This window comes from Variovorax sp. YR634 (assembly GCF_900106655.1).
Taxonomy (GTDB): domain Bacteria; phylum Pseudomonadota; class Gammaproteobacteria; order Burkholderiales; family Burkholderiaceae_C; genus Variovorax.
In genome coordinates this window covers 110,045-222,165 of record NZ_FNOL01000007.1, presented here as the reverse complement: position 1 = coordinate 222,165, position 112,121 = coordinate 110,045, and the positions used below count along the sequence as shown (strand labels likewise).

Here is a 112,121-nt window from a genome sequence, read left to right as displayed (position 1 = left end):
TCGAACGCGCGGCCTGAGCGGCCTCGGCCCTTCCCGGGCCCTCTCATCAGGGAATTCCGCCCCGGCACCCGACTTCCCCCCTGGCCCCGTTATTGCTACACTTTTTTACTAATGTGAAAGAAGGTGTCCAATGAACCCATCTCGCAGGGAATGGTTGAGCAAGGCGGCGTGGGGCGCACTGGCGCTGGGAAGCGGCATCGCCCACCCCGTCATGGCCCAGTCCACGCGCGCGGCGGGCGGCACACCGCGTGTCGTGCTGCTCGGGCAATCGGTGCCTCTCACCGGCAGTGCCTACGAAATAGGCACCGCCTTCGCCGCCGGCAGCCGCCTCGCGGTGAGCGACTTCAACGACAAGAACGCCGCCACCGGCCTGCAGCTGAAGCTGCTTCAGCTCGACGACGGCTACGACGCGGCCCGCGCAGCCGCCAACGCGCGCACCCTGCTCACCACCAACAAGGCCGACATGCTCTTCGGCTTCGTCGGCACGGCCAGCAGCGAGGCCGGCGCGAACGTCGCCACGCAGCAGGGCAGCCTGCTGTTCGCGCCCTTCGCGGCCTCCGACACGCTGCGCGGCGCCGAACACCCCAACGTGTTCCATGTGCGGCCCGGCATGATCGACGAGGCCCTGAAGATCGTGAAGCAGTGCGCCACCGTGGGGCAGACCCGCATCGCGCTGGTGGGCGACGACGACGCCATGGGCCGCGCCGGCCTGGCGGCCGTCGAACAGGCCATCACCGAGCTCAGGCTCACACCGCTGGTCGCGAGCGCGCTGGTGCCGCCCACCGGCAACAAGCTCGATGCAGCACTGAAGACCGTGCAGCAGCAATCGCCCCAGGCCATCGTGCTGGTGTCGCTCTCGGGCACCACGGCCAACGCCATCCGCGCGCTGCGCAAGAGCGGTTATTCGGGCAGCTTCATGGCTTTTTCCATCGTCGGCATCGACCCGCTCTACGCCACGCTGGGCAAGGACATCGGCGGCATCGTGATCTCGCAGGTGGTGCCGTCGCCGCGGCCCTCGGCCATTCCCATCGTCAAGGAATACCTCGCGGCCGTGGACAACTCCGACCAGACCGCGTCGTACGAAGGCCTCGAAGGCTTCATCGCCGCCAAGGCAGCCGGCGAAGCAGTGCGCCGCGCCGGCCGCGGCTTCAACACCGCGAGCCTGCAGCGCGTGATGTCGGGCATGACCGACTACGACGTGGGCGGCTTCCGCATCAACCTGCGCCCGGGCCTGCGCGACAGCGTGCGCAACATCGACCTGATCAGCATCTCCGCTGACGGCCGGGTCTTGCGCTGACGGCAGCAGGCGGGCCTAGCCCGTGCTCACCAGCTTCTGCAGCGCATCGAGCGACAACAGCTCGATGCGCCCGTAGCCCAGCGAGACGACGCCCTCGCCCGCCAGCGCATTGAGTTCCTTCGACAGCGTCTGGCGCGTCACGCCCAGCATCATCGCCAGCGCTTCCTGCGGCAGTTGCAGCTCGTGCCGCAGGTGCACCGACTGCGTGGCGTCGCCGCGCGCCAGCACCAGCAGGCGGTGCGCCACGCGGGCGCGCAGGCTGCGCAGCGTGGCGTCTTCGGCCAGCCCGTAGAGCATGCGCACGCGCGCCGCCAGCATCGCGGCAATGGCGTTGGAAAAGACCACGTCGCGCATCAGCTGCACGAAGGCCTCGGGCGGCACCATCAGCAGGTCGAGCGCCTCCAGCGCGGTGGCGTCGTGCGTGCGCGGCGAGCCGTCGATCAGCGTGATCTCGCCGAACCAGTTGCCGGGCTCCAGCACCGCGAGGATGGCCTCGCGCCCGTCCTGGCGCAGCGATGAAATCTTGATGGTGCCCGCCACCAGCCCGTAGAAGCCGCCGCCCGCCGCGTGAATGGGATCGCCCTGGCGGAACACCATTGCGCCGCGCCGCACGTGGTGGAGTTCGGCCGCGCCCAGCAGCGCCTCGCGCTGGGCGCGCGGCATGCTCATGAACCACGGATTGCCCTCCAGCGCGGCACGGTGCGCAGCGGAAAGACGCGGTCTAGGGGAGGCAGCCATGGGCATGAACCGCTGCGAGGCGGGGTTTACCAGAACCCCACATTGTCAAATTCTTGACAGTTCAAGGTCAAGCGCAGGCATACAGTGGCCGGCACCCCACAAGAACGGAGACCCCAGCGATGAACGCACGCGCAAGTTTCAAGAGCATGCAGGAAAGCACGCGCGAAGACTGGCAATTGATCGGCGGCGAATTCATGCAGTTCACGACCGGCCTGCCGGCGCGCGTGATCAAGCACCTGCAGATTCTCGAAGGCGACTACGGCGGCTTTCCGGTCGACCGCTACACCCACTCGCTGCAGACCGCCACCCGCGCCCTGCGCGACGGCCGCGACGAGGAGTACGTCGTGTGCGCGCTGCTGCACGACATCGGCGACACGCTGGGCAGCTTCAACCACCCCGACATCGCCGCCGCCATCCTCAAGCCCTTCGTGAGCGAAGCCAACCACTGGATGGTGCAGAACCACGGCATCTTCCAGGGCCACTACTTCTTTCACCACATCGGCCTGGACCGCGACATGCGTGACAACTTCAAGGACCACCCGCACTACGAGCGCACGGCCGAGTTCTGCGCGCTCTACGACAACCCCGCCTTCGACTCCAAGGCCGAGACGCTGCCCATCAGCGAGTTCGAGCCCATGCTGCGCCGCGTGATGGCGCAGCCGAAGCAGAGCATCTACAAGGCCGCGCTGACCGAGCCCGCGGCCGCCTGACATCGACAAGAGGAAACCATGAACGCCTTCTCCCAACCCGAAATCCAGAAGCTCGTCTCCGCCGAGGAGTGGCAGCTTCGCGTCGACCTCGCCGCCTGCTACCGCCTGGTGGCGCTCTACGGCTGGAGCGACCTCGTGTTCACGCACATCAGCGCGCGCATTCCCGGCCCCGAGCACCACTTCCTGATCAACCCCTACGGCCTGATGTTCGACGAGATCACCGCGTCGAGCCTGGTCAAGGTCGACCAGCAGTGCAACAAGATCATCGACTCGCCCTACCCCGTTAACCCGGCGGGCTTCGTCATTCACAGCGCAGTGCACGCCGCGCGCGAAGACATCCAGTGCGTGCTGCACACCCACACCAAGGCCGGCATCGCCGTCAGCGCGCAGAAAAACGGCGTGCTGCCCATCAGCCAGCAATCGACCTTCGTGCTGGCCTCGCTGGCCTATCACGACTACGAAGGCGTAGCCTTCCGCGACGACGAAAAGCCGCGCCTGCAGGCCGACATGGGCAGCGCCAACTTCCTCATGCTGCGCAACCACGGCCTGCTGACCTGCGGCAAGACCATTGCCGACGCCTTTCTTTCGATGTACACCTTCGAGAACACCTGCCAGATCCAGATTGCGGCGCAATCGGGCGGCAGCGAACTCACGCAAGTCAACCCGAAGATCGTCGAGGGCGTAGGCCAGGCGATGAAGGTGCAGACAGGCGGACTGGGCGGCCAGTTCGTCTGGCCTTCGCTGATCCGCAAGCTCGACCGCATCGACGACAGCTACAAACAATAAGACAGCGTCGACCCCGGTTTCCACGGCTGCCAGCGCCTGCACGACAGGTGTTGGCAGCTATTTTTTTACGCATCAAAACTACAAGAACCACCGAGGAGACAAATCCATGGACGCCACCGTCATCGTCACCCGCTTCCTGTTCGGCGCGCTCGCGCTCGTGATGTTCGGGCTCGGGCTTTCGCTTTCGCTCGCCGACTTCAGGCGCCTCTTCAAGCACCCGAAGGCCGTGACCATCGCGCTCGTGCTGCAGGTCATCGGCCTGCCGTTGGCTTGCTACGCGATCATCGTGGGCTTCGGGCTGTCGCCCGTGTTCGCGGTCGGGCTGATGCTGCTCGCGGCCTCGCCCGGCGGCATCTCGGCCAACCTGTTCTCGCACCTGTTCGGCGGCAACGTGGCAATGAACATCTCGCTCACGGCCGTGAACACGCTGCTGTCCATCGTCACGCTGCCGCTCATCGCGAACTGGGCCATCGGCCATTTCGCGCAGGGCGGCCAGGTGGTGCCGCTGCAGACACGCAAGCTGGTGGAGGTGATCACCATCGTGCTGGTGCCGGTGGCCATCGGCATATTCGTGGCCTCGCGCAGCCCCGGCTTCGCGGCGCGCATGGAAAAGCCGACCAAGATCTTCAGCGGCGTGGTGCTCGCGGTGGTGACGGTGCTCGCCATCGCCAACGAGTGGAAGACCATGGCCGCCACCTTCGCCGAGATCGGCGTGCCGGTGCTGCTGTTCAACCTCGTGAGCCTGCTCGCGGGCTACTACCTGAGCCGCGCCGCGGGCCTCGACAAGCCGCTGGCCACCGCCATCAGCTACGAGATCGGCATCCACAACTCCACGCTCGCGATCTTCATCGCGGTGAGCGTGCTCGGCAGCTTCCAGCTCGCGCTGCCGGCGGCCATCTACTCGGTGGTGATGTACATCACCGCGCCGCTGTTCGGCTGGCTGCTGTTGCGCCGGCCCGCACCGGCCGCCGTGCCTGCGCGATGATCGGGCGATGGAACTCCGGCAACTGCGCTACTTCGTCAAGGTCTGCGAGCTTCGCAGCATGGGCCGCGCGGCGGTCGAGCTGGGCGTCGTTACCTCGGCGCTGAGCCAGCAGATCAGCCGGCTCGAAAGCGAGCTTTCCACCCGGCTGCTGCAGCGCAGCTCGACCGGCGTTGCGCCCACCGATGCGGGCGTGGCCTTTCTCCACCAGGCCCAGCTCACGCTGCGCCATGCCGACGACGCGGTGCGCGCCGCGCAACAGGCGCGGCTCTCGGGCCACGTGAGCGTGGGCCTGGCGCCCACCACCGCCACGGTGCTCGGCGTGCCGCTGATGCGCGCCATGCGCGAGCGCTACCCCGAAGTGCGGCTGCACATGGTCGAAGCGCTGTCCGGCCACCTCACGACCATGCTGCAGGCGCGGCAGCTCGACCTGGCCGTTCTGTTCCAGACCGACACGCCGCGCCGCTGGAGCGTGACCCCGCTGCTGGCCGAGAAGCTCTTCGTCATTGCATCCCCCACGCTGCCGCAGCGCCCCACCGGCGCCCGCGTGCGCCTGTCGCAGCTGGCCGAACTGCCGCTGATACTGCCCAGCGGCAGCCACGGCCTGCGCGCCACGCTGATGGCGGCCTTCGCCCGGGCACGCATTGCACCGCGCATCGTGGCCGAGGTCGACGGCCTCGCGCTGCTGATGGATGCGGTGCGCGCGGGACACGGCGCCACCATCCAGCCCGGCGCCGCCACTGCGCGGCACGACCGCGATGACCTGCAGCTCACGCAGATCGCCGACGCACACGTGGGCCGCCGCAACCTGCTCGTGAGCCTGTCGGACGACGAGCTCTCTCCCGCCGCGCTGGCCACCCGCGTGGTGATGGCCGACACGGCGCGCGCCCTGGTGCGCGATGGCAGTTGGACAGGAGCAAGTCTTCTCGAAAACTGAACACCCGTTGCCCGGATCGGCCTTTCGCCTGAAGGCCGGCGTGCCTAGAGTCTCCCGTATTCCAAGGAGACCCACGAGTGATAGATGTTCTGGTTGTCGGTGGCGGCAATGCCGCGCTGTGCGCCGCCCTGATGGCACGCGAGGCCGGCGCCTCGGTGCTGCTGCTCGAAGCCTCGCCCAAGGCATGGCGCGGCGGCAACTCGCAGCACACGCGCAACCTGCGCTGCATGCACGACGCCCCGCAGGACGTGCTGATCGAGGCCTACCCTGAAGAGGAATACTGGCAAGACCTGCTGAAGGTGACCGGCGGCCTCACCGACGAACACCTGGCGCGGCTGGTGATCCGTGCCTCGTCAAATTGCCGCGACTGGATGCGCAGCCACGGCGTGCACTTTCAGCCGCCGCTGTCAGGCGCACTGCATGTAGCGCGCACCAACGCCTTCTTCATGGGTGGCGGCAAGGCGCTGGTGAACGCCTATTTCCGCAGCGCCGAACGGCTGGGCGTGCAGATCCGCTACGACACGCCCGTGGCATCGGTCGAGCTCGACGGCGACCGCTTCGTGGCCGCGCGCACCGAGGCCGGCGAGCGCATCGAAGCGAAAAGCTGCGTGCTGGCCGCAGGCGGCTTCGAGTCGAACCGCGAATGGCTGCGCGAGGCCTGGGGCCAGAACGAGCGCGGCGAATGGCCGGCCGACAACTTCCTGATCCGCGGCACGCGCTTCAACCAGGGCGTGCTGCTGAAGCACATGATCGCGGCGGGCGCCGACAGCATCGGCGATCCGTCGCAGGGCCACATGGTGGCCATCGACGCACGCGCGCCGCTGTACGACGGCGGCATCTGCACACGCATCGACTGCGTGTCGCTCGGCGTGGTCGTCAACCGCGAGGCGAAGCGCTTCTACGACGAGGGCGAAGATTTCTGGCCCAAGCGATACGCGATCTGGGGCCGGCTCGTGGCGCAGCAGCCGGGGCAGATTGCCTGGTCGGTCATCGACCAGAAAGCGGTCGGGCGCTTCATGCCGCCGGTGTTCCCCGGCACGCAGGCGAACACGCTCGGCGAACTGGCACGCAAGATCGGCCTCGACGAAGCCACCTTCGTGCGCACGGTGGAGGACTACAACGCCGCCTGTCATGTGGGCCGCTTCGACCACACCGCGCTCGACGACTGCCACACCGAAGGCCTCGCGCCAGCCAAGACGCACTGGGCGCGCCCCATCGACACAGCGCCCTTCTACGCCTACCCCGTGCGCCCCGGCATCACCTTCACCTACCTCGGCCTGAAGGTGGACGAAACGGCAGCCGTGCGCTTCAGCGGCCGGGCCAGCCCCAACCTGTTCGTGGCCGGCGAAATGATGGCCGGCAACGTGCTCGGCAAAGGCTACACGGCGGGCGTCGGCATGAGCATCGGCACGGCCTTCGGGCGCATTGCCGGCACGCAGGCCGCGAACGCGGCAAAGAACCTTTCGAAGAAATCCCCGGAGACCGCCCTTGCAGCAGCTCACTGATCTCGTCGCACGCGCCCGTGCGGATGCCAACGGCATCGGTGGCGGTGCCACGTCGCGCGTGATCCCGATACAGCCCGCCCTTCCGTTGACAGCGAGCGAAGGCGAAGTCGCCCGCATCCTGCAGATCTGCAACGCCTGCCGCTACTGCGAAGGCTTCTGCGCCGTGTTCCCGGCCATGACGCGCCGGCTCGAATTCGGCAAGGCCGACACGCACTACCTCGCCAACCTGTGCCACAACTGCGGCGCCTGCCTGCACGCCTGCCAGTACGCGCCGCCGCACGAGTTCGCGGTGAACGTGCCGCAGGCGATGGCGCAGGTGCGCATGCAGACGTATCACGACTACGCCTGGCCGCCTGCAATGGGTGCGCTCTACCAGCGCGCGGGCCTCACGGTTGCGCTCGCTCTGGCCGGCGGGCTCGCGCTCTTCCTGGTGCTGGCAGTGGCGATGTCGGGCTCGCTGCTGCACGAGCCGCTCGCGGGCAATTTCTACGCGATCTTTCCGCACAACTTTCTCGCGCTGGTGTTCGGCGCGGTGTTTCTCTTCGTGATGTTCGCGCTGGCCATGGGCGTGCGGCGCTTCTGGCGCGAGGTATCGCCGTCGCGCGACAACGTGCCTGCCGAAGTGACCGGCGTACGCGGCGCGGCCAGCGCCGAGGCCGCGCAAGACGCACTGCGCCTGAAGTACCTGGGCGGCGGCCACGGCGAAGGCTGCAACAACGAAGACGACCGCTTCACCCTGTGGCGCCGGCGCTTCCACCACTTCACCTTCTACGGCTTCATGCTGTGCTTCGCGTCGACCTGCGTGGCCACGCTATACCACTACCTGTTCAGCCTGCATGCGCCCTATGCGCTCACCAGCCTGCCCGTGCTGCTGGGCACCGCGGGCGGCATCGGCCTGGTGGTGGGCCCGGTCGGCCTGCTGTGGCTGAACCTGCGGCGCGACCCGGCGCACGGCGACGCGGCGCAGCGCCCCATGGACCGCGGTTTCATCGCGCTGCTGCTGCTCACCAGCATCACCGGCCTTGCGCTGCTGGCGTGGCGCGACACGCCCTTCATGGCATTGCTGCTGGCGGTGCACCTGGGCGTGGTGATGGCGCTCTTTCTCACCCTGCCCTACGGCAAGTTCGCGCACGGCATCTTCCGCTCGGCCGCCTTGCTGAAGTTCGCCATCGAGAAGCGCCTGCCCAACCGCCTGCAGCTTGGCGCCGACTGAATGAACCCCATGCATCCGAAGGAAACCCCATGACCCAACCCGGCGTACTCCAGATTCCCTCCATGAAGGGCCGATGCTCCGATGCCGAATGGCAGGCCCGCATCGACCTCGCGGCCTGCTACCGGCTGGTGGACCTCTACGGCATGTCCGACATGATGGCCAACCACATCTCCTCGCACGTGCCGGGCGAGAAAGGCGCCTTCCTCATCAACCCCTACGGAATGATGTACGAGGAGATCACCGCCTCCAGCCTCATCAAGGTCGACCAGGACGGCAACATCCTCTCGAAGCCCGACTTCGGCGAGCTGGACTACGGCATCAACAAGGCCGGCTACGTGATCCACAGCGCCGTGCACGCGGCACGGCCCGACGTGGCCTGCGTGATCCACACGCACAGCTGGGCGTCGATGGCGGTGTCGTCGCTCGAATGCGGCCTGCTGCCGCTCACGCAAACCGCCATGCGATTCCTGAAGATCGGCTACCACGACTACCAGGGCGTGGTGCTGAACACCGAGGAGCAGGCCTCGCTGCTGGCCGACCTGGGCGACCGCGAGGCCGTGATCTTCCGCAACCACGGCGCACTCGTGGTGGGCCGCAGCGTGGGCGAAGCCTTCAACTGGATGCACCGGCTCGAGCTGGCCTGCCGCGCGCAGATCGGTGCGATGTCTTGCAACACGCTGCTGCGGGCCGTGCCGCAGCAGGTGCTGGAGGAAACCTGGAACAACTACCAGCCCGGCACGCGCCGGCCCTACGGCCTCATGGAATGGCCTGCGCTGCTGCGCAAGCTCGACCGGATGGACCCGGGCTTTCGCGACTGAACACCAGACCGACTACCCACGAGAACACAACAATGACACGAGACAAGCCTTCTTCCCGCTTCTTGCAAAAGCTCTTCTGCGCCACGGCACTGCTGGCCGCCGGCCTCAACGCCACTGCACAGACGGCCTACCCGAGCAAGCCCGTGCGCGTGGTCGTCGCCTTCACAGCCGGCGGCACCACCGACATCCTCGCGCGCGCCGTCACGCAGCACATGTCGGAAAAACTCAAGCAGTCCTTCATCATCGACAACAAGCCCGGTGGCGGCGGCAACATCGGCACCGAATTCGTGGTGCGTGCCCCGGCCGACGGCTACACGCTGATCGTCAATTCGGTCGGCCCGATGGCCGTCAATCAGACGCTCTACAAGAACCTGCCCTACGACCCGCTCACCGACCTTGTGCCGGTGGTGCAGATCGCCGACGTGCCCAACGTGCTGGTGGTCAATCCCGAAGTGCCCGCGAAGACGCTGGAGGAATTCATCGCCTATGCCAAGGCCAACCCCAACAAGCTGAACTACGGCTCCACCGGCGTCGGCACCTCGTCGCACCTGTCGAGCTACATGCTCAGCAAGCGCATCGGGGCCGAGACGCTGCACGTGCCCTACAAGGGCGCGAACGCGCTCAACGACCTGCTCGCGGGCCGCGTGCAATTCATGTTCGCGACCATTCCCTCGGTCATCGCGCACATCAAGGCGGGCAAGCTCAGGGCCATTGCGGTGAGCAGCCAGAAACGCTCGCGCTCGCTGCCCGACGTACCGACCGTGGCCGAGAAGGGCTTCCCCGATTTCTCCGCCGGCTCGTGGTTCGGCTTCTTCGCGCCCAAGGGCACGCCAGCCCCGGTGATCGCGCTGCTCAACAAGTCGGTGAACGAGGCGCTGCCCTCGCTCGAGGCGCAGATGATCCGCGAGGGCGCCGACCCGGTGGGCGGCACGCCCGAGCAGTTCGGCAAGTTCACGCGCCAGGAGTACGAGAAGTGGAAGGCGATCGTGCGCGAATCGGGTGCGACGGCCGAATGAGCTCGCCGCTGCGCATCCTGATGACGCCGCAAGCAGCGGCGCAGACGACGCTCGGCCTGCCCGCAGCGCTCGGCGAACGTACCCACGTGCTGGTGAACCCGGGCGACGACGCCGACGTGGCTTTTGTCTCGCGCGACGTCACCGGCCTGTCGACCAAGCACGAGGTGCTGCCGCACACGCAGGCCTTTCACGACGCAATGCGCCACGCGCCCTCGCTGCGCTGGGTGCACGCGCATTCCGCGGGCGCCGACCGGCCGGTGTACGGCGAGCTGCGGGCGCGCGGCGTGGAGGTCACGACCTCGTCGGGCGCCAACGCCGGCGTGGTCGTGCAGACCGCGCTGGCAGGCGTGCTGATGCTGGCACGGCAATTTCCACAGCTGCTGGCCGCGCAACGCGCACGCACTTGGTCGCCGCTCATGGGCAGTGGCCTGCCGCGTGATCTTGCGGGGCAGACGGCAGTGGTCGTCGGCTGGGGGCCGATCGGGCAAGGCCTCGGTGCGCTGCTCGCGGCACTCGGGCTTCGTGTCGTGTCCGTGCGCGGGAGCGAGGCCCCGGCCGCCGCGCCAGCCCACCAGAGTGTGAGCTACGAGCAGCTGTACACAGTGCTGCCGAAGGCGGACTGGCTGCTGCTGGCCTGCCCGCTGAGCGATCGCACGCGCGGCCTCATCGATTCGGCGGTGCTGGCGCGCATGCCCGCCGGTGCGCGGCTCGTGAACGTCTCTCGCGGCGAAGTGATCGACGAGCCGGCGCTCATCGATGCATTGCGCAGCGGCGCGCTGGCCGGTGCGTATCTCGACGTGTTCGCGCACGAGCCCCTGCCGGCCGACTCGCCGCTGTGGAGCCTGCCGAACGTGATCGTCACGCCCCACAGCGCCGGCCATTCGGACGGCAACGAAGCGCGCGTGGCCGCGATCTTTCTCGACAACCTGCGGCGCTGGGTAAGCAACCAGCCGCTGCTGAACCGCGTGGCGTGAATCGCGCGTCTTTTTCGATAACAACAACCCCACGGCATCCGAGACCATGAAGAAATCCTCCCTCCCACGCCCCTCGACTTTTCTGCGCACCTGCATGGCCGCCCTGCTGCTGGCCACCGCCGCGGCGTCTTCCAGCGCGGCCGATTGGCCCGCCAAGCCCATCACCCTCGTCGTGCCCTTCGTGGCGGGCGGCACCACCGACATCGTCGCGCGCACCGTGGGCCAGAAGCTGTCGGAAGCGCTCAAGCAGCCGGTCATCATCGACAACCGCGGTGGCGCGGGCGGCACCGTGGGCGCGGCCATCGCGTCGAAGGCGCCGGCCGATGGCTACACGCTGTTCATGGCCACCATCGCGCATTCGATCGCGCCGGGCCTCTACAAGCGCCTGCCCTACGACTTCCAGCGCGACTTCGATCCGGTGGCGCTGGTGGCGTCCACGCCCAACGTGCTGATCGTGAACGAGAAGGTGCCCGTGAAATCGGTGGCCGAACTCGTCGCCTACATCAAGGCCAACCCGGGCAAGGTCAACTACGGCTCGGCGGGCAACGGCAGCACGGAGCACATCTCGGGCGAGCTGTTTCGTTCGATGACGAAGACCGACATCGTGCACGTGCCCTACAAGGGCGGCGCGCCGATGATGGCCGACCTGATGGGCGGGCAGATCCAGATGGCCATCGAGACCAGCCCCTCGGCCGCACCGCACATCCGCGCCGGCAAGGTGCAGGCGCTGGCCGTGACCACGAAGACGCGCTCGCCCGCCTACCCCGGCGTACCCACGCTCGACGAGGCCGGCCTCAAGGGCTACGACATGACCACCTGGTTCGCGCTCATGGCGCCGCACGGCACGCCGCCCGAACTGGTGCAGCGCCTGAACGCCGAGGTGTCGCGCGTGCTGCAGCAGCCTGACGTGGTGAAACGCTTCGAGGAACAGGGCGTGACGGCCGGCAACATGAAGCCGGCCGAGCTCGCAACCTTCATCGGCAGCGAGACGACGAAATGGGTGAAGGTGGCGAAGGATTCGGGCGCCACCGCAGAGTAAGCACGGCCCTGGCTATCGGAGAAGGCCTACGGCCAGCGCGGAAACCCGCCGAGAGGGCATGGCGGCGTTATCTGGAGAATAGGAGGCCATGCGCATCAGAACCCCGGCTTCCTTTCTCGCTCCCGCCTCCGCCCTTCTCTCCCTCGCGCTCCTGCTTCCCCCTGCATCCGCTGCCCCTGCCGCGGCAGATGCAGCGCTGACGCCCGAAGCCCGCGTCGAGGCTCTCATCGCCCGCATGACGGTGCAGGAGAAGGCCGGCCAGCTCACCCTGTACGGCCCCGCCGACATCGACACCCCCAACAACCCCCAGGCCGGCTGGCGCAATGCACAGCAGGAGACTGCCGACGTGCGCGCCGGCCGGCTCACAGGCCTGTTCAACAACGCCGGCCTCGAAGGCAAGCGGCGGCTGCAGCAGATTGCGGTGAACGAGTCGCGCCTGGGCATTCCGCTGCTCTTCGGCGCGGACGTGATCCACGGCTTTCGTACCATGTTCCCGATGCCGCTGGCCGAGGCCTCCAGCTGGGAGCCGGACCTGGCCGAGCGCACCGCGCGCGCCGCGGCGGTCGAGGCCACGGCCGACGGCTTCCGCTGGACCTTCGCGCCCATGGTCGACATCGCGCGCGACGCACGCTGGGGCCGCGGCCTCGAAGGCGCGGGCGAAGACGTGTACCTCTCGCGGCAGTTCGCCGCCGCGCGCGTGCGCGGCTTCCAGGGGTCGGACCTTTCGCGGCCCGACGCGATGTTGGCCACGCCCAAGCACTTCGCGGCCTACGGCGCGGGCGAAGGCGGGCTCGACTACAACGTGAGCGACATCTCGCAGCAGACGCTGCGCGAGGTGTACCTGCCGCCGTTCCGCGCGGCGCTGGATGCCGGCGCGCTCTCGGTGATGAGCGCCTTCAACGAAATCGGCGGCGTGCCCTCCACCGCCAACCACTCGCTGCTCACAGGCGTGCTGCGCGACGAATGGAAGTTTCAGGGCTTCGTGGTCTCCGACTACACGGCCGACGAAGAACTGGTGGAGCACGGCTACGCCGCCAACCCACGCGAGGCCGCCAAGCAGGCCTTCATGGCCGGCACCGACGTGAGCATGCAGAGCGGCCTGTACATGCGCTACCTGCCCGACCTCGTGGCCTCGGGCGAGGTGCCCATGGAGCGGCTCGACGAGGCCGTGCGCCGCGTGCTGCGCGTCAAGCAGAAGCTGGGCCTGTTCGACGACCCGATGCACGGCCTCGACGGCCCACCCGCCTCGCAGCGCCCCGAGAACCCCGAATTCATCTCACTGGCCCGCGAGAGCGCGCGCCGCTCCATCGTGATGCTGAAGAACGAGCGCATGCTGCTGCCGCTGCCCAAGGCCGGCACGAAGATCGCGCTGATCGGGCCCTTCGCCGAGGGCACCGTCGACCTGATGGGCGCGTGGAGCCTGTTCCCCGGACAGTCGGCACCGGTGGGCATCGACCAGGGCCTGCGCGGGGCGCTGGGGCCCAACTCGTCGGTGAACGTGGTGCGCGGCTCGGGCATCGAGTCGACGCTGCCCGGCGGCATCGACGCCGCGGTGGCGGCCGCGCGCGATGCCGACGTGGTGGTGCTCGCCATCGGCGAGAGCGAGAAGATGTCGGGCGAGGCGCGCTCGCGCAGCGACATCGGGTTGCCGCAGGCGCAGCAAGACCTGGCCGAGGCCGTGGCCGCCACTGGCAAGCCCGTGATCGTGCTGTTGAGCAACGGCCGAGCGATGGCGCTCAAGGGCGCGGTGCGCAATGCGCGCGCCATCCTCGTCACGTGGTTCCTCGGCGTGCAGACCGGCAACGCGATCGCCGACGTCGTGTTCGGCGACTTCAACCCCTCGGGCCGCCTGCCCGTGAGCTTTCCGCAAACGGCCGGCCAGGTGCCCTACTACTACGCCCACAAGCGCACCGGCAGGCCGTCGCCCGAGAACGCGCCAGGCACGTCATTCAAGACGCGCTACCTGGACGCAACGAACGAAGCGCTCTACCCCTTCGGCTTCGGCATCGGCTATTCACCGGTGCGCTACGACAACGTCGAACTGAGTACAGAGCGGCTGCCAATGTCGGAAACGCTGCGCGTGCGCGCCACCGTTACCAACACCGGCCAGCGCGATGCAGAGGAAGTGGTGCAGCTCTACATCGGCCAGCGCGCGGCAAGCGTGACGCGACCGGTGCGCGAGCTGAAGAGCTTTCGCAAGATCAGCATCGCGCCGGGAGCTTCAGCGGTCGTCGAGTTCACGCTCACGGCCGACGACCTCGCCTTCATCGGCCGCGACATGAAGCCGACCGTCGAACCCGGCGAGTTCGACCTGTGGGTGGCGCCTTCGGCCGCGAGCGGCATCCGCAGGCGCTTCGTGCTCACGCGCGATTGACGCCGGGCGCGCGAGGCGCCGCTGCAGCTCAGTAGGTGGTCGCGCCAGTTGTGTTGGTGGCGTGTGTCATCGACGCATCCGGCTGGTTCGCAGAAGCCACCGGCGGCTGCACCTGCGATTCCAGAACTTCCGTCGGATGGATGCCGGTGTTCGCGCGAATCGCCTCGGCCTGCACCTGCGCACGGTCGGCTCCCGACACAGGCGCCTGCACCTGCGATTCCAGAACCTCTGTTGCGTGAATGCCGTTGTTGGCACGCATGGCGTCCTCGGCCACCGCATCGCGCGACTGTGTCGAATGCGAGATCTGCGGGTAGTCGGGATCGGCCAGCCCGCCTGCGTGCGCGAGCGATGTCAGCACCAGTGCCGGCACAGCGGCGATGCAGAGGGTTGCGATACGAAATCTCATGGTTGTCTCCTTGAGTGATGACGATGAATTCACTCTAGGACGCGGTACTTACCAGGCCATGAGAGGCCGCTTACGCAGCAGTGAGAGTTTGCTTAGATGAGCGTGAGAAGGCACGCAACCGGCAAGGGCGCATACTGGCCCACCTTTGCTGCACCGGGGCCTCGCACGCGAGACCCTGCTCCCTTCGATGCCGGGCTATCTACTCAAGCTGGAGCGCATCGCCATCGCGGGTGCCGACGACCTCGTCATTCAATCGTTGCTCGATCGGCAGCAGTTCTCAGACCCTTTGGGCACGGCTGCCGCGCAGGGAATCTCTTCCGCCTCGTGGCCAATGTTCGGGCTGCTGTGGCCCTCGGGCGCGCAACTGGCCGCGCGCATGGCATTGCACCCCGTGGTGCTGGGCGCGCGCGTGCTCGAAATTGGCTGCGGCCTCGCGCTAGCAAGCCTGGTCGGCCATCGGCGCGGCAACGACATGACAGCGAGCGACTGCCACCCGCTCGCTGGCGGCTTCCTGCTGGAGAACCTTCGGCTGAACGCCTTGCCGCCCATGAAATACAGGCGCGGCCACTGGGGCATGCAGGAGACCGGCGCCGACGGCGACGTGCACGGCCTGTTCGACCTCGTGATCGGCAGCGACCTGCTGTACGAACGCGATGCGGAAGGCCTGCTCGCCGCCTTCATCGCCCGCCACACCAGCCCCGCTGCCGAGGTGTGGATCGTCGACCCGGACAGGGGCAACCGGTCGGCATTCAACAGGCAGATGGCGGACGAAGGCTTCGGCATGTGCGAGGAGCGGCTGGACCAGATCGCAACCGTGAGCCGGGCGGCATACAGGGGGCGGTTGCTGACGTATCGGCGTGCGGCTGCTTGAGGCTCTATATTCGGCCGCTTCTGAATCGGAAGGCTGCCTTGTGGAAACAACGAACGCCAGAGCATGACGATCACGCCGAACCACGCCCTGCCCATCGACCACTTCCTCGACCTCGTGTCCGACACGCTGGTCAACAGCTACTGCTTTCGATCGACGGGCCGAGTGACCGCGACGATCGGCAAGAAGAACGGCCCTCTGGCCGGGCCGCTGTTCAACTACCGAGTGGTGTCCGACGACGGCATCGAGATCATCCATTCGGACGGGCGCATCGAACGCTGGACCGGCATCCGCATCGAAGGCGGCCTGCTGCACGTCGAGCGCGACGGCCAACTCCAAACCTTCACGATCAGAAAACCCGCACCATGAAAGTCAAACGACTGGTCGCCAACTTCGCAACGCCCGAGCCCGCGCGTGCGGCTGTCTTCTACAAGGACATCCTCGGCCTCGATCTGCTCATGGACCACGGCTGGATCCAGACCTACGGCTCGCAGGCCGGGATGGCGTTGCAGGTCAGCTTCGCGTCGGAAGGCGGCTCGGGTACGCCTGTGCCCGATCTGTCCATCGAGGTCGACGACGTCGACACGGCCTTCGAACGCATGAAGGCCGCGGGCTTCGCCATCGAATACGGCCCGACGGACGAACCCTGGGGCGTGCGCCGCTTCTACGTGCGCGATCCGTTCGGCAAGCTGGTCAACATCCTCGCGCACGCCTGACGGCCACGCGCTCGTGCTGAGCCTCAATCGAGCCCGTGAAACACGCTGTCGTCCGGCCCGATGTGCGAGGGCGGCGTCCAGGCAGCATCGCGCATCGATCGGCTGACGAGTTTTTCAACGCCCAGCAGCGTGGCGAAGATCGCCATGCGCACCGGGATGCCGTTGTCGGTCTGGCGGAAGATGGCCAGGCGCGGGTCGTTGTTCAGGTCGACGCTCAGGTCGTGCGAGCCGGGGCGGCCATCGCGCGGCAGCGGGTGCATCACCACCACCTCGGGCTTGCAGGCTGATTCGATGAGCGCGCGGTTGATCTCGAATGCGTTGTCGAAGCCTTCCAGCACTTCGTCGTTCGCGAAGCGCTCTTTCTGGATGCGCGTGGCGTAGATGATGTCCGCGCCGGCCAGCGCCTGCGCGGGCGTGGCGGCGGTCTCGACGACGTGGCCGTTGCGGCTGACGGCCTCCACGATTTCCGCGGGCATTGCGAGCGACGGCGGCGAGATCAGCGTGAACTTCAGGCCCCGGTACAACGCAAGCAGCTTGATGAGCGAATGCACGGTGCGCCCGTACTTCAGGTCGCCGACCATCGCGATGTGCGCGCCGTCTACCAGCTTGCCCAGGCGCGAGAACTCGCGCTGGATGGTGTACAGGTCGAGCAGCGCCTGGCTGGGGTGCTCGCCCGGGCCATCGCCGCCGTTGATGACCGGCACGTTGGTGGCGCGCGCGAATTCAGCGACCGAGCCCTGCTCCGGATGCCGCACCACGATCGCATCGGCATAGCCGCTGATGACGCGGCTGGTGTCGTAGATCGATTCGCCCTTGGCCATCGACGAGAAGGTGAAGCCCGTGGTGTCGCACACCGAGCCGCCGAGCCGGCAGAACGCCGCGCCGAAGCTCACGCGGGTGCGCGTGCTGGCCTCGAAGAACAGATTGGCCAGCACGGCCCCTTCGAGCACGCGGCTGACCTTGCGGCGACGCGCGATGGGCTGCATCACGTCAGCCAGCTGGAACAGTTCGTCGATGGCGTCGCGGTTGAACTGGCTGACCGACAGCAGGTGGTGCGAGCCTTCAGTGGCCAGCGCCTGTCGCAGAGCGCCTTCATGTGCGCTTTGCGTATATTCACTGCGCCGCCCGTCTGAAGCCAGGATTTCACTCACGAAGCGCCGCGCGACTTCGGGCATGGCCCTGAATTCATTGGATTCGTCGGGCAGGAGCCAGGCATCAAGCGCCCTTCTGCGGCTGCCGATGCGTTCTGCGAAAGCATCACGCGTCATGTTGAGTTGACGCATCGCGTCGCGAAGGAGCACCTGTTGCGGCATGTTCATGGGCCGCAAATATATACTCAATGCGTATATTTCGGCAACAACCACAAAGCGATCGGCCATGAAAAAACGGGCCCAAGGGCCCGTTCTTTCTTTTTTCGACACCCGGAGGTGTCGTGGTCGGTGCTTACAGGCCAGCTTGGCGCGTGAACGACACGCTGGGCTTCTTGTACGCAGCCGGCACTTCGTCGCGGTAGAACGCGCGGCGGTCGAGGCTGGCGAACGGGTCGTGTGCCTTGGCAACGGCTTCGGCTTGCACGGTCGCGCGGTTGGCGGTCGACGTGAAGGCTTGCGCGCCAGCGCCCGAGGCATCGCTGTATTCGTTGCCAGCACGAGCGGCGGCAACGGCTTGCGGTGCGACTTCAGCGCGGGTCACAGAAGAGTTCACGACGTGCACGCCGTCGTAGGTTTCTGCGTGGGCTCCGGCAGCAGCCAGGAGCGAGAGGGCAGCAGCGGCGAGGATCTTCGAGGCATTCATTTCAATCTCCTTCAGGTGATGGGTTGGTGAGGAGAAGTTTGATCCTGAAGAGCCCTGAAAAACGCCGTCGAAATGAACCACGGCGTTCACAGGATTGAAACAATCAGGGCCTTGAAAAGAAGCCGGTCAATAGGGGTTGCCCCATGAAACGGCAGCCTCAGTGGCTGATCATCCACGGCCGCCTCGAAGGCGCGGACTTGGCCCCGTTGGGCGCCGTCACCGTCGCACCCCGCTTGCCCGAACTGCAGCAGCCGCAGCCCGCCGGATGCTTGAAGCGCGCGTAGTCGCGCGAACTGCCGGGCTCGTGCCGTGCGCGCTCGTTGGTCTCCATGGCGCGGCGCGTACCCGAGGCCATCAGCGCGAGCCGCGGTGCGGCCGAAAGTACACGCGGCGAGGCGCATCCGCAATCGGGGCATGCGGCGGGCTCGTCGCGCAGGCCCGAAGGCCGCAGCGCCTCGAAGCCGCCACATTGCCCGCAGGCGTAGTCGTAAGTGGGCATGGCCAGGCTGTCTTTCAACGCAGGTCGTGCGACAGCGGCATGCTGATGCTGCCGTCGATCATCTTCACCGGGCCCGAGGCATTCGGGTTGATGTCGAAGTCGAAGATGCCCGTGGGCAGCCACAGCGTGGCGCACGAGTTGGGTACGTCGACCACGCCGCTGATGTGGCCCTGCACCGGCGCCGTGCCAAGAATCGAGTAGGCCTGCGCACCCGAGTAGCCGAACTTCTTCAGGTACTCGATGGCGTTCAGGCAGGCCTGGCGGTAGGCCACGTTCACGTCGAGGTAGTGCTGCTTGCCGCTCTCGTCGACGGAGATGCCTTCGAAGATCAGGTAGTCGTTGTACTGCGGCGTGATCGGGCTGGGCTTGAAGATCGGGTTCTTGATGCCGTACTTGGCCATGCCGCCCTTGATGAGCGTGACCTTCATGTGCACCCAGCCGGCCATTTCGATGGCGCCGCAGAAGGTGATTTCGCCGTCGCCCTGGCTGAAGTGCAGGTCGCCCACGCTGAGGCCTGCGCCGTCGACGTACACGGGGAAGAACACTTTGGAGCCGCGCGACAGATCCTTGATGTCGCAGTTGCCACCATGCTCGCGCGGCGGCACGGTGCGCGCACCCTCGGCGGCGGCCTTCGCCCTCGCCTCGCCGGTCATCTTGCCCATGTGGGCGGTGCCGGCGAAGGGTGGATTGGCAAGGCCGGGCACGCGATCGGGGTCGGTGGCAATGAGCGCCTTCTCGCGCTCGTTCCACATGTCGAGCATGGGCTTGTCGGGCAGGCAACCGATCAGGCCAGGGTGGATGAGGCCCGCGAAGTTCACGCCCGGAATGTGGCGCGAGCTGGTGAACATGCCCTTGAAGTCCCAGATCGATTTCTGCGCTTCGGGAAAGTGGTCGGTGAGAAAGCCGCCGCCGTTCTTCTTCGAGAAGAAGCCGTTGAAGCCCCAGAGGCTGTCCTGCTTGGCGCCGATGTCGAGCAGGTCGACCACCAGCAGGTCGCCAGGCTCGGCGCCCTTCACACCCACGGGGCCCGAGAGGTAGTGCACGGTGCTCAGGTCGATGTCGCGTACGTCGTCGGCGCTGTCGTTGTTCTTGATGAAGCCGCCGGTCCAGTCGAAGGTCTCGAGGATGAAGTCGTCGCCCGGGTTGACCCAGCAGGCCATCGGAATGTCCGGGTGCCAGCGGTTGTGAATCAACTCGTTCTCGGTGGGCGACTTGGTCAGATCGACCTTGATCAGCGTGTCCGTCATTTGCAGTGGCTCCTGGTTGGGTTGTGGTTGAACGGAAATCAAACGGAGAGGTAGGCCTTGATGTGGTCCACGTCGGTCTTGTCGCGCGCGGTCTCATGCACGAGGCGTCCGCCTTCGATGACGAAGAGCCGATCGGCCACGTCCATCGCAAAGCTGAGCACCTGCTCGGACACGACGATGGTGATGCCGCGCAGCTTGCGGATCTCGTTGAGCGCCTTGGCGATGTCCTTGATGATCGAAGGCTGGATACCTTCGGTGGGCTCGTCGAGCAGCAGCACCTTGGGGTCGGTGACGAGGGCACGTGCAATCGCAAGCTGCTGTTGTTGGCCGCCCGAGAGGTTGCCGCCCTTGCGGCTCTTCATGTCCCACAGCACGGGGAACAGCGCGTAGATTTCCTCGGGAATGCGGCGGGTCTTCGAGTTCTCGAGCCCGGTCTGGATGTTCTCTTCCACCGTCAGCGTCGGAAAGATCATCCGGCCCTGCGGCACGTAGGCAATGCCTTTTGCCACGCGGCGGAAGCTCTCGTCGCGCGACACGTCCTGGCCCGCCACTTCGATGCGCCCGCTCTTCAACGGCAGCACGCCCATGAGGCTCTTGAACAGCGTGGTCTTGCCCATGCCGTTGCGGCCCATGATGGCGATGGTTTCGTTGGCATGGCCCTTGAAGGAGATGCCGTGCAGGGCCTCGCTCTGGCCATAGGCTACGTGCAGGTCTTCTACCTTCAGCATGAGGTTGCTCATATCTTTGGACTCTCTCGGGTTGTGTTCGGGGTGCTTGCACAGGCCGTTGGTGCACGACTGATCAACGACTGCTCTGTCCAACGATCACGTCGATGGGGTGCCTTGCGCAGCGAAATAAAGGAGGAGCCCGAAGGGCGGGGGACATTCGCGGAGCAAGGTACCCCGTCGGCGTGAGCGAGCCCTGAACGACAGCCCTTCATCTAGTGCCCCAGATAGACATCGATGACCTTGGGATCCGCCTGCACCTTCTCCATGGGCCCCTCGGCAAGGATCCTCCCCTGGTGCATCACGGTGACCTTGTGCGCGATCTGCTTGACGAAGGCCATGTCGTGCTCGATGACGATCACCGCGCGGTTCTGGCAGATGCGCTTGAGCAGGTCAGCCGTGAGCTCTCGTTCGCGCGCGCTCATGCCGGCAATGGGTTCGTCGAGCATCAGCAACTCGGGTTCCTGCATCAGCAACATGCCAATCTCAAGCCACTGCTTCTGGCCGTGGCTCAGCAGGCCGGCCTCTGTGTCGAGACGGTCGGCCAGGCCGATCTCTTCCGCAATCGCCTGCACCTTGGCCTTGACCTCGTCGTCGCACTTGAAAGCCAGCGCGCCGAACACCGAGCGGCCCTTCGGGAACGACACCTCCAGGTTCTGGAACACGCTCAGGTTCTCGTAGATGGATGGTGTCTGGAACTTGCGGCCGATGCCCAGCCGCACGCGCTTGTGCTCGGCCATCTTCGTGAGTTCGGTGTTCTTGAACTTGATGCTGCCGGCGCTTGCGCGCGTCTTGCCGCAGATCAGGTCGAGCAGCGTGGTCTTGCCTGCCCCGTTGGGGCCGATGATCACGCGCAGCTCGTTGCGATCGATGTACAGCGTGAGGTCGTCGATGGCCTTGAAGCCGTCGAAGGAGACGGTGAGGTCTTCCACGGCGAGCGCGAAGTCGGTGTTGCTCATGAGGGTGTGGCTCCGGGTTCTGTCGTCAGGCGCGCTGGCTGCCGACGCCTTCGGGCAGCGTGGGTTCGGGTTGTGATGCTGTCGGCGGCGCCACTGGTGCGGCTGCAACCGGCGGCTTGACAGCTGCATCGCGCAGCGCCTGGCGACGCGACTTCCACCAAGGCCGGATCTTTTCTTCCCACACTCCGGCAAGCCCCATCGGGAAGGCCATGGTCACGCCGATGAAGAGACCAGCCATCAGGAACAGCCACAGGTCCGGAAAGCTCTCGGAGAACAGCGTCTTGCCCGCATTCACCAGCAGCGCGCCGTACACCGCGCCCACCAGGCTCATGCGCCCGCCTACCGCGCAGAAGATCACCATCTCGATCGAGGGCACGATGCCCACGAAGCTCGGCGACATGAAGCCCACCTGCAGCGCGAACATCGCACCACCGATGCCCGAGAGCCCGGCCGCCAGGCAGAAGATGAAGACCTTGAAGTTCGACACGTCGTAGCCCGAGAAGCGCACGCGGTCTTCCTTGTCCCGCATGGCAAGCAGCAGCGTGCCCAGCTTGCTGGTCTGCACCCAGCGGCACAGCAGGATGCTCGCTACCAGCAAGCCGACGCAGACGTAATACAGCACGTACTTGGCGCTGTCGGTGCGCGTGTCCCAGCCCAGCATCGTCTTCAGGTCGGTCATGCCGTTCACGCCGCCCGTGTAGCCCTGCTGGCCGATGATGAGCACGGTGCAGATCAGCGCCACCGCCTGCGTGATGATCGCGAAGTACACGCCGCCCACGCGCCGCTTGAACATCGCAAAGCTCACGAGCCAGGCCAGTGCCATCGGCGCCAGCACCACCAGCGCAAGGCTCAGCGGCAGGCTCTTGAAGGGCAGCCACAGCGTGGGCAATTCGGTGATCTGGTTCCAGTCCATGAAGTCCGGAATGCCGGGCGTCGACTGGATCTTGGTCGTGATGGGATCGGAGGCTTCGAGCTTGAGGAACATCGCCATCGCATACCCGCCGATGCCGAAGAACACGCCCTGCCCCAGGCTCAGCACGCCGCCGTAGCCCCACACCATGACGAGCCCCACGGCCACGAAGGCGTAGGTGAGGTACTTGCCCACGAGGTTGAGGCGGAAGATGTCGAGCGACAGCGGCAGCACCACCGCGAGCAGCAGCACCAGGAGCAGCAGGCTGCCGAGCTGGTAGCGCTGGATCGAGGCCTTGATGAAATTCATCGATGACTCCAAAGCAAAAAAGAGGAGTTGAATGCGCGCAGGAACCGTAGCGAGCGGCCCGAGGTCGCATTGAGGACCGGAGCCGCACTCTCGTGCGGCGAGGACCGCAGATGCGAGATCGGGTCGCGCAGTAGGTTCATGCGTGCCTTCAACGGCGGACCTTGACGGCGAACAGGCCTTGGGGGCGCATCATCAAGATCAGCACGATCAGCGACAGCGTCAGCACCTTGGCCATCGAGCCGGTCATGAAGAACTCGGAGATCGACTGCGTCTGTGCAATGCCGAAGGCCGAGACCACCGTGCCGAACAGGCTGGCCGCGCCGCCGAAGGTGACGACCAGGAAGGCGTCGACGATGTAGAGCGAACCCGAGGTCGGCCCGGTCGAACCGATGGTGGTGAAGGCCGCGCCCGCCATGCCGGCAATGCCGCAGCCGATGGCAAAGGTCAGGCGGTCGGTCTTCTTCGTGTCAATGCCGGTGGCGTTGGCCATCGTGCGGTTGGCCACTGTGGCGCGCACCCGCAGGCCCCAGCGGCTCTTGTGCAGAGCGATGAGCACGCCGCCCGTGACCAGCGCTGTGAGCGCCAGCACGAACAGGCCGTTGATCGGAATGTCGAGGCCTTCATGCGGCGTCCACGAGCCCATGAGCCACTCGGGCAGCGTGGGGCTCACTTCCTTCGGGCCGATGAAGGTGCGAAAGATCTGCTGCAGGCCCAGGCTCACGCCCCAGGTGGCGAGCAGCGTGTCGAGCGGGCGCTTGTACAGGTGGCGAATCAGCACCCACTCCACGATCCATCCGGTGATGAAGGCGAAGACGAAGGCCAGCCCGATAGCGATCGGGAAGTAGTACGGCATGAACGCCGGCGCCAGGCTTTCGGTGATGCGCGCGGCCAGGTAGATCGAATAGGCGCCGATGGTCATGAACTCGCCATGCGCCATGTTGATCACGCCCATCTGGCCGAAGATGATCGCCAGGCCCAGCCCCATCAGCAGCAGCACCGCGAAGAGGCTCAGCCCCGCGAAGCCCTGCATGAGGCCGATGTTCATCATGTCCGACAGAGTCATGGCGGGAAGTCCGGAATGTTGGAGTTGCCCCCTCTCCCGCCAGCGGGAGAGGGTTGGGGTGAGGGCCGACGGCCTGCTTGCTGGCTTACTGGTAGCCCTTCGGGAACGGATCCGGCTTGATCAGCTCAGCCGACTCCGCCACCACCTTGAACGTGCCATCGAGCTGCCCCTGCCCGATACGCGCCTTGCTCCACAGGTGGTGGTTCGCATCCAGCTTCACGTAGCCTTCTGGCGCCGTCTTCAGCTCGATGCCCGGCGAGCCCGCCACCACCTTGTCCACGTCGAAGCTGCCGGCCTTCTCCACCGCCGCCTTCCACAGCCACGGACCGAGGTAGCCCGCCTGCGTCACGTCGCCGATCACCGCGTCCTTGCCGTACTTCGCCTTGAAGGCCTCCACGAACTTCTTGTTGTTCGCGTTGTCCAGCGTCTGGAAGTACTTCATCGACGAGTAGAAGCCCGCGAAGTTCTCGCCGCCCACGCCGGTCATTTCGTCTTCCGTCACGGCCAGCGTCAGCAGGAATTGCTTGTCGCCCGTGATGCCCGCGGCCTTGAGCTGCTTGTAGAAGGCCACGTTCGAGCCGCCCACCACGGCCGCAAAGATGCAGTCGGGTTTGGCCACCTTGATCTTGTTGATCAGCGAGTTGAAGTTGGTGTGGCCCAGCGGGTAGTACTCCTCGCCCTTGACCGAACCCTTCTGGAAGTTCTCGATGTGCTTGCGCGCGATCTTCATCGAGGTGCGCGGCCAGATGTAGTCGGAGCCCACCAGGAAGAAGGTCTTGGCCTTTTTCTCCTTCGCGCCCCAGTCCAGGCCCCAGATGATCTGCTGCGTGGCTTCCTGGCCGGTGTAGATCACGTTCTTGCTCTGCTCCAGGCCTTCGTAGAAGGTCGGGTAGTACAGGAGGCCGTTCTCTTTCTCGAACACAGGCAGCACTGCCTTGCGCGAGGCGCTGGTCCAGCAGCCGAACACGGCCGCGCAGTGGTCGTTGACCAGCAGCTTCTTCGACTTCTCGGCAAAGGTCGGCCAGTCGGAGGCGCCGTCTTCCTTGATGACCTTGATCTTGCGGCCCAGCACGCCGCCCATGGCGTTGATCTGGTCGATGGCGAGCTGTTCGGCCTGGATGGAGCCGGTCTCCGAAATCGCCATGGTGCCGGTGGACGAATGCAGCTGGCCCACCGTCACCTCGGTGTCGGTCACGGCGAGCTTGGTGGTGTTGACCTTGGCCGTGGGGAACTGCCCCTGGCCGAAGCTCAGGCCGCTCAGGCCCATCACGGGCAGCGCGGCGGCGCCCTGCAGCAGACGGCGGCGGCGCAATGCCAGGGCATCGAGAGAAAGATCTGAATCACGCGACATCAGGAAACTCCAGGCAGGTTGTTGGAAAGTAGAGCCGCGCACCATCGCAGTGCATCGGACGGTGCCTCGAGCACCATGGCTGGTACTTTAGAAATCACCCGGGTTTGCGCGAATACGTCATTCAACGTAGCGGCAAGAACCCACCCCGCCCGCAGACTCGCGAGCCAGACATCGGTGGAAAACATCGAGGGGAAAGAAGCACAGGGAGCGCTTCTTGCTGTACCTGCCCCATGCCACCGCCGCCGCGAGAACCAGCCATGCAATCCGTCTCCGGACAGAAGATCTTTCGCATCCGCCGCGACTACAACGCCTGGGTCGCGAACGAAACGCTGGAGGACTACGCACTGCGCTATACGCCGCGCAGCTTTCGCAAGTGGTCGGAGTTCCGCGTGGCCAACGCGGCCTTCGGCGCCACCTCGTTCCTGGCACTGGAGGCCATCGGCGGCGCCATCGCGCTGAGCTACGGCTTCTCGAATGCGCTGTGGGCCATCCTGGTGGTGGGGCTCATCACCTTCCTAACGGGCCTGCCGATCTCGTACTACGCGGCACGGCACGGCGTGGACATGGACCTGCTCACGCGCGGCGCGGGCTTCGGCTACCTGGGTTCCACGCTCACCTCACTGATCTACGCAAGCTTCACCTTCATCTTCTTCGCACTGGAGGCGGCCATCCTCGCGTTGGCGCTGCAGATGTACCTCGACTGGCCGCTATGGTTGCTGTACATGGTGTCGTCGATCGTCATCATTCCGTTGGTGGCGCGGGGCATCACGCTCATATCGGGGCTGCAGCTGTGGACGCAGCCGATCTGGATCGTGCTGTTCGTCTGCCCCTTCATCGCGGTGCTGGTGAAAAAGCCCGAGCTGTACGCCGACTTCACCAGCCTGGTCGGCCGCACCTCGGACAGCAGCGGCTTCGATCCGCTGATGTTCGGCGCCGCCGCCACGGTGGCCTTCTCGCTGGTGGTGCAGATCGGCGAGCAGGTCGACTACCTGCGCTTCCTGCCCGAGAAGACCGCCGCCAACAGTGGCCGCTGGTGGACCGCGGTGCTCATCGCCGGGCCGGGCTGGATCGTGCCGGGCATGTTAAAGATGATGGGCGGCGCGTTCCTCGCCTTCCTGGCCCTGCAGCACGAGATACCGGCCAACCACGCGATCGAGCCCACGCAGATGTACCTCACGGGCTTCTCGTACGTGCTGCGCGACCCGGCCTGGGTGCTGGGCATCACGGTGCTGTTCGTGGTGATCTCGCAGATGAAGATCAACCTGACGAACGCCTATGCGGGTTCGCTCGCTTGGTCTAACTTCTTCGCGCGGCTCACGCACAGCCACCCGGGGCGCGTGGTGTGGCTGGTGTTCAACGTGGTCATCGCGATATTGCTGATGGCGCTGGGCGTGTTCGCGGCGCTGGAACACGTGCTGGGCTTCTACAGCAACATCGCCATCGCATGGGTCGGCGCGCTGGTGGCCGACCTGGTCATCAACAAGCCGCTGGGCTGGAGCCCGAAGACCATCGAGTTCAAGCGCGCGCACCTATACGACATCAACCCGGTGGGGCTGATGGCGATGCTGGTGGCGGCTGCGCTGGCCATGCTGGCCTACTCGGGCGTGCTGGGGCATTGGGCCCGCGCCTTCTCGCCCTTCATCGCGCTGGTGACGGCCATGGCCGTGTCTCCGCTGCTGGCCTGGCGCACGCGCGGGCGCTACTACCTCGCGCGCACAGACATCGACCGCTGGAAGCCGGGCCAGAGCGTGAAGTGCTCGGTGTGCGACAACAGCTTCGAGTCTGAAGACATGGCGCACTGCCCTGCCTACAGCGCGCCGATCTGCTCGCTGTGCTGCACGCTCGAATCGCGCTGCCACGACCGCTGCAAGACCAACTCGCGCGCGGCCGAGCAGATGAGCGGCTGGCTGCAGGCGCTGCTGCCGCCGGCGCTGTCGGCGCGGCTGAACTTCCGCGTGGCGCACTACCTGCTGATAGCCGCCTCGCTCATTGCGTTGCTCGCCACCGTGGTCGGCGTGGTCTATGCGCAGGAGGCGCTGGCGGGCACCAGCGACTCGGTCATGGCCACTGCCTTTCTCAAAGTGTTCGCATTGCTCTCGGTCGTGGCCGCTGTGGCCGCGTGGTGGGTGGTGCTGGGCAGCGAGAGCCGGCAGATGGCGCAGGAAGAATCGAACCGCCACAACAATCTGCTGGCCCTCGAAATCGAGGCGCACCGCCGCACCGATGCCGCGCTGCAGACCGCCAAGGAAGCCGCCGAGGCCGCGAACCAGGCCAAGACGCGCTATGTGGCCGGCATGACGCACGAGCTGCGCACGCCGCTCAACAGCATCCTGGGCTACTCGCAGATCCTGCTCAAGGGCGACGCCGTGACGCCGCCGCGCGAGGCGGTGCAGACCATCCACCGCAGCGGCGAGCACATGCTGGGCCTGATCGACGGCCTGCTCGACCTGGCGCGCATCGAGGCCGGCCGGCTGCAGCTGGAGCCCGCGCCGCTCGCGCTGCCGGCCTTTCTCGACCAGCTCGTGCACATGGTGCGGCCGCAGGCAGAGAACAAGGGCCTGGCCTTCGTCTTCACGCACGCCGGGCAGTTGCCGCCATGGGTGCATGCCGATGCGAAGTGGCTGCGGCAGATTCTCATCAACCTGCTGACGAATGCGGTGCGCTTCACCGACAGCGGCACCGTCACGCTGCATGTGGATGCGCGGCGCGAGGTGCTGCGCTTCGACGTGGTCGACACCGGCATCGGCGTGGCGGCGCAGGACCACCAGCGCATCTTCCTGCCCTTCGAGCGCGGTGCGGCGGGCCGCCGCCGCGGAGAGCCCGGCACGGGGCTGGGCCTCACGATCACCGGACTGCTCACTTCGCTGATGGGCGGCGAGCTCAAGCTGGCCTCGACCTCTTCGCAAGGCAGCACCTTCAGCGTACGCGTGTACCTGCGCGAAGTGGCCGACCCCGGCCCGCAGGCCAGCAAGGCCGGCGCGCTGCGGCAACCCGTGTCGGGCTATATCGGCGCGCGCCGCACGCTGCTGGTGGTCGACGACCAGCCCGTGCAGCGCCAGATGCTCGCCGGCATGCTCGCGCCGCTGGGCTTCGAGGTGCGCGAGGCCGCAAGCGGCACCGAATGCCTCGACAGCCTGCGCGAGGAGCTGCCCTCGGCCATCCTGCTCGACCTGACGATGGACGACATGGACGGCTGGCAGACCGCCGCGTCGGTGCGCGCCTCGGGCTTTCGCGACATTCCGATCATCATCGTCTCGGCCAACATGTTCGAGAACCAGAGCGAGCGGCTGCGCGCGGCGGACTGCCAGGCCTTTGTGGGCAAGCCGGTTATCGAGTCGGCGCTGATCGCCACGCTGGAGCGGCACCTCGGCCTTGAGTGGCTGTCGGGCAGCGATGCATTGCCTCCCGCCGCTGCAGAAGACGCGCCGCAGCGCCCGCGTCAGCTTGCCCTTTCGGAAGACGACCGCGCCGAGCTCATGCGCCTCGTGCAGATGGGCCACGTGCGCGGCCTGCACACGGCGCTCGACCGGCTGGCGGCCGCCTCGCCCGCAGCGGCATCGACCTGCACCTGGCTGCGCGGCATGGTCACGCGCTTCGAACTCGACAACCTCCGCAACGCACTGGCCGAAGATGCAGACACCCTCGCCCCCTGAATCGCCATCGTCATCCGAACGCCCCGTGGTGCTGGTGGTGGACGACGCACCCAGCAGCCTCGGCATGCTGTGCGACACGCTGGAGGCCAGCGGCTACACCGTGCTGGTGGCGGCCGACGGCGAGGCCGCGCTGCAGCGGCTCGAACTGGTGGTGCCCGACGCAATCTTGCTCGACGGCCTGATGCCCGGCCTCTCGGGCTTCGAGACCTGCAGGCGCATCAAGGCCAATCCGGCGTGGGCGCACATTCCGGTGCTGTTCATGACGGGTCTTTCGGAAACCTCGCACGTGGTCGAGGGCTTCGAATGCGGCGGCGTCGACTACGTGGTGAAGCCGATCCGCGCGCAGGAGGTGCTGGCGCGGCTGCACACGCACGCGCGCAACGCGCGCATCACGCGCATGGCGCGAGACGCGGTCGACGTGGCCGGCATGGGTGTGGTGTTCATCGACACGCGCGGGCGCATCGCGTGGCGCTCGCCGCAGGCCGCGCTGTGGCTGCATGCGCTGGAAGACCCGGTGGCGCCGGGCCTGCTGCCCGCTTCGCTGGAACCGGCTCTCGCGCCGGGCGCGGCCATTGCCATAGGCACCGCCACGGGCATGCGGCTGTCGGTGCGCAACCTCGGCGCGGCGGCACTCGGCGAGACGATGCTGCTCTTCGCCATCCAGCGCGAAGGGCCGGCGGCCCGCCTGGCCGACGCCGCCCTTACGCCGCGCGAGACAGAGGTGCTGTCATGGCTCGCCAAGGGCAAGACCAACCGCGACATCGGCGAGATCCTGGGCACCAGCCCACGCACGGTGAACAAGCACCTGGAGCACATCTTCGAGAAGCTGGGGGTGGAAACGCGGGCGGCTGCGGCGGCGCTGGCGAGCGGTATGTAACCCCCATGGGGTAACCGCCCCAACGGCACTGGGCTATAGCCCTCGAATGCTCCGGTTGCACCCAGAATGGGCACGCCACCGGAGAAATAGATGCTTTCAAGCCTTCTGCAGTTTCCTCCCCGCGAAAGTGCGTACAGGCGCAAGTTCCTGAGCAACACGGACGAGAACCTCTTCATGGGTTCGTTCGAGAGCTTCGCGGCGGCCGAGGCTGGCGCACCGCCCAGCAAGGCCGTTGGCTACGCCAATGCCGACGCGGGCGAGCTCTACAGCCCGCAGATCTATTTCTACGACTACCCCGGCCTCTTCTGGCTGGGCCGCTCCATCGATGCAGGCCTGACGCGCGTGTTCGACCTGGGCGGGCACGTCGGCATCAAGTACTACGCCTTCCGGCGCGTGCTGAGCTACCCCGACACCCTGCGCTGGACGGTGTGCGACGTGCCCGGCGTGGTCGAGAGCGGCCGCGCGATGGCCGTCAAGCGCGAAGCGACCGAGCAACTCGGCTTTACCACCGACTACCGCGATGCGAGCGGCTGCGACGTGCTGTATGTGTCGGGCAGCCTGCAGTACCTGCCGACCCGCATGGACGCGATTCTTTCCGCGCTGGCCGTGAAGCCCAGGCGCATCGTCATGAACACCACGGCCGTGCACCCCGAGCGCACGATCTACACGCTCAACAGCATCGGCGTGGCTGTGTGCCCTTATCGCATCCAGCACCACGACGAACTCCTGGCCGACCTCGCGCGCTCCGGCTACAGGAAGCGCGATGTGTGGCGCAACGAGGGCAAGCCTATCGAGGTGCCCTTCGTCGACGGCGGGGACAAGCCGTACTACGCAGGCTGCTGCTTCGACCTCATCACCTGATCGCCCGCTGACGCATCGGCCCGGTCAGGGAATGACGGCCGGCAGGTTCTGGTCCGCCGTGTGGCGCTGCTCGGGCGTCATTGCTTCGTAGAGCTTCGACAACGCATCGCTCACCGCCTGCGTGCGCCGGGCACGGTCTTGTGCCTGCATGGCGCGCTGCTGTGCGAACTGCACGGCGGTCAGGTCGTCTGGTGGTGCCGCAGCGGTCATGCCGGCGCGGCTGGCCATGTCCCACACCGCATCGGAGAAGCGGTCCCACAGCTGTGACTGCTCGGGCGTGATCATGAGTTGCACGCGCAAGTCGTAGAGCTTGTCGCGGATCTTGCCCGCAGCGGTTGCCGGCGTGGACAGGCCGTCGCCTGTGCGCGGGCTTGTCGTGCTGTCGGGCCGCGTACCGCGCCGGCCTCCGCCACCGCCGAATTGCGCAAAGCAATGGCCGCTCACGGCGACAAGGGCTGCGGCGAGCGCGAAGCGCTGCAGGGGTCGATTCATCATCATTGCGGGTTCCTTCGATGCCTGGCCCTCGAAGGACCACCGCGCATTTCAGGCGCGGCAGCTGTCCCGGGCGTTGCGAGCCCGTAAACCCGGGGTAAAGCAAGCCGCCTTTACTTTCGAACGGCGAAGCGGCCCTCGCATCGAAAACATCTTGACTGCCTTCAAAAAGATATTAAAGTGATATCACTTTTAACGGAGGCTACATGCAAGAGAAGACCCCCACAACACCGCGCAAGGTCCGCAAGGAGCGCCCCTACCGGTCGATCAACGGCTACGGCGTGTCGGCCGTGGTGCTGCTGCTGATCGCTGTCGGCATATGGGCGCTGGTGCAGCGCCTGATGCCGCTGCCCATGAGCATTCTGCTGATCGTGATCGGCCTCGTGCTGATCCCTGGCCTCTACATGCTGCAGCCCAACGAGGGCATCATCCTCACGCTGTTCGGCGAGTACCAGGGCACCGACCGCACCGAGGGCCTGCGCTGGACCAATCCTTTGCAAAGCGGCCAGAAGATCTCGCTGCGCGCACGCAACCTCAACACACCGCCGCTGAAAGTGAACGACAAGCGCGGCAACCCGGTGGAGATCGGCGCGGCAGTGGTGTGGAGGGTCTACGACACGGCGCAGGCCGTGTTCGAGATCGACGACTACAACAAGTTCGTCGCCATCCAGGCCGAAGCGGCCATCCGCCACCTTGCCACTCTCTATGCCTACGACAGCGGCGACGACCTGCAGAGCGAAGAAACCACGCTGCGCGCCGGGCTCGACACGGTGGCCGATGCACTCAAGGACGAGCTGAACCAGCGCTTTGCCAGCGCGGGCGTCGAAGTGCTCGACGCCAAGCTCACCCACCTCGCCTACGCCCCCGAGATCGCTCAGGTGATGCTGCGCCGCCAGCAGGCGGTGGCCATCGTCAGCGCGCGGCACCAGATCGTGGCTGGCGCGGTCGGCATGGTCGAGGCAGCGCTCAAGGGCCTGTCGGAGCGCAATCTCGTGGTGCTGGACGACGAGCGCAAGGCCTCGATGGTGTCGAACCTGCTGGTGGTGCTGTGCTCCGACCGAGAGACGCAGCCCGTGGTCAACACCGGTACGCTGTACACCTGAAGCCCGTCTCTCTACCCGCACCCGATGGCCAGTCCCGGAAAAAAATCCTACCCCCTGCGCATCGATCCGGCCCTGTGGGCCGAGATCGAACGCCTGGCGGCGCAGGAGCTGCGAAGCGCGAACGCGCAGGTCGAGTTCCTGCTGCGCGAAGGGCTGGTCAGGCGAGGAAGGCTGCCCGCCGCGGACGCGGGCAAGCCCGACGAGCCTGCGTCATCCCCTCAGTGATAACCCCAAATCCGCTGAAGGCCGAATGACAGCCCCGGCTTCTACGATGACGGCAGCAGGCGGCGCCACGCCGCCGCTTCCTTCCTTCTGGAGACATCGTGACGAAGCCCATTCTTTTTTCTTCCTTTCGCACCCTCACCCGCCGCGCAGCCCTCCCGCTGATTGCGGCCCTCGCGCTCGCCGGCTGCGGCAGCCTCGGCGGCAGCAAGCCCGCCGGTGGCGACATCCACGTCATGACCTCGGGCGGCTTCACCGCCGCCTACAACGACCTGCGCCCCGAGTTCGAGCGCAGCAGCGGCCGCACCGTGAAGACGGCATACGGCGCCTCGATGGGCAACGCCGACGATTCGGTCCCCAGCCGCCTCGCGCGCAACGAGCCGGCCGACGTGGTGATCCTCGCTCGCCCCGCGCTCGATGCGCTGGTCGCACAGGGCAAGGTCGTGCCCGGCAGCCAGGTCGACCTGGTGCGCTCGGCCATCGGCTTCGCGGTGCGCAAGGGTGCGCCCAGGCCCGACATCAGTTCCGTCGATGCGCTGAAGCGCACGCTGCTCGCGGCCCCGTCCATCGCCTACTCGGCCAGCGCGAGCGGCACCTACTACGAGACCGAGCTGCTCAAGAAGCTCGGCATCGAAGACCAGGTCAAGCCCAAGAGCAGGCGCATCCTGAGCGAGCGCGTCGGCACGGTGGTAGCGCGCGGCGACGCGGCGCTCGGCCTGCAGCAGGTGAGCGAGCTGTTGCCCATCGCCGGCATCGACTACATCGGCCCTCTGCCGGCAGAAGTGCAGCAGGTGACGGTGTTCTCTGCCGGCGTGGCCACCACATCGAAACAACCCGATGCGGCACGGCAACTGATCCGCTATCTCAACTCGCCCGCTGCCGCGCCCACCATCGCCAAGACGGGGCTGGAGCCGCTGACTGCGCCGTAAACTGACGCGCATCCCCCAGCTCTCATCGACGAACCACGCCATGACGATCTCCCCCGCCCTCGTTTCCGCTTTCGCGCCCAGCGGCACGCTGCGCGCCTCGATCAACCTCGGCAACCCCATCCTGGCCAACAAGGACGCGGCAAGCGGCGAGCCGGTAGGCGTCTCGATCGATCTGGCGCGAGAGTTCGCACGGCGGCTCGGCGTGGGCGTCGAGCTGGTGGTGTTCGAGAAGGCGGCGGCTTCGGTCGATGCGGTGAAGAACGAAAAGGCCGACATCGGCTTCTTCGCCATCGACCCGGCACGCAGCGAAGGGCTGCTGTTCACCGCGCCCTATGTGCTGATCGAGGGTAGCTACCTCGTGCCCGAAGCTTCGGCGCTCGCCGACAACGCGCAGGTCGATGCGAAGGGCCACCGCATCTCGGTCGGCTCAGGCAGCGCCTACGACCTGTTCCTCACACGCGAGATCAAGGCAGCCGAGATCGTGCGGCTGCAGGGCGCGGGCCCGGCGCTTGCAGCACTGCGTTCAGGCGAAGTCGAAGTGGCGGCAGGCATCCGCCAGATGCTCGAAGGCGAAGCGCAGCGCGCACCCGGCGTGCGCGTGCTCCCGGGCCGCTTCATGGTGATCCAGCAGGCCATGGGCACGCCGGCCAGCCGCGGCGCCGCGGCACAAGCGCTGCTCGCCGCCTTCGTCGAAGAGATGAAGGCCAGCGGCTTCGTGGCCGATGCGCTGAAGCGCCATCGCATCGAAGGCGCGAGCGTGGCGCCCGCAGCCTGACCTACCGGCGCTTCAGCCGTCAGAGCTTGTACGCCTCCACCGGCCCCCGCGAATAGAACAGGAAGTAGCCGGTCGAGGTCTGGAAGCCGTTCTTCTTCCAGCCCGCCGGCACTTTGAAGATGCCTAGCTGCTCGCTCGCCATGCCGACGAAGGCGGTGCTCTCCTTGTCGGTGGTGATGCGAGCCCATTGCTCGCGCGTGACCGGCTTCATCTGCATCTTCGGTTCGCTCCACTCGGGCGTACGCACCTTGTCGCGCATCACGTAGCGGTCGCCCTGCTTCTCTATCTTGATCAGTTCCTTGAGCGCGCCGTTCTGCTTGACGGCGTAGGTGCCGACCAGTTCGGCCTCGGGTCCGCTGCTGCTGCTTGCGCCGCATGCGGCAAGCAGCAACGCCGATGCCCCGGCCGCCAGCCATTTCAATGCTGTGTTCATGTTGATCCTCGTGCGATGAGGCGCGCACCGACCGATATGCCGGGCGGCGCGCGCCGGTTCAAACAATGCTCAGCGCTTGTCGTTCTCGCGCAGCTTCAGGCTGCCCTGGAAGCGCAGCGCATGCGGGTACTCTTCCTTCTCGACCCCGGCATCTACCGCCGCCATCTTCTGCTGGCTCACCTGCGTCTTGGCCAGCAAGGTCGCCGGCAGGTTGACCACACCCTTGATCTGGTCGTACTGCGCCTGCGTGATGCGCCCCACGCTCAGCAGCCGGAACGCATCGCGCTCGATATTCAGCAGCAGCGGCTTGTTGCTTGCAAAACTCTGCGCCTTGGCCAGCAGTGCGCTCCACGACTGCGCGCTGTAGTTGCTCACGTAGTAGTCCTGCCCGGTCGGCCCGGCCAGCACGGCCGTGCAGCCTGGTAGCTCGATCTGCGTGCTGTTGTTCGACATCACGAAGGTCTGGCGCTTTTCCATCGCGTCGCCGTATGCCAGCGTGACGGGAACGGTCCAGGTCGAGGCCGGGTACACGTTCTGGTTGGGGAACGACTCCTGCGTGATGTTCACGTAGGTGCTGTTGCCCGCGCACTGCGCGTCGACCGTGAGCAGCGGAATGCCGGTCTGGCGGATGAGGCTGTCGCCGATGTCGCTCACCTTCTTGTCGGTGGCCTTCTCCAGCGAACTCCACAGCCGCGAAGGCGTGACGTTGCCGTACGCGTAGTCCTTCAGGTAGATCTGCAGGCCCTTCTGCATCGCCTCTTCGCCGATGTAGTTCTGGATGGTCTCCAGCACGTGGCTGCCCTTGTTGTAGACGAAGATCGACGGGCTGATGAAGCCGAACGAACCTGCGTCGTTGAGGTTGCGCTGCACCGGCACCGCCGTGTTCTTCAGGTCGGCCACGATCACGTTGTGCTTGTCCAGCACGTAGTCGGAGAAGCTGTAGTACTCGGGGTGGAACTTGATCGTGGTGCGCCTTTCGAACCAGCGAGCGAACGACTCGTTGAGCCACACGTTGTCCCACCAGTCGAGCGTGACCAGGTCGCCGAACCACTGGTGCGCCACCTCGTGCGTGACCACCGTCACCGAGTACAGCGTGGGCGTGTCGCCCGGCTTGGTGAGCACCGAATCGGCAAACTCGAAGATCGAGCCCCAGTTCTCCATGCCGCCGAAGCCGGTGTTGGGCTTGTTGTTGTAGCTGTCGTTGGCCGCGACGGTGTCGAACTTCTTGAAGGGCAGCGGGATGCCGGTGTACTTGTAGTAATAGTCCATCGACACCTTGGTCCACTCCATCGCGAACTTGGCCCAGTCGGCGCGGCCCGGCGGCGTGAACCAGCGCAGCGGCATGTCGCTGCCGTCGAGCGGGTTCTTGAAGTTGTCGGCCAATATGTCGAACTTGCCGCCGCCGAAGAAGGTCAGGTACATCGGCATCGAAGGCGTCTTCTCGAAGGCCACGCGCTGGTAGCCGTCGGGCAGCTTCGTTGCCTCGGTCTGTGCGCCGTTCGACACCGTCTTCCAGTCGCCCGGCACCTCTGCCGAGATCTCGAAGGTGTGGCGGAAGGCCGGCTCGTCCCAGCCCGGGAACCATTGCCGCGCATAGTTGGTTTCGCCCTGCGTCACGATGGCATCGCTGCTCACGCCCTCGGGCGTGGAGAGGCCCACCTTGAAGATGCCTGTGGCGGCCGAACAGAACGGGTTGCGTGCCACCTCCGCGGGCGGGCAGTACTCGGCGTCGGAAAACTGGATCTTGCCGTCCCACTCCATGTGCAGCAGGTACTTGCCCTTTGCGATCTGGCCGTCGTTCAGGCGCAGCTGCACGAAGTCGCCCAGCGTCTGCGGCGTGGGAATCAGCGGAATCGCTTCACCAGGGCTCGACACCTTGCGCAGCGTGGTGCGGCCCTTTGCAAAGTTCAGGTTGTGCGCGGCAACGACGATGGCGTCGACCGGCTTGAGCACTTCGATCTCCACATCGCCGCGGCCTACGAAAGTCTTGAGCGCCGCATCGGGACGGAACCACAGCTTGTAGTTGCTGGGCCAGACGGTGTCGGGCAGCTCCATCGGCTTGGCCGAACGATCGACCGCTGCAACGGCGGCATTCGCCGCATTGGGCACGCCGTCGTCGGGCGTCTTCGAGGTGGGGTCGGACACGGGTGCCGAAACAACGGAGTCCGACGGTGCGCTGAGGCCGGTGCCGGCACCGCCGAGCGAAGCGCCGCCACTGTCTCCGCCGCCGCCGCATGCCGTCAGAACGGCAAGGGTCACTGCGGTGATGGCAAGATGATTGACCACCGGGGTACTGAATTTTTTCATGATCGCCTCTGAGTACTCTTGGTAAGAAGAAACATGCGCCGTCCCGCATGCGCCCGGCGGATAGCCGGCGATGCGCGTAACGCGCGCGGTGATGAGATGAACAACGGGGTTATCTGGGAAGAAAAACGGGCAACACACTGCCCTCCCGGCGAACGCTTTCGTTCGTCAGGACCGCACAGTCATGCAAGGTCACACCGCGTGCGAGGCGGTGGTCCCAGGATGCGAGGCGTAAGAGGTTCCATTCCCGTCAGACGCGGGGTGATGGGATGCAAGCGCGGGGCTGTAGTGCGAAGGCTCGCGCTCAGTGCCGGCGCGTCTGCGCGGTGCGTTTCCGCGAAGCGGAAGCGGCACGAACCATGTCGGTTATGGCAAGACTTTCTGCGGCTCTTGTCGTTGATTTCACGCGCATTCCCTCGTCCATTGATGTGCGCCAGTTTTAGCTGAACGAACAAGTCAGCTCAACGAATCGCGGAACTTTTCTCTCTCAAAATGTTCGCGCGCCATAGGCCGAATGGCGTCATGACATGCAGCGCACGCCGTGCGCTATGTAGATGGTTCTAGCGTCGAAACACCTGCTCACGCAGATGACAGAAATCGGCCCCATGCACTGTGACTGCGTGGCCACAGTACGAAGGTACAAGCCTTCGAAAAGCTCAGGAAAGCTGTGAACCTGAGACTGCTGCAGCGCCGTGCGCGCGGTCACGCAGCCACAGCAAGAGGCCGCATGCGAACACCACGACCTGCGTGCCGATCAGCAGCGCAAAGCCCGCGAAAAAACCGGAGGCCGATGCCGCCGATGCAGCGGCCGTGCTCGCGGTGCCCGAGACATGCGACACCGCGCCGATCACGCCGCCCATCAGCGCCGGCATGAAGCCCGCCACGAGGCTGCCCGCGCCATTGGTCACGCCGAACGCACTGGCCGTGTGCTCGGGCCGCGAGCAGTACTGCACCGTGCTCGGAATGGCCGGACTCTGGAGGCCCCAGAAGAAGTTGGCCGCCACCAGGCAGCTTGCCGCCGCGTATGGATCGCGTGCGTTGATGGCCATCAGCACCGACAGCGCCACACCCAAGCTCGCGCCCATGAAGATGAAGGGCACGCGCTCGCGCCCGACCTTGTCGATGAGCACACCGCCCACGAACACAGCAAGCACCGTGGCGTATTGCGGCAGCGAGGCCAGCCAGCCCATCTCGCGCATCGAAAAGCCTCGCGCTTCGCGCAGATACGTCGGCAGCCAGTTGCTGCTGCCCCAGAGATAAGCCAGCGCGGCCGAGGTCAGCAGCGTGATGAGGAACAGGTGCCGCGTGTGCAGCGCGCCCTTCACGATGCCGCCCACGCGCGCCATCGCCTCGCCGAACGACGAAGGCTTCACGCCATCGGCATGCACCGGCGGCATGCGCACGAAGGCCAGCACCAGCGGAATGCCGAGCACGATGTTCAACACGCCGAGCACATGGAAGGAGGTGTCCCACGCGAACTGCGTGAGCAGATAGCCAACCAGCGGATAGCCAATGGCCAGCCCCAGCCCCGTGCCCATGTTCACGAAGGCATTCGGCTTGCCGTTCTCGTCGCTGCGGAAATGTGCCTTGATGTACGCAGAGGCCAGCGAGAACAGCGGTCCCTCCGACACGCCCAGCAGGATGCGCGAGGCCAGCAACATGCCGTAGCTGTGGAACATCGGCGAGGCCCACGTCACCACGCCCCAGAGGATCAGGCCGTACACCAGGCTGCGCCGCACACCGAACAGCGCCGAGCAGAACGGCGTGAGCACGAAAGCCGACACGCCATAGCCCAGCATGAAGGCCGTCGCCAGGAAGCCCTGGCTCACGCGGTCGGTGGCCGCGATGCCCACATGGTTCAGGAACGCGGCATCGGTAATCAGCACCGCGATGTTGATGCGGTCCACGTAGGAGATCGCGACGATCACGAACAGCGTGATGACACCGTACCAACGAAAGTTCTTGCTACTGCGGATGCTGTTGCTCTGCATGACCTGTCCTGCCGATGTGGGAGTGGTGACGCGCCTGTGCGCCTAGAACATGTGGCGCATGCCGAACTCTGTGCCGCTGGAGGCGCGGTTCGGCGCGGTGATAGCGCCCGAAAGGGCTTGCGACGCACCATTGCTGTTGCTGATGCGCGCGATGGTGGCGTACAGCGCGGTGCGCTTCGACAGGTTATGCACGTAGCCTATCGCCAGCTTCGACGAGGTTGGCTTCAGCGCTGCACCGACAGGCTCCAGCCGGTAGCGCGCATACGAGGCCTTGATCTCGCCGGGCCCGATGGGCAGCTGCAAGCCAATGAGCGCGCCCTTGGCATCGGTCGTGCCCTTCGACTCCTTGTACAGCTCGCTCGTGAGCTTGAGGTTCATGAGCGACGCATCGAAGGTGTAGGACGCGCCGAGGTTCGTCACGCGCAGGTCGCCGCTCGCATAGCGCGTGCGGCCGGTGGCCAGCGCGATGTTGAGCCCGCCGCTCTGGTAGCCGAAGCGCGCGCCCGTGTGGTCGCCGTCGTGCTCGTTCGACACCCGTGTCCCAGGCAGCACCGAGTTGGAATCGTTCTCGCCCATCGCGTACATCACCTGCCCGTAGAAGCCGCCGAGGCTGGCCGGCAGCAGGTAACCGATGCTGTTCGAGGCACGCGTGCCCGTGGGCGCGACGAGGCCACCGAGGCCCGAGAAGTAGATCTGGTTCGCGCCGATGCCGCCGCCCGTGCCGAAGGGGTCGAAGATGGCGGTGTTCCAGAACGCCGGCACATAGTCGCGCCCCAGCCGCAGCTCGCCGAACGGCCCTGCAAGGCTCACGGTGGAGCGGCGGTTGAAGCTCAGCACGCCCGCGGTGCCGTTGCCGCTGGCCTGGTTGTTGGAGTTCGACGGAAAGCCCGTGCCGCTGTCGTTCTGCAGACCCATCTCCAGCCAGAAGTTGGCCGAGTAGCCACCGCCCAAGTCTTCGGTGCCTCGAAAACCGAGGCGGCTGAACATGTTGCCGCTGTTGGTCAGCTGCGTCTTGTGGGCCGAACCGTTGCCGCTGCCCTTGGTGTAGGTGACGGCTGCGTCGACCACGCCGAAGAGCGTGAGGGAAGATTGGGCCAGCGCTCCGCCAGCCGTGCTGGCCGCAGCCAGCGCGATCAAGTAGTTTTTCATTGGATTTTCGGGAGTGGTTTTTCTCTGGCCGCGGGCCTCAGATGTCGAGCACCAGCCTCTCGCCCTTGCAGCGGGAGACGCAGATCATCATGGTCTTGTTGGACGCACGTTCGATCTTGGTGAGGATGCCGTCGTGATGGTCGACCTCGCCTTCGAGCACAGCCGTTTCGCAGGCGCCGCAGACGCCTTCCTTGCAGCTGTGGTCGGGGTTGAGGCCGGCGTCGATCAGGCTGTCGAGAATCGACTTGCCCGCCGGCACCTCGACGCTCTTGCCGCTCTTCGCGCACTGCACCACGTAGCTCTGCGTGGCGCTGGGCGCCTCAACATGCACGGCGGCGAAGCGTTCGATGTGCGCGTTGGCGTAGCCCAGTTGCTCGCAGCTTTTCTCGAAGGCATCGAGCATCGGCGTGGGGCCGCAGCAGTAGTAGTGGCTGGCGCTTCCCTTACCCGACAGCAGCTCGACGAGGTTGGGCGGCGCGCCCTTCTCGTCGTCGAAGTGCCAGGTCAGCTGCACCGACTTTTCTTTCGCCAGCGCTTCGATGCCGTCGCAGAAGGCTGCCTCCTTGCGGGTGCGTGCGCAGTACAGGATCTCGACCGGTTTGCCGATGGCCACCAGCCGCTGCAACATGCACCAGATGGGCGTCACGCCGATGCCGCCGGCCACGAGCACCGAGCGTTCCGCGCCCTCCTCCAGCTTGAAGTTGTTGCGGGGCGCCGAGATGGGCAGCGTCATGCCCACGCGCAGCTGCTGGTGCACGTAGCGCGAGCCGCCGCGGCTCTTGCGGTCGTTGAGCACGCCCACCACGTAGCGCTGGCGGTCGCTCGATGGGTTGCACAGCGAGTAGCTGCGCACAAGCCCGTTGGGCAGGTGCAGGTCGATGTGGGAGCCGGCCTCGAAGGCAGGAAAGTCCACGGCAGGCGTGGCCGGCCGGAACTCGACGCTCACGATGCCGTCGGCCTCGTAGCGCATGGTGTGCACGAGGGCGTTGAGCGTGGGAGAAGACATGGCTTCGCTCGCTTCCCGCTCAGGCCGCTGCGGCTTCCGCCAGCTGGGCCTGCGCCAGGTTGCGCATGTGGCGGCGCAGGCGAACGATGCCCAGGTCGTGCTGGTACAGGTTCTCGTGCTGGTTGGCGTCGGGCTCCATCTCTTCGAGCATCACGCGGTCCTGCTCCAGCACGTGCCAGTGGCGCGCTTCGAGACGGTTCTTGTAGAGGAAGCGCCAGGTGTCGCGCTGCCAGCCCGGCTCCAGCTTGCGCACGCGCCAGAAGAAGGTGGCCGTCATGCCCTTCACGATCGGCGAGAACGCGCCAATGATGATGAAGTTGCCGCCAGGGCCGCCGGTCTTGGGGTACGGAATTTCCAGGCGCATCCAGTGGATGCCGGTGTCGGCCCACTCGGTCCAGTCGAAGTTGACGTTGCGCTGGCCTTCCTTCTCGAACACGAAGCCGATGTCGGTCGGGCGAATGCCGAACTTCGCGCTCGAGTCGCCCTCGGCCATCGAATGCGACTGCTTGTGCAGGTACGTGCCGTGCATCGGGTCCATCACGTTGTCGAGCACGTAGCGGTAGTCGCCCTTCCACTCGGTGTAGCAAAGGAAGCTCGAATACCCGGCGTCGTCGGTCAGTTGCTCGGGCAGCACCAGCGGCGGCGGAATGTCGACCGGCTCCTTCGAGTTGTAGAGAAACACGGCGCCCGCGCGCTCCTGCACGTGGAAGTGCCGAGTCGCCTTCGAGCCTTCGAGCTTGCAGCCGGGGCTGCCGGGCACGCGCGTGACGACACCGTCATGCCGCACCTCGACGCCGTGATACGGGCACGAGAGGCGGTCGCCCAGCACCACGCCCTGCGACAGCGGCGCACCGCGGTGCGGGCAGCGGTCTTCCAGCGCATGCAGCACGCCTTCGCCGTCGCGCCACAGCGCGATCTTGCGGCCGAGGCGGCGCAGGGAGATGGGGTTCTCCTTGATGAAGTGCGAGGGGCAGATCGGATACCAGAGGTCCTTCAGGCCGATCTCCAGAAGATGATCGACCGGATCGGCGGGAACGGGTTGGATGGCGATGGTCATGGTGGGTACTCCTCAGGCGGCCAGCGCGGCCATTTCCTTGCGGTACAGCGCCTCGGTCCAGGGCTGGCCGCCCGGCGTGGCGAGGCCGCTGTCGTTGAGCCGCTGCACGAGCCCTGGCAGGTCGTGGATGCCATCGCCGAAGGCGCGCTCGATCACGTCGCCCAGCAGGTCTTCGTAAGTGGTCGCGGGGCGCTGGCGCGCCTGGTGCGGTTGCAGGTAGCGGTCTTGGGGTTGCATCGTGAGCCTCCGTGGGGCGAGCGAGGTGAAGTGAATCAGGCGGCGGCCATGGCCGGGGTTGCGAGCGGCGCGGTCCAGGCGTCGTAGCCATAGACCCAGTCGGCATTGCCACCTTCGCGCAGCCAGTTGTTGCCGCGCGAGCCGAGCTGCACCTGGCTGGCGCGTTCGATGCGCGCCTTCTCGAAGCCTTGCAGTGCGGCCGGAACGTCGGCCATGGCCACGCCTTCGAGGTGGCGCGACAGCACCACCGCGTCTTCGATGGCCATGCCGGCGCCCTGCGCCATGAAGGGCAGCATCGGGTGCGCGGCGTCGCCCAGCAGCGCCATGCGGCCCCGCGCCCAGGCAGGCATCGGGTCGCGCTCGTACAGCGCGGTCTTCAGCACCGTGTCGCAGGCGTCGAGCAGGGCACGCGCCTCGGGGTGGTAGGCCACGTACTGCTCGCGCAGCTCGTCGACGCTGCCCGGCGCGGTCCACGACTCGAGATGCCAGGTGTCCTGCGGCGTGGTGGCAAAGATGAAGATGTCCTTGCCGCGGTTGAGCGGAAAAGTGACGATCTGGCTCTGCGGGTTGGGGCCCCACCACTTGGTGAAGGCGCCGAGGTTGGGCACGCCGGCCACGCGCTCTGCGGGCACCACGGCGCGGTACGCCACGATGCCGGTGAAGCGCGGGCTCTCCGCGCCGAACATCGCGGTGCGCACGCAGGAGTGGATGCCATCGGCACCGATCAGCGCGCCGACGCGGGCGCTGGTGCCGTCGGTGAAGGCGATGGTCACGCCGGCTTCATCGGCGGCGATGGTCTCGGCGCGCTTGCCGAGCGCGACCTGCTCCGCCGGGAACATGTCGGCCAGCGCGGCCAGCAGGTCGGCGCGGTGGATGGTGAGCTGCGGCGCGCCATAGCGCTGCTCCGCCGAATCGGCCATCTCCAGGCGCGAGGTTTCTTCGCCGGTGTCGTAGGTGCGGCTGATGCGGTGCGACGGGCGTGCTGCCGTCACGCGGGCCGCCTCGCCCACGCCGAGGCCGTCGAGCGCGCGCACGGCATTGGGCGTGAGGTTGATGTCCGCGCCGACGCGGGCGAACTGCTTGGCCTGCTCGAACACGATCACGTCGTGGCCCGCGCGCCGCAGCGCAATGGCAGCCACGAGGCCGCCGATGCCGGCGCCGACGATGCCGATGGTTGATTCGCTTGTCTTCATGAGAGCTTCTTTCGCGTGCGGCCGGCTTATTCGGCAACGATGTTGCGGGCCTTGATGATCCTGGCCCATGTGGCCGTCTCATCGCGGATGTAGGCGGCGAACTCGGCGGGCTTCATGGCCGCGTCGGTCATGCCCTGCAGCTTCAGGCGCTCGCGCACCTCGGGCTGCGACAGCATCTCGGCGGCGTCCTTCGCGAGCTGTTCGACCACGGCGGGCGGCGTGCCCTTGGGCGCCATCAGGCCGTACCACGAGGTCACGGTCACGCCCTGGATGCCCTGCTCCGCCAGCGTGGGAATGTCGGGTGCGGCGGGGCTGCGCCTGGCCTCCGTGATGCCGATGGCGACCAGCTTGCCCTGCTTCAGGAAAGGCAGCGTCGCGGGCAGGTTGCTGAACATCAGCGGCACCGAGCCGCCGAGCACGTCGTTGAGCGCGGGCGGCGTGCCCTTGTAGGGCACATGCAGCATGTCGATGCCGGCCTGCTGCTTGAACAGCTCGCCCGCCAGGTGCAGGCCACTGCCCACGCCGGGCGAGGCATACGACAGCGTGCCGGGCTTGGCCTTGGCCTGCGCCACCAGCTCCTTCGCATTCTTGATGCCCGATGCGGGCGACGCCACCAGCACATTGGGCGCCTTGGCCAGCATGGTGATCGGCACGAAGTCCTTCGCCATGTCGAACGGGAAATTGGGCATCAGCGTCGGGTTGATGGTGACGTTGCCCGCCGGAATCACCAGCAGCGTGTGGCCGTCGCCCTTGGCGCGCTTGACCTTTTCCATGCCGATGTTGCCGGCCGCGCCGACCTGGTTGTCGACCACGGCCGCCTGGCCATAGCGCTTGGCAAGGCCATCGGAAAGCACGCGGGCCAGCGTGTCGACCGGGCCGCCTGGCGGGAACGGCGAGATGATGGTGAAGCGCTCGCTGGCGAGCTGCTTCTGGGCCTCGCTCTGCTGCGCGTGCACGGGTGCGGCGAGCGTGAAGGCCGCCAGCGCGGCGAACAGAACGGAGAAGGAGAAACGTCGTTGCATGAGATTCGAGGGGTTCATTTCTTTTCGGTGAGGAAAGCGCCCTTCGGGCCTTCCGCGTTCTTCTGGCGGCGCGTGTTGCCGTCGAGGCCGCCGTCCACCGCCCATTCGGCGAACACCGTCGGGCCCGGCTCGAACTCGCGCGGCTGCCATTCGGCGGTGAGCTGGTCTTCGTCGGCGTAGTACTCGATGAGCCCGCCGGCCGGGTTCTTGAAGTACCAGAAGTACGCCGACGACACCGGGTGGCGGCCCGGGCCCAGTTGCGTCTCCCAGCCACGGCGCGAGAAGTGCAGGCCACCGCCGAACACTTCGTGGATGTCGCGCACGGTGAAGGCCACGTGGTTCAGCCCGCGCTTGCCCGAGGGAATCTGCAGCAGGAACAGGTCGTGGTGGCCGCCCTCTGCCGCGCAGCGCATGAAGGCGCCGCGGTTCGGATAGCTGTCTGACGCCACGAAGCCGAAGCGCTGCGCGTAGAACGCGCTGGTGGCCTTCACGTCGCTCACGAAGAACACGACATGGCCGACTTCGATGGGTGTCGCGCGTTCGTAGATCGGCGCGGCCTGGTTGATGCGCGGCTTGGCGTTCCAGGTGTTCATGGCGGCGCAATCGACTTCCACCGCGCGCTTGCGGCTGACCTGCAGGCGCACGGCCAGGCCGTTGGGATCGATGCAGCCGATACGGCGTGCGCCGTCGATCGTGCCGTCGAAGAAGGCCGGGTCTTGCGCGATGGCGGCGGCGTAGCGGTCGAGATCCGCATCGCTCTCGACGCCCCACACCACTTCGCGCAGCGTGGGGCCCTCTTCCATCGCGGGCGGCAGACCCGGCTTGTCCAACGCCGCGACGACTACCTTGCAACCGTTGAGGCATTCGAAGACGAGTTCGTCGGCGGCTTCCGACTTCAGCGTGAGGCCCCAGTCCTCGAAGAACTGGCGGCATGCGGGCAGGTCGTCCGCGCCGTAGGTGATCTGGTCGATGCCAAGTACGCTCATGGTGCGGTCCTCTTCAGTTCGCCCATGGGAGCGGTTGTTCGTTCGTGCCCCAGTACATGCTCTTCTGCTCCATGTACTGGAAGATGCCTTCGCGGCCCTTCTCGCGGCCCAGGCCGCTGTCGCGCCAGCCGCCGAACGGCGTGGACACGGAGAACTGCTTGTAGGTATTGACCCAGACCGTGCCGGCCTGCACTGCGCGGCCGAGCTTCCAGGCGCGCTTGAAGTCGCGGCTCCACACGCCGGCAGCCAGCGCGTAGACGCTGTCGTTGGCCTGCGCGATCAGTTCTTCCTCGTTGTCGAAAGGCATCGCGACGAGCACCGGGCCGAAGATTTCTTCCTGGCTGATGCGGGCGCTGTTGCCCAGGCCTTCGATGATGGTCGGCTTGTAGAAATAGCCCCGGTCGTAGCCATCGCCATGCGGGCGTACGCCGCCCGTGCGAATCCTGCCGCCTTCGGACACGCCGAGGTCCACATAGCGCTCGATGCCTTCGCGGTGCTTCGCCGTGATGAGCGGCCCCATCTGCGTGCGCTCCGAAGCCGGGTCGCCCACGCGCAGCGCATTGGCGCCTTCCGCAAGGCGCGTCAGGAACTCGTCGTAGATGCCGCGCGCCACGAAGAGGCGCGAGCCCGCGATGCACGACTCGCCCGACGAACTGAAGATGCCGTACAGCACACCGTTCACCGCGTGGCCGAGGTCCGCGTCGTCGAGCACCATGGTCGGCGACTTGCCGCCGAGCTCCAGCGACACCGGCATCATCTTGTCGGCCGCAATGTGCGCGATGTGCTTGCCCGTGGTGGTGCCGCCAGTGAACGACACGCGCTTGACCAGCGGATGCTTGGTGATCGCATCGCCAATCACCGAGCCCTTGCCCGGCAGCACGCTGACGATGCCCTTCGGCACGCCGGCCTGCTCGCAGATGCGGGCCAGTTCCAGAGCCATCAGCGGCGTCACCTCGGCGGGCTTCACGACCACCGCGTTGCCGGCAGCCAGCGCAGGCGCCAGCTTCTGCGCCTCGCTGGCAATGGGCGAGTTCCACGGCGTGATGGCCGCGACCACGCCCATGGGCTCGTGCACGCTCATCGTGACAAACGCGCCGCGCGACGGCGTGATGGTTTCTTCCAGCGTCTCCAGCGCAGCGGCGAAGAACTGGAAGGTGCCCGCAGCGCTGGCCACGAGGTTGCGTGTTTCGGTGATCGGCTTGCCGTTGTCCAGGCGCTGCTTCTGCGCGAGCGATTCGCTCTCCTCGCGGATCAGTTGCGCCACACGGTGCAGCACGGCGGCGCGCTCGTGCGGCAGGCGCTGGGCCCAGCCGCTGGTGCGGAAGGCGTGGTCGGCGCGGGTGATGGCCTCCTCGACATCGGCGAGGCTCGCGGCCTTCAGGCGCGCGATCGGCTCGCCGGTGGCGGGGTAGAGGCTTTCGTAGACGTCGCCGCCGCCCAGGCGCCATTCGCCGGCAATGCAGATCGGAAGGAGTTCGGAAGAAATCATGGAGTGACTCAGATGGCGAGCGCGGCAACGCGGTTGCGCAGCGCGCGCACGGCGCTGTACACGGTGAGCGCGGATGTCTTGGGGTTGGCCGCGAGCGGCCTGTTGCGCATGGTCAGCTCGAAGCTGCCGAAGGCGCCTTCGGCTTCGACGGTGTGCACGTTCTCGGTGGTGGCCGGGTCGGCAATCAGGCGCACCTGTGTCCTGTCGAGCCCGAGCCCCGCGAGCGAGACGGTGGCGGCGACGTTGGCGTTCTTCGGATAGAGCGAGGCCGCTTCGCGCGCGCTGCCTTCGAAGATCACGGTGGGCTGCGCCAGCGCATCGAGGTCGCGGCCCTGTTCGGCCGGCGTGCCCTTCCATGCCTGTGGCGGCTTGCGGCCGGTGTAGCGCACGCTGTCAAGGCCGCCGATGCGGGCTGCGGCGAGTGCATCGATTGCACCGATGGCGCCGGGAATCAGCTGTACCTGCGTCTTGCCTGCGATGGCGGCGGCTTCGAGCTTTTCGGCGAAGCCGGCGACCGACAGCGCGCCAACCGAAGCGACCACGCAAGGCGTGCCGCGTGCCAGCGCGGGCAGCACATGCTCTTCGATGGCCGCATGGCCAGCCGTCTCGACCACGAGGTCGATGCCATCGGCAGGCACGCTACTGCCAACCTGCACGCCGGGCGCAACCTTCTGCGCCGCGGCCACGCCCTCGGCGGGCACGACGATGGCAACCACCTCCAGGGCGGCATCGCCCTTGAGCAGTTCGAGCACCGAGGTGCCGATGGCACCGCAGCCTACAAGGGCAATACGCAATGCGGGCAACGCGCTCACGTCCTTCACTCCACCGAAGCGGCAGCCTTGCCGAGCGCCGGAATCTGCGTGACGGTGTTGGTCGGCGGGCCTGCGAAGGCGCTCTTGAAATCGCCGATGGAGAGCATGTCGATCTCCAGCAGGAACGGGCCCTTCTTCGCCAGCGCCTCGCCCAGCTTCGCCTTCAACTCGTCCATGCGCTGCACGCGGGCGTGCGGCAGTGACAGCGACTTGCACAGCAGCGCGTAGTCGGGCGTGTGCAGGTCGGCATAGCAGCGGCGGCCGCCGTACTGCGCGTCCTGGATGTTCTTGATGACGCCGTAGCCCTTGTCGTTCATGAGCACGATGACCATGTCGGCCTGCTCCTGGACGGCGGTTGCGAGTTCGCCGAGGTTAAGGATGAAGCCGCCGTCGCCGGCCAGGCAGAAGGTCTTGCGGCCCGAGGCCGTTTCGGCCGCGCCGATGGCAGCGCCGATGGCCATGGGCATGCCCTGCCCGATGCCGCCGCCCGTGGCGTGCACGCCTGCGCTGGGTTCGAAGATGCGCAGCTCGCGATTGCCCCAGGTGCTGTTCGACACGGTCACGTCGCGCACCCAGTTGAAGTTGCGGCCGGCGGCGGACTGCAGCGCCTTCACAAGCTCGGCATACGGGCCCAGGCCGTCGGTGAGCGAGGCCACGGCCTGCTCGTGCGCGGCGCGCAGGTCGGCGAGCAGTTCGGGGTCGGCCTTGTACTTCGCGGCTTCGAGGCGGTCGGCCAGGCCTTCGAGGGCCAGCGCCGAGTCGCCGCAGACGAACAGGTCGGTGGCGTAGCCACGGCCTTCGGCGGCAGCATCGGCATCGATGCGCAGCAGCGGGCGCGGCAGCTTCAGTTCGTACTTGAGCGTTTCGTTGCCGCGCAGGCGCGAGCCGACAACCAGCATCGCGTCGCAGCGCTGGTACAGCGCCTCGACCGGCTTGTGGATGTTGTACGAGCCGAGCGAACCGGCATCGTCTTCGGGCACCGTGCCACGGCCCTGCGTGGTGGTGACCACGCCGAAGCCGAGCTTCTGCAGGCGTTGGATCGCGGCTCGGGCATGGCGCGCGCCGCCACCGACCCACAGCATCGGGCGCTTGGCTGCAGCAAGGCGCGCAGCCAGTGCGTCGAGCGAAGCAGCAGAAGGCACCGGCCGCTCGATGGGCAACGGCGACAGGTCGGCCGGCATGGTCGTCAGGGCGGACTGGATGTCGATCGGAATCTCCACGCTCACCGGGCCGGTCGGCGCCGTCATCGCAAGCTGCACTGCGCGCTTGAGCGTGCCGAGCACCGTCTCGACGCTGCGCACGCGCAGGGCCGCCTTCGACACGGCCTTGAGCATGGTGAGTTGGTCGGGCGCCTCGTGGATGTACGACATGCCCTTGTCGAGGTACGGCGTCTCGATCTGCCCCGTGATGTGCAGCAGCGGCGCGCCGGCGGTCAGTGCCTCGACCATGCTGCCCGCGATGTTGCCGGCGGCCGGGCCGGTGCTGGTGAGGCACACGCCGAGGCTGGCCGTGGAGCGCGCATACGCATCGGCCATGTTGCCGGCTCCGGCCTCGCCGCGCGCCGGCACGAAGCGGATCGCACCGCGCTGCGCAAAGGCGTCGAGGATCGGCATGTTGTGGATCGAGATCACGCCGAAGGCCGCCTTGACGCCGCACTGTTCGAGAAAAGCGGCGACGACTGCACCGACGGTGACCGTATTGTTGTTCGTGGGGTTATGCATGGCGCGAGAGGCCTCCGGAAATGTCGATATGGCTGCCCGTCGTGTACGACGCGAGCGGGGAAGCAAGAAAAAGAATCGCGCGCGCGGCTTCGGTCGGAAGCCCCAGGCGACCCAGCGGGATGTGTTTGTTCTTCGCGAGCTGCCCGCTCCATGCGGCCCAGTCTTGCGACTTGTCTTCGCGCGCCTCGAAGCGGCGGCGCCATTGGCCCGACTCGACCAGGCCGATCAGGATGCCGTTGACGCGCACGCCCTGCGGAGCGAATTCAGTGGCCATGGAGCGCACGAGGTTCAGCAGGCCGGCGCGCGCGGCCGAGGTGGCAACCATGTGCGGCTCCGGCTGGCGCGCCAGCAGCGAGTTCGCGCAGACGATGGAAGCATCGCCCAGCACCGCGCGCTGCGCCGCGAGCTGCGGCAGGAAGGCGCGCGTGGGGTTGATGACGGAGAAGAACTTCAGGTTGAGCTCTTCGGTCCAGGCCGCATCGTCGGTGTCGGCGAAGGTGGAGACGCGGCCCTGCCCTGCGTTGTTGACCAGCATCGATGCCGGGCCGAGCGCGGCTTCGCTGGCGGCGGCGAAGGAGCGGACCGAGGCACCGTCGAGCACGTCGCATGGCTGGGCGAAGAGCTTGGCGTTCGGGTACCGCGCGTGCAGGTCGGTCACGGCGTCGTCGAGCCGCTCTGCGTTGCGGCTGCACAGCGCGACGGATGCGCCGCAGCCGAGCAGCAGTTCGACGGTGGCCAGGCCGATGCCCGACGAACCGCCCGTGACCACGGCCACGCGGCCGACCAGCGCCTTGGCTGCAAAGAAGGAGGAAGTCTGCTGTGCCATGACTGTCATGCGCTGCGAAGCGGCACCACCTTGGCGGCGCGCGCTGGGGAGTAATTCAGCAAGCCCGAGATCTCGTCGGCCGTGCCGCGCACGCGCAGCACCATCTCGTCCATGCGGCTTTCTTCGATGTGGTCCGAGGTGATGGTGGCGCCCAGCGCCGCCACGATGTGGCCGCTGTGGTCACGCACCGGCGCAGCGATGCTGGAGATGTTCGACTCGAAGAAGCCCTCGCCCAGCACATAGCCGCGCTGGCGGTCGGCCTGCACCATGTCGAAGAGTTCGTTCACGGTCTTGGGCGTGCTCGGCGAGAAGGTTTCGAGCTTGTCCTCGGGGTAGAGCGCGCGCAGCTGCGGCAGCGTGAGGTCTTCGAGCAGGATGCGGCCGAGCACGGTGGCATGGGCCGGCAGACGCGTGCCGACGGTGACCGAGCTGGCAAAGGGCGTGGGCGGTGCGACCTTGGCAACGTAGACGATGGAGCGGCCATCGCGCACCACCAGGTTGCAGGGCGTGCGCAGTTCGTCGCACAGGCGGTTGAGCAGCGGTGTGCCGAGCTGCGTGAGTTCCAGCGAGGCGAGGTATTCGAAGCCCAGGCGCAGCACGGCCAGGCCCAGGCGGTAGTCGCGCCCGCCCTCGGCGCGCTCGAGGAAACCCATGTTCTCAAGCGTGGTGAGCAGGCGGAAAACGGTGGAGCGCGGCAGGTCGAAGCGGCGGGCCAGTTCGGGGGCGGAGAGCGTGCGGCTTTCGCGGCTGAACTCGCACAACACGCGCAAGCCGCGCTCCAGCGCGGGCACGTTGTAGCGGTCGGCGCCCTCTTCCATCGTCTCGTTGTCGTTGTTGGCCATGCCTCTTTTTCCTTCCTTGGATGTCTTGTGTTTGTGTTGCGGTCAGCTGGCGAGCGATTCGCGCAGCAGTGCGGCGACGGCCTGCGGTTGTTCCACATAGCCGGCGTGGCCCGCATCGTCCACCAATTCAAGCGACACGCCGCACTGGCGCGCGACTTCTTCGCAGGCGGCCGGAGGCGTGACCACGTCGAGCGCGCCGCAGGCCACGCGTACGGGCATGGGCGGCGGCAGGTCGGCCAGCAGGTCGGCGTTGCACAGCAGCTCGACGGCCTGGCGATAGCCGCGGTCGTTCAGCCGGGCCATGTTCCAGCGCACCCATTGGCGGGCGTGGTCGCTGGCCTTGTCGGAGACGAGCCGGCCCGCGCGCTTCGCGGCCATGCCGGCGATGCCGAGTTCGTCGAGCGTGACGAGGCGTTCGGTGCGCACCTTGGCACGAGCCTCCGCGCGGGACGGAGCGCCGTAGCCGATCGCCGGGCTGACGAGCACGAGTCGGCGGATGCGCGAATCGGTGCGTGCGGCCGACGCAGCGGTGATCGCGCCGAGCGAATGGCCAACCAGCACGCACGACTCGATGCCGAGTGCATCGAGCAAGGCGCTGAGACATGCCGCGTAGTCGGCTGCGGTCGGCGCGGCGGCTTCGAGCGGCGTCGATTCGCCGTAACCCGGAGCGTCCCACGCAACCACGCGGGCCTGCGACGCGAGCAGCGCGGCGGTGTCGATCCACGACGCCGCGCCCGAGCCGATGCCGTGCAGGCACACGACGACCGGGCCCTGGCCGCATTCGCGCACCGACACCACGGCCCCACCGGCGACCGCGACATTGCGGGCCGGAAAGCGTGCGTCGAGCCGCGCCAGCTCGGAGGCCGGCAGCGTCAGCGCGTCGGTGGCGATGGCGTCGTTCATGGCTTGTTCGCTCAGCGCTTGATCTTTGCGAGGGGGTGATCGGCCGGGTACGTCGGCGTCACGGGCTTCTTCGCGCCGAGCATCACGCACATCAGCGCGTCTTCGTCGCCGATGTTGATCTCTTCGCGGTACACGCCGGGCGGCACCGAGATCAGGTCGCGGTCGGTCATGATGGTTTCGAAGCGCTCGCCGTCTTTCTCGATCACCACCTTGAGCTTGCCGCGAATCAGGAAGAACACTTCTTCCACGTCGGTGTGCAAGTGCGGCGGGCCTTCGTGGCCGGCCGGGATGACCATGGTCGAGAAGGTGAAGTGCTCGGCGGGCACGGTGTTGACGTCTTTCGCGACGCCGGTGCCGCCCGTGCCCACGTAGCGCATCTGCGCGCGGCGGAACTTGGGGTCGAAGTCGGACTGGAACTTCAGCGCGTCCCAGTCGTACTTGCGGGTTTCGTAGCGCGCGATGCGGGTGTTCATCCACTCCGCGAGGCTGGTGCCTTCGGGCTGTGCCAGGCTGTTGGTGCCGGCTTCGTTGATCTTCTGCTGTTCGGACAGATCGCTCATCGGGTGTACTCCTTGGTCGGAAAAATTCAGTGCATCGCGAAGCCGCCGTTGACGGCCAGCAGCTGGCCCGTCACGAAGCGCGCGAGGCCGGAAAGCAGGAACAGGGTCGCGCCGCACACGTCGGCGGCTTGCTGCTCGCGGGGAATGGCGCGGCCTTCGAGGTACTTCTGGTGGCGCGCCATCGGCACGTATTCGGTGGCCTCGACCAGCGTGAGGCCGGGCGCGACGGCGTTGACGGTGATGTTGTCGCCGCCCCACTCGCGCGCCAGCGAGCGCGTCATGGAAATGACGGCGCCCTTGCTCGATGCGTAGGCCAGCAGGTTGGGCGCGCCCCACAGCGCCGTGTCGGACGCGAGGTTGACGATGGCGCCGCGGCCGCTTTCGGCCAGCGCGCTGCGGCAGGCGCGGCCCATGAGCCAGCTGCCGCGCACGTTGACGTTCATCACGCGGTCCCACATGTCGATTTCGAGCTGGTGCGCGTCGCGGCCGCCCGAATTGGTAATTGCGGCGTTGTTGACGAGGCCGTCGAGTCCGCCGAGCAGGCGGATGGCTTCGTCGGCGCAGGCCACGATGGAGCCGGGGTTCGACAGGTCGACCGGCAATGCGTGGGCTGTGTGGCCCGCTTCGCGCAGCGCCTTCGCCTCGGTCTCGGCCAGTTCGCCCAGGATGTCTGCCAGCACCACGCTCGCACCTGCCGCGGCAATGCACTGCGCGAAGGCAAGGCCCAGGCCGCGCGCGCCGCCGGTCACGAGGATGCGGCGGCCGGCCAGCAGGTTGGCCGGCAGTTCGGCCAGCAGTGCCTGCAGGCTCGATGGATCGGGAATGGCTTTGAGTTCGGTCATGGGGATGCGGGCTTCAGTCGGTTCAGTCGGCCTGGATGCCGAGCTCCTTGATGACCTTGCCGAAGCGCGTGTAGTCGGCGGCGTTGGTCTTGCCGAGCACGTCGGCGTCGCCGCCCACGGGTGTGGTGCCGAGCACCGCCATGCGCGCAACGATCTCGGGCATCTTCAGGATTTCGTTGAAGTGGCCGTTGAGCGTCTTCACGATTTCGGGCGGCAGGTTGCGCGGGCCCCAGAGGCCGTTCCAGGCCGTCACTTCGACGTCCTTGTAGCCCTGCTCGGCCAGCGTCGGCACGTTGGGCGCAAGCGGTGAGCGCTGGGCCGAGGCCACGGCCAGCGGGCGCAGCTTGCCGTTGGCGAAGTACGGCGACACCGGGCCGAGCGTGATGAAGGTGACGGGCACGTGGCCGCCGAGCACGTCGTTGACGGCGGGCGCCACGCCCTTGTACGGCACGTGCGCGAGGCTAGTGCCCGAGGCGCGGGCGAACATCTCGCCGAGGATGTGCATCGGCGAGCCGCTGCCCGGGCTCGCATAGCTCAGCGACTTGCCGCCCTTTGCTGCTGTCACGGCGTCCCTCAGCCCGGCGAAGCCGCTGCCGCCGCTGGCCACGAGGAACAGCGGCTGGCTGCCCGTCTGCACGATGGGCGTGAAGCCGTTCAACACGTCGTAGCCCGACGAGCCATTCGTCTTCAGCACCAGCTGCGCGATGGAGAAGGTGCTGGGCGCGAGCAGCAGCGTATAGCCGTCGGGCGCTGCCTTCGACACGTAGGCGCTGCCGATGATGCCGCTGGCGCCGGGGCGGTTGTCGACCACCACGGGCTGGCTGACGCGCGTCGAGAGCTTTTCGGCGAAGAGCCGCGCCAGCGCGTCGGTGTCGCCACCGGCCGGATAGGCAACGACCAACGTGATCGGCTTGCTCGGGTAGCTGTCTGCCCAGGCGAGTCCGGTGGCGCAAGCGGCGGCCAGGGAAATGGCAGCGGCGATGGCATGGCGGCGTGTCTGTTTCATCGGGTCCGTGTGATCGTGGTTTTGTTTCACTAAAGAAACAACGATTTATTAATGGAACGCCGTGAGAATACCGAGGAAGACAACTTCGTGACTAAGTAGAAACCCTGATTTTTGTGACTCAACGAAAACAGGGCGGCCTTTTCGGGCCGCCCTGCGGGGGTGGGAGCGTCGGGCTCTTCAGCCGCCGTAGCGCGCCACGGTGAGGCCTTCCATGTCGATCTCGGGCGCCTTGCCCGCAATCAGGTCGGCCATCACACGGCCGGTGCCTGCCGCCATGGTCCAGCCGAGGGTGCCGTGGCCGGTGCTGAGCATCAGGTTGGGAATGCGGGTGGCGCCGATCACGGGCGTGCCGTCGGGCGTCATCGGGCGCAGGCCGGTCCAGAAGGAGGCGTCGCGCACATTGCCGCCCTTGGGGAACAGGTCGGTCACGACGTGTTCGAGTGTGTCGCGACGGCGCTCATTGAGCTGCAGGTCGAAGCCCGAGAGCTGGGCGGTGCCACCCACGCGGATGCGATCGCCGAGACGCGTGACCGCCACCTTGAAGGTCTCGTCCATCACGGTCGATTCGGGTGCGCCGCCAGCGTCGGTGATGGGCACGGTGATCGAGAAGCCCTTGACCGGATACACCGGCAGCCAAATGCCCAGCGGCTTCACCAGCGCGGGCGAATAGCTGCCCAGCGCAACCACGTAGCGCTCTGCGGTGAAGCTGCCGGCATCGGTGCGCACTGCCGTCACGCCCTTGGCTGCATCGTGTTCGATGGCCTGGATGTTGATGCCGAACCTGAACTTCACGCCCTCGGCTTCCGCCAGCTTGGCCAGCGCCTGCGTGAACTTGAAGCAGTCGCCAGTCTCGTCACCGGGCAGGCGCAGGCCACCGACGAATTTGTCTTTCACGGCCGCGAGCGCGGGCTCGTACTGCACGCAGCCTTCGCGGTCGAGCACCTGGTACGGCACGCCGGAAGCCTTGAGCACTTCGACATCCTTCGAGGTGCCGTCGAGCTGCTGCTGCGTGCGAAAGAGTTGCAGCGTGCCCTGCATGCGCTCGTCGTAGGCGATGCCGGTGTCGGCGCGCAGTGCCTTCAGGCAGTCGCGGCTGTATTCGGCGAGCCGCACCATGCGGCCCTTGTTGATCTCGTAGCGCGCCTGCGTGCAGTTGCGCAGCATCGACAGGCCCCAGCGCCACATGGCCGGATCGAGCATGGGCTTGATGACCAGCGGGCTGTGCTGCATGAGCATCCACTTGATGGCCTTGACCGGCACGCCGGGCCCGGCCCACGGCGCCGAGTAGCCGGGCGAGACTTCACCCGCGTTGCCGAAGCTGGTTTCGAGCGCGGGCGCCGGCTGGCGCTCCAGCACCGTCACCTCGTGCCCGGCGCGCGCCAGGTAATACGCCACCGAGGTGCCGATGACACCGCTGCCGAGAATCAAGACCTGCATGAGAACAACCCTTTGAAAGCTGCTGCAACGCAGCCGAGGGTACAGGCTAAGCGCTACAGGCCGAGAGCATCCTGCAATTGCCGTGCCGTCCAGCGCTTGGGCTGGTGCGGCCAGGCATCGAGCAGCGCGACCATGCGCGCGTTGCGCGGTGCGCTCAGGCCGTGCTCCTGCGCGAGGCGCACGACCTCGCCGCTGAGCGAATCGATCTCGGTGCGGCGGCCGAGCGCGAGGTCGTCGGCCATGCTGGAGCGCGCCTTGGCATCGATGCGCAGCATGCGTCCCGCGATGATGCGGAACAGCCAGTCGGGCAGGCGCAGCAGGCTGACCAGCCGATGCGCCGGAACGGCAGCCACCTGCGCCGGCGCAATGCCCGCGACGTTGAGAATGCCCAGCGCTTCCTCGATCAGCGACGCGAAGCAGCGGCGGTAGCCGCGCAGCATCAGCTCTTCGCGCAGGGGCAGGCCCGAGAGCGCGTTGACGGGGTTGTTGAGGTTGAGCATCAGCTTGCCCCACTGCACGGGCAGCAGGTCGGCATGCAGGTCGAGCGGCACGCCGGCGCGCTCGAACACGGGCAGCCACGGGCGTAGCGCCGCGTCGTCTTCCGCGGCCAGCCGGCCGGGGGTGCCGCGATGGAAGGCGCCAGGGCCGATCTCGGCCACGTTGTAGGGCACCATGCCGGCGCGCACATTGAGCGAAGGGCCGGTCTGCGATGCGGCCGCGCAATTGGAAATACCGTTCTGCAGCGAGACCACCGTGGTGCCCGCAGGCAACGCGAAAGCCAACTCGCCCGCCGCCGCAGCCGTGGCGCCACTCTTCACGCACAGGAGCACCAGCGAAGGCCTTGCACCCACGGGGACCTGCTCGCACAAGCGCAGCTTTTCGGCGGACAGCTTGCGCGTTGCGCCGTCCATGTCGGTGAGCGTCAGGCCGTGCTTGGCGAGCTTTTCGAGCACGCGCGGACGGCCGACGAAAGTGACGGGCACACCGGCCGCCGCGAGGCTGCCGCCTATGAAGCACCCGATGGTGCCCGCCCCCATCACAAGCACTTCACCGGGGGTAGCGTCGGGCATGAAGTGCTTGTTCCTGATGCGTGTCTGTCTGTCAGGCGCGTTCCGCGACCCAGGCCTGCACCGATTGCAGCGCGGCCGGAAGGCCCGCCGCATTGGTGCCGCCGGCCATGGCCATGTCGGCCTTGCCGCCGCCCTTGCCGCCGACCTGCTGGGCCACGAAGTTGACCAGCTCGCCGGCCTTGACCTTGCCCACGCTGTCGGCCGTGACGCCGGCTGCGATCTGCACCTTGTCGCCGTCGACTGCGGCCAGCACGATGGCGGCGGTCTTGAGCTTGTCCTTCAGCTTGTCCATGGTGTCGCGCAGCGTCTTGGCGTCGGCGCCGTCGAGCTTGGCGGCCAGCACCTTGATGCCCTTGACGTCCACCGCCTGCGACACGAGTTCGTCGCCCTTGGACGATGCGAGCTTGCCCTTGAGCGCACCCACTTCGCGCTCGAGCGCCCTCACCTGTTCCAGCACCTGCGTAAGCCGGCCTTGCAGCTCGGCGGCCGGCGACTTGAGCGTGGCGGCCACGCTGTGCACGGTCGATTCGAGGTCCTGCAGGTACGACAGCGCATTGGCGCCCGTGACGGCTTCGATGCGGCGCACACCAGCGGCCACGCCGCCTTCGCTGACGATCTTGAAGAGGCCGATGTCGCCCGTGCGGCCCACGTGGGTGCCGCCACACAGTTCGCGGCTGGTGCCGATGTCGAGCACGCGCACGGTCTCGCCGTACTTCTCGCCGAACAGCATCATCGCGCCGGTCTTCTGGGCCGACTCCATGTCCATCACGCGGGCGTGCGTCTCGGAGTTGGCGAGGATCTCGGCGTTGACGCGCTTCTCGATCTCGAGGATCTGCGCGTGCGTGACGGGTGCGTTGTGCGCGAAGTCGAAGCGCGTCTTGTCGGCGTCGACCAGCGAGCCCTTCTGCTGCACGTGATCGCCCAGCACTTCGCGCAGGGCCTTGTGCATCAGGTGGGTGACCGAGTGGTTGCGCATGGTGGCGGCGCGACGGGCGGTGTCGACCGCGGCCTTGACCGCGTCGCCGACCTTGAGCGTGCCCTGCGTCTGCGTGCCGTGATGGCCGAACACGTCGGCCTTGATCTTCTGTGTGTCTTCCACGCCGAACTGCACGCCTTCGGCAACGAGCACGCCCTGGTCGCCGACCTGGCCGCCGCTCTCCGAATAGAAAGGCGTGGTGTCGAGCACGACGATGCCGGGCTGGCCTTCCTTCAGCTCTTGCACGGCTGCGCCTTCGAAGTACAGCGCGACGACCTTGGCGCTTTCTTCCAGGTGGTCGTAGCCGGTGAAGGTGTTGCCCGCGCCGGCGTATTCGACGTTGCGGTCCATCTTGAACTTGCCGGCTGCGCGGCCCGCGGCCTTCTGCTTTTCCATGGCGGCATTGAAGCCCGCCTCGTCGACGCTCACGCCGCGCTCGCGGCATACGTCGGCCGACAGGTCGAGCGGAAAGCCGTAGGTGTCGTGCAGCTTGAAGGCCACTTCGCCCGGCAGCACCTTGGCGTCGCCGGCCAGGGCCGCATCGAGAATTTCCATGCCGTTGGCCAGCGTTTCGAAGAAGCGTTCTTCCTCGGCCTTCAGCGTGTCGATGATGCGCTTTTCGTCGGCCACAAGCTTCGGATATGCGTCGCCCATGAGCTTCACGAGGTCGGGCACGAGCTTATGGAAGAAGGGTTTCTTCTGGCCCAGCTTGTAGCCGTGGCGAATGGCGCGACGGATGATGCGACGCTGCACATAGCCGCGGCCTTCATTCGACGGGATCACGCCATCGGCCACCAGGAACGAGGTGGCGCGGATGTGGTCGGCGATCACCTTGAGCGAGTTGTTGGCCAGGTCTTGCGTGCCGGTTTCGCGGCCAGCGGCCTTGATGAGCGCATCGAAGATGTCGATTTCGTAGTTGCTGTGCACGTGCTGCAGGATCGCGGCCAGGCGCTCCAGGCCCATGCCGGTGTCGACGCAGGGTGCGGGCAGTTTCTTGACCGAGCCGTCGGGCTGCATGTCGAACTGCATGAACACGTTGTTCCAGATCTCGATGTAGCGGTCGCCGTCTTCGTCGGGGCTGCCGGGCGGGCCGCCGGGAATCTCGGGGCCGTGGTCGTAGAAGATTTCGGAGCACGGACCGCAGGGGCCCGTGTCGGCCATCATCCAGAAGTTGTCGGACATGTAGCGCCCGCCCTTGTTGTCGCCGATGCGCACGACGCGTTCTGGCGGCAGGCCGATTTCCTTGGTCCAGATGTCGTAGGCCTCGTCGTCCTCGATGTAGACGGTGGCCCAGAGCTTCTCGGCCGGCAGCTTGTAGACCTTGGTCAGCAGCTCGAAGGCCCAGGTGAGCGATTCGCGCTTGAAGTAGTCGCCGAAGCTCCAGTTGCCCAGCATCTCGAAGAAAGTGTGGTGGCGCGCGGTGTAGCCCACGTTCTCGAGGTCGTTGTGCTTGCCGCCGGCGCGCAGGCAGGCCTGGACCGAGGCGGCGCGCACGTAGTTGCGCTTGTCTTCGCCGAGGAACACGTCCTTGAACTGGACCATGCCCGAGTTGGTGAACATGAGCGTCGGGTCGTTGCCCGGCACCAGCGAGCTCGAGGCCACGACGGTGTGGCCCTTGGAGGCGAAGAAATCGAGAAAGGTCTTGCGGATGTCCGCGACCGTGAATGTGGGCTGGCTCATCTTTGGATTCGTCTTCTGTCGAGGGCGGCGCGGCGATGGCGACCCTCTTGTCGAACCCACTGCGGCGAACCGGCCTAACTGCTTGATTTGCTTGAACAAACGATTATAGGTTTGGCCATGGCGCCCGCGCCCGGATCGGGCCGCACCGGGAAAACTGCACGATCCGGACTCCGCGGCTAATATGTGACTTGGCGCAAAAAACGAGAACCAAATACGGTCTGCGCCATCCGTACTTGTACGGACAAAAGATCAAGGAGTTCGCATGGCAAGCCAAGAGGCGGAACAACACTGGCAGATCGAAGACCTGGATTTCTCGCGCATCGCGCTCGACAAGGTACGCCCGGACGAGAATCTCTTCTACCTGGTGACGTCCGCCTCCTTCATAGAGAGCGGCTCCGACCTCTACACGCAGAACCTGGTCGACTTCTTCCGGGGCGACGACGAAGTCACCGACTGGCTGTCGAACCACTGGGAGCAGGAAGAACTGCAGCACGGCAAGGCCCTGCGCGCCTACGTTCGCCACGTGTGGCCTGAGTTCGAATGGGACACCGCCTACCAGGGCTTCCTTGAGGAATACGCGACCTACTGCAAGGTAGAGCTGCTGGCGCCGACCCGCGCCCTCGAAATGACCGCCCGCTGCGTGGTCGAGACCGGCACCGCCACCTACTACCGCGCCATGGCCCGCAGCACCGACGAGCCCGTGCTGCAAGACCTGGCCACCCGCATCGCGACCGACGAGGTCAACCACTACAAGCACTTCTACCGCTTCTTCCGCCGCTATCGCGAGCAGGAAAAGCTGAGCCGCTTTCGCGTGATGGGCACCATCGGCCGCCGCACGCTCGAACTCAAGAGCGAGGACGCCGACTGCGCGATCCGCCATGTGGTGAAGGCGCGCTCGCCCGGCCGCGCCAGCGATACGGCCTACGTGGAGCGGCTGAGCGCGGACATGAACAGCACCATCCGCACGAACCTGAGCCCCGGCAACACGCTAAAGATGCTGATGCGGCCGCTGGAGCTGCCGGCGAAGGTGCAGGCGGTGATCCAGTACCCGATCAGGCAGTTCATGCAGCACGTGTTCCTGCGCTGAGGGATGGCTGGATAGATAGATGTGCGGGTTGTCGGCACCGCACAAAAAAAACCCAGCACAGGGCTGGGTTGAACCTCTTGAGTGCTGTCACGCACAGAGAACTCGCACTTCGAAGCGAGTCCGCAAAATCTAGGGCCTCATGCCCCGGCGCCTTGTCGGACAGGACCGACACTTCAGATCGATGGGTCTGATCAGGTGAGCGCCAGCGGTCTGCCAACCGCACAAAACTGCCAAATAGTTCACGTTTTAATAAGTGTCCTACGGCGACTGCCTGTTTCCGGCTGACACCGGCGTCCGGGGCGACCACAGACCATACCGATGCTGTCACGCAACAGGGCCGCATAAAAGAAGAGCTCTCTGTCAGTGCTTAGAGCCGGCCCACCAGGGTCACTCGGACCCGCTTCGGCGGGTATTTTTTTGGCGCGACGCCGCACAGACCGAGCCCACGCCCCGGCCCCCGCTGCTTTCAGTTCGCCGAGGTCAGCCCCGGCTTGCGGGTTCCGTCCAGCGAATACAGCTGCGGCCGGTCTTCCGCGGTGCCTTCCGCCACCAGCCCATGCGCCACCGCCTGCGGCTGGCGATAGAGCTCGTTCTCGAGGCGCCTGACGCGTTCGGCGTACATCCGGGCCAGGGCGCTGTGATGCTCTGCCGCCGCCTGATGCTCGATGCGCGCCATTTGCGCCTCTTCAAGAAGTGCCGCCGCGCGCCGGAGGTACGCGGTGTGATTCGGGCGAAACAAGAAGTCGAACGTCATTTCACGCTCCTTTCCGCAAGGGTGCGGAGGAGTGATGTTCCTCCGCGCCCGCCTTCAAGTCTGTCGGAGCACGCCTACCCTCGGGCTACCCATTTTTCCCTTGACTTGCCCATACCACACGGCCATGACACGTTGTTCCTTCTTGACGGGGACAACGTTGTGGAAAACTGTGTGCGCATCGCTCGAAAGCCTTGCCTGGCGTGGCCTGCAACGCGATGCCTGCGAAAGAGGCAGTGCCCGAAAAAAATTTCTGAGCGCCGTCGGCTGCTGCCGGATTACCCCATATCCGACCGCTTGCAATTGAAGACCGTGCCCGGATCGACCGCCCGCAGCACCGGCACCTTGCCCACGAACGTCACCCCGGCACTTATCAGACGCCACTCCCCCGCCTTGAACAGCTTGAAGAGGTTCGTGACTTCATCGCCTGCCGCGGGAATGGCATTGAAGACGTAGACCGGCTCGCCGCCCTGGGTATCGTCCATGCTCAGCAACTCGGCCCGCATCTTGCCCATGGTGTCCGCGTCCTTGGTCCTCTGGCGCACGATGTCCATGTTGACGGTACGAGAGTGCTCGTCGATCGAGATCCTGCGGATCCAGGGGGCTGGCCCCGCGCTGTTGTGGGCTGGCACGCATGCGATCGTTCCGGCTGCGGCCGAGCTTGCTGCCGCGGCGAAGAACAAGTGAAGGGCGAGGTGAGTGGGCTTGAGTTTCATGCTCGGTTGAGGCTCCTGGGTCGAAGGACATGCATCTATACTCCCGCCTGTCGTCGCTCGCAGGCATGCAGTCGGCGACTTGCCAGATGCGGGTGTAGTTCAATGGTAGAACGGCAGCTTCCCAAGCTTCATACGAGGGTTCGATTCCCTTCACCCGCTCCAATTCAGGGTCCGACGCGATCCTAGAGATTCTCGAGAAGCCGTTTCAAATCCACGGCTTCCAAAAAACTCCGTTCTGAACAGTCCGACGACCCCCTGCGGTATTTCGTCTGTAGCAGACACAACTTCAGCTGCATTCAAGCGCCCCCGCGCCGCAACCCATGCGCAATGCGTGCGGCAGACAGTGATGACTTCTCAACCTACCTTGACGAAGAACACATCATGAATCGACGCTCTTTCGCAGCCATCCTCGCAGCCGGTGCCGCCGCATCTGCCCTCTCCGGCCCAAGCATCGCGCAAGCGGCCACCAAGACTTCGAAGATCCCCGGCGCGGCCACCGCCTCGGGCATCCGGAACGTGGTGCTGGTTCACGGCGCCTATGCGGACGGCTCCTGCTGGACCGAAGTGATTGCCCGGCTGCAGAAAGCGGGACTGAACGCCACCGCTGTCCAGAACCCCCTGACCTCGCTCGCGGACGATGTCGAAGCCACGCGCCGCATCCTCGCGCTGCAGGACGGCCCGACAGTCCTCGTCGGCCATTCGTGGGCCGGGATGGTGATCAGCGAGGCGGGAGTCGACGACAAGGTTGCCGCGCTCGTCTACGTGGCCGCACGCGCCCCCGATGCCGGCGAAGACTATGGCGCCCTGGCCGCGAAATTCCCCACCCCGCCCGCGAGCGCCGGCCTTGTCAAGGCGAACGGTTTTGCCCAGTTGAGCGAAGAAGCCTTTCTTCGCGACTTTGCGGGCGATCTCGATCCGGCCAAGGCGCGCGTGCTCTACGCGGTGCAGGGGCGCATCTCCGACACGCTGTTTGCGTCGCGCACGACGCAGGCCGCCTGGCGCTCCAAGCCGTCGTGGTATGCCGTGTCGACCAACGACCGGACGATCTCGCCGGACATGGAGCGATTCCTCGCGAAGCGGATGAACGCGAAGACGATCGAACTGCCCGCGAGCCACCTCTCGCTGATTTCCCATCCCGACGAAATCTCGCACCTGATCCTGGAGGCTGCGCGGAGCAATGCTTGAAGTGAAAGCGCCGGACTTCAGGAGCCATCGCCAATCAGGCGGGACATGCATTCGGCCAGCTCCTGAAGGCCCAGCGGCTTGTGCAACAGCACCGACACGCCCGCGCTGCGGGCGCGCTGCTCCAGCGAGACGTTGACGTTGCCACTCATCAGCGCCACCGGCAGCGCCGGGCGCTGCGCCAGCAGCCGCCGCGCGAGCTCGCTGCCCGGCATGCCCGGCAGCATCTCGTCGGTGAGCACGGCGTCGAAACGTTGCGGGTCGGCCTCGAACGCGGCCAGCGCGCGCTCGCTGGTGCCGAAACCCACCGGCTCGTAGCCCAGGCTCGCAAGAATCTCTTCGGCCAGTTCCAGCAGCGGCTGCTCGTCGTCCACGACCATCACGACCTCGCCGTTGCCGCGCGGGCAGCCTTTCACGGTGTCCAGCGGCGCCTGCTCCGGCCCGCCGTCCATCGCCTGGCCCTGGAGAACCGGCAACCACACCGACACTACCGTCGGCCGGCCGCTGCCGGTTGTCACGTCGATGGCACCGCCAAGGTCAGCCACGATGCCGTGCACCACCGACAGGCCCAGCCCGGTGCCCTCGCCGACCTTCTTGGTGGTGAAGAACGGATCGAACATGCGCTGCAACACCTCGGGCGGAATGCCGGGGCCGGTGTCGCCCACCTCGAGGCAGACATACGAACCGGCCGCAATGTCGCCGTGCAGCAGCGCGCGCTTCTGCTCAACGTCCACGCGGTCGAGCCGCAGGCTCACCACGCCCTGCTCGCCCATGGCCTGCACGGCGTTCGTGCAGAGGTTCATCACCACCTGGTAGAGCTGCGTGCCGTCGCCCATCACGGCTGCGCTGCCGGACTGCAGCCGAGCATCCACGCGCAGGCCCGGCGGCAGCGTGGGCGTGAGCATCGATATCACTTCTTCGACCAGCGCCTGCATGTTGACCGGCACGCGCTCGGCAATGCCGCTGCGGCTGAAATCGAGAATCCGCCGCACCAGCAAACGCGCGCGTGCGCCTGCCTGCATCACGCGGTCGATGTGTCGGCGCATCGCGCTGCCGGCCGGAGCCTGCTGCTGCGCCATCTCGCCGAAGCCCAGAATGGCGCCCAGGATGTTGTTGAAGTCGTGCGCGATGCCGCCCGACAACGTGCCGAGAGCTTCGAGCCGCTGGGTCTGCTGCAGGCGTGTTTCGAGCCTGGCCTTGTCGGCCTCGGCGAGCTTGCGGGCGCTGACGTCGGTCGCTGCGCCGAACAGCCGCAGCGCCGCGCCAGCCTCGTCTCGCACGCAGCGTCCGCGGGCATGGATCCAGCGCCAGTTGCCATCGGCATGGCGCACGCGGTATTCGAGTTCGATGGCGTGCGTGCGCCCAGCCAGGTGGTCTTCGATGGCCTGCCTGGCGTGCGGGGCGTCGTCGGGGTGCAGTTGCACATGGCGCAGCACGTCGGCCGGAGTGCCCAGAGGCACCGACGCATCGACGCCGTGCAGTGCCCGCCACTTGTCGGAAACGAACACCGTGTTGTGCGCGAAGTTCCATTCGGCATGGCCTTCGTTCGCAGCCTCCATGGCCATTGCGTAGCGCTCTTCGCTCTGGCGCAGCGCCTGCTCGCCGCTCTCCTGCCGGCGCAACTGGCGCAGCAGGCCGACGATGGTGAGCACCACCAGCAGGATCAGCAGCACCGTGCGGATGCCTGAGCTCAACATCTCGTCGTACCAGGGCCGCAGCGCATAGTCCTCGTCGCGCATGATGGCCAGGATCAGCGGCCGCTTGCCCACGTCCACCGCCGAGATCAGCTTGCGCCGCCCGTCGATGGGGTCGACGGCGTGCGCCACCACGCCCCTTTCCTTCAGCGCCGCGAGTCCGGGAAAGCTCTGCTGCCTCTTCGGGTCATCGGCGCCCGGCTGCCGCACGATCAGCGTGCCGTCGTTCAGCGTCAGCAGCAGCGAACTGCGCTCGCCGAGCCGGATGGCGGAATACATGCCTTCGAGGTGCTGCAGCGTGACGATGGCCGTGACGACGCCGGCGAACGATCCGTCCGGCCGGTCGATGCGACGCGACACCACCAGGCCCGCCAGCCCTTCGGTGCGGGTGAGCATCGGTTTGCTGATGAAAAGGCCCACGCCCCGCGCATCGCGCTGTGCGGTGAAGTAAGGCCGGTCGGACACATCGGCGAGCGGAGTGCCCGTGTCGCGCGAGCGGTATTGCTGCATGCCTTGCGCGTCGATGACCGTCAGCACATTCACCTGCGGCACGCCCACGGTGCGCGAGGCCAGTGCGGCCGATACGGCCTGCGGGTCGAGGCGTGCACCGCCCGCCTCGTACCAGCTTGCAGCGTCGCGCAGCACCACGTCGACCGCCTGCAGGCTGCGCAGCGATTGCTCGGCCAGCGCCTTGCTCAGGTTGCCGAGCTCGCGCTCGTTGGCCATCATGATCTGCTGGTGCAGGCGCCATCCGTCGTAGCCCGCGGAGCCGATGCAGGCGACGATCAGCAGCGCACCGACGGCGACGATGCGGTGGCGCAGGCGGTCTGCAGCCTTCATGCCGTTCAACGCGCCACGCTGATCGCCGTGGCCACGGCGTCGAGCAACTCGCCACGCGCACAGGGCTTGGCAACCAGGCGCCTCAGTCCCAGGGCACGCGCCGCATGGGAGTCGCCGTGCAGGCTGCGGCCCAACTGGGTGGACAGGCCGATGAGCACGGAATGCGGATACCGGGTGCGCACCGCATGCACGGTCTGCGCGCCGCGTGAGCGGAAGTCGGGCACGTCGACGATCACGAGGTCGACGCCCAAAGCCGGTGCGGCACTCTGCAGGGAGAGGCCACGCACGGCATAGCCTTCACCCCGCAGCCACTCGCAAATCAGCGTTCGCATGGCGCTATCTTCCTCGATCACGACGACGGTCAGCATGGTCAGTCAAACACGGGCGGTTGTTGCGGGCCGCACCCATTGCGGCCATGAGTTCATTGGCGCCTTCGTGGATGCCGCCGTCATGTCGGCCGTGGGGCGAGCATTTCATCTGTAACCCGGCCGTACGCCGGGCGCAGCGAAGTTGCATTACCCTTCGCCCCCATGAGCTCCAGCCACCACATCCTCGTCGTCGATGACGATCCGGCCATTCGGGAGCTGATGGCCGAGTACCTCACCGAGAACGAGCTGCGCGTGACCACGGCGGTCTCGGGCGCCGAGATGAGAAAGGCGCTGCAGGAGTCGGTCATCGACCTGGTGGTGCTCGATCTGCGGCTTGGCGGCGAAGACGGCATGCACCTGGCCCGCCACCTGCGCGAGACCAGCACCATTCCCGTCATCATCGTGACCGGCAAGCGCGACGAGGCCGATCGCGTGATGGGCCTGGAGATCGCGGCCGACGACTACATCACCAAGCCCTTCAGCAACCGCGAGCTGCTCGCCCGCATCCGCGCGGTGTTGCGGCGCTACCAGGTGCAGCGCGACGCCGCTGCCACCGCGCCGGTCAAGGGCACGGAGCGCCGGGCCTATCGCTTCGCAGGCTGGGAGCTCAACGTGCTGGTGCGCCGCCTCACCGCGCCGGACGGCCGGAGGGTGGAGCTGAGCAACGGCGAATTCAACCTGCTGCTGGCACTGTGCGAGGCGCCGCAGCGCGTGCTCTCGCGCGACCAGTTGCTCGAACTCTCGCGCCTGCACGGCGCCGAGGTGTACGACCGGTCGATCGACGTGCAGATCCTGCGACTGCGGCGCAAGATCGAAATCGACGCCTCGGCGCCGCAATTCATTCGCACCGAACGTGGGGCGGGCTACGTGTTCGATACCCAGGTCGACGCGCTGAGCTGAAGGCCGGCGCGTCGACCCTGCGCTCACTGCGCCGGAGTCTGCGGCGCGGCCATTGCGACAGCGCTGTTCGGGGCCGCGACATTGCCACCGTGCGCAAGGTAGAACGAGCCGCTGTCCTGGCCATAGAGCGCGTCGAAGTGACCGCTCTTCTCGGCCGCGGCCAGCTCCGACTTGACCTCGTCGCGCGATTCGGTCGACTTGAAGTTGCGCGCCAGGTAGGCCGAGCCGCTGTCGGTGGCGCTCAGCACGCCGAGCGAGCCGTCCGCCTTGGCCTGTGCCAGTTCGGCCGTTACTTCCGAGCGCGATTCACTCGGCTGGAAGTGGCGCGACAGATAGGCCGAGCCGCTGTCTTCACCCGTCAGCGCAGCGAGTTGTCCGCTGGACTGGGCGGCCTTCAGCTGCGCCACGACTTCGGCGCGGGTCAGGCTTTGTGCCGAGGCACCGCCGGCGGCGGCAAGCATCACGACCGCGGCAAGAGCAGACATGGCGGCATTGAGTTTCTTCATGATCGATTCCTTCTTGCGCATCTGAAAAAATGGAAGAGGTCGCGCCGGCAGACACGCATCCGGCAAGCCCCGAGTCAACACCTGGGTGATCCAGGCACCGGTAGCGGTGCTCGTCTCGGGTTCGACTTTGCGAGGCGTGAGTTGCGTTCGAATTACGCGTACGCCATCCCGGATTCAGATGACGCGGGAATGATTTCAGATGAAACGCGGCGCAATGCCCGAGGCGGATGTAGCAAAACTGCCTCCATCCGGCCTGCGCAATCACGTAGCATCCCGGCCATGAGCTACACCGTGAAACTGGTCGATTTCCCCGACGCCCCGGCCGACGTCATCGCCACTGCGGAGTCGCGCTTCCGCCGCGAACTCGACAAGCTGCTAGGCGAGAGCGTCGAAGCCGCGCTGAAGGCATTCGAGAACGCCAGCGAGTCCAGCGCCGACGAACTCAGCAAGGACGAGCTCGCGCTGGCCGCCACCTGGGCCAAGGCCTACGAAACCGCCAAGACTGCCGGCTTTCGCGCACTCGGCGAAGCCGACGAGGCCTACTTCGAGATCCGCCTCGACTGACCTGCCCGTTCTTTCCCCTCGACTCCAGGACCAGCCCATGAAACTGCTGTTCGCCCTGCTTCTCTGCGCCCTGCTCTGCGCCTGCGCGAGCGCACCGAACACGGCGCCGGCCGCAGGAACAACGGCAGCAACGCCGCCCGCCGCCGAGTCGGCACCGGCCCCGCCCACGGGCGTGCAGTGGCGCTACATCAACTCCAAGTCTTACGAGGCACTGAATGCGGGCCTCGGCAACAGTCACCGCTTCGAGAGCAGCGTCGGCTGGATCGATGTCTACGTGTACGACATGAAGCGCGCCTGGCAACCAGGCGTGGACGACCCGCAATTCGACGAGCACTTCAAGAGCACCATCGCCGAGGTGCAGCGAGCCACCGCCCAGGGCATGTACGCAAGCGCCAGGATCGGCCCCACACGCGACGTGCGCATCGAAGGGCTGACCTTCCGCACGGTCTCGTTCCGCCTCGTGCATGCAAAGGACGCCAAGGCCTACGACTCGTTCACCTACCTCGCGGTGCGCAACGGCAAGCTGCTGAAGTACCGCATGTCCTTCAACGCGCCGGCCCCTGCCAACGTGGAAGCCATTGCGCGCGAGTTCATCGAACGCAATGTGCGCACCGGCCCCGACACGCCAGTCGGCACGCGCCAGCTACGCAGCACCTGAAGGGCGCAGCGGCAAGACGCCTTCTGCCTTGTAGCCGCGCAAGCCGCCAAGATCGAGCACCGTCAGCCCGCGCTTTTCGAGGCGGATGAGTCCTAACGCCTGAAAGCGCTGCAGCGCAACATTCACGCGCTGCCTCGATACGTTCGCGAGCAATCCGATCTCTGTCTGCCCCACTTCCAGGAAGCGCGGCGCATCGGGATACAGATCAGGATTGAACAGGCTCGCCAGGCAGTTCGCGACCCGCGCGTCGGTGTCGAGCAGGCGCTCATGCTCCAGCGCGCCGATGAAGAGACTGAGCCGCGCGTTGAGCAGTTCCTGCAGATAGTGGTTAAACGGCACGCTGGTGCCGCGCAGCCATTCGAAGGTGCGCCGGGGCATCAGCGCCACGCGCGTGGGTCGCAACGCGAACACGTCGTAGCGGCGCGCCTCGTGCTTGAACAATGAGCCTTCGCCGAACCACACGCCGGCCGATACGCCCGTGAGTGTCGAGACCCGTCCGTCTTCGGATGCGACCGACATCTTTGCGAAGCCATCGATCAGCGCCATCCAGTGCTCGACCGGCTCGCCGGCGCGCGCAATGCAGCCGCCGCGCGCGAACTGCCGTTCCTGCATGCTGCCGAGCACATGTTCGAGGTCAGCCGGCGACAGGGCCGACGCCCATTTGGAACGCCGTACCGTCTCTTCCAGCACCTGCGCAGCGGAGGAAGAAGAAAAAGGCTCGCTGGGTGAATCAGGGATTACCTGTAGCAATTCGCGCGTCATGTGTCGTCGCAACGACCGCGCCCCGGAACGTCCATTCGTATTCTTTCAAGACATACAACACAGGAGACGTCCATGTTCGCTACACCCCGTCGCCCGCACAAGCGGGTTTTTCCGTGGCCGCGCCGGCCCCGCGCCCTTGCCGCGGGTCTCGCCATGGCAGGAGCTCTGCTCGTCGCGGGATGCGGCGGAGGCTCCGACGGCGGATCGGGGTTTTCGTTCATTCCCGGCGCCAGCCCACCGCCCACGACGCAGACGCCGGCCGCGTTCCAGGTGAAGACGCTCTCGTCGTCGCCCGACATGGTCAGCGGCGGCGACTCGCTGATCGAAATCACCGCACCCGTTGGCGTGGCGCTTGACAAGGTTCGCGTAAGCCTGAACGGCAAGGACGTGAGTTCGCAGGTGCCGGTGGCCGACAGCACGGCCCGCGTACTGCGCGGCCTCGTCACCGGGCTCACGACGGACGCTTCCAGCACCACGGGCAGCACCAATACGCTGGTGGTCAGCAACGCCGACAACACTGCGCAGCGCACCGAGACGAAGCTGGTCAACTACCCCATCACCGGGCCCATTCTTTCGGGCCCGCACATCTCGCCTTATGAATGCCGCACGGTGCAGAACGGCCTGGGTTCGCCGCTCGACGCCGACTGCTCGGCCGCGACGCAGGTGGTCTGGTACTACCGCAGCACCTCCAATACTTTCAAACCGCTTTCAGACCCCACGGGCACGCGCCCCGCTGACCTCGCGACCACCACCACCAACGACGGCAACACCGTGCCCTACATCGTGCGTGTGGAGTCGGGCACCATCAACCGCGGCGTGTACCGGCTCGCGGTGCTCGACAACCCAACCAAGGACGCACCCGCCACCTGGAAGCCCGGCGCGGGCTGGAACAAGAAGCTCGTCGTGTACTTCGACTGCTGCGGCTCCGCCCAGTACAACCAGGGCGTGCATCCCATCGAGACGATCCTCGGCGATGTGGGCCACATCCAGCTGTCGCGCGGCTTCGCCTTCATGAACTCGACCGAACTCTGGAACAACCAGCACGCCAACCCGCACCTGCAGGGCGAGACGCTGATGATGCTGAAGGAGCACGTCATCGAAGAATTCGGCGCCGTGCCCAAGTGGACGGTCGGCTTCGGCGGCTCGGGCGGCGCCATCCAGCAATACCTGATCGCGCAGCTCTACCCGGGCCTGCTCGACGGCATTCAGCCCATCGTGTCCTTCCCCGAGACGCTGATGCCCGAGGTGATGGAGTGCCGGCTGCTCAACAACGTCTACAAGCTTGACACCACCACCTGGACCACGGCCAAGCAGAACGCGGTGAACGGCTTCAACACCAACACCTGCACGAGCTGGGACCTGTCCTTCGCGAGCATCATCAAGTCCGACAACGCCGTGGGCTGCGGCTTTCTCGAACCGGCCAACGTGTCGAACGTGTTCAACCGCACGACCAACCCCAACGGCATCCGCTGCGACCTGTTCCAGACCAACGTGAACCTGCTCGGCAAGCGCGCCGGCACGCAGGAGGCGCGTCGCCCCATCGACAACGTCGGCGTGCAGTACGGCCTGGCCGCGATGAACAGCGGCGCGATCTCGGTGACGGAGTTTCTCGATCTGAACGAGAAGGTCGGAGGCTACGACGGCGACGGCAACACGCAGGCCGCGCGCTCCGTGGCAGACCCCGATGCGCTGAAGCTCACCTACGCGGGCGGCTTCAAGAACAGCTTCAAGGGGCCGGGCCTTGCGAACATTCCGATCGTCACGCAGCGCGGCAATGCCGATGTCGTGGGCGACATCCACGACACGATGCAGGACCTGATCATCCGGGCCCGCCTGCAGCGCGCCAACGGCCGCAGCGACAACCAGATCATCTGGACGCTGGGATCGAAGTCGCCCGTCGACTACATGTCGGCCTCGCTCGACCTCATCAACAAGTGGCTGGACAACATGGCCGCCGACACGGCTGCACCGTCCATCGACAAGGTGGTGCGCAACAAGCCCGTTGGCGCGAACGATGCCTGCTGGGACGCGAGCGGCACGCGCATCGACGAAGCCGCGTCGACCAATCCGGCGGCCAGCTGCAACGTGGTGTACCCGCGCTTCAGCACGCCGCGCCTCGTTGCCGGAACGCCGCTGGTGAACGACGTGCTCAAGTGCCAGCTGAAGCCGGTGAATGCGGCTGACTACTCGGTGACCATTGCGGGCGCCGACCTGGCGCGCCTGCAGACCATCTTCCCGAGCGGCGTGTGCGACTGGAGCAAGCCGGGCGCGGGCCAGGAGGCGCTGCGGGGCACCTTCTTGCGGCTGCCGCTGAACTAGCGCGTAACCGGGCGGGAGGCGCCCGGCAGCTTCGCCACCCGCTCGGCCAGGAAGTCAACCAGCACGCGCACGCGCAGCGGCTGGTGGCGGCGCGGGGCATACAGCAGGTGCACCTCCTGCGCCGGGCCGGTGTGGCGGCCGAGCAGGCGCACCAGTCGGCCTTGTTCGAGCAGGTCGGCCACCATCCAGGTGGGCTGCAACGAGATGCCGGCGCCGCCGAGCACGCTGTCGAGCAGAGCCACCGCGTTGTTCACCCGATAGCGGCTGCGCACCGGCACGGTGACGGGGCCATCGGGGCCTTGCAGCAGCACGCCGTCGTCGCCCGCCGCATAGCGCAGGTAGTCGTGCGCCAGCAGGTCCTGAGGCTTGCGCGGCTTGCCGCGTGCCGCGATGTAGTCCGGTGACGCGACCAGCACGCGCGGCCACGTGCCCAGGTGGCGAGCGACCAAGTCGGGCGGCAAGGCGCCGCCGACGCGCAGCGAAACGTCGATGCGCTCCTCCAGCGGATCGACGAAGCGGTCGTCGAGCACCAGCTCCAGCTCGATGTCCGGGTACAGGCCCAGGAACTCCACCGCCATCGCGTTGAGATGCCGCTGGCCCATGGTCACCGGCGCGCTCATGCGCAGCAGGCCGCGCGGCTGCTGGATGCCTTCGCGCACGTCGGACACCGCGTCGCCGTAGTCCTCCAGCATGCGCCGCGCGCGCTCGTGAAAGCGCTGGCCTTCCTCGGTCAGGCTCAGGCCTGCTGCGGTGCGCCGCAGCAGGCGCACGCCGAGCGAACGCTCCAGCCCCGCGACCAGCTTGCTGACGGTGGGCTGCGTGGTGTCGAGCGCGCGGGCCGCGCCCGACAGGCTGCCCAGCTCCACGCTGTGCACGAAGGCTTCGAGGGCGCGCAGGGTGTCCATGGTGTATTCGTATTTGGAATGGTCTGGATGCCATTCTGCCGTCTACCCATCCGGATACGCATGAAAGAAAGTCGGGGCCTTGCTTCAGCTTTCATCCAAGGACCCCTTCTCATGACCACATCGACACTCGCATCGATCCTGCGCCACGGCGCCCTCGCGCTCACCCTGGCCGCCACAGCCGCAACTTCAACAGCAGAACCGGCGGCCTACTGGAGCCCCAGCTGGATGGCCAGCACGCAACCCATCTGGAACGGCGACTTCGTGCTGCCCACCGGCCTGCCCTTCCAGTTCAACCGGCAGACCGTGCGCCAGGTGGCGCGGCTGAGCATCGGCGGTTCGCGGCTGCGCGTGGTGATCAGCAACGAAGGCGGGGTGGCGCCGCTGTACATCGGCGCGGCACGCGTGGCCCGGCATGCCGAAGGCTCTGCGGTCATCGAGGGCAGCGACCGGCCGTTGCGCTTCGGCGGGCAGGCCGACGTCACCATCCCGCCCGGCGCGCGGCTGGTCAGCGACCCGGTGGACATCGCCATGCCCGCTCTCGGCAAGGTTGCGGTATCGCTCTATCTGCCGCGGCCCAGCCAGCCCGCGGGCTTTCACTTCGATGCGCGCCAGACCGCCTACGTGGCCGATGGCGACCTGACCGGCGCCGCGCGCCTGCCGGCAGCGGCAACGCAATGGAGCACCCGTGTCTACGTCAGCGGCCTGATCGTCGAGACACCCCGGCCACCAACCACCGTCGTCACCCTCGGCGATTCGCTGACCGACGGCAACGGTTCCACGCCCAGCGCCAATACCCGCTGGCCCGACGCGCTGGCCGAGCGGCTGGTGGGACGCAATGTCGCTGTGCTGAACGCCGGCATCTCCGGCGGCCGCCTGCTGAAGGACGGCATGGGCCGCGCCGGCCTGGAACGCGCAGGCCGCGATGTGTTCGCCCAGCCGGGCGTGCGCGCCATGATCGTGCTGCTGGGCACCAACGACATCGGCTGGCCCGGCGGCCCGTTCGCTCCGAACGAACCCGCCGTGCGCGCGGAAGCCGTCATCCAGGGCCTGCGGCAGCTGGCGGAGATGGCCCATGCCCACAACGTGCGCATCATGGCCGGCACCATCGCGCCGACCGAACGCGCGCTGGAGGGCACGCCGCTCGAAGGCCACTACTCGCCTGAGAAGGACAAGGTGCGCCAGGCCGTGAACCGCTGGATCCGCGAAGGCGGCGCGTTCGACGCCGTGGTCGACTTCGACGCGGTGTTGCGCGACCCGGCCCGGCCCTCGCGGCTGAAGGCGGCGATGGACTCGGGCGACCACTTGCATCCGGGCGATGCGGGTTACAGGGCGATGGCAGCGGCTGTCGACCTGGATGCTCTGCTGGGCACGCCTGCTCGACCCTGAAAATACTGTACATAAATACAGTATTTCTCTAAAATTCGTCGTCTCCAAGAACAACTTCAAGGCGACGCCGATGACCACCGCCAATCCGCCTGCGCCCACTGCGCAGGTTCTTTTTTTCTCCAGGTTGCACCAGTTGCAGCCCCGCTCCCACACAGGCCGGATCTCGACCTGGCCCTTCAAGGTGACCCGTGACAAGGGAGACATTCGCGTGCAGGCAGCGCGCGTCATCCGCACGACGGCCGAGAGCTGGTGGCCGCCTGGATCCTGAAGAAGCGCCCGATGGCCGAGTCCAATAAGCTTCTCGTCGGACTCTTTCCCGCCAGGGAAGTGCAAGCTGAAATAGAGGCGCACCGCAAGAACTGGTGGTGGCCCAGAGGCTGCTCCTTTCCGCCCGTAGACCGCCTGCACCTGACGCTCCAGTACCTCCCCGATCAGCAGGGCAACGCCGAGCAACGTCTGCGCGCCGCGCTCGCCGAAGTGTCAATGCAGCCACTGCAACTCACGCTCGACCGCTCCTGCACATGGTCGAACGACGCCTCGGTAGTGCAACCGTCGGAGCATGAAGATTTGCGGCGCCTTCAGTACGACATCAGCCGTGCGCTGGTGCGAGCCGGCTTTTCCCTCGATGTCCATGTCCGCGGATGGACGCCGCACGTCACGATCGCACGGGACGCTGAACGCGCAGCAAGGCCCACTTCCCTGAAGCCCATCCGCTGGACGGCAACAGAGTTCCGACTGGTCCGCTCGCACTTCACGTATCCGTTTCGCCACGAACCCCTCGGCTCCTATCCTCTGCACTGAGGTGCGGCATTCGTCCGGCGCTACAGTGGCCGCATGCTGACGCCCCCCGACCTGTCGCGCGAAACCGTCGCGCAATACCTCGCCGATGCCTATGGCCTGCACGACGCCCGCATCGAATTCCTGCCCCTCGGCGCGGATGTGAACTCCGCCGTCTTTCGCATCAATGCGAGTGACGGCGCCGCGTACTTCCTCAAGCTGCGCAGAGGCGATTTCGACCAGCCGGTCGTCGCGGTCCCTGCCTTCCTTCACCACGACAAAGGCATCGAAGCCGTGATGGCGCCGCTGCCCACAACGAGCCAGCAGTTGAGCACGCAAAGCCACGGTTTCGACTGGGCGCTCTATCCCTTCTTCGACGGCAAGAACGGTTTCGAACGCACATTGACGAACCGCCAATGGACCACGCTCGGCGCCGCATTGGGCGCGATCCATCGCACCGAGCTGCCCGAAGCGCTGTCGGCCGGTCTTCCCAAAGAGCACTACGCCCACCACTGGCGTGAAGGCGTCCGCCGCTACCAGCGCCGGTTCATCAACGGCGTGAAGGGCGACGACATCGTCAAGCGCTTCCTCGCCTTCTGGGAGGAGCATGCGGAAGAGATCGACACCGTCGTCTATCGCAGCGAACAGCTCGCCTCCATCCTGCTCGAACGCCCGCCGCAGCTGGTGCTGTGCCACTCCGATCTCCACGCGGGCAATGTCCTCGTCGGCGACAACGACCGCATTTCCATCGTCGACTGGGACACGCTCATCCTCGCCCCGAAAGAGCGCGACCTGATGTTCATCGGCGGTGGCGTCGGCCACGTGTGGAACCAGCCGCAGGAAGAAGCGCTGTTCTACGAAGGCTACGGACTTAAAGACATCGACCTCGTCGCCCTCGCCTACTACCGCTACGAACGCATCGCAAAAGACGTGCTCGAGTTCTGCGACCAGATGTTCGATGCCACGGCCAGTGCTGAAGACCGCGAAGAAGGCCTGCGCCAGATGCAGAGCCAGTTCCTGCCCGGCGACGCCGTCGCCATCGCGCATCGGAGCTACGACGACATCACCTGACCCGGCCCGAGGTCGTCAGATCAGCATGTCCTGCACGTCGTCCTCGAATCCGGCAATCGGCTGCGCCTTGGCCAGCGCGAGCCACACCGCGAACGGAATGCGATCGAACGCGCGATGCACGGCTGCACGCGCGACCACGAGGCGTTCGCCCTCCAGCACCATCACGCCGCATTCGGCCGGCACTTCTTCTGGTTTGGCGATGCAGCGGCCCTTCGCGTCGTTGCCCAGCACGTACCAGCACTCGCCGCCCAGGTCGAGGTACGCCGCGCGCTTGTCGGGCTTGCGCAGGTCGCCCAGCAGGTCGGCGCGGCTCACCTTCACCTCGTGCACGATGGGGTGCGCGTAAGCCTCCACGCTGGTATTGCGGATCGAGAACACATCGGGCCGCGCAACGCACCAGCGCGGCTTGCCGCCCTCTTCCAGCGGCGGCAGTCGGGCGCGCAGGCCCAGGCCGCGCCATGCGATGCGGCCGCCGCGCGTCATCTCGCGCGCCACGCGCTCCACCAGGGCTTCGTGCGGCGACAGCGCGGCGCGGTTGATGGTGAGCGTGGTGGCGATGCGCGCAATGCCGGTGTCGGTCACGCGCAGCGTCTCGTGGCCGTGCACCGTGCGCACGCGCTCCAGATAGCCGCCAGCGAGCAGTTCGACTTCGACGGTGTCGCAGCACGGCCAGCCGGCCGAGCGATAGATCTCGCGCAGGCGCCGCGCGTGCGGCTTGCCGAACGGAACCGCCGTCTCGGCCTTCTGCATAGGTGGAGGCTCCACCACCGGCGGCGGAAAGCCGGGGTCGGTCACAGGCGGCACGACTGGTGGCGGATCGCCCTCCGGCGGTGGCATGGGCGGCGGCGGTGGTGGCACGGGCACGTCGGGCGCAGGAGGCGGCGGGCCGATGGGCGTGGCGACGATGGGGTCGAGAGCGGCAAGTGCGGACATGGCGGAAACAGGTTAGCGAAAAGCGGAGGAAGGCGCGAGGCATGGAACGATCGGTTGCATTCGGTCGCTCCCTTCCCGCGTCAATGAAAGTCGCGGCTCGTGTTGCTCTGCGCGAGCCGGCCCATGAGCGGCGTCAGGTCCCTGAAGCCGGTGGCGATCAGGTGCTGCACCTTGCCGCCGCTGTCGTCGTCGCGCTGCCATGTGCCCTGCACTGCGAGCAGGTGCGACTTGAGCAGCGGCTCGCGCCAGGCCTCGATGACATGGCTCCAGACGATGACGTTGACGTTGCCCGTCTCGTCCTCCAGCGTGACGAAGATGGTGCCGTTGGCGGTCTGTGGACGCTGCCGTCCCTTGACGATGCCGCAGGCGCGCGCGGTCTGCCCGCTGGGCAGCGAACGCAGTTCGGCCGCGCTCATGAGCTTCATGCGCGCAAGGCGCGGGCGCAGCAGCGCGAGCGGATGGCGGCGCAGCGTGAGGCCGAGCGCCGCGTAGTCGCCGACGATCTCCTCCCCCTCGGGCGCGGCCGGCAGCAGCAGCGCCTGCTCGTTGATCGGCACGCCCCGCAGCAGAGCCGGCGACCGGTGCTGCGTGGTGGCGTCCCACACCTGCTGGCGCCGATGGCCCGAGAGCGACATCAGCGCATCGGCGGCGGCCAGCGCGGCCATGTCCTTGCCGTCGAGTTCGGCGCGCAGGGCAAGGTCTTCGGTGCTCGTGAAGGGCGATTGGTCGCGTGCTTTGAGCAGGCGCTCGGCGCCACCCTTGCTGAGGCTCGATATGCGGTTCAGGCCCAGCCGCACCGCGGGCTGGTTCTCGTTGCCGAGGCGGTCGATGTAGCGTGGATCGATGCCCGGAGAACGCAGCGCATCGGGGTCGCGAGCTTCGAGCGTGGTGTCGAGTTCGCTGCGTGTGACGTCGACCGGGCGCACCTCGACGCCATGGCGACGTGCGTCCTGAACGAGCTGCGACGGGCTGTAGAAGCCCATCGGCTGCGAATCGAGCAGCGCGGCGAGGAAGCAGGCCGGCTCGTAGTTCTTGAGCCAACTGCTCACCGTTACCAGCAGCGCAAAGCTGGCGGCGTGGCTTTCAGGGAAGCCGTAGTCGCCGAAGCCCATGACCTGCTTGAAGATGGCTTCGGCGAATGCCCTGGGGTATCCGTTTTTGACCATGCCATTCACGAGCTTTTCGTGGAATTTGTCGAGGCCGCCCTTGCGCTTCCACGCCGCCATGGCACGCCGCAGTTGATCGGCCTCGTCGGCCGTGAACTTGGCCGCGATCATGGCGATCTGCATCACCTGCTCCTGGAAGATCGGGATGCCCAGCGTGCGCTCCAGCGCGGGGCGTAGCTCATCGTCTTCGTAATGGATCGGCAATTTCTTCGCCACCCGCTCCCGCTGCTTGAGATACGGATGCACCATGCCGCCCTGTATAGGCCCGGGCCGCACGATGGCAACCTCGATCACCAGGTCTTCGTAGGTGCGCGGCTTCAGGCGCGGCAGCATCGACATCTGCGCCCGGCTCTCGATCTGGAACACGCCGATGGTGTCGGCGTCGCAGATCATGTCGAACACCTTCTGGTCGTCGCTCGGTATCTGGTGCATCTCCAGCATCGAGCCCCGCCAGCGATTCATGTGAGCGAGCCCCCGGCGGATCGCGCTGAGCATGCCGAGCGCGAGCACATCGACCTTGAGCATGCCCATCGCTTCGAGATCGTCCTTTTCCCACTGGATGACGGAGCGGTCTTTCATCGACGCCTTCTCGACCGGTACCAGCCGCGTGAGCTTCGTGTGCGTGAGCACGAAGCCGCCCACGTGCTGACTCAGGTGGCGCGGGAAGCCCTTGAGCCGCTGCGTCATCTCGATCCAGTGCATCAGCTTGAGTTCGTCCTCCTCGACACCGACGCGCGCCGAAGCCTGGCGCAGTTGCTCGCCGAGCACTGTCTCGTCGAACCAGTAGTGGTCTTTCGCGAACTCGTCGATCAGCCGCTCGTCGATGCCGATGGCCTTGCCCACGTCGCGCAACGCGCTGCGTGCGCGATAGCAGATGACGACGGCGGCAATGGCGGCACGGTCGCGGCCATATTTTTCGTAGATGTACTGGATGACTTCTTCGCGCCGCTGGTGCTCGAAGTCGACGTCGATGTCGGGCGGCTCGCGGCGTTCGCGGCTCAGGAAGCGCTCGAACAGGAGCGTGCCCTTGTCCGGATTGATGGCAGTGATGCCGAGGCAGAAACAGACTGCCGAGTTGGCCGACGACCCGCGCCCCTGGCAAAGGATGCTCTCCGAGCGAGCGAAACGCACGATGTCTTCCACCGTGAGGAAGAACATCTCGTATTTGAGATCGATGATGATGTCGAGCTCTTTCTGGACCTGCGCCCGCACCACCTCGGGAACGCCTTGTGGATATCGACCCCGGGCACCTTCCCATGTCTTGCGCATCAGCGTCTGAGCTGGCGTCTCGTGATTGCCCACGCTTTCCAACGGGTACTTGTAGTTCTCGCGGATCACTTCAGGGTCGAACCTGCACCGCCCGGCCACCAAAAGCGTGTTCGTCAGCATCTCCTGAAAATAAAGTTCCGCCAGCCGCATGCGCGGCCGCAGATGCCGCTCGGCATTCGACTGCAGCGCAAAGCCGCATTCGGCCACCGTCTTGCCTTCGCGCACCGCCGTCAGCACGTCGTGCAATGGCTTCTGCGAGCGCACGTCCATGCGCACGTCACCGGCGGCCACGAGCGGCACGCCTGTTTCCTCGCCCGCCTGCATCAGCGTGACGAACCAGAGGTCATCGTCGAGTTCGTTGAACAGCTCCACGGCCAGCCAGAGGTTTTCGCCGTACAGCGCCTTGGCGGCCATCAGGTCTTCGTGCAGCGTCGCAACATCCATCGCACCGCCGGGGTTGCGATGCGGTACGAAAAGAACCTGGCAGTGCTGCAGCGAGGCCACGTCGCTGTCTTCCCAGCTCACGCGGTACTCGCCCTTGGGCAGTTCGGTGTTGCGCGCGGCGGTGATGAACTCGCACAGGTTTCCCCAACCCTCGGTGTCGTTTGCGATCACCACGAGCTTGAAGCGCTCGAACTGGAACTCGCTGCCGAACAGCAGGCGGAAAGCGGAGTTACGCGGGATCTCCGGCTCGTCGGGATGCTCGCGCTCGTGCTCGGCCAGCTTCGCCGGAAGGTCGCGCAGGGCCACATGGGCCCGCACGATGCCCGCCACCGAGCATTCGTCGGTAATGGCAAGCGCGATATAGCCGAGCTGGTAGGCCCGCTCCACCATCTGCTCCGGCGTCGAAGCGCCCCGCTGGAAGCTGAAGTTGGTCAGGCAATGGAGCTCGGCATAGTCCGGCAGCGTCGGCGCGGCTTTTTTGCGCAGCGGCAACGGCAGCGCATGCACCTTGGCCGAGTTGCGCCCGCGCAGTTGCTTGCCGCTCAGGTCAGGCATAGAAGCCCTGCAGATACCAGCGCACCTCGCCGGAAGAAAAGCGCGCGGCGGGCCGCTCGCGAAAGATCCACACCAGCCCGGCCTCGGGGCTTTCCGCGACGTAGTAGTCGCGCATCGCGGGCTGGCCGCCGTCTTCCTTGTCGCCCCACCAGCCCGTCTCGACACGCTGCGGCCCGATCAGCCTGCTCAGCGGGCCGCGATAGCACGGGCGCTCGCCGTCCATTTCGAGCAGCAGCGGCTCGGGCAGCAGCCACGGCGGGTAGATGGCGTCGGGCTGCGACGCCGCGGCCTTGGCGGCCTTTGCTTCCTTGCGGACCTTGTCACCGGGCGCCTTTTCCTTTTCTTTCTGCAGCGCGGGCCGCCATGCCTGCTTGCGTTCGGGCCGGTGGTCGGCCTGCGCCGACGGCACCACCACCTGCTGCGCTCCGAGCCGCACGCTGAGCCGCTCGACCATCTCGTGCAGCCTGTCGCCCTTGCGGTTGTCTTCCGGCAGAAAGCTGGTACTGGCGCCAGCCCACGGATCGGTTTCGAGCGTGCGCAGCCTGAGCCAGCTCGCGGGCGCGGCCAGCGTGGTGAGGGCCAGTTTTTCGGACAGCAGGCGGCGCAGGTGCGCCATGTCCTGCGTGGGCTCGGCCGTGCGCACGGTGACTTGCTGGTGCGGCGGCAGGTTCACGCCATTGAAGCGCTTGAGATCGAGCGTCCACTCCAGTTCGAGCGCGCGCGCACCACGCTGGCGGGCACGCAGCCAGATCTGCAGGGCCGACAGTAGCCGGTTGGCCGACCACATGAGTTCGGGGGCTGTCTCGGCCAGCGCGGGCAGCTCCAGCTTCTGCTCGAACACGTCGGGCAGCGTTAGCCAGGCATGGCTTTCGGGGCGCAGGCCCCATGCGGCGTCGAGCGCCTCGCGCAGCCCTGCGCCGAAGCGCCGCGTGAGGCCGCCGCGCGGAAGCGCCGCCACCTCGCCCCAAGTGCGGCAACCCAGGCGCGCAAGCAGGTCGAGGTGTTCGCGCGCGGCGCTCAGAGTGTCGAGAGGCAGCCCGGACGGCACGTCCTGCGGCCGCTTTTCCTGTCGCACGAACAGGCGCAGCCGGGCCAGCGCGATCAGGCTCGTGGCGCCCTGCGCACCCTGCATGCGAACGTCGGGCGCGGGGTTGTCGGCAAGCAACTGGCGCATCAGCTGCAACCGCCCGCCCCACAGGCGCTCGCAGGCGGAGACTTCGAGCATCAGTGCCTCGTCTTGCCAGGCGACGTGGGGCGTGTACTGCAGCGCCCACCAGCCCAGCGCTTCGGGCGTGGGCAAGACAGGAGCATCGGGCGTGTCGGCGTCAAGCGACCACCGCAAGGCGATCCAGTGCATCCGGGCCTCCTTTCCACGCGTCGATGCGCACCACGGTCGCCGAGGTTGCCGACTCGCCGGCCGGCACCGTGCCCAGTTGCTGCAGACGCAGCTTGCGGCGCAGCCGGGCGGCGGCCAGCAATGCGGTCATGCGTTCGTTGCGCGCCGGCAGCATCACCGGCGTGGCCAGCGGCGGGCCACGACGCTTGAGGATGTGCAGCTCGATCTGCGACGCATCCGCTTCGCAGCGCCCGGCACGAATGCGCAGCCGCGCCGGCGAGGCCGACAGCGCGACCGATTCGGGCCGGCACACGAACAGCAGCACCTCGTGCTGCGCAGCCGCCAGCTGCAGCCGCCGCAGCTCACCCACCCGCGCCTGCGGCAGCCAGGCCACGACGGCTGCGATGTCCGCGCAGCGCAGTGCCTGCTCGCAGGCCCACAGCCGCGCGGCCGGGGCCTCGCTCCTGACCCACATCAGGGCCTCCACCGGCAGCCCCTGCGCCGCGAGCGACGGTCCGCACGGCTCATAAGGCGCACCGACCAGCACCACCGGCCCGCCCCGCGCCTGCACCGCCTGCGCCAGCGCGGGCAGCAGCAGCCGCCAGACATGGGCCTCGGGCGCGGCCTGCAGCAGCTCCGTCATCGCCCCGACCGGCCAGCCGCCGCCCGGCAACTGCGCGTCGAGCGCAGTGTGGCCGGTGGCGACGACCTGTGCGTCGGCCAGGCCGAGCTCGTCGGCATGCCAGACGCCACGGCCTGCGGCAGCGGAAAAGGAGTCGAGGAAAGGAAGGCCCATGGTGAAGACTGTTAACTGTATTTTTATACAGTATTCCATAGCCCACAACAAGAAAGCTGCTTTTCTCTTTTTTGCCCCATCGTCGGATACTGGCCGCCGATGCCGCCCTCGAAGGATTTCCCTCTCACCCGCGCCGAACTGCTGCGCCTGGGCGCCGCGCTGTGCGCAAGCGCCGCGCTCCCCGCTTCCGCACAACCGCAGAGCAAGTCCGCCATGAACACCCGCCCCATCCCCTCCACCCAGGAAGCCCTGCCCGTGATCGGCTGCGGCACCTGGATCGGCTTCGACCAGCGCCCCGGCAGCGAGGAATACAAGCGCCTTCCCGGCGTGCTCGACGCCCTGTTCGCGGCCGGCGGCACGATGATCGACAGCTCGCCGATGTACGGCCGCTCCGAGGAAACCACCGGCGAGTTGCTGGCCGCAGCGAAGCCGCGCGACAAAGCCTTTCTTGCCACCAAGGTCTGGACCTCGGGCCGCGAGGCCGGCATTGCGCAGATGGAGCAATCGTTCGCGCGGCTGCGCACGCAGCGCATGGACCTGATGCAGGTGCACAACCTCGTCGACTGGCGCACGCACCTCGCCACGCTGCGCGGCTGGAAGGAGAAAGGCCGTGTGCGCTACATCGGCATCACGCACTACACGGCCTCGGCCTACGACGAGGTCGAGGCCGTGCTGCGCGCCGAGAAGCTCGACTTTCTGCAGATCAACTATTCGCTCGACGCGCGCGAGGCCGAGCAGCGCCTGCTGCCGCTGGCGGCCGAGCGCGGCGTGGCGGTGATCGTCAACATGCCCTTCGGCGGCGGTGGCCTGCTGCGCCGGCTTCGCGACAAGCCGCTGCCCGCGTGGGCCGGCAAGATCGGCTGCACGAGCTGGGCGCAGGTGCTGCTGAAGTTCGTGCTGAGCCACCCGACGGTGACCTGCACGATTCCCGGCACCAGCCGCGGCGAGCACATGGCGGACAACGCCGCGGCCGGCGCAGGCACATTCCCCGATGCCGCCTTCTGGCGCCGCGAGGCCGCCGCTATTCGAACTTGACGTTGTGCTCCCGCACGGTGGCGCCGAAGGCGTCGTACTGCGTGCGGAAGAACTCGGCGAACTTCGCGGGGCTCATGCCGTAGCCCTCGAAGCCCTGCTGCACCAGTTGGGCATGCACGTCGGGCCGCTTGAGCGTGTTCTGCAGCTCCAGCGAGAGCTTGTCGGTAATCGCCTGCGGCAGCCCCGGCGGCCCGAAGAAGCCGGCCCACGGCGTGATGGTGAGCTTGCCCAGCCCCAGCTCGCCGCCGGTCGGCACGTCGGGCAGCAGGCCGCTGCGCTGCGGCAGCAGCGTTACCAGCGCGCGGATGCGCCCTTCCTTCACGAAGCCCGGCGCCAGCGTGCCGGTGGTGAACATCATCTGGATCTGCCCGCCCAGCAGGTCGGTCATGGCCTGCATGTCGCCCTTGTAGCGCGCGTTGACCACCTTGCGGTCACCCAGCAGCTGCAGCATCGCAAGCTCCGAAGCGCTGTTGCTCGATGCCGAGTTGTAGGCGCCCGGCTTGGCCGAGACCATTGCCAGCAGTTCGTTCACGCTCTTCACCGGCAGGCTCGTCGGCACCACGAGGAACATCGAGAACTGCCCGGCCGAGCTGATCGGCGTGAAGGCCTTGAACGGGTCGTAGGGCGGCGTCGGCCGCAGCGTGGGCGCCGCCACCATCGCAGTGTTGGTGCCCATCAGCAGCGTGTAGCCATCAGGCCTGGCCGACGAGGTGGCCTGCGCCGCAAGCACGCCGTCGGCGCCGGGCCGGTTCTCCACGATCACCTGCTGGCCGAGCTGCTTCGACAGCCCCTCCGCGATGATGCGCGTGAGCACGTCGGCGCCGCCGCCGGTCGCGAAGCCCACGATCAGCCGCAGCGGCTTGTTCGGATATGCATCGGCGCTCCAGGCCACCGCGCCGGGCAGCATCGCGGCCGCAAGAGCCGGGAGCACCGCCATGGTCAGGGTTCTGCGTCGCATGAAAGGCTCCTTGGTTCAGAAGAGATGCCGCACACCGAATTCCCACCCCGACGAGCGCTGCCCGGCCCCCGGTGCAACGCCGCCGCTGACCACATAGCGCGCCTGTCCGCTGTTCATCAACCGCGCATAGGTGCCGTAGAGCGCGGTGCGCTTGGAGAGGTTGTGCACGTAGCCAATGCCGAACTGCCGCGCGTCGTCGCGGTTGCGCGGCATGCCGTTGGCGTTGCGCAGGCTCTCGTCGCTGCGGTCGTCGAGGTAGGCATAGCTGATGCGGATGCGGCCGACCTCGAAAGCCGGAATGTGCGCACCGATCTCGGTGGTGTTCTTGCGCACCGTGCCGCCCGCGAGCTTCACCGTCACCTTGTTGTAGAGCGCAAAGAACTTCGCGAAGCCCGCATCCCACGAGCCGCCGATGTTGGCGTGCGTGTAGTTGCCGATGGTGGTGGTGGCGTCGAAGTGCGAGCGAGTGACGGCCGCCGCGATGTCGAACGCGCCCGAGGCGAAGCCGAAGCGCGCGCCGGCGAAGTTGCCGTCGTCGCGGTTCGCGACAGTCGAGTCGTTCTCGCCGGTGCCGACCATCGCCATGCCGTAGAAGCCGCCGATGTTGGGCGGCAGCCAGTAGCTCACCGTGTTGCTGCCGGTGATGGCCGTGGGCAGCGGCCCGGTGCCCGCGCCCGCAAAGGTGAGGTTGCCCGCGCGCGCCACGCCGTTGGCGTTGAAGGGGTCGAAGTAGATGCTGTTGTAGTGCGTGGGAATGAAGTCGTGGCCCAGCCGCACTTCGCCCAGCGTGTCCGACGAGAGGCTCACGAAGGACATGCGGTCGAAGGTTATGGGCCCTGCCGCGCCCGCGCCGCTCGTCTGGTTGTTGCTGTTGCTCGGCCGGCCGGTGCCGTTGTCGGGGTTCAGGCTGCCTTCGAGCCAGAAGCCCGCGCGCAGGCCGCCGCCCAGGTCTTCGGTGCCGCGAAATCCGAGCCGGCTGGTCGAGAGCCCGCCGTTCGACAGCGCCTTGACCGAGCCGCTGCCGGCGCCGCTCGTGTACTGGATGCCGAGGTCCACCACGCCGAACACGGTGACGCTGGATTGCGCATGCGCCGCGCCGCTGCTTGCCAGCCCCAGCGCCGACCACATCAAAAATCTCTTCATGGTTTTTTGTCTCCTGCTTCTTCTCTTCGGTTGAAAAACTCTGGAATCGCGCGCAGGGCTGCGCCACCGGGTGCGAACGGGGGTTCGCACCGGTTGGCGAAGGCCGGGGTGGAAAAGGTCTAGCTCGAGGGCTCGGGGCGTTCGGTGCGCACGAGCACTGCGCCCTTGGAGAGTGGACTCACGTTGCGCCGGTACTGCTGCAGCCAGCCGGTGTCGAAGGCCGGCGGCGGCGCCTGCCAGTCGGCGCGACGGGCCTGGAGTTCGGCGTCGGTCAGTGCGATGTCGAGGCGGCGCGCGTCGAGGTCGATGGTGATCACGTCGCCGTCGCGCACCAGCCCGAGCGGTCCGCCCAGCGCGGCTTCGGGCGACACCTCGGCCACCACGAGTCCCTTGCAGACGAGGCCCGAGAGGTGCCCGTCGGTGAGCAGTGCGACCTGGTCCCCGAGGCCCGCGCCATCGACAGCGAAGACCACGCGCGACGCACCGCCACCCATGGCCGGACCGCCGCAGGCGCCGGCGCCGCGCATCACGACCACCTGACCGGGCACGATCTCGCCCTTCTTCAGGGCGGCGATGGCTGCATCCGAAGTCCAGAAGCACACGGCCGGCCCGGTGAAGCGTCGCACCTTGCGCTCTGCGATGCCGGTCTTGATGAGGCCAGACTCGGGCGCGAGGTTGCCGCGCAGCAGCACGATGGCCGGCAGCGGTGCGACCGGGCGGTCGATGGGGCGGATCACTTCGGCATCGGCCACTTCGGCGTTGCGCAGGTTCTCTGCCACCGTGCCGCCGGTGACCGTCAGCGCGCTGGTGTCGAGCAAGGGTTCGAGCTGCTTCATCAGCGCACGGCAACCGCCCGCTGCCTCGAAGGCCTCGATGGAATGCTCGCCGATGGGCCGCACGCCGGCCAGCACCGGCGTCGTGGGGCCGAGGCTTTCGAAGAGGCCGTACACGTCGACGCCGCACTCCCCCTCGGTCGCTATCGCCTGCAGGTGCTTCGCGGTGTTGAGCGAGCCGCCGACTGAAAGCACCGCGCGCACCGCGTTGGCGAAAGCGCCGGGCGAGAGGATGTCGCGCGGCTTCAGGTCGTCCCACACCATCTGCACGATGCGGGTGCCGGCTGCGCGCACGTCGGCCATCATCTTCTCGCTCAGCGCGGCCACCGGCGCGCTGCCAGGCAAGGCCATGCCGAGCGCTTCGCAGACGATGTGCATCGAGTTGGCCGTGCCCAAGCCCGAGCACACGCCCGGGCCGCGGATCGCTTCGCGGCTCATGCCCACGAGCTCTTCCACCGGCAGGTTCCCCGTGACGGCGTGCATCGCGCCGATGAACACCTCCTCGATGTCCATGTGCCTGCCGCGGTACTCGCCGCTGGGCTGGTAGCCGCAGGGCACCAGCAGCGTCGGAATGTTGAGCCGAGCGGCAGCCATGAGCTGGCCCGGCACCGTCTTGTCGCAGGAGGTGAGGCACACCATGCCGTCGAGCTGTGCGCCTTCGACTGCCACCTCGATGTCGTTGGTGACCAGATCGCGCGCACCCAGCATGTAGGCGCCACGCGCACCGGCGCCGGTGATGAAGTCGCTGGGCGCTGCCGTGCGGATCTCGAAGGGAATGCCGCCCGCAGCGCGGATCGCGGCCTTTATCTCCCCAGCCACGCGGTCGAGATGGCTGAAGCAGGCGGCCAGCTCCGACGAACTGTTGACGACGGCGATCTTGGGCTTCTCGCAATCCTCTTCCGGAATGCCGAGCGCGCGCCAGTGCGCATTGCGCACCGACCACAGGTAGGAGCCGCGCGGGAAGTTGCTGCGCAGGGGACGGGTCATGGGCGATCTCCGGATGTGTTGTTCTTCTTGGTGATCTCGATCACGCCACGGTCGGCGTCCACGCGCACCCAGTCGCCGGTTGCGATGCACTCGAGCGGGTCGCGCTCGAAGTCGGTCATCGATGGCGAATGCGTGACCACGGCGCCCAGCGCCATCTTGGTCGTCATCTCGTTGAAGAGGAATGCTGCCGGCGCCGAGTTCATGAGCCGCGTCATGTGGAACATCGCCGACCAGCCCGACGAGCCCTTGGCTCCCGGAAACACCAGCACCTTGCCCGCGAAGCTCTGGCCGCGCAGTTCGTGCCGCGTCTCGATGACGGTGCCGGTGCGCGGATCGATGCCGCCCCAGCCCGAGATGCGGTCGCGCGTGACCAGGGCCTCGCCCTCGGCTACGCCGCCCACCACCTTGCGGCCACGGATGACGATGGTTTTTTCCGTGATGACTGCGTCGCTCATGCGTAGCCTCCGTTCCAGCGGCCGGTGCAGGCGGCATCGATGCATTCGGCCGTGCTGCCGAACCAGGCCTGCACACCGAGGATGGCGGGCAGGTAGTGGGCCTGCTTGGCCGAATCGAGCGCCACCGTCTTCGTGCCCTTGGGCACGGCGCGGCTCATGGCGGAGCAGCTGTCGCTCATGATGATTCCGCCCGCGTCCTCGATGATCTTCGTGTAGCCGTTACGGTCGGCCAGCGACTTGATGGCGCGCGGCGTGAAGATCCACAGCTCGCAGCTCGGATGCACCTTGCGGCCCTCGATGAGCTGCGCGGCCTCCCAGATCTGCTCGATGGTGTAGTGCGGGCAGCCCAGCATCACGTACTGGATTTCCGAGTCCTTGCCCGTGACGTTGATCTTCTCGTAGGTGGCGCGGCGCTCGGCCTCGCCGTAGCGCAGCACCTCGACCGGCGCACGGCCGCCGAGCGCCTGCTCGAGCGTCAGCGCCTCGGGCGTGATGCCGGCAATGTGATACATCTCCACGCCGCCCGATGAAGATGCCGCGGCGCCAAAGTGCTTGAGCCGCGGCAGGTTCGGCACGCGGCCAATGCCGCGCTTGCTGTGCACCACCGGCACGCGCTCCTGCACGTGCTCGCCTATGTAGTAGCCGAGCAGGCCCCAGTCCTGCACAGACTCGACCTCGATGTCTAGCTCGACCACGTGTGTGGCGCGGCGGTTCTCGTCGAGGTGGTAGCCCCAATACGGAATACGGCCGGTGAGCATGGCGGCACCCGTGCTCTCGCGGCCTTCGGTGTTGGTGCGCGCGCCCAGCACCGAATTGCAATACACGACCGCCGACGACTCCATCCACGCGCAGTGCTCGCCGCGCGTCGGGATGTTGCCGACCTGGTACGGCGTGCAGGTGTTCATGATCTGCGCGCCTAAGCCGGCAGCGTGCCGCTCGCTCCTGTTGTAGAACTGGACGATCTCCTCGCTCACGCCCATGCGCTCGGGCTGGCCGGGGTCGAAGCCCAGCTGCAGGTGGCTGGTGAAGACCTTGAACCTCGAAATCTCGACGGTTTCCTGGCTGTCGAGGCTGAATTCGGAGAACACCGCATCCATGCCGCCGCCCTTGGCGAGCGCGAAGTCGCGCTGGAAGGGCGTGGTCGATGTGATGGTGGCGCAGACGTTGCGCGTCTCGACCAGCCGCTCGGCGCCCAATGCCTCGCCGTAACGCATCAGCAGGTCCATCGCCTTCTGCACGGCCGGGCCGTCGCGCCCGTCGTACATGGCTTTTTCTTCATCGCTCAGGTGCATGGCCTGTGTCTCCGTTCTTCTGTGTCGTGGGGGGGAACCCCGGCCGGGCCTGCTAGCCCGGCGAGGGTGTGGGCACGTGGCCGCCGATGTCGCGCGCAATGCTCAGCGCGATGTCGTGCAGGCGCGGTGCGAGTTCGTTGCGCAGGCGCTCCTCGGTGAAGACGAAAGCAGCGCCGCCGCCGTTGAGCGCCATCACTTCGCCGTCAGGCCCGATGAGGGGCACCGACACGGAGTTGATCTCGCGGTGGAATTCGCCGAGCGACAGGCAATAGCCCAGCCGCTTCGATTCGCCGATGGCGCGATTCATGTTCGGCGCGATGCTGTCCCACTCGGGGCCACGCAGCAGGCGCATCGAATCGATCAGCTGGTTGCGCTGCACCTCGGGCAATGCCGAGAGGTACGAGCGGCCGAGCGCCGAGTTGGCCAGCGGCGCGCGCGAGCCCACGTCGAGCCGCGCCGAGAGCATCGACGAGCGCGGGCGGCAGGCCTCGATGAGCACCATCTCCATGCCGTCGCGGATCGCGAGGTAGACCGAGGCGCCCACCTCCTCCGCCATCGCCTGCATGCTGGGCCGCGCTGCGGCGCGCACGTCGAGGCTGCCGAGGAACACGCGCGACAGCGACACCACGCCCGGCCCGAGCATGAAGCGGTCGGCCGCCTGCGCGGGCTTGAGCATGCCCAGCGAGAGCAGCGTGGCGACCAGCCGGTTGACGGTGGGGCGCGGAATACCGGTGATGCGCGCAAGGTCTGCATGGCCCAGCACCGGGCGTTCTTCGCTGAAGCAGCGCAGCACCGAGATGCCGCGCTCCAGCGCGCTCACGGTGTCGGAGCGCTCGCCGCGCACTTCCGCCGGTTCGGCCGGCTCGGCTGCGGAAAAGGAGGTGTCGTTTTTTTCAGTGGACATGGAGGTACCCTTTGCAAGACTCTTCTCAGGACTCTCCAATGTAGAGGCTCGCGAAGAGAGGGCGTCCGGGGTCATGGCCGATGGCTCAGGCTCCGGCCTCGGCCGTTGCAGGCGACACCGCGCCCTGCCCAATTCCGGGTGCCCCGGCTCGCAGGTACACGCCCTGGGCCAGCAGTTCAGACTGCAGCGCACCCACGTCGATGAAGCGCGGCGCAATGCCGCCGCGCGATGCCAGCGCCGCCGCCACGCCCGCGGCCTGGCCGGTGATCCAGCACTGGGGAATCTCGCGCATGAAACCGTGCGAGTTGCGGTCGCACGAGATGTGGCGCCCGCAGGCCAGCAGGCCGTCGAGCTTCTGCGGCACCAGCGCGCCGTAGGGAATGGAGATGTTCGGAAATTTGGGCGACACCGCGGGCGACACGCCGATCTCGTCGGCCAGCGGCACACCGTCGGGCCACTGGCTGCGCAGCACCGAGCCCACGCCGCTCAGGCGACGCGCATGGCGCACGCCGATCTGCGGCGCGCTCAGCATCAGGTAGGCGTTCTCGAAGCCCGGTGCATGGGCGCGGAAGTAGTCCAGGTGCGCGGCCATGGCGCGGTGCGAGCGCACTTCCACGGCAGTGAGGTCGTCCACGTCGAGCGCCGAGTAGCCCGACTGGCGCGGCCCCATGAAGAGGGCAACGTCGTTGCGCCACGAGACGAAAGGCCGCTCGAACAGGCCGCATTGCTCGCGGCCGCCCGCCATGAAGGCGGTGAAGGCCTCGGGCTGGCCGGCCTTGAACTCGATCCAGCGATTCATGTCCACGCCGCCGAAGAGCCACGAGGTGTTCATGCAGTGGTGCACGTCGGCCTCTTCGATGTCGTTCACGTAGTCGGCACCGGCGCGGGCGAACAGGTCGCCGTCGCCGGTGGCGTCGACCACCACGTCGGCCATGATGGCCATGCGGCCTTCCTTGCTCTCGAACACCACGCCCTTGACGGCGCCGTCTTGCACGATGGGAATGGCGGCCCACGAGTGGTAGATGAGCTTGACCTTGCGCTCCAGCACGATCTCTTGCGAGAGCAGCTTCAGCCGCTCGGGGTCGATGGTGGGCGACCAGGTGACGACGCCGTGATAGGCGGCAGTGCGCTGCGACCAGTGCGCGGCCTTGGCCGTGTCCTGCGAGCCCCAGTCTGCACGCGAGGGGCCGGCGATGGCGTCGGCCGGCAGTCGGTCGAACAGCTCTTCGGCGAAGCCGCGGATCACCAGCTTGCCTTCCCAGTCGGTCATGCGGTCGATCCAGATGACGAGGCCGCCGGTCGACAGGCCTCCCAGGTGGTTGTAGCGCTCCAGCAGCGCCACGTCGGCGCCTGCGCGGGCTGCTGCTGCTGCGGCCGCCGTGCCCGAGGGGCCGCCTCCGACCACCAGCACGCCGCAGCGGTGATAGACCGGAATGCTCTTGCCGGGCTCGGCCCAGCTGCCGTGGTCAGGCCGCTTGACGCGGCTGTCGCGGTCGAAGATGTCGGAGGACAGGATGCGCTCGTCGGTACGGACGACAGTTTTCATGAGTGCGTTCTCGGCTTGGCTTGTTTCGTCGTATTTTGATTTTACTTTCCATTTTGTCAAACTCAAAAGCCATATCTCTGGGGTATTCCCTAGTAAATATGGATTTTTATGGTTTTCAAGATCAATATAGAAAGAGAAATCCAACGGAGACATCGATGAAGAAACTTCACGGCACCCGCCGTGCCTTCGGCTCGGCCCTCGGCGCCGCAGCCTTCCTGGGCCTTGCATCACTGGCCGTGGCGCAGGACTTTCCGGCGCGCGGCAAGCCCATCCGCATCGTCGTGGGCTTCACCGCCGGCGGCGGCACCGACGCGCAGGCGCGCATCGTGGCGCAGAAGCTCGGCGAGGTGCTGGGCACCAGCGTGATCGTCGACAACAAGCCCGGGGCCAGCACCATGCTGGCGGCCAACGAGGTATCGCGCGCCCTGCCCGACGGCTATACGCTGCTGTACGCGCCCTCGTCCACCATGGCGCAGAACCCGCACACATTCGCCCAGGTGCCCTACGACCCGTTCAAGGACTTCACCGCCATCTCGATGGGCGGGCGCGGGCCGCTGGTGCTGTCGCTGAGCACCAGCGTGCCGGTGAACAACGTGAAGGAACTGGCGGCCTACGTGAAGGCGCACCCCGGCAAGGTGAGCTATGCCTCGTTCGGCGCGGGAACCTCGTCGCACATCTACGGCGAGGCCTTCGTGAAGAAGACCGGCATCGACGCGGTGCACATCCCGTACAAGGGCGGCTCCGACGCAGCGAAAGACCTGATCGGCGGGCGCGTGCAGTACATGTTCGACTCGGCCTCGTCGGCCATCATCACCTCGGCCACGGGCAAGGTAAAGATCCTCGCGGTGGCCGCCAGCGCGCGCATTGCCGCGCTGCCCGACGTACCCACCTTCGCCGAGCAAGGCTACGCGGGGCTCGATCTGCCGAGCTGGTTGGGCTTCTACGGGCCGGCGCGCATGCCGGCGCCAGTGGTCGAAAAGCTCAACACGGCGCTCGCGAAGGTGCTGGCGATGCCGCAGGTGCGCGAGTTCTATCGCAGCGGCGGCTACGAGGCCGGGGGCACCACGCCGGAGGAATTTGCCGGCATCACGCGCTCGACCTACGACAGCTGGGGAGCGATGGTGCAGCAGGTCGGGTTGGCCAAGCAATGAGCGGCATGCGCTCCCTTCTTGGTCGCCGCCGCTTTACCGCCTGGCTTGCGCTCGGCGCGGCCATGCCACTGCTGGCAGCCCATGCCGCCGCACCTTTTCCGGACAAGGGCCGCACCATCCGCATCGTGCTGGGCCTGGCGGCAGGTGGCGCGTCGGACTCGCAGGCGCGCTTCGTCGCCAACAAGCTCGGCGAGGTGCTGCAGACGCCGGTGATCGTCGAGAACCGGCCGGGCGCGAGCTTCATCCTTGCGACTGAAGAGGTGATCCGCGCCGCGCCCGACGGCTACACCTTCATGTACGCGCCCTCCTCCGTGGTGGCGCAGAACCCGCAGACGCTGGCGCAGGTGCGCTACGACCCGTTCAAGGACCTGACACCGATCTCGCTAGGCGCGCGCGGGCCGCTGGTGCTGACCGTGCATGCGAGCGTGCCGGCGCGCACGGTGCAGGAACTGGTGGCGTACATCAAGGCCAACCCGGGGAAGATGAGCTACGCCTCCTTCGGCACCGGCACCTCGTCGCATATCTACGGCGAGGCCTTCGCGCGGCAAGCCGGACTGGACGTGGTGCACGTGCCCTACAAGGGCGGCGCCGACGCCGCAAAAGACTTTCTCGCGGGCCGCGTGCAGTACTACTTCGATGCCGCGCCCAACGCCATCCAGAACACGGCCACCGGCAAGGTGCGCATGCTGGCAGTGGCGGCGCCGAAGCGCAGCCCGATGCTGCCCGACGTGCCCACCATGGGCGAACAGGGCGTGAGCGGCGTGGACATGCCGAGCTGGCTGGGTTTCTATGGGCCGGCGCGCATGCCGGCTCCGGTGGTCGAGAAACTGCATGCCGCGCTGGCGCAGGTGCTGGCGATGCCGGCCACGCGCGACTTCTTCCGCCAGGGCGCGTACGAGGCCGAGTCGTCGAGCCCCGCGGAGCTGGCCGCGCTGACGCGCGCGACCTACGAGCAGTGGGGCGACATCATCCGCAAGCTGGGGCTGGTGAAGCAGCAGCAATAGGGTTCAGCGAAAGAACTCCAGCAGCCGCGCGTTGACTTCATCGGCGCGCTCGTACTGCGCCCAGTGCCCGGCGCCGTCGATCACCACGCCTTCGCGCCCCGGGCCTTCGGCCACCAGCCGCGCCACCAGCGGGCGCGGGTCGGCGGTGACGTCGTACTCGCCCCACAGCAGCAGCGTAGGCACGCCCAGCGTACCGAGCGCCTGCTGCAGCCCGCCCGACTGCGACACCTCCTTGCTGCGAAAGCGCGTGCCATGGCACGAGATGTCATGGATCTCGAAGGCCAGCGCGTCGATGGCTGCCGGGTCGTGCAGCATCAGCGCGGCCAGGTTGTTCAGCAATGCGGCGCGTTCCGCCTCCCGGTCCGGGGCGGCGCGCCAGTTGATCATCTGAGCCGTCATGCGCCGCAGCGTGCCGTGGCCGCCGCTGCCCACGAGCGCGAAGCGGCGGATGGCTCCGCGCCGCACGGCGAACCGTGCAGCCGTCAAGCCACCGAAGGAGAAGCCGCCGAGGTCGATGGACGTGCCCGCGCCGATAAGCTGATCGAGCGTGCCGCCGAGCGCATCAAGCAGCGGTGGCAGCGAGTCTTCGCCCGGTGCCACGCGCGGTGGCGCATCGGATTCGTTGAAACCCGGCATGTCGGGCAGCCACAGCGTGCGGCCTGCCGATAGCGCCTCGGCGTTGCGCAGCCAGTGCATCCAGCTGCCATGGCCGCCGTGCAGCAGCACCAGCGGGGGCCGGGCGGTGTCGGTACCGAAGCGGCGCCAGCGCACGCGCACGCCCTCGTGCACCGGGTCGTAGTGGGTCGACAGCGCGTCGATGCGGGCGATGGCCTCGCGGGCCTTGGTCTCTTCTTGTGTGGTCATGGCAGCATCCGCTGGAGTTCGGCCTCGCCGTCGAAAAACTGGTGCTTGAGCGCGCCCAGCACGTGCAGCGCGAAGAGCACGTAAAGCACATAGCCCGCCCAGACATGCACGCCGCCCAGCACGGTGTGCCAGGTTTCCTTCATGGTGGGCTCGATGGCCATGATCCAGCCGATGCGCGGCCATTCGAACAGGCCGAAAAGCTGCATCGGGTGGGTGGCGGCGTCTTTCCAGGCCGAGTCGTGCATCCAGCCCGACAGCGGCAACAGGATCATCAGCAGATACAAGGTGCCGTGGGCCGCATGCGCCGCGAACCGTTCGAGTGCACCGTACGAGCCCGGCATGGCCGGCGGCTTGTGCGTGGCGCGCCACAGGAGCCGCAAAATCACCAGGCCCAGCACCGTGATGCCGATCGACTTGTGGGTGTCGACGGCCGGGCGCACCCAGTCGTCGGGGTAGTAGTCGACCAGCAGGATCAGGGCGATGTTGACGGCCATGAGCACGGCTATCAGCCAGTGCAGCGCGATCGCGGTTCGGGTGTAGCGGGTTTGTGCGAGCATGCGGGGAATTTTCGGGCGTGGGGCGACTCAGTCGATGACGCGTGCGATTGTCCCGGCTTTGCCTTGGGACTTTCGAAACCGCAGGCCGAGTTTTTGCGTATCGACAACGAACCACCGACCGACAGCCGCCCGGGCACCTTCCCTTGAACGATCCTTTCCAAAGCGCCTTCGTGGCCGCATCGCCGCGCCTGTCTCCACCCAGCACCCCGCTGCGAAGCTGGCTCATTCACGGGAGCGTACTCGTGCTGTGGGCACTGCTCTTCGCCATGGCCTTCAAGGTCGGCAATGTCGGGGCCTGGTCGGTGGGGGTGGCTTATGTGCTTTACGACACCGTGCTGCTGCTGTTCGTCGCCTGGATGACGCTACCGATATTGCGGCCCCGGCCCTCGCCTTCCCCTGCAGCCGCGGTGAGGCGCAACACCCTGGGCGTGATCGTCGCCTCGCACAACGAGGCAGCCGTGCTGCCCGTGACGCTGGCCGCCCTGCTCGGCCAGACCGACGCACCCGACCGCATCGTGATCGCGGACGACGGTTCGACCGATGGCACGGCAGAGCTGCTGACCACGCACTACGGGCTCGTCGCGCCCGAACTTGGTTCGCTGAGCGCTGCCAGTGCAACACACCCCTCTCTTTACTGGCTGCGCCTGCCGCACGGCGGCAAGGCGGTTGCGCTGAACGCGGCCGTCCTGTGCATCGACACCGACACCGTGCTCACGGTCGATGGCGACACGCTGCTCGACACCCAAGCCATCGGCGCCGTCCGCCGCGCTTTTTCCGAAGAGCCGAACCTCGTCGCCGCTACCGGCGTCATCACCCCGGTGTGCAGCCGCTCGCTGGCCGGCCGCTGCTTCCAGTGGTTCCAGACCTATGAGTACATCCGCAACTTCCTCTCGCGTTATGCATGGATGCGCGTCAACGGCCTGCTGCTGATCTCCGGCGCCTTCGCCGGCTTCAGGACCGACGCGGTGCGCGCCGTGGGCGGCTTCGACACCGACTGCCTGGTGGAAGACTACGAACTCATCCATCGCCTGCACCGCCATGCGCAGGCGCACGGCCTGCCGTGGACGGTGCGCGTGCTGGGCGACGCACAGGCACACACCGATGCCCCGAGCAGCACCGGCGCCTTCCTGCGCCAGCGCCGCCGCTGGTTCGGTGGCTTCCTGCAAACGCAGTTCTGGTATCGAGCAATGGTTGGTGACCGGCGCTACGGCTGGCTCGGCGTCGCGATGCTGCCGGTGAAGGCCATCGACACGCTGCAGCCGCTCTACGGGCTGGCCGCCTTCGGGCTGCTGCTGATGTATCTGGTGCGCGGCAACTTCGGCGTGCTGGCGCCGGTGGCCGGCGTGATCGGCGCGAAGATCGTGCTCGACCTCGCATTTCACCTGTGGTCGGTATACCTGTACCGGCGCTGGATCGGCCACAGCAGCGAGGCGAACATGGCGCAAGCCTTCATGGCAGCGCTGGTCGAGCCATTCACCTTTCAGATCCTGCGCCACACGGGTGCGGCCTGGGGTTGGTGGACTTTCCTGACGGGGCGCGGTACGTGGGGGCGGCAGACGCGCGTGGGGTTGGTCGATGCCGATGGTGCGCGGCGGGGCCCGCACTAGTGCGTCAGGCGTAGACACACGCATCCACCGTTGGCGTTCGTGAAGTCAGCCGCGAACACTCGCGCGCTGAAGACAAAGTGTTGCTCAATCTTTTGACCAGATTGACAGCAAGACTTGGGAATCACCGGAGGTTTCGCATCAAGCGAGATCCCGGCGGTTCTTTGTCACTTCACTCACGTTGGACGCCAGATGCTGTCACTCGCCCAATCTCGAGAACCCGAACTCCTCGACGAGAGGCCCGCCCGTCAATCCCGTTCGGCCACACCAGCAGACCCGACGCTGTGGGAACTCTATGAGTCACACCGGGGCAAGGTCTCGGACAAGTGGATGCTCTACCTTTCGGAGTACGAGCGACTGCTGGCGCCGCGGCGCCCATCGGTCATGCGCATGCTGGAGATCGGCGTCCAGAATGGTGGATCGCTGGAAATCTGGGCGCGCTACTTCCCCGAGCTTCGCCGGTTGGTCGGATGCGATATCAATGCCGACTGCGCAAGACTCTCCTTTGAGGACACCCGCGTCTCAGTGGTGCTCGGCGATGCCAACACCGATGCCGTCGCCAAACGGATCACCGCGCATTGCGAACGCTTCGACCTGGTCATCGACGATGGCTCGCACCTGTCGGGCGACATCGTCCGGTCGTTCTGCCGCTACTTCGATCATGTGACGGACGGGGGCCTCTACATCGTCGAAGACCTTCATTGCAGCTACTGGCACAGCCATGAGGGCGGGCTTTTTCATCCGACTTCGCCCATGGCTTTCTTCAAGCGCCTTGCGGATGTGCCGAACCACGAGCACTGGGGCGTGAGTCGCACGCGCAGGGATAGCCTGCATCTCTTCCTCCAGGCCCATGGTGCAGACATCGACGAGGCAATGTTGAGCCGCGTGCACTCGGTGGAGTTCATCAACTCCATGTGCGTGATCCGCAAGGACGCACCGTCCGCCAATGTCCTCGGCCAGCGCTTCATCGCCGGTCGCGAGGAGCCCGTGGTCACAGGGCTTGTGCCCCTGCACCTGAAGGAGCCCATTCGTACCGATGAGCAGTTCAACCCGTGGGCCCGCACGAAAGTGGAGCGGGAGAAAACGCTGGCAAGCGCCCTGGAGGCTTGCGAGCAGCGATGCGCGACCCTTTGCGAGCAGCTTGCGCAACGCGAGTGCGAACTCGCACAGGTATCGGCCACTTCCGATAGGGCGCTCAAAACCCTCGACATCACGCGCGCGCAACTGGCCGAGGCCGACACCCAACGCCACGCCCTGCTGCAATCGACCAGTTGGAGGGTGACGGTGCCGCTGCGATGGCTGGGACGACAGGCGCGTCGGGCCAGGCGCGTGCCGCGACTGCTGTCCGCCGTTGCGGCGCAACACCGTGGTGCGGTCCAGACGGTCCGTTCCGCAGCACGGATCTATCGAGAGTCTGGTTTCGGCGGGGTCGCTCGTGCGGCTGCAGCTTTGGAAGCTCGTGCCGCGCAGGCCACAACAAACGACGCGCCGCCCTATGCGCGCTGGGTCGAGCGCTATGACAGCATCGATGAAAGAAAACGCGCCGACTTGCGCCGGCACCTGGCACAGCTGCCTCGGCAGCCGCTGATCTCCGTGGTGATGCCGACCTACAACGCCAACCCCGCTTGGCTGCGCGCGGCCATCGAGTCGGTAAGGGGCCAGATCTATCCGAACTGGGAGCTCTGCGTCGCGGACGACGCATCCACTGACCACAGGGTCCGGAAGGTGCTCGACTCTTATGCGCACGACGTGCGGATCAAGGTGATCTACCGCCCGGAGAACGGGCATATCTCGGCCGCCTCCAACAGCGCCCTCACTCTCGCCGAGGGTGAATGGATAGCGCTCCTGGACCACGACGACCTGCTGAAGGAGGACGCACTCCTGTGGATGGCCGACGCGATTGTTCGTGCGCCCGAAGCGCGACTTTTCTATTCCGACGAGGACAAGCTCGACGCGAGCGGTGAGCGTTTCGATCCCTACTTCAAGCCCGACTGGAATCCGGACCTCTTCTATTCGCAGAACATGTTTTCGCACCTGGGCCTGTACCACGCTGAGTTGGTGCGACAAGTGGGCGGTTTCCAGGTCGGCATGGAAGGCGCGCAGGACTATGACCTCGTGCTGCGCTGCATCGAGCACGTCGCGCCGGAGCAGATCCGGCACGTTCCGCGGGTCCTGTATCACTGGCGCGCTCACGCGGAAAGCGCGGCAGGCAATGTCGACGCCAAACCCTACGCGCAGCTTGCCGGCGAACGCGCGCTCAATGAGCATTTCCGGCGCCGTGGTGTCCAGGGTTTCATCGCACATTCGGACAACGGCTACCGGGCGCACTACGCCTTGCCCGAAGTCCACCCACTGGTGACGCTGATCATTCCCACACGCAATGGCCTGTCGCTGCTGCGCCGCTGCATCGGCAGCATCCGGACGCGGACGGACTACCGGAACTTCGAGATCCTGGTGATCGACAACGGCTCCGACGAACCTGAGGTCCTGGACTATCTCGACGAGCTTTCGAGCCAACCCGATGCCAGGGTGCTCCGGATCGACGGCCCTTTCAACTACTCCGCGCTGAACAACCGCGCCGTGGCCCACGCAAAAGGCGAACTCGTCGCACTGCTGAACAACGACACCGAGGTCATCTCACCGGATTGGCTGTCTGAGATGGTCTCCATCGCATTGCAGCCCGGGGTGGGCGCCGTCGGTGCGAGGCTCTGGTACGCCGACGATACGCTGCAGCACGGCGGTGTCGTACTCGGCATCGGCGGCGTGGCAGGCCACAGTCACAAACGGCTGCACAGGCAGGGCCTCGGCTACTTCGGGCGTGGCAGCCTCATCCAGACATTCTCGGCTGTGACCGCGGCGTGCCTGGTGGTTCGCCGCTCCACCTACCAGGCGGTGGGTGGCCTCGACGAAGTCAACCTGAAGGTGGCATTCAACGATGTCGACTTCTGCCTGAGGCTGCGCGCGGCCGGGCTGCGCAATGTCTGGACGCCTTATGCCGAGCTCTACCACCATGAATCCGCCACTCGCGGTTCCGACGAGGCACCGGAAAAGCAGCAGCGTTTTGCAGCGGAGGTGCACTACATGCTGGACCGATGGGGTGACGAACTGCACTGCGATCCTGCCTACAACCCCAACCTGACGCTGACGACAGAAGACTTTGCGCTGGCGAGCCCGCCGCGCCTGTCGACTCCCGCCTGACGCTGCGGCGTGCCAGGCCGCAGTCAGCTCAAGCGCCGAAGCGGAAGCTCGACACCACCAGACCGCCCATGAAGGCGTCTTCGTGGTACACGCGCTCGCCAGCCTCTGCCTCGGCCGCTCCGACGGCCACCATCAAAGGAATCAGATGCTCTTCACGCGGATGCGCCATGCGCGCCGCCGGGGCTGAATCCCAGTCGAGCAACTGCGCGCTGCGCTCGCCAGCGGAGCTCTTCACCACCGCCTCATCGAGCCAGTCGTCGAAAGCCTTCGACACCCCATGCGCCTGCGGGCCGAAGTTGCGCAGGTTGTGATAGCTCAGCCCGCTGCCGACGATCAGCACGTTCTCGTCGCGCAGCGGTGCGAGTGCGCGGCCCAGCGCCAGGTGCTCGGCCGGGTCGAGCCCGCGCCGAAGCGACAGCTGCACCACCGGCACGTCGGCCTTCGGGTACATCGCGGCCATCGGCGCGAACATGCCGTGGTCGTAGCCGCGCTCGGGATCGATCTGCACCGGCAGGCCGGCAGCAGCGATCAGCGACTGCACGCGCTGCGCGAGTTCGGGCGAGCCGGGCGAGTCGTAGTGCACCTCGTAGGTATGGGCCGGGAAGCCGCCGTAGTCGTAGATCATCGGCGGCTTGGGGCTGCCCTGCACCGTGAAGGCAGGCGCCTCCCAATGCGCCGACACCATGAGGATGGCGCTGGGCGTGCGGCCGATCTGGCGTGGCATGTCGGCCAGCGAGGCGGCGAGCTGGTCGTAGGTCGGGCCCATTTCCTTCTTCATCCAGGGCCAGGGGCCGCCGCCGTGCGAGATGAAGTACGTGGGCAGGCGCGAAGCGTTGTTCGCGGTGGTGTTGTCGTGGGTCAAGCCGATGCTCCTTGAAAGCGTTGCATCGACTGTAGACATTTCCTGCAGGGAAATCGACAGGCTACGATGCATCGAATCAGTTCCTCACAGGAAAGCTTGAAGGATGCTCACATGGACCGGATGACTAGCCTGCGGGTGTTCCGCGAAGTCGTGGAGGCGGGCAGTTTCGTGGCTGCGGCCGAGCGGCTGAACATGTCGCCGCCAATGGCCAGCAAGCACGTGGCGCAGCTTGAGAAGTCGCTCGGTGCGCGGCTGCTGCACCGCTCCAGCCGCCACCTGAGCCTGACCGAGGCTGGCACCGCCTGGTACGAGCAGAGCCGCCGCGCACTCGACCTGCTCGACGCGGCCGAAGCCGCCATCGGCCAGACGCACGACACGCCACGCGGCCAGCTCAAGGTGAGCGCGCCCGTGTGGTGCGCCACGCCGCGTTTCGCGCGGGTGCTGGCCGACTACCGCGAAAAGTACCCGGAGGTGCTGGTCGACATGCACCTGGAAAACCGCAAGGTCGATCTCGCGGCCGACGGCTACGACCTGGCCTTGCGCGCCACGCAGGAACCCTCGCCCGCCCTGATCGCCCGGCCGCTGTGCCGCGTGCCCTTCTTCCTGGCGGGCACACCGGCCTACCTGAAGCGCATGGGCGGCGCACCCGAAGTGCCGGCCGACCTCGCGAAGCTGGGCGCCATCGTGCCGAGCTACGTGAACCTGGACAACCTCGCGCTCAAGGGCCCGGGCGGGCGGATGTTTCCGCTGCGGCTGGCGCCGGCCATGCGCTCCGACGACACCACGCTCACGCTGCATGCTGTGCACGCGGACATGGGCATCGCCTTCATGCCGCTGTGGCTGATCGACGACGACATCGCGCAGGGCCGGCTGGTGCGGCTGCTGCCGGAGTTCGAAGCCACGCCCGTCACGCTCTTCGCGGTGTACACCAGCAGGCAGTACATGTCGCCCAAGCTGCGTACTTTCATCGACTTCCTGGGCGAGCGGCTGGGCCTGGATGCGCCACCGAACGCACCTTTTCGGGGCAAGGTCATGCAGGCGCGGCTACAGTCCTGAGCTCTCCGGGAGACTCAGTCCTTGTTCCGCTTCTTCGAAAAACTCCTCCATCCGTACCCCGCCGCCGAACCCGCATTGCCGCCGCAGGGCTTCCTTGCTTTTCTCTGGGCCTGCACGCACGGCGTGCGCGGCAAGATCGCGGCGATGGCGGCGCTCACCGCCGTCATGTCGATCTTCGAGGCGGCGCTGTTCGCGATCCTCGGGCGCATCGTCGACTGGCTTGGCCCACAGGTGCCCGCGCGCCTGTGGGCAGACCGCGGCACCACGCTCATGTGGCTGGCCGCGTTCCTGGTGATCAGCATCGGCGTGGTCGCGCTGCAGACCATCGTGAAGCACCAGACGCTCGCGGTGAACCTGCCGATGCGCCTGCGCTGGAACTTTCACCGGCTGATGCTGGGCCAGAGCATGGCCTTCTACCAGGACGAGTTCGCCGGCCGCATCACGGCCAAGGTGATGCAGACCGCGCTCGCGGTGCGCGACACCGTGTTCGTGCTGGCCGACGTGCTGGTGGCCATGGGCGTGTACGTGGCCACCATGATCATCCTGGTGGGCGTGCTCGACGCGCAGCTGGTGTGGCCCTTCATCATCTGGCTGGCGCTGTACATCGGCTCGCTGGTGTACTTCGTGCCGCGCCTGGGCAAGGTCGGCAAGGCGCAGGCCGACGCCCGCGCGATGATGACCGGCCGCGTGACCGACGCCTACACCAACATCGCGACCGTCAAGCTGTTCTCGCACACGCAGCGCGAGGCCGGCTTCGCGCGCGACGCGATGCGCGAGTTCATGAAGACCGGCTACGGCCAGATGCGCCTGGTGAGCGCCTTCGAAATCGTCAACCACACGCTGAGCATGGGCCTCACGGCCGGCATGGCGGGTGTGGCACTGTGGCTGTGGTCGCACGGCACGGTCGGCGTGGGTGCGGTGGCCGCGGCCACGGCAATGGCGCTGCGGCTGCAGGGCATGTCGCACTGGATCATGTGGGAAATGACCAGCCTGTTCGAAAACATCGGCACCGTGCAGGACGGCATGAAGACGCTTTCGCGCCCGCGCACCGTGCTCGACGCGGCCAATGCCACGGTGCTCGACGTGCCGCGCGGCGAGGTGCGTTTCGAGCATGCGAGCTTCCGCTATGCCGACGCAGGCCGCCGCGTGATCGACGACCTGAACCTGACGGTGAAGCCGGGCGAGAAGATCGGCCTGGTCGGCCGTTCGGGCGCGGGCAAGTCGACGCTGGTGAACCTGCTGCTGCGCTTTCACGACCTGGAAAGCGGCCGCATCCTGATCGACGGGCAGGACATCGCGCACGTCACGCAGGACTCGCTGCGCAGCCACATCGGCATGGTCACGCAAGACACCTCGCTGATGCACCGCTCCGTGGCCGACAACATCGCCTATGGCCGGCCCGACGCCACGCATGAGCAGATCGAGGCGGCCGCCGGGCGTGCGGAAGCGCACGACTTCATCCAGACGCTGGGCGACGCGAGCGGGCGCCGCGGCTACGAGGCACATGTGGGCGAACGCGGCGTAAAGCTCTCGGGCGGCCAACGCCAGCGCGTGGCCATCGCGCGCGTGATGCTGAAGGACGCACCGATCCTGCTGCTCGACGAAGCCACCAGCGCGCTCGACTCGGAAGTCGAAGCCGCCATCCAGCAGAGCCTCTACACGCTGATGGAAGGCAAGACCGTGATCGCGATCGCGCACCGGCTGTCGACCATCGCGGCGATGGACCGGCTCATCGTGCTCGACGAAGGCCGCGTGGTGGAAGAAGGCGACCACCGCACGCTGATGGCGCAGGGCGGCCTGTATGCGCGGCTTTGGGCGCACCAGAGCGGCGGCTTCCTCGGCGACAGCCTGGAAGAAGACGAAGCACTGCGCGCCTGATCGTTGTCAGGTCGGCAACGCGCCGGCCTCGTATTGCGCAGCGAACTCCCCGCTCGGCGGGATCGGCTTGATGATGTCGATCAACACACCGTTCGGGTCGCGCGTGATGAAGTGGCGCTGGCCGAAGGCCTCGTCGCGCAGCGGCAGGAGGATCGGCAGGCCGGCGGCCTTCAGCCGGTCGTGCACCGCGTCGGGGTCGTCCACCTCGAAATTCAGCAACGTGCCGCCGGCCACCTGACCGCGCGCGGCCGCCGGAATGGTTTCGTGCCGGCCGTCGAGCACGGCGAGATTCACCGAGGGCTCGTCCGCCAGTTGCAGGTGCACATACCAGTCGCTCGTGAACAGCGGCGTGAAGCCGAAGTGCGCCTGGTAGAAGTTCGCCGTTCCCGCCACGTCGTTGGTCATGAGAACGGGGTAGTAGCTCGTCACTTTCACGATGGGTCCTTTCATTTAACATACAGGCTGCATGTAAATTTGAATATAACTTACAGACAGACTGTATGTAAATGGCCGATTCACCCACCCCAGTCCGAACCAACCGTGAACGTACGGAAACCACCCGCCTTGCGCTGATCGAGGCGGCACGCGCGCTCTTCGTCGGCAAGGGCTACGGCGACACCTCGACGCCGGAGATTGCGACGGCAGCCGGCATCACCCGCGGCGCGCTGTACCACCACTTCGCGGACAAGCGCGACCTGTTCCGTCAGGTGCTGCTGCGCGAAGGCGAAGCCGTGGCTGCCGACATCGAGGCGGCCACGCCCGAGCAACTATCGCCGCGCGAGGCGCTGCTCGAAGGCAGCAAGGCCTATCTGAATGCGATGACGGTGCCGGGCCGCACGCGGCTGCTGCTGATCGACGGGCCGGCGGTGCTGGGCATGGCCGAAGTCATGGCGATGGACGACGCGACCTCGGCGAAGTCGCTGCGACAGGGGCTGGAGCGCGCCGGCCTGGGCAAGGACAAGGGCGAGGCGTCGCTCGACGCCCTGACCCCGCTGCTCGCGGCGGCCTTCGACCGGGCCGCGCTGGCCATCGACGCAGGCGCGGACGTAGAGGAAACCCGTACGGCGATGCTGTGGCTGCTCGAGCGGGCGCTCGGCCCGGTCAGGAAGCGCTGATGCGGGACATGTCGTGGGCCGATGCTTCGCACGCGCCTACATCGCACGCCGCCCCCTGCCGACAGTGATGCCGCGAACGCGGCGCAATGCTGGACTCATCTTCAACCCAGAGGAGTCTTCGCGTGAATTCCATCATCTACATCGTCGGTCTGGTCGTGGTTGTCGTAGCCGTGCTTTCGTTCTTCGGCCTTCGCTGAGACCGGGCACGCGCCACCGACTCCCGCACCATGCACAACGGGGCCGCTTGCGGCCCCGTTTCTCGTCGTGGCCGCCCGAAGCTCGCCGGGCATAATTTGCGCGCCCCGGCGCCGTGCGGGGCCTCATTGACCGATTGGCTGCGAAGGGACCCTGTTGACCAACACCGCGCTGCGCGAATCTGCTTTTCCGGATGCGGTGATCACCGAGGCGATCCGATGGACCGAACAGAGCGGCCCGCTCGACGACGCGCAAGCCCTTCGCATCGCCGCCTCGCGCACAGCCGATGCCCACGGGCAAGTCACCGAACGCGCGCTACAGCTCGGCGAGCGCATCGGCCTGCAGCCTGAACTCGCACGCGCCCGGCAGTGGGCGCCGTGGGTGCTGCTCGCGCTGGTGGCGCTGATCGTCATGGCCGGTCTCGGGCTGGCGGGCAGCGTGGTCGGCGGCGGCGAGCGCCACATCAACGTGATCGTCGCGCTCGTGAGCCTGCTGGGCCTGCACGCGCTCACGCTGCTGCTGTGGCTCGTGGGCCTGTGGATGCAGCTCGGCTCGTTCAATACCGCATCGCTCGGCTGGATCTGGCTGTCGCTCACCGCGCGGGTGGCGGGCGGCAAGCGTGGACAGGCGCCGGTGCTGGTGCGTGCGACCACGGAACTGCTGTCCCGCGCGAAGCTGCTGCCGTGGGCCTTCGGGCTGGTGAGCCATGGCATCTGGTCGCTGTCGTTTGCCGTGGTGCTGGCCGCGATGCTGTTCGCGCTCGCGTTTCGCAGCTACACGTTGAGCTGGGAGACGACGATTCTTGACCCGGACTTCTTCGTGCACGTAGTGCAGGTGCTGGGCTGGGCGCCGGCGAAGCTTGGCTTTCCAGTGCCCGACGCCGCTACCGTGCTGGCCGCCGCCCCGGGTGCCGCGGGCCAACGCACGTGGGCGCTGTGGCTGACCGGCTGCATCGTCGTCTACGGGCTGCTGCCGCGCGTCGCGCTCGTGCTGCTGAGCGCCTTTGTCTGGAAGCGCCGCCGCAAGGCGCTGCAGCCCGACTGGCGCGAGCCCTACTACCGCAAGCTGCTGGCCCGCTTTGCCGCGTTGGCGCCGGCGGCCATCGTCGATGCCGATCCGGGCCGCAGGCGCGGCGCCGTGCCCACGGGCCTGCCGGCCTCGGAACTGCATGATGCCCTCTTCGTCGTCGGCTTCGAACTGCCGCCCGACATGCCGTGGCCTCCAGCCGCCCTGCCCGCCGGCGTCGCGACGCAGGCGCAGCGCATCGACGGCAGTGCGCCCGCGCGCCGCGCCCTGCTCGACCAATTGGCCCCTACCCATCCGCGCACGGTACTGCTGGTGTGCCACGCCGCATCGAGCCCCGACCGCGGCACCGAACGTTTCCTGCGCGAAGTGCTGGCGCATTGCGGCGAGTGCCGCCTGTGGCTGGCCGACGCGCCCGGTGCGAGCGCCACGCAGCGATGGCTCGACTGGCTGCGCGACACTGGCCTGGAGCGCATCACCGCCAGCGATCGCCTGGACATCGCCTTGCCGGAAAGCGCGATCGCCCCATGACGCAACAGCCCATCCGCATCGCCGTCGTCGGCCACACCAACGCCGGCAAGACCTCGTTGCTGCGCACGCTCACGCGGCGCATCGGCTTCGGCGAGGTGTCGCAGCGCCCCGGCACCACGCGCCATGTCGAATCGGTCGACCTCGACGTGAACGGCGAAGCCGCCGTGCGCTTCTTCGACACGCCGGGCCTCGAAGACGCCGTCGCGCTGCGCGAGCACCTCGCCGGCTTCGATGCGCAAGCGACGCCCCCCGACCGCATCCGCCAGTTCTTGCAGGGCCCCGAAGCCCATGGCGTGTTCGAGCAGGAGGCCAAGGTGCTGCGCACCATGCTCGACATCGACGCGGCCTTTCTCGTCATCGATGTGCGCGAACCGGTGCTGCCCAAGTTCCGCGACGAGATCGAGCTGCTCAACTACTGCGCGCGCCCTGTTCTGCCGGTGCTGAATTTCGTGCGCGATGCCGCCAGCCGCGAGCCGGCGTGGAAAGAGCTGCTCTCGGCCTACGGCCTGCACGTGCAGGTGCGCTTCGACGCGGCTGCCCCGTTCGTCGGCGCCGAGCAGGACCTGTACAACGACCTGGCCACGCTGCTGCGCGAGCGCCGCGACCTGCTGCACGGCGTCGTCGATGCACTGGTCGACGAAGCGGTACAACGCCGCCAGTCCGCCTGCACGCGCATCGCCGCCCTGCTGGTCGATGCCGCTGCGGTGCGGCGCACGGTGTCGTCCACCGAATTTGCCGACGCCGCGCGACGGCAGGCCCTCGTCGCAGCACTACAGAAGGCCGTGTTCGACAAGGCCCAGCGCTGCACCGACGACCTGCTTGCGCTCTACGGCTTTCGCCAGGGCGACGCCGATGAGGCCCCGCTGCCGATGATCGAAGGCCGCTGGACGCTCGACTTCTTCAGCCCCGAAGCCATGAAGGACGCGGGCCTGCGCCTCGGCAAGGGCGCGGTCATCGGCGCGGCGGTGGGCGTGGTCGCCGACCTGGCCGTGGCCGGCATCTCGCTCGGCGCGGGTGCAGCGCTGGGCGGCGCCATCGGCGGTGCGGTGTCGCAGGGCTGGGGGCCGCTCGGCCGCAAGCTGGCCAACAAGCTGCGCGACGTGCACGAACTCACCGTGGAAGACGGCGTGCTGTTCACGCTGGTCGCGTGGCAGCTGAAGCTCACGCAGGCGCTGGAGCAGCGCGGCCATGCGGCCACGCAGCGCATCGCCGCCGAATCGCCCGAGGACGGCGATTCCCCCACGCGAGCCGCCGCGGCCGCGGTGCGCGGCGCGCAGCCGGCACGCAACCATCCCGAGTGGGAATCGACAGGCATTGCAACGCGCAGTTTCTGGCGCCCCTCGCCCCAGCGCGAAGCACTCGTGGCCGAACTGTCGCAGGCGCTGCTGCGTGCTTTCGAAGCGCCTTAATTCGCCCCTGCCAGCGCCTGCAGCTTTGCGTAGTCGCCCGGCCGCGCCCCCGCCTGCTCAGGCGTCGAGCGCTTGACGATCCGCTCCAGGAACAGCTGCCGGTTGACCGGCGCCACGGTCATGCCCTTGTCGCGCAGGAATTTCTCGTCCTCGAGTTCGCCGGCGATCACGCCGACGTTGGTCCACTTCGCGGTTTCCACCAGTACCTTCTCGACCATCGCCTGCTGCTGCGGCGCGAGCCTGGCCCACGCGGCCTTGCCGATGACGATGCCCAGCGTGTCGTAGACGTGCGCCGTCAGCAGTACGTACTTCTGCACTTCATAGAGCTTCTTCGACTTGACGATGTCCAGCGGGTTTTCCTGTGCCTCCACCTCGTTCTTCTTGAGCGCGCTGTAGAGGCTCATGAAAGGCAGCGTCACCGGCTTGGCGTCGAGCGCGGTGGCAAACAGCTGGTAGGCCGCGGCGGCAGGCACGTAAAGACGCAGGTCGCGGAAGTCTTCGGGCTTCGACAGCGGCTTGGCCGACGTGACCTGGCGCGCGCCGTAGTACACGGCGGCCACCATGCGGTTGCCGCTCCGCTCGTTGTAGCCCTTCATCAGGTCGGCCAGCAGTGGACTAGCCAAGTACTTGCGCATGTGGTCGAGGTCCTTGAAGGCGAAGGGATAGCTCCCAAGGCTCAGCGGTGGATAGCCCTCGGCCAGCGTGGCCTGCCCGACGTAGGCGATCTGCACCGAATCGTTCGCCAGCATCAGCGGAAAGTCGGCCTCCTGTCCCAGCTTGGAAGACGGCACCACCTCGATCTTGATCTTGCCGTCGGACTGTTCGGCGATCTTGCGCGCCGCAAGCTCTGCCTGCTGGTGGAAGATGCTCGTGGGCTCGTAGACATGGCCCCACTTGAACTGCAGCACCTGCGCATGGGCGGCTACCGCCCCTGCGAGCGCCATGCAAAGAACACCGGCGCGGCGCCATGGCAACAAGCTTTTCATCGACTCTCCCTCGGGTTGAGAACAGTCCGGCCGTATGCAAGATCGACGCCATGGCAGCGGACGGACGCCGGGCAAATGCGCCCGACCCGGGAATCGTAAATATTTGCAACAAACATCGAAAGCGGGTTTGCCCGACTCCGGCCCGCGCGCCTACGATGCCAGCCCCGAGCCACCGCACCATGACGACCACCCTTCACGCCATCCGCGCCGACATCACCACGCTGCAGGTCGACGCCATCGTCAACGCCGCCAACTCCTCGCTGCTCGGCGGCGGTGGCGTGGACGGCGCGATCCACCGCGCCGCAGGGCCGGAGCTGGTGCACGAATGCCGGCTGCTGGGCGGCTGCAAGACGGGCGATGCCAAGCTCACGAAGGGCTACCGCCTGCCTGCCCGCTTCATCATTCACACGGTCGGCCCTGTGTGGCGTGGTGGCGAGGCGGGCGAGCCCGAACTGCTCGCGTCGTGCTACCGGCGCTCGATGGCGCTCGCCGCCGGGCAAGGGGTGGGCAGCATCGCGTTTCCCAGCATCAGCACGGGCATCTATGGCTATCCCGTCGAACTGGCGGCAAAGGTCGCGGTGAGCACCGTGCGCGAAGCGCTGGCGGTCGTCACGTCAGTGGAGGAAGTCGTCTTCTGCTGCTTCTCTCCAGGCGACCTCGCGGTCTACGAGGCTGCACTGGCCGAAGGCGCGCGCTGAAAGAAAGCCAGAAAAGCTGTCAGCGAGTCAAATACCAGTTCCGACGAACAACAAAACCACGTCCCATGTCCGAATCCCCCTTCGAGCCCGACGACAACAACAGCAACTGCAACGCGGGCATGCGCAAGGGCCTGACCAGCTATGGCGACCGCGGCTTCTCGCTCTTCCTGCGCAAGGCCTTCATCAAGGGCGCGGGCTACACCGATGCGGCGCTCGATCGCCCCGTGGTCGGCATCGCCAACACCGGCAGCGCCTACAACCCCTGCCATGGCAATGCGCCTCAACTCATCGAGGCCGTCAAGCGCGGCGTGATGCTCGCGGGCGGCCTGCCGATGGACTTTCCGACCATCTCGGTGCACGAGAGCTTCGCCGCGCCGACCAGCATGTACCTGCGCAACCTGATGTCGATGGACACCGAGGAGATGGTGCGCGCGCAGCCCATGGACGCCGTAGTGCTCATCGGCGGCTGCGACAAGACCGTGCCTGCGCAGCTCATGGGCGCGGCCTCCGCAGGCCTGCCGTCGATCCAGCTCATCACCGGCTCGATGCTCACGGGCAGCCACCGCGGCGAACGCGTGGGCGCCTGCACCGACTGCCGCCGCTACTGGGGCAGGTACCGCGCGGGCGAGATCGACGCCGAGGAAACCGCCGACGTCAACAACCAGCTGGTCGCGAGCGTGGGCACCTGCTCGGTGATGGGCACGGCCAGCACCATGGCCTGCATTGCCGAGGCGCTGGGCATGACGATGCCGGGCGGCGCCTCGCCACCAGCCGTAACGGCCGACCGGATCCGCATTGCCGAGCAGACCGGCGCGCAGGCCGTGCAGATCGCGCGCGACCGCCTCACCATCGACAAGGTGCTGACCCCCGCCGCCTTCGAGAACGCGATGCGCGTGCTGCTGGCCATCGGCGGCTCGACCAACGGCATCGTGCACCTCGCGGCCATTGCCGGCCGCATGGGCCTGGACATCGACCTGCTCGCGCTCGACCGCATGGGCCGCGAAACGCCGGTGCTGCTCGACCTGAAGCCCTCGGGCCAGCACTACATGGAAGACTTCCACGCCGCCGGCGGCATGGCCACACTGCTGCGCGAACTCAAGCCGCTGCTGCACCTCGATGCACTCACGGTCACGGGCCGCACACTGGGCGAGGAAATCGAGCGCGCAGGGCCAGGCTTCAGGCAGGACGTGGTGCGGCCCGCCAGCCAGCCGATCTATCCGCAGGGCGGCATCGCGGTGCTGTGGGGCAACCTGGCGCCAGGCGGCGCGATCATCAAGCAATCGGCCGCCGACCCGGCGCTGATGGAGCACGAGGGCCGCGCCGTGGTCTTCGAGAACGCCGAAGACCTGATGCAGCGCATCGACAGCGACGCGCTCGACGTCACGCCGCAAGACGTGCTGGTGCTCAAGAACATCGGCCCCAAGGGGGCGCCTGGCATGCCGGAGGCGGGCTACATCCCCATTCCACGCAAGCTCGCGCGCGCCGGCGTGAAAGACATCGTGCGCATCTCCGACGGTCGCATGAGCGGCACCGCCTTCGGCACCATCGTGCTGCACGTGACGCCCGAGTCGGCCATCGGCGGGCCTCTGGCGTATGTGCGCAGCGGCGACCGCATCCGGCTGAGCGTGGCGAAGCGCGAGATCTCGCTGCTGGTGACGGACGAAGAACTGGCGCGCCGCGCGCAGGAAACGACGGTGGTCGAGCCCACCGCCGAGCGCGGCTACAAGAAGCTGTTCCTGCAGACCGTGATGCAGGCCGACAAGGGCGTGGACTTCGACTTTCTCCGGGCGCCGAACACCGTGGGCAAGGTGCCACGATAAAGCGCATGACCGACGATTTCTACGACGAGCTCGCACCGCTCTATCACCTGATCTATCCGGACTGGAGCGAGAGCATCCGCCTGCAGGGCGACAAGCTCTCGCAACTCATCGAGGCCGAATGGCCCGGTGGTGGCGCGCATCGCAAAGTGCTCGACGTGTCGTGCGGCATCGGCACGCAAGCGCTCGGGCTCGCGGCACTCGGCCACGTGGTGACGGCCTCCGACCTGTCGGCCAACGAGATCGAACGCGCGCGGCATGAAGCGAAACTGCGCGGCCTCGACATCGCTTTCTCGGTGTGCGACATGCGCGAAGCGCACACGCATCACGGCAGCGGCTTCGACA

General features: G+C 66.9%; 103 protein-coding genes and 1 tRNA gene (2 of these 104 running past the window's edge). 47 read left to right on the top strand and 57 right to left on the bottom strand.

Going from position 1 to position 112,121, the window contains the following annotated elements; genetic code table 11:
• Together trmB and BLV60_RS15280 are read left to right on the top strand one after the other, a co-directional pair.
• Positions 1 to 17, top strand: partial view of a tRNA (guanosine(46)-N7)-methyltransferase TrmB gene (trmB, locus tag BLV60_RS15285; RefSeq protein ID WP_093055899.1) — the 3' portion only. It extends 754 nt beyond the left edge of the window; 17 of the gene's 771 nt are visible here — the last part of the coding sequence; its start codon lies beyond the left edge, outside the window; its stop codon occupies positions 15 to 17.
• Positions 18 to 130: 113 nt separating this feature from the next.
• Positions 131 to 1,297 carry an ABC transporter substrate-binding protein gene (locus BLV60_RS15280; RefSeq protein ID WP_093055897.1) on the top strand — a complete coding sequence of 389 codons (1,167 nt, stop codon included), beginning with the start codon at positions 131 to 133 and terminating at the stop codon, positions 1,295 to 1,297.
• 15 nt (positions 1,298 to 1,312) lie between these two features.
• Here the strand turns inward: BLV60_RS15280 and BLV60_RS15275 are convergent, their stop codons facing one another.
• Positions 1,313 to 2,035, bottom strand: a complete 723-nt coding sequence (locus BLV60_RS15275; protein ID WP_093055895.1) for a Crp/Fnr family transcriptional regulator — start codon at positions 2,033 to 2,035, stop codon at positions 1,313 to 1,315.
• A 119-nt stretch (positions 2,036 to 2,154) separates the two neighbouring features.
• Here BLV60_RS15275 and BLV60_RS15270 point away from each other — a divergent pair, with 119 nt between their 5' ends.
• The 11 genes from BLV60_RS15270 to BLV60_RS15220 all read left to right on the top strand — a co-directional run bounded on the left by BLV60_RS15270 (position 2,155) and on the right by BLV60_RS15220 (position 14,389).
• Positions 2,155 to 2,745 (top strand): HD domain-containing protein, encoded by a 591-nt coding sequence (locus BLV60_RS15270; RefSeq protein ID WP_093055893.1) that lies wholly within the window; start codon positions 2,155 to 2,157, stop codon positions 2,743 to 2,745.
• An 18-nt stretch (positions 2,746 to 2,763) separates the two neighbouring features.
• Positions 2,764 to 3,531: a class II aldolase/adducin family protein gene (locus BLV60_RS15265; protein WP_093055891.1), complete on the top strand. Its 768-nt coding sequence runs from the start codon at positions 2,764 to 2,766 to the stop codon at positions 3,529 to 3,531.
• A gap of 106 nt (positions 3,532 to 3,637) precedes the next feature.
• Positions 3,638 to 4,516: a bile acid:sodium symporter family protein gene (locus tag BLV60_RS15260; RefSeq protein ID WP_093055889.1), complete on the top strand. Its 879-nt coding sequence runs from the start codon at positions 3,638 to 3,640 to the stop codon at positions 4,514 to 4,516.
• Positions 4,517 to 4,523: 7 nt separating this feature from the next.
• The gene (locus BLV60_RS15255; RefSeq protein ID WP_093055887.1) at positions 4,524 to 5,450 is read left to right on the top strand and encodes a LysR family transcriptional regulator; all 927 of its coding nucleotides are present in this window, start codon (positions 4,524 to 4,526) and stop codon (positions 5,448 to 5,450) included.
• Between the two features lie 77 nt (positions 5,451 to 5,527).
• Complete coding sequence (tcuA, locus tag BLV60_RS15250; RefSeq protein ID WP_093055885.1) at positions 5,528 to 6,955, top strand: FAD-dependent tricarballylate dehydrogenase TcuA; 1,428 nt, start codon at positions 5,528 to 5,530, stop codon at positions 6,953 to 6,955.
• A complete protein-coding gene (gene tcuB / locus BLV60_RS15245) occupies positions 6,939 to 8,168 on the top strand; it encodes a tricarballylate utilization 4Fe-4S protein TcuB (RefSeq protein WP_093055883.1) in 1,230 nt (409 codons plus the stop codon). Before tcuA ends, tcuB begins: the two co-directional genes overlap by 17 nt.
• Positions 8,169 to 8,197: 29 nt before the next feature.
• The gene (locus BLV60_RS15240; RefSeq protein WP_093055881.1) at positions 8,198 to 8,986 is read left to right on the top strand and encodes a class II aldolase/adducin family protein; all 789 of its coding nucleotides are present in this window, start codon (positions 8,198 to 8,200) and stop codon (positions 8,984 to 8,986) included.
• 32 nt (positions 8,987 to 9,018) lie between these two features.
• Positions 9,019 to 10,002, top strand: coding sequence for a Bug family tripartite tricarboxylate transporter substrate binding protein (locus BLV60_RS15235; RefSeq protein WP_093055879.1), 984 nt, complete (start codon positions 9,019 to 9,021; stop codon positions 10,000 to 10,002).
• Complete coding sequence (locus BLV60_RS15230; RefSeq protein WP_093055877.1) at positions 9,999 to 10,976, top strand: D-2-hydroxyacid dehydrogenase; 978 nt, start codon at positions 9,999 to 10,001, stop codon at positions 10,974 to 10,976. Before BLV60_RS15235 ends, BLV60_RS15230 begins: the two co-directional genes overlap by 4 nt.
• 46 nt (positions 10,977 to 11,022) lie before the next feature.
• Positions 11,023 to 12,015 (top strand): tripartite tricarboxylate transporter substrate binding protein, encoded by a 993-nt coding sequence (locus tag BLV60_RS15225; RefSeq protein ID WP_093055875.1) that lies wholly within the window; start codon positions 11,023 to 11,025, stop codon positions 12,013 to 12,015.
• Positions 12,016 to 12,103: 88 nt separating this feature from the next.
• Positions 12,104 to 14,389, top strand: coding sequence for a glycoside hydrolase family 3 N-terminal domain-containing protein (locus tag BLV60_RS15220; protein WP_093055873.1), 2,286 nt, complete (start codon positions 12,104 to 12,106; stop codon positions 14,387 to 14,389).
• 28 nt (positions 14,390 to 14,417) lie between these two features.
• Here the strand turns inward: BLV60_RS15220 and BLV60_RS15215 are convergent, their stop codons facing one another.
• Positions 14,418 to 14,795 carry a hypothetical protein gene (locus BLV60_RS15215; protein ID WP_093055871.1) on the bottom strand — a complete coding sequence of 126 codons (378 nt, stop codon included), beginning with the start codon at positions 14,793 to 14,795 and terminating at the stop codon, positions 14,418 to 14,420.
• A gap of 187 nt (positions 14,796 to 14,982) precedes the next feature.
• Between BLV60_RS15215 and BLV60_RS15210 the strand changes: the two genes are divergently transcribed.
• The 3 genes from BLV60_RS15210 to BLV60_RS15200 all read left to right on the top strand — a co-directional run bounded on the left by BLV60_RS15210 (position 14,983) and on the right by BLV60_RS15200 (position 16,379).
• Complete coding sequence (locus BLV60_RS15210) at positions 14,983 to 15,666, top strand: class I SAM-dependent methyltransferase (protein WP_093055869.1); 684 nt, start codon at positions 14,983 to 14,985, stop codon at positions 15,664 to 15,666.
• 63 nt (positions 15,667 to 15,729) lie between these two features.
• Positions 15,730 to 16,032: a hypothetical protein gene (locus BLV60_RS15205; protein ID WP_093055867.1), complete on the top strand. Its 303-nt coding sequence runs from the start codon at positions 15,730 to 15,732 to the stop codon at positions 16,030 to 16,032.
• Entirely contained in the window at positions 16,029 to 16,379 is a 351-nt protein-coding gene (locus BLV60_RS15200; RefSeq protein WP_093055865.1) for a VOC family protein, read from the top strand. The genes BLV60_RS15205 and BLV60_RS15200 overlap by 4 nt, the downstream gene beginning before the upstream one ends.
• 23 nt (positions 16,380 to 16,402) lie before the next feature.
• On the opposite strand, the gene BLV60_RS15195 is transcribed toward BLV60_RS15200, so the two are convergent.
• From BLV60_RS15195 to urtA, 9 genes are all read right to left on the bottom strand, one after another.
• Positions 16,403 to 17,698 carry an aspartate carbamoyltransferase gene (locus tag BLV60_RS15195; protein ID WP_093055863.1) on the bottom strand — a complete coding sequence of 432 codons (1,296 nt, stop codon included), beginning with the start codon at positions 17,696 to 17,698 and terminating at the stop codon, positions 16,403 to 16,405.
• A gap of 124 nt (positions 17,699 to 17,822) precedes the next feature.
• On the bottom strand, positions 17,823 to 18,173 hold the full coding sequence (locus BLV60_RS15190; RefSeq protein ID WP_093055861.1) for an alpha/beta hydrolase: 351 nt from the start codon (positions 18,171 to 18,173) through the stop codon (positions 17,823 to 17,825).
• A 157-nt stretch (positions 18,174 to 18,330) separates the two neighbouring features.
• Positions 18,331 to 18,672: a zinc ribbon domain-containing protein gene (locus BLV60_RS15185; protein WP_093055998.1), complete on the bottom strand. Its 342-nt coding sequence runs from the start codon at positions 18,670 to 18,672 to the stop codon at positions 18,331 to 18,333.
• 14 nt (positions 18,673 to 18,686) lie between these two features.
• Entirely contained in the window at positions 18,687 to 19,919 is a 1,233-nt protein-coding gene (fmdA, locus tag BLV60_RS15180; RefSeq protein ID WP_093055859.1) for a formamidase, read from the bottom strand.
• Positions 19,920 to 19,957: 38 nt separating this feature from the next.
• Positions 19,958 to 20,647: an urea ABC transporter ATP-binding subunit UrtE gene (gene urtE, locus BLV60_RS15175; RefSeq protein WP_093055996.1), complete on the bottom strand. Its 690-nt coding sequence runs from the start codon at positions 20,645 to 20,647 to the stop codon at positions 19,958 to 19,960.
• A 212-nt stretch (positions 20,648 to 20,859) separates the two neighbouring features.
• The gene (gene urtD / locus BLV60_RS15170; RefSeq protein WP_093055857.1) at positions 20,860 to 21,603 is read right to left on the bottom strand and encodes an urea ABC transporter ATP-binding protein UrtD; all 744 of its coding nucleotides are present in this window, start codon (positions 21,601 to 21,603) and stop codon (positions 20,860 to 20,862) included.
• Between the two features lie 25 nt (positions 21,604 to 21,628).
• Positions 21,629 to 22,822 carry an urea ABC transporter permease subunit UrtC gene (gene urtC / locus BLV60_RS15165; protein WP_093055855.1) on the bottom strand — a complete coding sequence of 398 codons (1,194 nt, stop codon included), beginning with the start codon at positions 22,820 to 22,822 and terminating at the stop codon, positions 21,629 to 21,631.
• A gap of 148 nt (positions 22,823 to 22,970) precedes the next feature.
• Positions 22,971 to 23,885 carry an urea ABC transporter permease subunit UrtB gene (gene urtB / locus BLV60_RS15160; protein WP_093055853.1) on the bottom strand — a complete coding sequence of 305 codons (915 nt, stop codon included), beginning with the start codon at positions 23,883 to 23,885 and terminating at the stop codon, positions 22,971 to 22,973.
• Positions 23,886 to 23,970: 85 nt separating this feature from the next.
• A complete protein-coding gene (gene urtA / locus BLV60_RS15155; protein ID WP_093055851.1) occupies positions 23,971 to 25,236 on the bottom strand; it encodes an urea ABC transporter substrate-binding protein in 1,266 nt (421 codons plus the stop codon).
• 257 nt (positions 25,237 to 25,493) lie between these two features.
• On the opposite strand from urtA, the gene BLV60_RS15150 reads away from it, so the two are divergent.
• From BLV60_RS15150 to BLV60_RS15140, 3 genes are all read left to right on the top strand, one after another.
• Positions 25,494 to 28,889 carry a hybrid sensor histidine kinase/response regulator gene (locus BLV60_RS15150; RefSeq protein WP_256329119.1) on the top strand — a complete coding sequence of 1,132 codons (3,396 nt, stop codon included), beginning with the start codon at positions 25,494 to 25,496 and terminating at the stop codon, positions 28,887 to 28,889.
• Positions 28,867 to 29,766, top strand: coding sequence for a response regulator transcription factor (locus tag BLV60_RS15145; RefSeq protein ID WP_093055847.1), 900 nt, complete (start codon positions 28,867 to 28,869; stop codon positions 29,764 to 29,766). The genes BLV60_RS15150 and BLV60_RS15145 overlap by 23 nt, the downstream gene beginning before the upstream one ends.
• A 90-nt stretch (positions 29,767 to 29,856) precedes the next feature.
• Complete coding sequence (locus BLV60_RS15140; protein WP_093055845.1) at positions 29,857 to 30,627, top strand: TIGR04325 family methyltransferase; 771 nt, start codon at positions 29,857 to 29,859, stop codon at positions 30,625 to 30,627.
• 24 nt (positions 30,628 to 30,651) lie between these two features.
• Here BLV60_RS15140 and BLV60_RS15135 read toward each other — a convergent pair whose 3' ends face one another.
• Positions 30,652 to 31,122 carry a Spy/CpxP family protein refolding chaperone gene (locus tag BLV60_RS15135; protein ID WP_176928805.1) on the bottom strand — a complete coding sequence of 157 codons (471 nt, stop codon included), beginning with the start codon at positions 31,120 to 31,122 and terminating at the stop codon, positions 30,652 to 30,654.
• Positions 31,123 to 31,325: 203 nt separating this feature from the next.
• On the opposite strand from BLV60_RS15135, the gene BLV60_RS15130 reads away from it, so the two are divergent.
• The 4 genes from BLV60_RS15130 (at position 31,326) to BLV60_RS15115 (ending at position 34,148) form a co-directional block, all read left to right on the top strand.
• A complete protein-coding gene (locus tag BLV60_RS15130) occupies positions 31,326 to 32,222 on the top strand; it encodes an SPFH domain-containing protein (protein ID WP_093055841.1) in 897 nt (298 codons plus the stop codon).
• A gap of 24 nt (positions 32,223 to 32,246) precedes the next feature.
• On the top strand, positions 32,247 to 32,447 hold the full coding sequence (locus BLV60_RS15125) for a type II toxin-antitoxin system antitoxin (RefSeq protein ID WP_093055839.1): 201 nt from the start codon (positions 32,247 to 32,249) through the stop codon (positions 32,445 to 32,447).
• A gap of 98 nt (positions 32,448 to 32,545) precedes the next feature.
• Positions 32,546 to 33,373, top strand: a complete 828-nt coding sequence (locus BLV60_RS15120) for a substrate-binding domain-containing protein (RefSeq protein ID WP_176928804.1) — start codon at positions 32,546 to 32,548, stop codon at positions 33,371 to 33,373.
• Positions 33,374 to 33,413: 40 nt separating this feature from the next.
• Positions 33,414 to 34,148, top strand: a complete 735-nt coding sequence (locus BLV60_RS15115; protein WP_093055837.1) for a transporter substrate-binding domain-containing protein — start codon at positions 33,414 to 33,416, stop codon at positions 34,146 to 34,148.
• Positions 34,149 to 34,167: 19 nt separating this feature from the next.
• Here BLV60_RS15115 and BLV60_RS15110 read toward each other — a convergent pair whose 3' ends face one another.
• The 22 genes from BLV60_RS15110 to alaS form a co-directional block, all read right to left on the bottom strand.
• Positions 34,168 to 34,581 carry a hypothetical protein gene (locus BLV60_RS15110; protein WP_093055835.1) on the bottom strand — a complete coding sequence of 138 codons (414 nt, stop codon included), beginning with the start codon at positions 34,579 to 34,581 and terminating at the stop codon, positions 34,168 to 34,170.
• 69 nt (positions 34,582 to 34,650) lie between these two features.
• On the bottom strand, positions 34,651 to 36,888 hold the full coding sequence (locus BLV60_RS15105) for a M1 family metallopeptidase (RefSeq protein ID WP_093055834.1): 2,238 nt from the start codon (positions 36,886 to 36,888) through the stop codon (positions 34,651 to 34,653).
• A gap of 653 nt (positions 36,889 to 37,541) precedes the next feature.
• Positions 37,542 to 38,876 (bottom strand): MFS transporter, encoded by a 1,335-nt coding sequence (locus BLV60_RS15100; RefSeq protein WP_093055832.1) that lies wholly within the window; start codon positions 38,874 to 38,876, stop codon positions 37,542 to 37,544.
• 42 nt (positions 38,877 to 38,918) lie between these two features.
• The gene (locus tag BLV60_RS15095) at positions 38,919 to 40,025 is read right to left on the bottom strand and encodes a porin (protein ID WP_093055830.1); all 1,107 of its coding nucleotides are present in this window, start codon (positions 40,023 to 40,025) and stop codon (positions 38,919 to 38,921) included.
• 37 nt (positions 40,026 to 40,062) lie between these two features.
• The gene (locus tag BLV60_RS15090) at positions 40,063 to 41,031 is read right to left on the bottom strand and encodes a PDR/VanB family oxidoreductase (RefSeq protein WP_093055829.1); all 969 of its coding nucleotides are present in this window, start codon (positions 41,029 to 41,031) and stop codon (positions 40,063 to 40,065) included.
• 19 nt (positions 41,032 to 41,050) lie between these two features.
• A complete protein-coding gene (locus BLV60_RS15085) occupies positions 41,051 to 42,088 on the bottom strand; it encodes an aromatic ring-hydroxylating oxygenase subunit alpha (protein WP_093055827.1) in 1,038 nt (345 codons plus the stop codon).
• A 12-nt stretch (positions 42,089 to 42,100) separates the two neighbouring features.
• Positions 42,101 to 42,325, bottom strand: a complete 225-nt coding sequence (locus tag BLV60_RS15080; protein ID WP_093055826.1) for a recombinase-like helix-turn-helix domain-containing protein — start codon at positions 42,323 to 42,325, stop codon at positions 42,101 to 42,103.
• 35 nt (positions 42,326 to 42,360) lie between these two features.
• Positions 42,361 to 43,518: an FAD-dependent monooxygenase gene (locus tag BLV60_RS15075; protein ID WP_093055824.1), complete on the bottom strand. Its 1,158-nt coding sequence runs from the start codon at positions 43,516 to 43,518 to the stop codon at positions 42,361 to 42,363.
• A 26-nt stretch (positions 43,519 to 43,544) separates the two neighbouring features.
• Positions 43,545 to 44,540 (bottom strand): Bug family tripartite tricarboxylate transporter substrate binding protein, encoded by a 996-nt coding sequence (locus BLV60_RS15070; protein ID WP_093055992.1) that lies wholly within the window; start codon positions 44,538 to 44,540, stop codon positions 43,545 to 43,547.
• Positions 44,541 to 44,554: 14 nt separating this feature from the next.
• Positions 44,555 to 45,526 carry a VOC family protein gene (locus tag BLV60_RS15065; protein ID WP_093055822.1) on the bottom strand — a complete coding sequence of 324 codons (972 nt, stop codon included), beginning with the start codon at positions 45,524 to 45,526 and terminating at the stop codon, positions 44,555 to 44,557.
• Between the two features lie 13 nt (positions 45,527 to 45,539).
• On the bottom strand, positions 45,540 to 47,015 hold the full coding sequence (locus tag BLV60_RS15060; RefSeq protein ID WP_093055820.1) for an aldehyde dehydrogenase: 1,476 nt from the start codon (positions 47,013 to 47,015) through the stop codon (positions 45,540 to 45,542).
• A gap of 8 nt (positions 47,016 to 47,023) precedes the next feature.
• Positions 47,024 to 47,818 (bottom strand): aspartate dehydrogenase, encoded by a 795-nt coding sequence (locus BLV60_RS15055; RefSeq protein ID WP_093055990.1) that lies wholly within the window; start codon positions 47,816 to 47,818, stop codon positions 47,024 to 47,026.
• 14 nt (positions 47,819 to 47,832) lie between these two features.
• Positions 47,833 to 49,548: a thiamine pyrophosphate-binding protein gene (locus tag BLV60_RS15050; protein WP_093055819.1), complete on the bottom strand. Its 1,716-nt coding sequence runs from the start codon at positions 49,546 to 49,548 to the stop codon at positions 47,833 to 47,835.
• Positions 49,541 to 50,374 carry an SDR family oxidoreductase gene (locus BLV60_RS15045; protein ID WP_093055817.1) on the bottom strand — a complete coding sequence of 278 codons (834 nt, stop codon included), beginning with the start codon at positions 50,372 to 50,374 and terminating at the stop codon, positions 49,541 to 49,543. The genes BLV60_RS15050 and BLV60_RS15045 overlap by 8 nt, the downstream gene beginning before the upstream one ends.
• A gap of 5 nt (positions 50,375 to 50,379) precedes the next feature.
• Positions 50,380 to 51,216, bottom strand: a complete 837-nt coding sequence (locus BLV60_RS15040) for an IclR family transcriptional regulator (RefSeq protein ID WP_093055816.1) — start codon at positions 51,214 to 51,216, stop codon at positions 50,380 to 50,382.
• 42 nt (positions 51,217 to 51,258) lie between these two features.
• Positions 51,259 to 52,119: an alpha/beta fold hydrolase gene (locus BLV60_RS15035; RefSeq protein WP_093055814.1), complete on the bottom strand. Its 861-nt coding sequence runs from the start codon at positions 52,117 to 52,119 to the stop codon at positions 51,259 to 51,261.
• Between the two features lie 11 nt (positions 52,120 to 52,130).
• On the bottom strand, positions 52,131 to 52,679 hold the full coding sequence (locus BLV60_RS15030) for a cupin domain-containing protein (protein ID WP_093055812.1): 549 nt from the start codon (positions 52,677 to 52,679) through the stop codon (positions 52,131 to 52,133).
• A gap of 26 nt (positions 52,680 to 52,705) precedes the next feature.
• A complete protein-coding gene (locus tag BLV60_RS15025) occupies positions 52,706 to 53,521 on the bottom strand; it encodes an SDR family oxidoreductase (RefSeq protein WP_093055810.1) in 816 nt (271 codons plus the stop codon).
• A 22-nt stretch (positions 53,522 to 53,543) separates the two neighbouring features.
• The gene (locus BLV60_RS15020; RefSeq protein ID WP_093055808.1) at positions 53,544 to 54,527 is read right to left on the bottom strand and encodes a Bug family tripartite tricarboxylate transporter substrate binding protein; all 984 of its coding nucleotides are present in this window, start codon (positions 54,525 to 54,527) and stop codon (positions 53,544 to 53,546) included.
• Positions 54,528 to 54,704: 177 nt separating this feature from the next.
• Entirely contained in the window at positions 54,705 to 55,964 is a 1,260-nt protein-coding gene (locus BLV60_RS15015) for a D-amino acid dehydrogenase (RefSeq protein ID WP_093055806.1), read from the bottom strand.
• 53 nt (positions 55,965 to 56,017) lie between these two features.
• Positions 56,018 to 57,034 carry a 2-dehydropantoate 2-reductase gene (locus tag BLV60_RS15010; protein ID WP_093055804.1) on the bottom strand — a complete coding sequence of 339 codons (1,017 nt, stop codon included), beginning with the start codon at positions 57,032 to 57,034 and terminating at the stop codon, positions 56,018 to 56,020.
• 31 nt (positions 57,035 to 57,065) lie between these two features.
• Positions 57,066 to 59,690, bottom strand: a complete 2,625-nt coding sequence (gene alaS, locus BLV60_RS15005; protein ID WP_093055802.1) for an alanine--tRNA ligase — start codon at positions 59,688 to 59,690, stop codon at positions 57,066 to 57,068.
• Between the two features lie 262 nt (positions 59,691 to 59,952).
• Here alaS and BLV60_RS15000 point away from each other — a divergent pair, with 262 nt between their 5' ends.
• Positions 59,953 to 60,777 carry a ferritin-like domain-containing protein gene (locus BLV60_RS15000; RefSeq protein ID WP_093055800.1) on the top strand — a complete coding sequence of 275 codons (825 nt, stop codon included), beginning with the start codon at positions 59,953 to 59,955 and terminating at the stop codon, positions 60,775 to 60,777.
• A 466-nt stretch (positions 60,778 to 61,243) separates the two neighbouring features.
• Here BLV60_RS15000 and BLV60_RS14995 read toward each other — a convergent pair whose 3' ends face one another.
• Entirely contained in the window at positions 61,244 to 61,531 is a 288-nt protein-coding gene (locus BLV60_RS14995; RefSeq protein ID WP_093055798.1) for a hypothetical protein, read from the bottom strand.
• Between the two features lie 275 nt (positions 61,532 to 61,806).
• Positions 61,807 to 62,244, bottom strand: coding sequence for a hypothetical protein (locus tag BLV60_RS14990; protein WP_093055796.1), 438 nt, complete (start codon positions 62,242 to 62,244; stop codon positions 61,807 to 61,809).
• A gap of 88 nt (positions 62,245 to 62,332) precedes the next feature.
• On the opposite strand from BLV60_RS14990, the gene BLV60_RS14985 reads away from it, so the two are divergent.
• Both BLV60_RS14985 and BLV60_RS14980 read left to right on the top strand, forming a co-directional pair.
• A tRNA-Gly gene (locus BLV60_RS14985) sits at positions 62,333 to 62,406 on the top strand.
• A gap of 219 nt (positions 62,407 to 62,625) precedes the next feature.
• The gene (locus BLV60_RS14980) at positions 62,626 to 63,429 is read left to right on the top strand and encodes an alpha/beta fold hydrolase (RefSeq protein WP_093055988.1); all 804 of its coding nucleotides are present in this window, start codon (positions 62,626 to 62,628) and stop codon (positions 63,427 to 63,429) included.
• 17 nt (positions 63,430 to 63,446) lie between these two features.
• On the opposite strand, the gene BLV60_RS14975 is transcribed toward BLV60_RS14980, so the two are convergent.
• Positions 63,447 to 65,960, bottom strand: coding sequence for an ATP-binding protein (locus BLV60_RS14975; protein ID WP_093055794.1), 2,514 nt, complete (start codon positions 65,958 to 65,960; stop codon positions 63,447 to 63,449).
• A gap of 5 nt (positions 65,961 to 65,965) precedes the next feature.
• Positions 65,966 to 66,292 carry a response regulator gene (locus BLV60_RS14970; RefSeq protein WP_176928803.1) on the bottom strand — a complete coding sequence of 109 codons (327 nt, stop codon included), beginning with the start codon at positions 66,290 to 66,292 and terminating at the stop codon, positions 65,966 to 65,968.
• A 198-nt stretch (positions 66,293 to 66,490) separates the two neighbouring features.
• Between BLV60_RS14970 and BLV60_RS14965 the strand changes: the two genes are divergently transcribed.
• Positions 66,491 to 67,228, top strand: coding sequence for a response regulator (locus BLV60_RS14965; protein ID WP_093055790.1), 738 nt, complete (start codon positions 66,491 to 66,493; stop codon positions 67,226 to 67,228).
• A gap of 23 nt (positions 67,229 to 67,251) precedes the next feature.
• Here BLV60_RS14965 and BLV60_RS14960 read toward each other — a convergent pair whose 3' ends face one another.
• A complete protein-coding gene (locus BLV60_RS14960; RefSeq protein WP_176928802.1) occupies positions 67,252 to 67,734 on the bottom strand; it encodes a DUF4148 domain-containing protein in 483 nt (160 codons plus the stop codon).
• A 279-nt stretch (positions 67,735 to 68,013) separates the two neighbouring features.
• On the opposite strand from BLV60_RS14960, the gene BLV60_RS14955 reads away from it, so the two are divergent.
• Together BLV60_RS14955 and BLV60_RS14950 are read left to right on the top strand one after the other, a co-directional pair.
• Positions 68,014 to 68,298, top strand: a complete 285-nt coding sequence (locus BLV60_RS14955; protein ID WP_093055786.1) for a hypothetical protein — start codon at positions 68,014 to 68,016, stop codon at positions 68,296 to 68,298.
• A 37-nt stretch (positions 68,299 to 68,335) separates the two neighbouring features.
• A complete protein-coding gene (locus BLV60_RS14950) occupies positions 68,336 to 68,956 on the top strand; it encodes a hypothetical protein (protein WP_093055784.1) in 621 nt (206 codons plus the stop codon).
• Here BLV60_RS14950 and BLV60_RS14945 read toward each other — a convergent pair.
• Entirely contained in the window at positions 68,942 to 69,718 is a 777-nt protein-coding gene (locus tag BLV60_RS14945; RefSeq protein ID WP_093055782.1) for a Crp/Fnr family transcriptional regulator, read from the bottom strand. The genes BLV60_RS14950 and BLV60_RS14945 overlap by 15 nt on opposite strands.
• A gap of 72 nt (positions 69,719 to 69,790) precedes the next feature.
• Between BLV60_RS14945 and BLV60_RS14940 the strand changes: the two genes are divergently transcribed.
• Entirely contained in the window at positions 69,791 to 72,037 is a 2,247-nt protein-coding gene (locus BLV60_RS14940) for a DUF6351 family protein (protein WP_143042590.1), read from the top strand.
• On the opposite strand, the gene BLV60_RS14935 is transcribed toward BLV60_RS14940, so the two are convergent.
• Entirely contained in the window at positions 72,034 to 72,942 is a 909-nt protein-coding gene (locus BLV60_RS14935; protein WP_093055778.1) for a LysR family transcriptional regulator, read from the bottom strand. The two genes, BLV60_RS14940 and BLV60_RS14935, sit on opposite strands and share 4 nt — an antisense overlap.
• A gap of 111 nt (positions 72,943 to 73,053) precedes the next feature.
• On the opposite strand from BLV60_RS14935, the gene BLV60_RS14930 reads away from it, so the two are divergent.
• From BLV60_RS14930 to BLV60_RS14915, 4 genes are all read left to right on the top strand, one after another.
• Complete coding sequence (locus BLV60_RS14930; protein WP_093055776.1) at positions 73,054 to 74,328, top strand: SGNH/GDSL hydrolase family protein; 1,275 nt, start codon at positions 73,054 to 73,056, stop codon at positions 74,326 to 74,328.
• A gap of 70 nt (positions 74,329 to 74,398) precedes the next feature.
• Positions 74,399 to 74,596 (top strand): hypothetical protein, encoded by a 198-nt coding sequence (locus BLV60_RS14925; RefSeq protein WP_093055774.1) that lies wholly within the window; start codon positions 74,399 to 74,401, stop codon positions 74,594 to 74,596.
• Positions 74,578 to 75,129, top strand: coding sequence for a 2'-5' RNA ligase family protein (locus BLV60_RS14920; protein ID WP_256329110.1), 552 nt, complete (start codon positions 74,578 to 74,580; stop codon positions 75,127 to 75,129). Before BLV60_RS14925 ends, BLV60_RS14920 begins: the two co-directional genes overlap by 19 nt.
• A 33-nt stretch (positions 75,130 to 75,162) precedes the next feature.
• Positions 75,163 to 76,176, top strand: coding sequence for a phosphotransferase enzyme family protein (locus BLV60_RS14915; protein ID WP_093055772.1), 1,014 nt, complete (start codon positions 75,163 to 75,165; stop codon positions 76,174 to 76,176).
• A 15-nt stretch (positions 76,177 to 76,191) separates the two neighbouring features.
• Here BLV60_RS14915 and BLV60_RS14910 read toward each other — a convergent pair whose 3' ends face one another.
• The 4 genes from BLV60_RS14910 to imuA form a co-directional block, all read right to left on the bottom strand.
• Entirely contained in the window at positions 76,192 to 77,109 is a 918-nt protein-coding gene (locus BLV60_RS14910) for a hypothetical protein (protein WP_093055770.1), read from the bottom strand.
• Positions 77,110 to 77,189: 80 nt separating this feature from the next.
• Positions 77,190 to 80,543, bottom strand: coding sequence for an error-prone DNA polymerase (locus BLV60_RS14905; protein WP_093055768.1), 3,354 nt, complete (start codon positions 80,541 to 80,543; stop codon positions 77,190 to 77,192).
• The gene (locus tag BLV60_RS14900) at positions 80,536 to 81,900 is read right to left on the bottom strand and encodes a Y-family DNA polymerase (RefSeq protein WP_093055766.1); all 1,365 of its coding nucleotides are present in this window, start codon (positions 81,898 to 81,900) and stop codon (positions 80,536 to 80,538) included. Before BLV60_RS14900 ends, BLV60_RS14905 begins: the two co-directional genes overlap by 8 nt.
• Positions 81,869 to 82,675 carry a translesion DNA synthesis-associated protein ImuA gene (imuA, locus tag BLV60_RS14895; RefSeq protein ID WP_093055764.1) on the bottom strand — a complete coding sequence of 269 codons (807 nt, stop codon included), beginning with the start codon at positions 82,673 to 82,675 and terminating at the stop codon, positions 81,869 to 81,871. The genes BLV60_RS14900 and imuA overlap by 32 nt, the downstream gene beginning before the upstream one ends.
• Positions 82,676 to 82,774: 99 nt before the next feature.
• Here imuA and BLV60_RS14890 point away from each other — a divergent pair, with 99 nt between their 5' ends.
• Positions 82,775 to 83,710 carry an aldo/keto reductase gene (locus BLV60_RS14890; RefSeq protein WP_093055762.1) on the top strand — a complete coding sequence of 312 codons (936 nt, stop codon included), beginning with the start codon at positions 82,775 to 82,777 and terminating at the stop codon, positions 83,708 to 83,710.
• Here BLV60_RS14890 and BLV60_RS14885 read toward each other — a convergent pair.
• The 7 genes from BLV60_RS14885 to BLV60_RS14855 all read right to left on the bottom strand — a co-directional run bounded on the left by BLV60_RS14885 (position 83,697) and on the right by BLV60_RS14855 (position 91,828).
• Positions 83,697 to 84,668 (bottom strand): Bug family tripartite tricarboxylate transporter substrate binding protein, encoded by a 972-nt coding sequence (locus tag BLV60_RS14885; protein ID WP_093055760.1) that lies wholly within the window; start codon positions 84,666 to 84,668, stop codon positions 83,697 to 83,699. The genes BLV60_RS14890 and BLV60_RS14885 overlap by 14 nt on opposite strands.
• Positions 84,669 to 84,683: 15 nt before the next feature.
• A complete protein-coding gene (locus tag BLV60_RS14880) occupies positions 84,684 to 85,811 on the bottom strand; it encodes a porin (protein WP_093055759.1) in 1,128 nt (375 codons plus the stop codon).
• A 119-nt stretch (positions 85,812 to 85,930) separates the two neighbouring features.
• Positions 85,931 to 87,631 carry a dihydroxy-acid dehydratase gene (locus tag BLV60_RS14875; protein ID WP_093055757.1) on the bottom strand — a complete coding sequence of 567 codons (1,701 nt, stop codon included), beginning with the start codon at positions 87,629 to 87,631 and terminating at the stop codon, positions 85,931 to 85,933.
• Positions 87,628 to 88,086, bottom strand: a complete 459-nt coding sequence (locus tag BLV60_RS14870; protein ID WP_093055755.1) for an aconitase X swivel domain-containing protein — start codon at positions 88,084 to 88,086, stop codon at positions 87,628 to 87,630. The genes BLV60_RS14875 and BLV60_RS14870 overlap by 4 nt, the downstream gene beginning before the upstream one ends.
• On the bottom strand, positions 88,083 to 89,378 hold the full coding sequence (locus BLV60_RS14865) for an aconitase X (RefSeq protein ID WP_093055752.1): 1,296 nt from the start codon (positions 89,376 to 89,378) through the stop codon (positions 88,083 to 88,085). Before BLV60_RS14865 ends, BLV60_RS14870 begins: the two co-directional genes overlap by 4 nt.
• Before the next feature lie 52 nt (positions 89,379 to 89,430).
• Positions 89,431 to 90,282: an IclR family transcriptional regulator gene (locus BLV60_RS14860; protein ID WP_093055750.1), complete on the bottom strand. Its 852-nt coding sequence runs from the start codon at positions 90,280 to 90,282 to the stop codon at positions 89,431 to 89,433.
• 85 nt (positions 90,283 to 90,367) lie between these two features.
• On the bottom strand, positions 90,368 to 91,828 hold the full coding sequence (locus tag BLV60_RS14855; protein WP_093055748.1) for an FAD-dependent oxidoreductase: 1,461 nt from the start codon (positions 91,826 to 91,828) through the stop codon (positions 90,368 to 90,370).
• 155 nt (positions 91,829 to 91,983) lie between these two features.
• On the opposite strand from BLV60_RS14855, the gene BLV60_RS14850 reads away from it, so the two are divergent.
• Complete coding sequence (locus BLV60_RS14850; RefSeq protein ID WP_093055746.1) at positions 91,984 to 92,979, top strand: Bug family tripartite tricarboxylate transporter substrate binding protein; 996 nt, start codon at positions 91,984 to 91,986, stop codon at positions 92,977 to 92,979.
• Complete coding sequence (locus BLV60_RS14845) at positions 92,976 to 93,983, top strand: Bug family tripartite tricarboxylate transporter substrate binding protein (protein WP_093055744.1); 1,008 nt, start codon at positions 92,976 to 92,978, stop codon at positions 93,981 to 93,983. The genes BLV60_RS14850 and BLV60_RS14845 overlap by 4 nt, the downstream gene beginning before the upstream one ends.
• 3 nt (positions 93,984 to 93,986) lie before the next feature.
• Here BLV60_RS14845 and BLV60_RS14840 read toward each other — a convergent pair whose 3' ends face one another.
• Positions 93,987 to 94,847 carry an alpha/beta fold hydrolase gene (locus tag BLV60_RS14840; RefSeq protein ID WP_093055742.1) on the bottom strand — a complete coding sequence of 287 codons (861 nt, stop codon included), beginning with the start codon at positions 94,845 to 94,847 and terminating at the stop codon, positions 93,987 to 93,989.
• The gene (locus BLV60_RS14835) at positions 94,844 to 95,404 is read right to left on the bottom strand and encodes a cytochrome b (RefSeq protein ID WP_093055740.1); all 561 of its coding nucleotides are present in this window, start codon (positions 95,402 to 95,404) and stop codon (positions 94,844 to 94,846) included. Before BLV60_RS14835 ends, BLV60_RS14840 begins: the two co-directional genes overlap by 4 nt.
• A gap of 143 nt (positions 95,405 to 95,547) precedes the next feature.
• Here BLV60_RS14835 and BLV60_RS14830 point away from each other — a divergent pair, with 143 nt between their 5' ends.
• Both BLV60_RS14830 and BLV60_RS34855 read left to right on the top strand, forming a co-directional pair.
• Positions 95,548 to 97,011: a glycosyltransferase family 2 protein gene (locus BLV60_RS14830; protein ID WP_093055738.1), complete on the top strand. Its 1,464-nt coding sequence runs from the start codon at positions 95,548 to 95,550 to the stop codon at positions 97,009 to 97,011.
• Positions 97,012 to 97,200: 189 nt separating this feature from the next.
• On the top strand, positions 97,201 to 100,206 hold the full coding sequence (locus BLV60_RS34855) for a glycosyltransferase (RefSeq protein WP_371127371.1): 3,006 nt from the start codon (positions 97,201 to 97,203) through the stop codon (positions 100,204 to 100,206).
• 28 nt (positions 100,207 to 100,234) lie between these two features.
• Here the strand turns inward: BLV60_RS34855 and BLV60_RS14820 are convergent, their stop codons facing one another.
• A complete protein-coding gene (locus BLV60_RS14820) occupies positions 100,235 to 101,068 on the bottom strand; it encodes a DODA-type extradiol aromatic ring-opening family dioxygenase (protein ID WP_093055736.1) in 834 nt (277 codons plus the stop codon).
• Positions 101,069 to 101,179: 111 nt separating this feature from the next.
• Between BLV60_RS14820 and BLV60_RS14815 the strand changes: the two genes are divergently transcribed.
• Positions 101,180 to 102,124 (top strand): LysR family transcriptional regulator, encoded by a 945-nt coding sequence (locus tag BLV60_RS14815; protein WP_093055734.1) that lies wholly within the window; start codon positions 101,180 to 101,182, stop codon positions 102,122 to 102,124.
• Positions 102,125 to 102,145: 21 nt separating this feature from the next.
• The gene (locus tag BLV60_RS14810; RefSeq protein WP_093055732.1) at positions 102,146 to 104,002 is read left to right on the top strand and encodes an ABC transporter ATP-binding protein; all 1,857 of its coding nucleotides are present in this window, start codon (positions 102,146 to 102,148) and stop codon (positions 104,000 to 104,002) included.
• A gap of 6 nt (positions 104,003 to 104,008) precedes the next feature.
• On the opposite strand, the gene BLV60_RS14805 is transcribed toward BLV60_RS14810, so the two are convergent.
• Positions 104,009 to 104,452 (bottom strand): VOC family protein, encoded by a 444-nt coding sequence (locus BLV60_RS14805; protein WP_256329105.1) that lies wholly within the window; start codon positions 104,450 to 104,452, stop codon positions 104,009 to 104,011.
• Positions 104,453 to 104,508: 56 nt separating this feature from the next.
• On the opposite strand from BLV60_RS14805, the gene BLV60_RS14800 reads away from it, so the two are divergent.
• The 3 genes from BLV60_RS14800 to BLV60_RS14790 all read left to right on the top strand — a co-directional run bounded on the left by BLV60_RS14800 (position 104,509) and on the right by BLV60_RS14790 (position 108,275).
• Positions 104,509 to 105,117: a TetR/AcrR family transcriptional regulator gene (locus BLV60_RS14800; protein ID WP_093055730.1), complete on the top strand. Its 609-nt coding sequence runs from the start codon at positions 104,509 to 104,511 to the stop codon at positions 105,115 to 105,117.
• Between the two features lie 351 nt (positions 105,118 to 105,468).
• Positions 105,469 to 106,866, top strand: coding sequence for a DUF2868 domain-containing protein (locus tag BLV60_RS14795; RefSeq protein WP_093055728.1), 1,398 nt, complete (start codon positions 105,469 to 105,471; stop codon positions 106,864 to 106,866).
• Positions 106,863 to 108,275: a GTPase/DUF3482 domain-containing protein gene (locus BLV60_RS14790; RefSeq protein ID WP_093055726.1), complete on the top strand. Its 1,413-nt coding sequence runs from the start codon at positions 106,863 to 106,865 to the stop codon at positions 108,273 to 108,275. Before BLV60_RS14795 ends, BLV60_RS14790 begins: the two co-directional genes overlap by 4 nt.
• Here BLV60_RS14790 and BLV60_RS14785 read toward each other — a convergent pair.
• The gene (locus BLV60_RS14785; RefSeq protein ID WP_093055724.1) at positions 108,272 to 109,261 is read right to left on the bottom strand and encodes a sialic acid TRAP transporter substrate-binding protein SiaP; all 990 of its coding nucleotides are present in this window, start codon (positions 109,259 to 109,261) and stop codon (positions 108,272 to 108,274) included. The genes BLV60_RS14790 and BLV60_RS14785 overlap by 4 nt on opposite strands.
• Before the next feature lie 179 nt (positions 109,262 to 109,440).
• On the opposite strand from BLV60_RS14785, the gene BLV60_RS14780 reads away from it, so the two are divergent.
• The 3 genes from BLV60_RS14780 to BLV60_RS14770 all read left to right on the top strand — a co-directional run.
• Positions 109,441 to 109,959: an O-acetyl-ADP-ribose deacetylase gene (locus tag BLV60_RS14780; RefSeq protein WP_093055722.1), complete on the top strand. Its 519-nt coding sequence runs from the start codon at positions 109,441 to 109,443 to the stop codon at positions 109,957 to 109,959.
• A gap of 65 nt (positions 109,960 to 110,024) precedes the next feature.
• Positions 110,025 to 111,779: an IlvD/Edd family dehydratase gene (locus BLV60_RS14775; protein WP_093055720.1), complete on the top strand. Its 1,755-nt coding sequence runs from the start codon at positions 110,025 to 110,027 to the stop codon at positions 111,777 to 111,779.
• Between the two features lie 5 nt (positions 111,780 to 111,784).
• Positions 111,785 to 112,121, top strand: partial view of a class I SAM-dependent methyltransferase gene (locus BLV60_RS14770; protein WP_093055717.1) — the 5' end (the start) only. The gene runs 434 nt beyond the window's last position; only the first 337 of its 771 coding nucleotides appear in the window; it begins with the start codon at positions 111,785 to 111,787; its stop codon lies beyond the right edge, outside the window.

Excerpts from the sequence above, each read along its gene's own strand:
- BLV60_RS15280 (WP_093055897.1), top strand. The coding sequence starts at position 131 with ATGAACCCATCTCGCAGGGAATGGTTGAGCAAGGCGGCGTGGGGCGCA.
- BLV60_RS15275 (WP_093055895.1), bottom strand. The coding sequence starts at position 2,035 with ATGGCTGCCTCCCCTAGACCGCGTCTTTCCGCTGCGCACCGTGCCGCG.
- BLV60_RS15270 (WP_093055893.1), top strand. The coding sequence starts at position 2,155 with ATGAACGCACGCGCAAGTTTCAAGAGCATGCAGGAAAGCACGCGCGAA.
- BLV60_RS15265 (WP_093055891.1), top strand. The coding sequence starts at position 2,764 with ATGAACGCCTTCTCCCAACCCGAAATCCAGAAGCTCGTCTCCGCCGAG.
- BLV60_RS15260 (WP_093055889.1), top strand. The coding sequence starts at position 3,638 with ATGGACGCCACCGTCATCGTCACCCGCTTCCTGTTCGGCGCGCTCGCG.
- BLV60_RS15255 (WP_093055887.1), top strand. The coding sequence starts at position 4,524 with ATGGAACTCCGGCAACTGCGCTACTTCGTCAAGGTCTGCGAGCTTCGC.
- BLV60_RS15240 (WP_093055881.1), top strand. The coding sequence starts at position 8,198 with ATGACCCAACCCGGCGTACTCCAGATTCCCTCCATGAAGGGCCGATGC.
- BLV60_RS15235 (WP_093055879.1), top strand. The coding sequence starts at position 9,019 with ATGACACGAGACAAGCCTTCTTCCCGCTTCTTGCAAAAGCTCTTCTGC.
- BLV60_RS15230 (WP_093055877.1), top strand. The coding sequence starts at position 9,999 with ATGAGCTCGCCGCTGCGCATCCTGATGACGCCGCAAGCAGCGGCGCAG.
- BLV60_RS15225 (WP_093055875.1), top strand. The coding sequence starts at position 11,023 with ATGAAGAAATCCTCCCTCCCACGCCCCTCGACTTTTCTGCGCACCTGC.
- BLV60_RS15220 (WP_093055873.1), top strand. The coding sequence starts at position 12,104 with ATGCGCATCAGAACCCCGGCTTCCTTTCTCGCTCCCGCCTCCGCCCTT.
- BLV60_RS15215 (WP_093055871.1), bottom strand. The coding sequence starts at position 14,795 with ATGAGATTTCGTATCGCAACCCTCTGCATCGCCGCTGTGCCGGCACTG.
- BLV60_RS15210 (WP_093055869.1), top strand. The coding sequence starts at position 14,983 with ATGCCGGGCTATCTACTCAAGCTGGAGCGCATCGCCATCGCGGGTGCC.
- BLV60_RS15205 (WP_093055867.1), top strand. The coding sequence starts at position 15,730 with ATGACGATCACGCCGAACCACGCCCTGCCCATCGACCACTTCCTCGAC.
- BLV60_RS15200 (WP_093055865.1), top strand. The coding sequence starts at position 16,029 with ATGAAAGTCAAACGACTGGTCGCCAACTTCGCAACGCCCGAGCCCGCG.
- BLV60_RS15195 (WP_093055863.1), bottom strand. The coding sequence starts at position 17,698 with ATGAACATGCCGCAACAGGTGCTCCTTCGCGACGCGATGCGTCAACTC.
- BLV60_RS15190 (WP_093055861.1), bottom strand. The coding sequence starts at position 18,173 with ATGAATGCCTCGAAGATCCTCGCCGCTGCTGCCCTCTCGCTCCTGGCT.
- BLV60_RS15185 (WP_093055998.1), bottom strand. The coding sequence starts at position 18,672 with ATGCCCACTTACGACTACGCCTGCGGGCAATGTGGCGGCTTCGAGGCG.
- fmdA (WP_093055859.1), bottom strand. The coding sequence starts at position 19,919 with ATGACGGACACGCTGATCAAGGTCGATCTGACCAAGTCGCCCACCGAG.
- urtE (WP_093055996.1), bottom strand. The coding sequence starts at position 20,647 with ATGCTGAAGGTAGAAGACCTGCACGTAGCCTATGGCCAGAGCGAGGCC.
- urtD (WP_093055857.1), bottom strand. The coding sequence starts at position 21,603 with ATGAGCAACACCGACTTCGCGCTCGCCGTGGAAGACCTCACCGTCTCC.
- urtC (WP_093055855.1), bottom strand. The coding sequence starts at position 22,822 with ATGAATTTCATCAAGGCCTCGATCCAGCGCTACCAGCTCGGCAGCCTG.
- urtB (WP_093055853.1), bottom strand. The coding sequence starts at position 23,885 with ATGACTCTGTCGGACATGATGAACATCGGCCTCATGCAGGGCTTCGCG.
- urtA (WP_093055851.1), bottom strand. The coding sequence starts at position 25,236 with ATGTCGCGTGATTCAGATCTTTCTCTCGATGCCCTGGCATTGCGCCGC.
- BLV60_RS15150 (WP_256329119.1), top strand. The coding sequence starts at position 25,494 with ATGCAATCCGTCTCCGGACAGAAGATCTTTCGCATCCGCCGCGACTAC.
- BLV60_RS15145 (WP_093055847.1), top strand. The coding sequence starts at position 28,867 with ATGCAGACACCCTCGCCCCCTGAATCGCCATCGTCATCCGAACGCCCC.
- BLV60_RS15140 (WP_093055845.1), top strand. The coding sequence starts at position 29,857 with ATGCTTTCAAGCCTTCTGCAGTTTCCTCCCCGCGAAAGTGCGTACAGG.
- BLV60_RS15135 (WP_176928805.1), bottom strand. The coding sequence starts at position 31,122 with ATGATGAATCGACCCCTGCAGCGCTTCGCGCTCGCCGCAGCCCTTGTC.
- BLV60_RS15130 (WP_093055841.1), top strand. The coding sequence starts at position 31,326 with ATGCAAGAGAAGACCCCCACAACACCGCGCAAGGTCCGCAAGGAGCGC.
- BLV60_RS15125 (WP_093055839.1), top strand. The coding sequence starts at position 32,247 with ATGGCCAGTCCCGGAAAAAAATCCTACCCCCTGCGCATCGATCCGGCC.
- BLV60_RS15115 (WP_093055837.1), top strand. The coding sequence starts at position 33,414 with ATGACGATCTCCCCCGCCCTCGTTTCCGCTTTCGCGCCCAGCGGCACG.
- BLV60_RS15110 (WP_093055835.1), bottom strand. The coding sequence starts at position 34,581 with ATGAACACAGCATTGAAATGGCTGGCGGCCGGGGCATCGGCGTTGCTG.
- BLV60_RS15105 (WP_093055834.1), bottom strand. The coding sequence starts at position 36,888 with ATGAAAAAATTCAGTACCCCGGTGGTCAATCATCTTGCCATCACCGCA.
- BLV60_RS15100 (WP_093055832.1), bottom strand. The coding sequence starts at position 38,876 with ATGCAGAGCAACAGCATCCGCAGTAGCAAGAACTTTCGTTGGTACGGT.
- BLV60_RS15095 (WP_093055830.1), bottom strand. The coding sequence starts at position 40,025 with ATGAAAAACTACTTGATCGCGCTGGCTGCGGCCAGCACGGCTGGCGGA.
- BLV60_RS15090 (WP_093055829.1), bottom strand. The coding sequence starts at position 41,031 with ATGTCTTCTCCCACGCTCAACGCCCTCGTGCACACCATGCGCTACGAG.
- BLV60_RS15085 (WP_093055827.1), bottom strand. The coding sequence starts at position 42,088 with ATGACCATCGCCATCCAACCCGTTCCCGCCGATCCGGTCGATCATCTT.
- BLV60_RS15080 (WP_093055826.1), bottom strand. The coding sequence starts at position 42,325 with ATGCAACCCCAAGACCGCTACCTGCAACCGCACCAGGCGCGCCAGCGC.
- BLV60_RS15075 (WP_093055824.1), bottom strand. The coding sequence starts at position 43,518 with ATGAAGACAAGCGAATCAACCATCGGCATCGTCGGCGCCGGCATCGGC.
- BLV60_RS15070 (WP_093055992.1), bottom strand. The coding sequence starts at position 44,540 with ATGCAACGACGTTTCTCCTTCTCCGTTCTGTTCGCCGCGCTGGCGGCC.
- BLV60_RS15065 (WP_093055822.1), bottom strand. The coding sequence starts at position 45,526 with ATGAGCGTACTTGGCATCGACCAGATCACCTACGGCGCGGACGACCTG.
- BLV60_RS15060 (WP_093055820.1), bottom strand. The coding sequence starts at position 47,015 with ATGATTTCTTCCGAACTCCTTCCGATCTGCATTGCCGGCGAATGGCGC.
- BLV60_RS15050 (WP_093055819.1), bottom strand. The coding sequence starts at position 49,548 with ATGCATAACCCCACGAACAACAATACGGTCACCGTCGGTGCAGTCGTC.
- BLV60_RS15045 (WP_093055817.1), bottom strand. The coding sequence starts at position 50,374 with ATGGCACAGCAGACTTCCTCCTTCTTTGCAGCCAAGGCGCTGGTCGGC.
- BLV60_RS15040 (WP_093055816.1), bottom strand. The coding sequence starts at position 51,216 with ATGGCCAACAACGACAACGAGACGATGGAAGAGGGCGCCGACCGCTAC.
- BLV60_RS15035 (WP_093055814.1), bottom strand. The coding sequence starts at position 52,119 with ATGAACGACGCCATCGCCACCGACGCGCTGACGCTGCCGGCCTCCGAG.
- BLV60_RS15030 (WP_093055812.1), bottom strand. The coding sequence starts at position 52,679 with ATGAGCGATCTGTCCGAACAGCAGAAGATCAACGAAGCCGGCACCAAC.
- BLV60_RS15025 (WP_093055810.1), bottom strand. The coding sequence starts at position 53,521 with ATGACCGAACTCAAAGCCATTCCCGATCCATCGAGCCTGCAGGCACTG.
- BLV60_RS15020 (WP_093055808.1), bottom strand. The coding sequence starts at position 54,527 with ATGAAACAGACACGCCGCCATGCCATCGCCGCTGCCATTTCCCTGGCC.
- BLV60_RS15015 (WP_093055806.1), bottom strand. The coding sequence starts at position 55,964 with ATGCAGGTCTTGATTCTCGGCAGCGGTGTCATCGGCACCTCGGTGGCG.
- BLV60_RS15010 (WP_093055804.1), bottom strand. The coding sequence starts at position 57,034 with ATGCCCGACGCTACCCCCGGTGAAGTGCTTGTGATGGGGGCGGGCACC.
- alaS (WP_093055802.1), bottom strand. The coding sequence starts at position 59,690 with ATGAGCCAGCCCACATTCACGGTCGCGGACATCCGCAAGACCTTTCTC.
- BLV60_RS15000 (WP_093055800.1), top strand. The coding sequence starts at position 59,953 with ATGGCAAGCCAAGAGGCGGAACAACACTGGCAGATCGAAGACCTGGAT.
- BLV60_RS14995 (WP_093055798.1), bottom strand. The coding sequence starts at position 61,531 with ATGACGTTCGACTTCTTGTTTCGCCCGAATCACACCGCGTACCTCCGG.
- BLV60_RS14990 (WP_093055796.1), bottom strand. The coding sequence starts at position 62,244 with ATGAAACTCAAGCCCACTCACCTCGCCCTTCACTTGTTCTTCGCCGCG.
- BLV60_RS14980 (WP_093055988.1), top strand. The coding sequence starts at position 62,626 with ATGAATCGACGCTCTTTCGCAGCCATCCTCGCAGCCGGTGCCGCCGCA.
- BLV60_RS14975 (WP_093055794.1), bottom strand. The coding sequence starts at position 65,960 with ATGAAGGCTGCAGACCGCCTGCGCCACCGCATCGTCGCCGTCGGTGCG.
- BLV60_RS14970 (WP_176928803.1), bottom strand. The coding sequence starts at position 66,292 with ATGCGAACGCTGATTTGCGAGTGGCTGCGGGGTGAAGGCTATGCCGTG.
- BLV60_RS14965 (WP_093055790.1), top strand. The coding sequence starts at position 66,491 with ATGAGCTCCAGCCACCACATCCTCGTCGTCGATGACGATCCGGCCATT.
- BLV60_RS14960 (WP_176928802.1), bottom strand. The coding sequence starts at position 67,734 with ATGAAGAAACTCAATGCCGCCATGTCTGCTCTTGCCGCGGTCGTGATG.
- BLV60_RS14955 (WP_093055786.1), top strand. The coding sequence starts at position 68,014 with ATGAGCTACACCGTGAAACTGGTCGATTTCCCCGACGCCCCGGCCGAC.
- BLV60_RS14950 (WP_093055784.1), top strand. The coding sequence starts at position 68,336 with ATGAAACTGCTGTTCGCCCTGCTTCTCTGCGCCCTGCTCTGCGCCTGC.
- BLV60_RS14945 (WP_093055782.1), bottom strand. The coding sequence starts at position 69,718 with ATGACGCGCGAATTGCTACAGGTAATCCCTGATTCACCCAGCGAGCCT.
- BLV60_RS14940 (WP_143042590.1), top strand. The coding sequence starts at position 69,791 with ATGTTCGCTACACCCCGTCGCCCGCACAAGCGGGTTTTTCCGTGGCCG.
- BLV60_RS14935 (WP_093055778.1), bottom strand. The coding sequence starts at position 72,942 with ATGGACACCCTGCGCGCCCTCGAAGCCTTCGTGCACAGCGTGGAGCTG.
- BLV60_RS14930 (WP_093055776.1), top strand. The coding sequence starts at position 73,054 with ATGACCACATCGACACTCGCATCGATCCTGCGCCACGGCGCCCTCGCG.
- BLV60_RS14925 (WP_093055774.1), top strand. The coding sequence starts at position 74,399 with ATGACCACCGCCAATCCGCCTGCGCCCACTGCGCAGGTTCTTTTTTTC.
- BLV60_RS14915 (WP_093055772.1), top strand. The coding sequence starts at position 75,163 with ATGCTGACGCCCCCCGACCTGTCGCGCGAAACCGTCGCGCAATACCTC.
- BLV60_RS14910 (WP_093055770.1), bottom strand. The coding sequence starts at position 77,109 with ATGTCCGCACTTGCCGCTCTCGACCCCATCGTCGCCACGCCCATCGGC.
- BLV60_RS14905 (WP_093055768.1), bottom strand. The coding sequence starts at position 80,543 with ATGCCTGACCTGAGCGGCAAGCAACTGCGCGGGCGCAACTCGGCCAAG.
- BLV60_RS14900 (WP_093055766.1), bottom strand. The coding sequence starts at position 81,900 with ATGCACTGGATCGCCTTGCGGTGGTCGCTTGACGCCGACACGCCCGAT.
- imuA (WP_093055764.1), bottom strand. The coding sequence starts at position 82,675 with ATGGGCCTTCCTTTCCTCGACTCCTTTTCCGCTGCCGCAGGCCGTGGC.
- BLV60_RS14890 (WP_093055762.1), top strand. The coding sequence starts at position 82,775 with ATGCCGCCCTCGAAGGATTTCCCTCTCACCCGCGCCGAACTGCTGCGC.
- BLV60_RS14885 (WP_093055760.1), bottom strand. The coding sequence starts at position 84,668 with ATGCGACGCAGAACCCTGACCATGGCGGTGCTCCCGGCTCTTGCGGCC.
- BLV60_RS14880 (WP_093055759.1), bottom strand. The coding sequence starts at position 85,811 with ATGAAGAGATTTTTGATGTGGTCGGCGCTGGGGCTGGCAAGCAGCGGC.
- BLV60_RS14875 (WP_093055757.1), bottom strand. The coding sequence starts at position 87,631 with ATGACCCGTCCCCTGCGCAGCAACTTCCCGCGCGGCTCCTACCTGTGG.
- BLV60_RS14870 (WP_093055755.1), bottom strand. The coding sequence starts at position 88,086 with ATGAGCGACGCAGTCATCACGGAAAAAACCATCGTCATCCGTGGCCGC.
- BLV60_RS14865 (WP_093055752.1), bottom strand. The coding sequence starts at position 89,378 with ATGCACCTGAGCGATGAAGAAAAAGCCATGTACGACGGGCGCGACGGC.
- BLV60_RS14860 (WP_093055750.1), bottom strand. The coding sequence starts at position 90,282 with ATGTCCACTGAAAAAAACGACACCTCCTTTTCCGCAGCCGAGCCGGCC.
- BLV60_RS14855 (WP_093055748.1), bottom strand. The coding sequence starts at position 91,828 with ATGAAAACTGTCGTCCGTACCGACGAGCGCATCCTGTCCTCCGACATC.
- BLV60_RS14850 (WP_093055746.1), top strand. The coding sequence starts at position 91,984 with ATGAAGAAACTTCACGGCACCCGCCGTGCCTTCGGCTCGGCCCTCGGC.
- BLV60_RS14845 (WP_093055744.1), top strand. The coding sequence starts at position 92,976 with ATGAGCGGCATGCGCTCCCTTCTTGGTCGCCGCCGCTTTACCGCCTGG.
- BLV60_RS14840 (WP_093055742.1), bottom strand. The coding sequence starts at position 94,847 with ATGACCACACAAGAAGAGACCAAGGCCCGCGAGGCCATCGCCCGCATC.
- BLV60_RS14835 (WP_093055740.1), bottom strand. The coding sequence starts at position 95,404 with ATGCTCGCACAAACCCGCTACACCCGAACCGCGATCGCGCTGCACTGG.
- BLV60_RS34855 (WP_371127371.1), top strand. The coding sequence starts at position 97,201 with ATGCTGTCACTCGCCCAATCTCGAGAACCCGAACTCCTCGACGAGAGG.
- BLV60_RS14815 (WP_093055734.1), top strand. The coding sequence starts at position 101,180 with ATGGACCGGATGACTAGCCTGCGGGTGTTCCGCGAAGTCGTGGAGGCG.
- BLV60_RS14805 (WP_256329105.1), bottom strand. The coding sequence starts at position 104,452 with ATGAAAGGACCCATCGTGAAAGTGACGAGCTACTACCCCGTTCTCATG.
- BLV60_RS14800 (WP_093055730.1), top strand. The coding sequence starts at position 104,509 with ATGGCCGATTCACCCACCCCAGTCCGAACCAACCGTGAACGTACGGAA.
- BLV60_RS14790 (WP_093055726.1), top strand. The coding sequence starts at position 106,863 with ATGACGCAACAGCCCATCCGCATCGCCGTCGTCGGCCACACCAACGCC.
- BLV60_RS14785 (WP_093055724.1), bottom strand. The coding sequence starts at position 109,261 with ATGAAAAGCTTGTTGCCATGGCGCCGCGCCGGTGTTCTTTGCATGGCG.
- BLV60_RS14780 (WP_093055722.1), top strand. The coding sequence starts at position 109,441 with ATGACGACCACCCTTCACGCCATCCGCGCCGACATCACCACGCTGCAG.
- BLV60_RS14775 (WP_093055720.1), top strand. The coding sequence starts at position 110,025 with ATGTCCGAATCCCCCTTCGAGCCCGACGACAACAACAGCAACTGCAAC.